84 protein-coding genes and 1 pseudogene are annotated in these 84696 nt (G+C 70.0%); 37 read left to right on the top strand and 48 right to left on the bottom strand.

Going from position 1 to position 84696, the window contains the following annotated elements; translation table 11 throughout:
* Positions 1–138: 138 nt before the first annotated feature.
* Positions 139–816, bottom strand: coding sequence for a hemerythrin domain-containing protein (locus NMK44_RS30870; protein WP_254749340.1), 678 nt, complete (start codon positions 814–816; stop codon positions 139–141).
* Between the two features lie 90 nt (positions 817–906).
* Between NMK44_RS30870 and NMK44_RS30865 the strand changes: the two genes are divergently transcribed.
* The 3 genes from NMK44_RS30865 to NMK44_RS30855 all read left to right on the top strand — a co-directional run bounded on the left by NMK44_RS30865 (position 907) and on the right by NMK44_RS30855 (position 3584).
* Positions 907–1353 carry a MarR family winged helix-turn-helix transcriptional regulator gene (locus NMK44_RS30865; protein ID WP_254749338.1) on the top strand — a complete coding sequence of 149 codons (447 nt, stop codon included), beginning with the start codon at positions 907–909 and terminating at the stop codon, positions 1351–1353.
* Between the two features lie 100 nt (positions 1354–1453).
* Entirely contained in the window at positions 1454–2887 is a 1434-nt protein-coding gene (locus NMK44_RS30860) for a WGR domain-containing protein (protein WP_254749336.1), read from the top strand.
* Positions 2888–3167: 280 nt separating this feature from the next.
* Positions 3168–3584, top strand: coding sequence for a hypothetical protein (locus tag NMK44_RS30855; RefSeq protein ID WP_254749334.1), 417 nt, complete (start codon positions 3168–3170; stop codon positions 3582–3584).
* 90 nt (positions 3585–3674) lie between these two features.
* Here NMK44_RS30855 and NMK44_RS30850 read toward each other — a convergent pair whose 3' ends face one another.
* Both NMK44_RS30850 and NMK44_RS30845 read right to left on the bottom strand, forming a co-directional pair.
* Positions 3675–4328, bottom strand: coding sequence for a 4a-hydroxytetrahydrobiopterin dehydratase (locus NMK44_RS30850; RefSeq protein WP_254749332.1), 654 nt, complete (start codon positions 4326–4328; stop codon positions 3675–3677).
* Entirely contained in the window at positions 4316–4699 is a 384-nt protein-coding gene (locus NMK44_RS30845; RefSeq protein WP_254749330.1) for a DUF6191 domain-containing protein, read from the bottom strand. The genes NMK44_RS30850 and NMK44_RS30845 overlap by 13 nt, the downstream gene beginning before the upstream one ends.
* Before the next feature lie 213 nt (positions 4700–4912).
* Here NMK44_RS30845 and NMK44_RS42780 point away from each other — a divergent pair, with 213 nt between their 5' ends.
* Positions 4913–5191, top strand: a complete 279-nt coding sequence (locus NMK44_RS42780) for a DUF6191 domain-containing protein (RefSeq protein WP_374215366.1) — start codon at positions 4913–4915, stop codon at positions 5189–5191.
* 70 nt (positions 5192–5261) lie between these two features.
* A complete protein-coding gene (locus tag NMK44_RS30840) occupies positions 5262–5846 on the top strand; it encodes a TetR/AcrR family transcriptional regulator (RefSeq protein ID WP_254749328.1) in 585 nt (194 codons plus the stop codon).
* 44 nt (positions 5847–5890) lie between these two features.
* Here NMK44_RS30840 and NMK44_RS30835 read toward each other — a convergent pair whose 3' ends face one another.
* Positions 5891–6367, bottom strand: coding sequence for a tautomerase family protein (locus NMK44_RS30835; RefSeq protein ID WP_254749326.1), 477 nt, complete (start codon positions 6365–6367; stop codon positions 5891–5893).
* A gap of 330 nt (positions 6368–6697) precedes the next feature.
* Complete coding sequence (locus NMK44_RS42775; RefSeq protein WP_374215365.1) at positions 6698–7513, bottom strand: eCIS core domain-containing protein; 816 nt, start codon at positions 7511–7513, stop codon at positions 6698–6700.
* 645 nt (positions 7514–8158) lie between these two features.
* Here NMK44_RS42775 and NMK44_RS30825 point away from each other — a divergent pair.
* A complete protein-coding gene (locus NMK44_RS30825; protein WP_254749324.1) occupies positions 8159–8323 on the top strand; it encodes a hypothetical protein in 165 nt (54 codons plus the stop codon).
* A 56-nt stretch (positions 8324–8379) separates the two neighbouring features.
* Here NMK44_RS30825 and NMK44_RS30820 read toward each other — a convergent pair whose 3' ends face one another.
* Positions 8380–9123, bottom strand: a complete 744-nt coding sequence (locus NMK44_RS30820; RefSeq protein ID WP_254749322.1) for an NIPSNAP family protein — start codon at positions 9121–9123, stop codon at positions 8380–8382.
* A 129-nt stretch (positions 9124–9252) separates the two neighbouring features.
* Between NMK44_RS30820 and NMK44_RS30815 the strand changes: the two genes are divergently transcribed.
* From NMK44_RS30815 to NMK44_RS42485, 3 genes are all read left to right on the top strand, one after another.
* Positions 9253–10233: a helix-turn-helix transcriptional regulator gene (locus NMK44_RS30815; protein ID WP_254749320.1), complete on the top strand. Its 981-nt coding sequence runs from the start codon at positions 9253–9255 to the stop codon at positions 10231–10233.
* Between the two features lie 309 nt (positions 10234–10542).
* Positions 10543–12294 carry a GH92 family glycosyl hydrolase gene (locus NMK44_RS30810; RefSeq protein WP_308358627.1) on the top strand — a complete coding sequence of 584 codons (1752 nt, stop codon included), beginning with the start codon at positions 10543–10545 and terminating at the stop codon, positions 12292–12294.
* Positions 12261–12953, top strand: coding sequence for a glycoside hydrolase domain-containing protein (locus NMK44_RS42485; protein ID WP_308358629.1), 693 nt, complete (start codon positions 12261–12263; stop codon positions 12951–12953). Before NMK44_RS30810 ends, NMK44_RS42485 begins: the two co-directional genes overlap by 34 nt.
* Positions 12954–13063: 110 nt before the next feature.
* On the opposite strand, the gene NMK44_RS30805 is transcribed toward NMK44_RS42485, so the two are convergent.
* Entirely contained in the window at positions 13064–13609 is a 546-nt protein-coding gene (locus tag NMK44_RS30805; RefSeq protein WP_254749318.1) for an HD domain-containing protein, read from the bottom strand.
* A 105-nt stretch (positions 13610–13714) separates the two neighbouring features.
* Here NMK44_RS30805 and NMK44_RS30800 point away from each other — a divergent pair, with 105 nt between their 5' ends.
* The 4 genes from NMK44_RS30800 to NMK44_RS30780 all read left to right on the top strand — a co-directional run bounded on the left by NMK44_RS30800 (position 13715) and on the right by NMK44_RS30780 (position 18611).
* Positions 13715–14149, top strand: coding sequence for a VOC family protein (locus NMK44_RS30800; protein ID WP_254749316.1), 435 nt, complete (start codon positions 13715–13717; stop codon positions 14147–14149).
* Positions 14150–14403: 254 nt separating this feature from the next.
* The gene (locus tag NMK44_RS30795; protein ID WP_254749314.1) at positions 14404–14577 is read left to right on the top strand and encodes a hypothetical protein; all 174 of its coding nucleotides are present in this window, start codon (positions 14404–14406) and stop codon (positions 14575–14577) included.
* Positions 14574–17699 carry a helix-turn-helix transcriptional regulator gene (locus NMK44_RS42195; protein ID WP_308358626.1) on the top strand — a complete coding sequence of 1042 codons (3126 nt, stop codon included), beginning with the start codon at positions 14574–14576 and terminating at the stop codon, positions 17697–17699. Before NMK44_RS30795 ends, NMK44_RS42195 begins: the two co-directional genes overlap by 4 nt.
* A 117-nt stretch (positions 17700–17816) precedes the next feature.
* Positions 17817–18611, top strand: coding sequence for an aminotransferase class IV family protein (locus NMK44_RS30780; protein ID WP_254749312.1), 795 nt, complete (start codon positions 17817–17819; stop codon positions 18609–18611).
* 251 nt (positions 18612–18862) lie between these two features.
* On the opposite strand, the gene NMK44_RS30775 is transcribed toward NMK44_RS30780, so the two are convergent.
* Positions 18863–19228 (bottom strand): STAS domain-containing protein, encoded by a 366-nt coding sequence (locus tag NMK44_RS30775; protein ID WP_254749310.1) that lies wholly within the window; start codon positions 19226–19228, stop codon positions 18863–18865.
* A 168-nt stretch (positions 19229–19396) separates the two neighbouring features.
* Between NMK44_RS30775 and NMK44_RS30770 the strand changes: the two genes are divergently transcribed.
* Complete coding sequence (locus NMK44_RS30770) at positions 19397–19873, top strand: ATP-binding protein (RefSeq protein WP_254749308.1); 477 nt, start codon at positions 19397–19399, stop codon at positions 19871–19873.
* Positions 19874–20015: 142 nt separating this feature from the next.
* Here the strand turns inward: NMK44_RS30770 and NMK44_RS30765 are convergent, their stop codons facing one another.
* Positions 20016–20966 (bottom strand): quinone oxidoreductase family protein, encoded by a 951-nt coding sequence (locus NMK44_RS30765; RefSeq protein WP_254749306.1) that lies wholly within the window; start codon positions 20964–20966, stop codon positions 20016–20018.
* Positions 20967–21038: 72 nt separating this feature from the next.
* Here NMK44_RS30765 and NMK44_RS30760 point away from each other — a divergent pair, with 72 nt between their 5' ends.
* Together NMK44_RS30760 and NMK44_RS30755 are read left to right on the top strand one after the other, a co-directional pair.
* On the top strand, positions 21039–21530 hold the full coding sequence (locus tag NMK44_RS30760; RefSeq protein WP_254749304.1) for a MarR family winged helix-turn-helix transcriptional regulator: 492 nt from the start codon (positions 21039–21041) through the stop codon (positions 21528–21530).
* 44 nt (positions 21531–21574) lie between these two features.
* On the top strand, positions 21575–22018 hold the full coding sequence (locus tag NMK44_RS30755; RefSeq protein ID WP_254749302.1) for a DUF6210 family protein: 444 nt from the start codon (positions 21575–21577) through the stop codon (positions 22016–22018).
* 34 nt (positions 22019–22052) lie between these two features.
* Here the strand turns inward: NMK44_RS30755 and NMK44_RS30750 are convergent, their stop codons facing one another.
* The 3 genes from NMK44_RS30750 to NMK44_RS30740 all read right to left on the bottom strand — a co-directional run bounded on the left by NMK44_RS30750 (position 22053) and on the right by NMK44_RS30740 (position 24379).
* Entirely contained in the window at positions 22053–22793 is a 741-nt protein-coding gene (locus tag NMK44_RS30750) for an SOS response-associated peptidase (protein ID WP_254749345.1), read from the bottom strand.
* A 216-nt stretch (positions 22794–23009) separates the two neighbouring features.
* The gene (locus NMK44_RS30745) at positions 23010–23309 is read right to left on the bottom strand and encodes a hypothetical protein (RefSeq protein WP_254749300.1); all 300 of its coding nucleotides are present in this window, start codon (positions 23307–23309) and stop codon (positions 23010–23012) included.
* A 239-nt stretch (positions 23310–23548) separates the two neighbouring features.
* A complete protein-coding gene (locus NMK44_RS30740) occupies positions 23549–24379 on the bottom strand; it encodes a helix-turn-helix domain-containing protein (RefSeq protein WP_254749299.1) in 831 nt (276 codons plus the stop codon).
* A 252-nt stretch (positions 24380–24631) separates the two neighbouring features.
* On the opposite strand from NMK44_RS30740, the gene NMK44_RS30735 reads away from it, so the two are divergent.
* The 3 genes from NMK44_RS30735 (at position 24632) to NMK44_RS30725 (ending at position 27379) form a co-directional block, all read left to right on the top strand.
* A complete protein-coding gene (locus NMK44_RS30735) occupies positions 24632–25825 on the top strand; it encodes an MFS transporter (protein ID WP_254749298.1) in 1194 nt (397 codons plus the stop codon).
* 178 nt (positions 25826–26003) lie between these two features.
* Positions 26004–26654 (top strand): CatB-related O-acetyltransferase, encoded by a 651-nt coding sequence (locus NMK44_RS30730; protein ID WP_254749297.1) that lies wholly within the window; start codon positions 26004–26006, stop codon positions 26652–26654.
* Between the two features lie 173 nt (positions 26655–26827).
* Positions 26828–27379 (top strand): YciI family protein, encoded by a 552-nt coding sequence (locus NMK44_RS30725; RefSeq protein WP_254749296.1) that lies wholly within the window; start codon positions 26828–26830, stop codon positions 27377–27379.
* 363 nt (positions 27380–27742) lie between these two features.
* Here the strand turns inward: NMK44_RS30725 and NMK44_RS30720 are convergent, their stop codons facing one another.
* Both NMK44_RS30720 and NMK44_RS30715 read right to left on the bottom strand, forming a co-directional pair.
* Positions 27743–29044 carry an MFS transporter gene (locus NMK44_RS30720; protein WP_254749295.1) on the bottom strand — a complete coding sequence of 434 codons (1302 nt, stop codon included), beginning with the start codon at positions 29042–29044 and terminating at the stop codon, positions 27743–27745.
* The gene (locus NMK44_RS30715; protein WP_254749294.1) at positions 29041–29463 is read right to left on the bottom strand and encodes a MarR family winged helix-turn-helix transcriptional regulator; all 423 of its coding nucleotides are present in this window, start codon (positions 29461–29463) and stop codon (positions 29041–29043) included. Before NMK44_RS30715 ends, NMK44_RS30720 begins: the two co-directional genes overlap by 4 nt.
* Before the next feature lie 154 nt (positions 29464–29617).
* Here NMK44_RS30715 and NMK44_RS30710 point away from each other — a divergent pair, with 154 nt between their 5' ends.
* Positions 29618–30076: a GNAT family N-acetyltransferase gene (locus NMK44_RS30710; RefSeq protein WP_254749293.1), complete on the top strand. Its 459-nt coding sequence runs from the start codon at positions 29618–29620 to the stop codon at positions 30074–30076.
* Positions 30077–30109: 33 nt separating this feature from the next.
* On the opposite strand, the gene NMK44_RS30705 is transcribed toward NMK44_RS30710, so the two are convergent.
* From NMK44_RS30705 to NMK44_RS30690, 4 genes are all read right to left on the bottom strand, one after another.
* Complete coding sequence (locus NMK44_RS30705; RefSeq protein ID WP_254749292.1) at positions 30110–30766, bottom strand: class I SAM-dependent methyltransferase; 657 nt, start codon at positions 30764–30766, stop codon at positions 30110–30112.
* Between the two features lie 151 nt (positions 30767–30917).
* The gene (locus NMK44_RS30700) at positions 30918–31280 is read right to left on the bottom strand and encodes a hypothetical protein (RefSeq protein ID WP_254749291.1); all 363 of its coding nucleotides are present in this window, start codon (positions 31278–31280) and stop codon (positions 30918–30920) included.
* A 378-nt stretch (positions 31281–31658) separates the two neighbouring features.
* Positions 31659–32021: a cupin domain-containing protein gene (locus tag NMK44_RS30695; protein WP_254749290.1), complete on the bottom strand. Its 363-nt coding sequence runs from the start codon at positions 32019–32021 to the stop codon at positions 31659–31661.
* A 286-nt stretch (positions 32022–32307) separates the two neighbouring features.
* Positions 32308–33282, bottom strand: coding sequence for an AraC family transcriptional regulator (locus NMK44_RS30690; RefSeq protein WP_254749289.1), 975 nt, complete (start codon positions 33280–33282; stop codon positions 32308–32310).
* Between the two features lie 115 nt (positions 33283–33397).
* Between NMK44_RS30690 and NMK44_RS30685 the strand changes: the two genes are divergently transcribed.
* On the top strand, positions 33398–34228 hold the full coding sequence (locus NMK44_RS30685; RefSeq protein WP_254749288.1) for an NAD(P)H-binding protein: 831 nt from the start codon (positions 33398–33400) through the stop codon (positions 34226–34228).
* Positions 34229–34360: 132 nt separating this feature from the next.
* Here NMK44_RS30685 and NMK44_RS30680 read toward each other — a convergent pair whose 3' ends face one another.
* The gene (locus NMK44_RS30680) at positions 34361–36505 is read right to left on the bottom strand and encodes an amino acid adenylation domain-containing protein (RefSeq protein WP_254749287.1); all 2145 of its coding nucleotides are present in this window, start codon (positions 36503–36505) and stop codon (positions 34361–34363) included.
* Positions 36506–36757: 252 nt separating this feature from the next.
* On the opposite strand from NMK44_RS30680, the gene NMK44_RS30675 reads away from it, so the two are divergent.
* A complete protein-coding gene (locus NMK44_RS30675; RefSeq protein ID WP_254749286.1) occupies positions 36758–37174 on the top strand; it encodes a hypothetical protein in 417 nt (138 codons plus the stop codon).
* Between the two features lie 29 nt (positions 37175–37203).
* Here the strand turns inward: NMK44_RS30675 and NMK44_RS30670 are convergent, their stop codons facing one another.
* The 6 genes from NMK44_RS30670 to NMK44_RS30645 all read right to left on the bottom strand — a co-directional run bounded on the left by NMK44_RS30670 (position 37204) and on the right by NMK44_RS30645 (position 45316).
* Positions 37204–38691, bottom strand: a complete 1488-nt coding sequence (locus tag NMK44_RS30670) for an APC family permease (protein WP_254749285.1) — start codon at positions 38689–38691, stop codon at positions 37204–37206.
* A 17-nt stretch (positions 38692–38708) separates the two neighbouring features.
* Entirely contained in the window at positions 38709–39278 is a 570-nt protein-coding gene (locus NMK44_RS30665; RefSeq protein ID WP_254749284.1) for a carbonic anhydrase, read from the bottom strand.
* 516 nt (positions 39279–39794) lie between these two features.
* Entirely contained in the window at positions 39795–41156 is a 1362-nt protein-coding gene (locus NMK44_RS30660) for a carotenoid oxygenase family protein (protein ID WP_254749283.1), read from the bottom strand.
* 36 nt (positions 41157–41192) lie between these two features.
* Entirely contained in the window at positions 41193–41633 is a 441-nt protein-coding gene (locus NMK44_RS30655; protein ID WP_254749282.1) for an SRPBCC family protein, read from the bottom strand.
* Between the two features lie 70 nt (positions 41634–41703).
* Positions 41704–43197: an MFS transporter gene (locus NMK44_RS30650; protein WP_254749281.1), complete on the bottom strand. Its 1494-nt coding sequence runs from the start codon at positions 43195–43197 to the stop codon at positions 41704–41706.
* Positions 43198–43321: 124 nt separating this feature from the next.
* A complete protein-coding gene (locus tag NMK44_RS30645) occupies positions 43322–45316 on the bottom strand; it encodes an AAA family ATPase (protein WP_254749280.1) in 1995 nt (664 codons plus the stop codon).
* A 400-nt stretch (positions 45317–45716) separates the two neighbouring features.
* Between NMK44_RS30645 and NMK44_RS30640 the strand changes: the two genes are divergently transcribed.
* Positions 45717–46154 carry an ATP-binding protein gene (locus NMK44_RS30640; protein ID WP_254749279.1) on the top strand — a complete coding sequence of 146 codons (438 nt, stop codon included), beginning with the start codon at positions 45717–45719 and terminating at the stop codon, positions 46152–46154.
* Positions 46155–46293: 139 nt separating this feature from the next.
* Positions 46294–47433 carry a serine hydrolase domain-containing protein gene (locus NMK44_RS30635; RefSeq protein ID WP_254749278.1) on the top strand — a complete coding sequence of 380 codons (1140 nt, stop codon included), beginning with the start codon at positions 46294–46296 and terminating at the stop codon, positions 47431–47433.
* A gap of 60 nt (positions 47434–47493) precedes the next feature.
* Here NMK44_RS30635 and NMK44_RS30630 read toward each other — a convergent pair whose 3' ends face one another.
* Entirely contained in the window at positions 47494–48579 is a 1086-nt protein-coding gene (locus NMK44_RS30630; protein WP_254749277.1) for a DUF5937 family protein, read from the bottom strand.
* 99 nt (positions 48580–48678) lie between these two features.
* Here NMK44_RS30630 and NMK44_RS30625 point away from each other — a divergent pair, with 99 nt between their 5' ends.
* Both NMK44_RS30625 and NMK44_RS30620 read left to right on the top strand, forming a co-directional pair.
* Positions 48679–49974 carry an MFS transporter gene (locus tag NMK44_RS30625; RefSeq protein WP_254749276.1) on the top strand — a complete coding sequence of 432 codons (1296 nt, stop codon included), beginning with the start codon at positions 48679–48681 and terminating at the stop codon, positions 49972–49974.
* Between the two features lie 42 nt (positions 49975–50016).
* Positions 50017–50538: a hypothetical protein gene (locus NMK44_RS30620; RefSeq protein ID WP_254749343.1), complete on the top strand. Its 522-nt coding sequence runs from the start codon at positions 50017–50019 to the stop codon at positions 50536–50538.
* 15 nt (positions 50539–50553) lie between these two features.
* On the opposite strand, the gene NMK44_RS30615 is transcribed toward NMK44_RS30620, so the two are convergent.
* The 5 genes and pseudogenes from NMK44_RS30615 to NMK44_RS30595 all read right to left on the bottom strand — a co-directional run bounded on the left by NMK44_RS30615 (position 50554) and on the right by NMK44_RS30595 (position 54933).
* Positions 50554–51138, bottom strand: a complete 585-nt coding sequence (locus tag NMK44_RS30615; RefSeq protein WP_254749275.1) for a GNAT family N-acetyltransferase — start codon at positions 51136–51138, stop codon at positions 50554–50556.
* Between the two features lie 97 nt (positions 51139–51235).
* Positions 51236–51909: pseudogene (locus NMK44_RS30610) on the bottom strand (response regulator).
* Between the two features lie 7 nt (positions 51910–51916).
* Positions 51917–53068 (bottom strand): sensor histidine kinase, encoded by a 1152-nt coding sequence (locus NMK44_RS30605; RefSeq protein ID WP_254749274.1) that lies wholly within the window; start codon positions 53066–53068, stop codon positions 51917–51919.
* Between the two features lie 353 nt (positions 53069–53421).
* Positions 53422–53769 carry an alpha-amylase inhibitor gene (locus NMK44_RS30600; RefSeq protein WP_254749272.1) on the bottom strand — a complete coding sequence of 116 codons (348 nt, stop codon included), beginning with the start codon at positions 53767–53769 and terminating at the stop codon, positions 53422–53424.
* A gap of 258 nt (positions 53770–54027) precedes the next feature.
* Positions 54028–54933: an NAD(P)-dependent oxidoreductase gene (locus NMK44_RS30595; protein WP_254749270.1), complete on the bottom strand. Its 906-nt coding sequence runs from the start codon at positions 54931–54933 to the stop codon at positions 54028–54030.
* A 99-nt stretch (positions 54934–55032) separates the two neighbouring features.
* Between NMK44_RS30595 and NMK44_RS30590 the strand changes: the two genes are divergently transcribed.
* Positions 55033–55626, top strand: a complete 594-nt coding sequence (locus NMK44_RS30590) for a TetR/AcrR family transcriptional regulator (protein ID WP_308358625.1) — start codon at positions 55033–55035, stop codon at positions 55624–55626.
* Between the two features lie 24 nt (positions 55627–55650).
* Here NMK44_RS30590 and NMK44_RS30585 read toward each other — a convergent pair whose 3' ends face one another.
* A complete protein-coding gene (locus tag NMK44_RS30585; RefSeq protein ID WP_254749268.1) occupies positions 55651–56604 on the bottom strand; it encodes an AraC-like ligand-binding domain-containing protein in 954 nt (317 codons plus the stop codon).
* Positions 56605–56969: 365 nt separating this feature from the next.
* Entirely contained in the window at positions 56970–57620 is a 651-nt protein-coding gene (locus NMK44_RS30580; protein ID WP_254749266.1) for a hypothetical protein, read from the bottom strand.
* Between the two features lie 269 nt (positions 57621–57889).
* Here NMK44_RS30580 and NMK44_RS30575 point away from each other — a divergent pair, with 269 nt between their 5' ends.
* Together NMK44_RS30575 and NMK44_RS30570 are read left to right on the top strand one after the other, a co-directional pair.
* Complete coding sequence (locus NMK44_RS30575) at positions 57890–59266, top strand: hypothetical protein (RefSeq protein ID WP_254749264.1); 1377 nt, start codon at positions 57890–57892, stop codon at positions 59264–59266.
* Positions 59267–59426: 160 nt separating this feature from the next.
* Positions 59427–59897, top strand: coding sequence for a hypothetical protein (locus tag NMK44_RS30570; RefSeq protein WP_254749262.1), 471 nt, complete (start codon positions 59427–59429; stop codon positions 59895–59897).
* A 10-nt stretch (positions 59898–59907) separates the two neighbouring features.
* On the opposite strand, the gene NMK44_RS30565 is transcribed toward NMK44_RS30570, so the two are convergent.
* Positions 59908–60147: a hypothetical protein gene (locus NMK44_RS30565; protein WP_254749260.1), complete on the bottom strand. Its 240-nt coding sequence runs from the start codon at positions 60145–60147 to the stop codon at positions 59908–59910.
* Positions 60148–60227: 80 nt separating this feature from the next.
* Here NMK44_RS30565 and NMK44_RS30560 point away from each other — a divergent pair, with 80 nt between their 5' ends.
* Entirely contained in the window at positions 60228–60728 is a 501-nt protein-coding gene (locus tag NMK44_RS30560; RefSeq protein WP_254749258.1) for a hypothetical protein, read from the top strand.
* Here the strand turns inward: NMK44_RS30560 and NMK44_RS30555 are convergent.
* Complete coding sequence (locus NMK44_RS30555; RefSeq protein ID WP_254749256.1) at positions 60725–61555, bottom strand: methyltransferase domain-containing protein; 831 nt, start codon at positions 61553–61555, stop codon at positions 60725–60727. The two genes, NMK44_RS30560 and NMK44_RS30555, sit on opposite strands and share 4 nt — an antisense overlap.
* 232 nt (positions 61556–61787) lie before the next feature.
* Here NMK44_RS30555 and NMK44_RS30550 point away from each other — a divergent pair, with 232 nt between their 5' ends.
* From NMK44_RS30550 to NMK44_RS30540, 3 genes are all read left to right on the top strand, one after another.
* On the top strand, positions 61788–63395 hold the full coding sequence (locus tag NMK44_RS30550; RefSeq protein WP_254749254.1) for an ABC-F family ATP-binding cassette domain-containing protein: 1608 nt from the start codon (positions 61788–61790) through the stop codon (positions 63393–63395).
* A gap of 81 nt (positions 63396–63476) precedes the next feature.
* Positions 63477–64019, top strand: a complete 543-nt coding sequence (locus tag NMK44_RS30545) for a MarR family winged helix-turn-helix transcriptional regulator (RefSeq protein ID WP_254749252.1) — start codon at positions 63477–63479, stop codon at positions 64017–64019.
* Positions 64016–64816, top strand: coding sequence for a nucleotidyltransferase domain-containing protein (locus NMK44_RS30540; RefSeq protein WP_254749250.1), 801 nt, complete (start codon positions 64016–64018; stop codon positions 64814–64816). Before NMK44_RS30545 ends, NMK44_RS30540 begins: the two co-directional genes overlap by 4 nt.
* Positions 64817–64832: 16 nt before the next feature.
* On the opposite strand, the gene NMK44_RS30535 is transcribed toward NMK44_RS30540, so the two are convergent.
* The gene (locus tag NMK44_RS30535; protein ID WP_254749248.1) at positions 64833–66086 is read right to left on the bottom strand and encodes a helix-turn-helix domain-containing protein; all 1254 of its coding nucleotides are present in this window, start codon (positions 66084–66086) and stop codon (positions 64833–64835) included.
* Between the two features lie 183 nt (positions 66087–66269).
* Here NMK44_RS30535 and NMK44_RS30530 point away from each other — a divergent pair, with 183 nt between their 5' ends.
* The gene (locus NMK44_RS30530) at positions 66270–67811 is read left to right on the top strand and encodes a hypothetical protein (protein WP_254749246.1); all 1542 of its coding nucleotides are present in this window, start codon (positions 66270–66272) and stop codon (positions 67809–67811) included.
* Between the two features lie 99 nt (positions 67812–67910).
* Here the strand turns inward: NMK44_RS30530 and NMK44_RS30525 are convergent, their stop codons facing one another.
* The 11 genes from NMK44_RS30525 to NMK44_RS30475 all read right to left on the bottom strand — a co-directional run bounded on the left by NMK44_RS30525 (position 67911) and on the right by NMK44_RS30475 (position 80185).
* Positions 67911–69635, bottom strand: coding sequence for an acyl-CoA dehydrogenase family protein (locus NMK44_RS30525; protein ID WP_254749244.1), 1725 nt, complete (start codon positions 69633–69635; stop codon positions 67911–67913).
* Positions 69636–69729: 94 nt separating this feature from the next.
* Positions 69730–70287: a PadR family transcriptional regulator gene (locus NMK44_RS30520; RefSeq protein ID WP_254749242.1), complete on the bottom strand. Its 558-nt coding sequence runs from the start codon at positions 70285–70287 to the stop codon at positions 69730–69732.
* A gap of 185 nt (positions 70288–70472) precedes the next feature.
* Positions 70473–71432: an FkbM family methyltransferase gene (locus NMK44_RS30515; protein WP_254749240.1), complete on the bottom strand. Its 960-nt coding sequence runs from the start codon at positions 71430–71432 to the stop codon at positions 70473–70475.
* Positions 71433–71603: 171 nt separating this feature from the next.
* Entirely contained in the window at positions 71604–72602 is a 999-nt protein-coding gene (gene gap, locus NMK44_RS30510) for a type I glyceraldehyde-3-phosphate dehydrogenase (RefSeq protein WP_254749238.1), read from the bottom strand.
* A 106-nt stretch (positions 72603–72708) separates the two neighbouring features.
* Positions 72709–73665 carry a GlxA family transcriptional regulator gene (locus NMK44_RS30505; protein WP_254749236.1) on the bottom strand — a complete coding sequence of 319 codons (957 nt, stop codon included), beginning with the start codon at positions 73663–73665 and terminating at the stop codon, positions 72709–72711.
* Between the two features lie 138 nt (positions 73666–73803).
* Positions 73804–75117 (bottom strand): haloacid dehalogenase-like hydrolase, encoded by a 1314-nt coding sequence (locus tag NMK44_RS30500; protein WP_254749234.1) that lies wholly within the window; start codon positions 75115–75117, stop codon positions 73804–73806.
* 180 nt (positions 75118–75297) lie between these two features.
* The gene (locus NMK44_RS30495) at positions 75298–75834 is read right to left on the bottom strand and encodes a P-loop NTPase family protein (RefSeq protein WP_254749232.1); all 537 of its coding nucleotides are present in this window, start codon (positions 75832–75834) and stop codon (positions 75298–75300) included.
* An 83-nt stretch (positions 75835–75917) separates the two neighbouring features.
* Positions 75918–77510 (bottom strand): FAD-dependent oxidoreductase, encoded by a 1593-nt coding sequence (locus tag NMK44_RS30490; protein ID WP_302888823.1) that lies wholly within the window; start codon positions 77508–77510, stop codon positions 75918–75920.
* Positions 77507–78217, bottom strand: a complete 711-nt coding sequence (locus tag NMK44_RS30485; RefSeq protein ID WP_254749230.1) for a DUF5987 family protein — start codon at positions 78215–78217, stop codon at positions 77507–77509. The genes NMK44_RS30490 and NMK44_RS30485 overlap by 4 nt, the downstream gene beginning before the upstream one ends.
* Positions 78214–78831 carry a hypothetical protein gene (locus tag NMK44_RS30480; protein WP_254749228.1) on the bottom strand — a complete coding sequence of 206 codons (618 nt, stop codon included), beginning with the start codon at positions 78829–78831 and terminating at the stop codon, positions 78214–78216. Before NMK44_RS30480 ends, NMK44_RS30485 begins: the two co-directional genes overlap by 4 nt.
* Positions 78832–79129: 298 nt before the next feature.
* Entirely contained in the window at positions 79130–80185 is a 1056-nt protein-coding gene (locus tag NMK44_RS30475; protein ID WP_254749226.1) for a zinc-binding dehydrogenase, read from the bottom strand.
* Between the two features lie 665 nt (positions 80186–80850).
* Here NMK44_RS30475 and NMK44_RS30470 point away from each other — a divergent pair.
* On the top strand, positions 80851–81747 hold the full coding sequence (locus NMK44_RS30470; RefSeq protein ID WP_254749224.1) for an IPT/TIG domain-containing protein: 897 nt from the start codon (positions 80851–80853) through the stop codon (positions 81745–81747).
* A 172-nt stretch (positions 81748–81919) separates the two neighbouring features.
* On the opposite strand, the gene NMK44_RS30465 is transcribed toward NMK44_RS30470, so the two are convergent.
* The gene (locus NMK44_RS30465) at positions 81920–82579 is read right to left on the bottom strand and encodes a YceI family protein (RefSeq protein ID WP_254749222.1); all 660 of its coding nucleotides are present in this window, start codon (positions 82577–82579) and stop codon (positions 81920–81922) included.
* Positions 82580–83090: 511 nt separating this feature from the next.
* Between NMK44_RS30465 and NMK44_RS30460 the strand changes: the two genes are divergently transcribed.
* Entirely contained in the window at positions 83091–83609 is a 519-nt protein-coding gene (locus NMK44_RS30460; protein ID WP_308358623.1) for an anthrone oxygenase family protein, read from the top strand.
* A gap of 103 nt (positions 83610–83712) precedes the next feature.
* Positions 83713–84600 carry a DUF2268 domain-containing putative Zn-dependent protease gene (locus NMK44_RS30455; protein ID WP_254749208.1) on the top strand — a complete coding sequence of 296 codons (888 nt, stop codon included), beginning with the start codon at positions 83713–83715 and terminating at the stop codon, positions 84598–84600.
* The last annotated feature ends 96 nt before the right edge of the window (positions 84601–84696 follow it).

The raw sequence follows: 84696 nt of genomic DNA, 5'->3' as shown, positions 1-84696 counted from the left end.
TCGATCACCTGCCGGTGATCACGCCATCGCCCGCCCCGCTTCGGCGTCCGATCCGGCAACAACGGCTCAATCCGTGCCCATTGCACGTCAGTCAACGACACACCCGGTCCAACGACCCGATGATCCGGAAGAAACGGCCTAGAGCGCCCAGGCCTCGGGGAGAGCGAGGTCCTCATGGAGCCGGCCGAGCTGTTCAGAGCTGAGAGTGGTGGTGACCGCGACGAATGTACTGCCCGGCTCTCCGTCCGCGGTCTCGATGACATCGCGCACGATCGTCGCGCGCGTCGCGGGTGTCACGGCGGGCAGCATCCTGTGGAGGTCGGTGAGTGCTTCTTCCGGCGAACGCGAGGCCCGGAAGGCGGCATACACGGTCCCCAGCTCCTCATCGCTCGCGGACTCCCACAACGCCGGCATCGCGACCGTCTCCTCCACGTGCAGATGCGCGAGGTACGCACTGATCACTTCGTTCAGGGCGAGGTACAGCGCGTGCTGGGCCTCGGCGAGGGCCGCGCCAGGATGCGTGGGCAGTGCGCGCGCCCGCTCGTCCAGCGCGACGAAGACCGCGTCGAGGCGCACATGCTCCGCCTCCAGCGCGTCGGCCGCCTCGGGCGCACGCTCACGCAGGAGCGCATGGATGAAGGTGTCCTCGTGGTCAGCGTGTTCGCGCAGTTCCTGCGTCAAGGCCAGGCAGCGCTCCGCGTGGTCGGCAGCGGCATCACCACGGGAGATGTCCGCGGCGCCGAGCTCGATGGCGAGGGTGAACAGACGCGCCCGCTGCCCCATGTGAACGTGACGGTAAAGGTCGATCTTGGACATACCTGCTCCTCAAGGAGTCGCATGAATGGATTGATAGACAACATGTTGCTAGACTGACAATCTATTGTCAAATGAGAGAAGGTGGCGGACATGACCGATGAGACAGCCCTGCTGATTGCCGACGTCTTCGAGGCAGCCGGATCCCTGCGCCGCCTGGGCGATCACACCGCGAGGGCGGAAGGGCTCACACAGACCCGCTGGCAGCTGTTGAGCACCGTGTCCAGGGACCCCCTCACCGCGTCCCAGGCCGCGCGCAGACTCGGTACGAGCCGTCAGAGCGTCCAGCGAGTCGCCAACGATCTCGTGGCATTCCGACTCGCCGCCTACGAGCCGAACCCGGATCACCGTGGGTCACCCCTGCTGGCTCCGACGTCCCGGGGACAGGAGGCACTCGGCCGTGTCACCGACCGGGCCGCGCGGGTGCACCGCACCCTCTTCTCCGCCATCCCCGACGGGGACATCCGCGCCACCCGGGTGTGTCTGCGGCAGTTGCTGTCCGCCCTCGACCACGACGAGGGGGCAGCGGGCAGCCGGTAGCGACGACAAGGCGGGGCCGGTTGTCAGTGGTCACTCCTACGGTTCGAGTCAGTGGAACCCGCGGAACACACCGCGGTCCGGCCGTTGGAGAGGGTCTGTCATGTCAAAGACGTATCTGGAGCTGTCCCAGGACGGCGGCGGAGCGCACAAGTTCTACGAGGTGACGGTCGTGGGACAGGTCGTGAGCGTGCGCTACGGACGGATCGGCTCCGACGGACAGACGCAGACGTCGACCTTCCCCACGGCCGAGAAGGCGCAAGCCGCCGCCACCAAGAAGATCGGCGAGAAGGTACGCAAGGGATACGCCCCCGCCGTACAGGGCCAGCGCGCGCCCCGCGCGGTCACCCGCCGACAGGTGACCTCCGCCCCGTCCACGGCCCGCGCGACCGCCCCGGTGCTGTGGCGGTTCCGCACCGGTTCAGCGGCCTTCGGCATCCACATCGACGACGATCGCTGCTGGGTCGGCAACCAGGCCGGCGATGTCTACACACTGGCGCACGGCGGCGAGGTCCTGGCGCGCTACCAACTCCCGGACGGGGTCAAGTGCCTGGTCGCCGACGACTTCTGGATCTACGCCGGCTGTGACGACGGCCGGGTCTACGACCTGTCGTCCAAGCTGCCCTTCGCGGCCTACGACATCGCGGCCGACGTCGACATCTTCTGGCTCGACATCCACGAGGGCGTGCTCAATGTCTCGGACTACGCCGGACGGCTCACCGTCATCGATCACGAGGACGAACACCAGTGGGCCCGGGGCGGGCGTGGTGAACACGCCTGGATGGTGCGCGCCGACGACCGCGCCGTGTACCACGGACACTCGCGCGGCGTAACAGCTCACTCCACGGACGGCACCACCGAGTTGTGGCACACGCCGACCCAGGGCGGTGTTCTGTTCGGCTGGCAGGAGGACGACGCCGTCTACGCCGGAACCTCCCACCAGGTCGTCCACCGGATCTCCAAGCAAACTGGTGCCACGGAGGCCACGTACCGCTGCGACAGCTCCGTCTACTCCTGCGCCACCTCCCCCGGCGGCCGGTACGTGTTCGCCGGTGACTCGGCTTCCTCCGTGTACTGCTTCGACCGTGACGGCACCCGGCTGTGGAAGCTCGGCACCGGCAGCGGATCCGCGCTGTCCATGCAGTACCGCGACGAGCGGCTCTACCTGGTCACCACGGACGGCTCCCTGGTGTGCGTGGATGCGAGCGAGGCCGCGGTGACAGCAGCCCAGCAGGGCTCCGTGCCCGTCGCCCGGGACATCAAGCTCAGCGCCGCGCTGCCCACCTACGCACCGGCCACCGCGCTCGCGTCCGTGACGACCGTGACAGCGGCCCCGGCCGGAGCGGTGATCGTCGAATGCGTGCAGGAGGGCGGCCGCACCCGAGTGCACGTGGTCTCGGACGGCTATGAGCGCTCGTGGAACGTCCAGTTCCCGCGGGCGATACGCGAACCGGGCGCACGGTACGTCGTCGACTCCCTGCACGCCGCGTCCAGCGGCTTCTACCGGGTCCGCGGAGACATCCGACGGCTCCAGTAGTGCCGGGTGTGCGATGACGTCGCAGACACGTAGCGCCTCCGGGAGCCGCCCCGAGCAGTTCGGTCCGGTCCACACTTCGTGGGCCGGACACGCTGCGGGGGCGGAACCCTGATCACGCATCAGGTGCAGGGCCGACGACCTGCTGTGGGGTGGTCGACCCAGTGGACGACACCTGCTGCCGTCAGATCAACCGGGAGCTCGCTGTGCGGCAGTCCCGCCACACGCTCGCCCACGATTCGATGGCCTGTAGCCTGCTGCCAGCTGTGTGAGGGGGCTGACCATGGAGAACATCCTGTCCGTGGCCATCGGGGCTGGTTTCGGGCTCGTAGGGGCCGTGTTCGGTTCTTGGTTCACCGCACGCCGACAGGACCGTATGTGGCTGCGCGAACAGAAGCTGAAAGCCGGGGTCGGATTCAACACCGCCGTGTCCCAGCTTATCGACTACCTTCGGGAAACACGGCTGAGCGACGACGGCGCTGGGGCCAACGAGTTGGCGGACCGCATGCAGGAAGCCCGGTCAGCCCTCTACCTCCTGTGCGCCGACGACACCGTCGATCTCGCCGATGCTCTCGCACGTCGGGTGTGGCAATCCCGGCCCAGCGAGGGCCGGGAGGATCGCAGGGCCGAGTACAAGGAGACGTTGGATCTCCTTCGCCGTTTCACCCATCAGCTCCGAGCAGAGATCGCCAGGACGTAGTCCCGGTTGGTTCATCAGGATCGTGACCTTCCGTGTTGCGGCACGGGTCTTGTCTGCCGTGAGGCCGCCCTTCCCTGGCGTCGGCTGACCTCAGTCGCGATCCTGCCAGGTGCACAAGCAGACCCGGTTGCCTTCGGGGTCGGCGAGCACCCAGTAGCTCGGCGCCCCCGCATCGCTGACCAGGACACCGCCGGCGGCGAGTGCGTCGTCGATGCGGGACTGGACCTGCGCGGGATCCACCCACACGTCCGGGTGCCAGCGCTGACGGGGTTCCTCACTTCCGGATGCCTGGAACCAGACGTTCGGCAGAGCGTCGGACGGGTCGCGAAGGTCGTCCCCGGAGTCGGGCACGGACTGATGCTCCATCGCCAGCACCGCGGCCCAGAACGGAAGGACCGACGTGGCGGTCGGGGTGTCGAGAGCCAGCTCAAGCCGGGAGAGGTTCGCGGACTCCAGCTCCACGCCTGCGTCGGCTGCGATGGCGGAGATGATACGGGCCAGCCGGATGTCGCGGTCGGTGACTCCGTACTCGCCGTGGCTTGTCAGCCGTGCGTTGACATGGGTGGCGCGCAAGTCGAGTTCGGGGTGGTGGTTCATCTCCTCCGCCACTGTGCCGATGGCATTGACCACCGAGAGCCCAGTTGCGAAGTCCCTGGTGTGGATGCGGGTCTGCAGCCCACCGAGCAGGTAGGCCCACCCGTCCAATCCGGCGTCTGCGATCTGCTGTCCGGTCAGCTTGGCCATGGGGCCATGTTCGCAGCTCGTTGTTCCACCTGTCCGTCGATCGTGATCTCGCCGATGGGTACGGGCGCAGGGCCTCCCGGTTCCTGTGGCAACACGATGAACGCGGTGCCCTTGCCCAGGTCGATGCTGGAGCGGGGCGGCGCACCATCACTCGCGTCATCCCGCAGCAGCAGCTCCACCCGCCGCTGCTCGAGCTCCGCTGTCTTGTTTCCGTTCACGACCGCGGTGAATTCATCGAAGGCAATGCTCGACAACGACCGCCCCGTGCGCTTGCGCAGCCACGGCATGAAGCCCAGCCCCGTGAACCATCGCCACACGCTCTCCACGAGGGCGAACAAGACGATGAGACACACGAACGCCGGGAACGACATGGCCCATACCGCCACAGCGGGCCCCCATCACCCTCAACACCGTTGACGGTCGGGAAACGACGGAGGGGTCGGCGTCGTTCCCATCGGGCCACTCCCGCACCCGCCCGGGAAAAGCTCCTCTACGATTCCCACGAGGGAGCAACGAACAAGCAGCGGACAGGACTTAGGGGGCGAGCAGCCTCCCGGAAGAACCGCATTCGGAGGCTGAACCAGGTGCTATTGACGGTCGTGGGCGTGATCGCCGTCCTTTGGGTGTTGCTCTTCGCCTGGGTGTGCCGGCGCCGGCGCAAGTTCGGAGGGGGCGGCGCTACGTCTGGTGCATGGGACGAGCTCTTCCAACCCTCACGACAGCACGTCCAGGAGGAAAAGGAACGCCGGCTGGCCCTCCGTGACGGTACGGAGTCCGGTGCACCGCCGCGCAGCTCCGTGGACTTGCAATCCGGCACAGCGGTCATTCGCCCGGAGCCGGGCCACCGGCCCGGACACCGCTGACCAACGGCCGCCATCAACCCTGGCAGGTTAGGCTATGACAAGCGTTATAGCCAGAAGAGGGTGGAGACCGGTGGCCAAGACCAGCACGCCGTCCCGCGAGCGGATCGTGACCGGCGCCGCGGACATGATCAGCCGGCGTGGCCTGAGCGCCACGAGCATCCGGGAGATGGCCAAGCACGCCAAGGCGCCGCTCGGCTCCACCTATCACTACTTTCCCGAGGGAAAGCAGCAGTTGGCCACGGAAGCCGTCCGCCACACGGGCGACCAGGTGGCCCGCAGCCTGCGCCAGGAGCTGAAAGCCGGCCCGGCCGCCGGCCTGAACGCCTTCCTCGCCCTGTGGAGGAAGGTCGTCGCCGACACCGACTTCCATGCCGGCTGCCCCGTCCTGGCGGTCGCCATCGAGGAACCCCCGGCCGACGAAGTCCCACCCGCCCTGGAGGCCGCGGCGGAGGTCTTCGAGCAGTGGGAGGGCCTGCTCGCGGACTCACTGCGGGAACACGGCGCTGACGCCGAGCAGGCCGCGCAGATTGCCACACTGATCGTCGCCGCGGTCGAGGGCACCGTGGCCATGTGCCGCGCCAAGCGGAGCACTGAGCCCCTTGACCGCACCGCGGCCCAACTCCAGGCCCTCATCGCCGATGCGCTCGGGGGCTGAGCCGGGCTCCGGCCCGGCCGCCCGTCCGGTCGCCGCCGGGGCCGCTACGCGTCGATGACGGCGCGGATGGCCTCGGCCTTCTCCTCGGTGAACACGCCGCTGTCGAGGAGGGAAAGAACCGACAGCACGCCGCCGCTGGAGCCCCAACTCCCCTCGTCGATCACACGGAAATTCACCCACCAGGCCGGTGACGGCTCCGCCAGGCCGCAAGCGTCGGCCATCGCGGCCAGGACGCGTTCGATGACCTGAGCACGGACCGCCTGGTGCCAGTCTCCGTCCATGACCGCCACATCGATCACCATGACGTCGAGGCCCTGCTCCGCATCCGCCAGGAGCCGACCACCGATGGCCATCATGTCCGGCTCTCGCTCGACGAAGTGCACCTGGAATCCGACCCGGGCGGCCGGGGCGAACTGCCCGACCTCCGGCACGAGCACGGCGTCGGTCAGCGTCTCGGCCAGCTTGCGGCGCTGCTCCGGGCCAAGGCGGCCTTTCAGGGTGTTCACGCTGATGATGGTCACGGCTGCCTCCTATGACGACTGTTATAGGAGGCAGGCTACATCAGCTCTATAACGACTGTCATAGGACGGAGTGGCGGGCAGCCCGCGCCCGAGCCGCCAAGCTCACGCAATGTGGGACCGATCGCAACCGATGCCGTCCGGCGCCACGTTGCCGGGACAAGCTGGGCAAGGCCAAACCGGTGACCCCGGTGGACATCCGGGCCAGCGCCGAACTGCCGCGGCACCCGGCGACGAAGGAGGTGACGACGGCGGATGGTGAGCAGCACCGCAAGAAGCTCACCCTCAGCGACAAACCGGGCTCGCAGACGATCCCCACCGGGATCAGCAGGGTCACCACGGTCCGTCTGGGTACTGCGCCAGGCCACCGGCCTGGGCCCAGGCCGTCATCTCGCCCTGGCGGAGGTGGAGTTCTTCCAGCGAAGCTGACCGCTGCCCCGGGTCCGCCGACACTCCCTTGGCCCGCACGACCACGGTGATGGGACCGACCTCGCCGAAGTACGCGCCCTCGCCTCCGTAAGCCGAGTGGAAGGACCGCTCCATGTCGGTCACGGTGTAAAGGGCGGCGTTGGCCGCTTCCTTGGCCGGCGGATTGCCGTTGTCGGACCAGACCTCCAGCGCGACACAGTCCTGGCCATCGCGGGCCACGACGGCAGCCGCGTGGAACTGGCTCATCTCCTTCTTGGCGTCCGGTTTGCACGCGACGATCACGAACGCCTCGCCGGGCTGGGGGTTCGCCGACTCATTGCGCTCTTCGATGAAGCCCCGCGCCTGCCGGCGGTTGGTCGCGTCCGCCTTGCCGAAGTCCTTGTCGGTCCCGGCGACCGGGCCCTGACGCTGTTGGATGACATAGGTGAGCTCATGGGCGAGGGTGTGTTTGTCGCCCCCTCCCTCACCGAGTACCACATGGTTGCCGGAGGTGTAGGCGCGCGCAGCGACCGCGGCGGCCGAAGCGCGGGCGGCGCCGCCCCTGTGCACCCGGACATCGGAGAAGTCGGCGTCGAGACGGTCCTCCATCTCCCGGCGCAGCGGTTCGGCCAGTGGGCTCCCGGTCGAGCGCAGCACTGCCTGAACCGCGGTCCGCTGCGCGGTGCCCGCGTCGTCCTGCTCGCGCATGCCGTCGGCATCGCCCCGGGCGCGTCGCAGCATCTGGACGACTCCCGCGTTCCCGACCGTGCTCTGCTGACCGAGCAGAGCGCCGGGAGCCGCGGGGCGTTCGTCCTGGCGGGTCGCACGCCGGACGGGGCCCGCAGCCGGGCGATTCCGCTTGCCGGGTTCCTCATGAGAATGCTGCGCGCCCATGCGCTGCCTCCGCTGTGTGAGGGTTCACCTCACACAGATACGGGGCGCCGAGAGACGGCAGCAACGGACGCGAGGGCAGAACCCTGTGCAACGGATACAGCGCGTATGGGCATCGGCCCAGAACCGCGACCGCCTCTTCGGCCTGCGGGCCGGTACGCGCACCTGGGCGGCGCGCGCCCACTTGTCATCGATCAGTCGAAGGCCCTCAGCACCAAGCGCCCCACGGCCCCTATCCCCCGGCCGATCCAGCCGAACAACCCCACATCCGCGGCCAGTTCACCGGCGTCGGCGACGGTGCCCGCCCGGTCAACCGCTGAGTTGCACCGGGAACAGGACCGCGGCCATCGACGCTTCTGCCCGCCGCACTTCCTACATCTTGCCATGGCGCCCAGTGTCGTCCATCCTCCTGCCGATCGGCGAATACGGCCTGCCGTTCAGCCTGGATTCGACGCGTACCTGGCGGACAGGCCGGCTGAGCGAGGTCCCCTGCGCATGGCACTGACTGCCAGGCGCAGCGGTGACGTGGTGTTGGGCACGATCGGCCTGGGCGCTGTCGCCACAGCGTTGGCACCGGCCGCGATCCCGGTCGTCTGCTGGATCTGGGGTGCCATCGCCTTCGTCGACATGGCCTGGCTGCTGACCACTCACCGTCATTGACGCGCGCCCGCCCGGGTTCCCACCTCACGAGGCTCGACCCCGGCGGCGCTGGGCAGTCAGGAGATGAGCGAGCGTCCCGTGGGCGCCAGCCGCAGTGTCCGGGGCGCCGCAGACTGTTCTCTGCTGATGCCCGGCAATACCTCGTCCCGCACGAGCGGATGAGCCTGCAGCTCGGCGAGGTGTCGGCGACGCGCACTCTCGTCGGGGTAGGAGTTGACGACCACGGCGACGTTCTCGCCGGTGCGTACCGGCAGCCTGGGGAACGTATTGTCCGCCGTCTCGGTGGTCAGGACGGCGAGCGGTGCGGGTCCTGTCGCGCCGAGCGCGGGGAGGAGACCGTCCCGGATGAGTGCGATGCCGTCGGACCGTCCGGGAGGAAAGGACCAGATGGTGGCGGACACGAGCCGGTCCGATGCCGGAGCACCGACTCGGGACCGCTCGGAGGACGGGCGGACGGCAAAACCGCTCCCGGCCGACAGGGGCCGCAGCAGCAGGACATCGTCGGAGTCGAGCATGGTGGCGTTCGCCCGGGGACCGTGTTCGGCCCAGACGGGTCCGTCGTAGAAGGCCGTCAGCGCACGCTGCCGTACCGCCATGTCCGGGAACCCGCGCAACCATACGAAGCGGTCCGGATCATCGAGGTCCCGGAACTGGCCGAGTACGGCCATCCCGGTCTCCTCCTGCGTTTCGACGAACTCCGCATCGAACAATTCGATGAGTTCGTCGCGCCGTCCATGACGCAGTGTGTATTGGCGAAGCTCGATCACGGCGGGGTGGACGGCAGGGTCGGTGGGCGACACGGTGCAACTCCTCTTCGCTGCTCTTGTCCGGGCATGGACTTCCGGCCGGTTCGGTCGGAGCCGGACGCCGATGACGCTAGGGGACCCGTGTGCCACATGCTGTCAGGGTTTCCGAGGAGAATGGCGCGCATGTCTGCCGGCCGGCTGTTGTCGCTGTTGTTGCTGCTGCAAGCTCGTGGCGGCATGCCCGCCCGAAAGATCGCTGATGAGCTGGGTGTGTCCATACGGACCGCCTATCGCGACCTTGCGCGTCTGCAGTCCGCCGGGGTCCCGGTCTACGCGGAACCGGGTCGCGGGGGCGGCTATCAACTGCTCGACGGTTATCGCACCCGCCTCACCGGGATGAGCGAGGGCGAGGCGCGAGCACTCTTCTTCGCCGGACTGCCGGGGCCCGCCGCCGACTTGGGGCTTGCCGAGGAGGTGACGGCAGCACGGCTGAAGCTGCTCGCCGCGCTGCCGACGGAGCTGCGCGAGGAAGCCGCACGGACCGCGGCGGTCTTCCATCTGGACGCCCCCGGCTGGTACCGGGAACCCGAACGGACACCACAGCTGCCCCTGCTCGTCGACGCGGTGCTCACACGGCGTGCGGTGGATGTGCGCTATCGCCGTTGGCGCGCACCGCAGGAGGTGAATCGCCGCCTCCGCCCCTACGGCCTGGTGCTCAAATCCGGTACCTGGTACCTCGTGGCCGCCGTCAGCGAGAGTCGGATCGCCACCTATCGCGTCACCCAGGTCCTCGACGCGGTGCTGAGCGACGAGCGATTCAACCGGCCACCGGAATTCGACCTGGGTGCGTACTGGACCTCCTACCTCGACGACTTCGAGGCACGCCGCTACACGGGCACGGCCACCATCCGTCTGTCGCCGCGGGGACGCCGGCGCCTGCCCGACAACGTTCCTCCGGAGGTGGTGCGGGCAGTCGACTCCACCGCGACCGCCGTCGGAGAAGACGGTTGGGTCGAGGCCGACATCCCGATCGAGAGCATCGACCACGCCTGCGGGGAGCTGTTGCGGCTCGGGGTCGACGTCGAGGTCGTCGCACCTGCCGAACTGCGCCAGGCCATGACCGCCACCGTGGGTGTGCTCGCCCGGGCCTATGGAGTCCACTGACGGTGGTGGCGCCCGGACACGGCAGGTCTCGAACCCGCCGGGCCGCGGCGGTATGAAACGTCAGGGCCCTGACGGCACGTTGGTCGCTCCGACCCCTTCACCGGGCGTTCGCAGCCACGTCATAATGGCCTCGCCATGAGATAGACAACGTTGTCAACCTCACTGAATCCCTCGTCGGGAGACTGTTCACCGCGCCTTGGCTCTTCCTCCGCACTGCGAGCCCCTCGCAGCTCAGGGCGGTCTGACACCGTCCCGGTATTCGCCCAACAGAAGGGGGCATTGTTGATGCAAGCGTCCAGAAGTCCTCCGGTGCGGCGACTGCTCACCGTCGGCGCCGCAACCGCTTCGACGGTGGTGGCCCTTCTCCCGGGAATTCCCCCGGCCGGGGCCGCACCGACCACCGCAGCCCAGGTCAACCACGGCGCGCGGTACGTGGATCCGCTGATCGGATCGAGCAAGGGCGGCAATACCTTCCCCGGCGCCAGCCTGCCGTTCGGCATGATCGCCTGGTCGCCCACCAGCACCGCGGGCGACCAGACCAACACGGCGGCCGCGGGTGGCTACTCCTACGACACCACCCGGCTGCGCGGATTCTCCCTCACCCATCTCAACGGAACGGGCTGCCACCCCGGCGCCGCCGGAGACATCCCGATCATGCCCTATGCGGGTTCGGTCGACTCCTCACCCAGCGCGGACACCAAGGACGCCAAGTACGCCGCCAACTTCTCCCATGAGGAGGAGAAGGCAGAACCCGGGCGCTATCAGGTGAAACTTGACAACGATGTCACAACAGACCTGGCCGTCAGCACGCGCGCCGGTGTCGCCGACTTCACCTTTCCCCGGGACCGGCCCGCCAACCTGTTGTTCCGCGTCTCCAACTCGCTCAACGGCAGTGAGGACGCGCATATCGAGATGGACAGCGCACATCGCAAAGTGACCGGCTGGGTGGAGACCGGAGCGTTCTGCGGGCGGCGCGCCAACGGCGGTACCAACAACCGCAAGAGCTACTACCGTCTCTACTTCTCCGCGGCCTTCGACCGGGCCTTCTCCGCCACGGGCACCTGGCACGACGACCGGCTCTCACCGGGGTCCACCCGTGCCGACGGCGGGGAAGGGTACGCCACCGGTGCGGACCGCGCGGGCCGCGGTTCCGGTGGCTACGTGTCCTTCGACACCGAGCACGACGACGACGTCCGGATGCGCGTGGGCATCTCCTATGTGTCCCTGGCCGGCGCCGAGGCGAACCTCCGCGGCGAGATACCCCGGAACGCCGACGTACCTGAGGTGGCCGCCTCCGGACAGCGCGCCTGGGACCGCGCCCTGAGCGGCGTCAAGGTCTCCGGCGGGACCGAAGACCGGCGCACGGTGTTCTACACCGCGCTGTACCACGCCTTTCAGCAGCCGAATGTGATCAGTGACCGAGACGGCAGGTACCCGGGCATGGACCGCCGGGTACACGCCCTCGCCCGCGGTCAGAAGGCGCAGTACGGCAACTTCTCCGGCTGGGACCAGTACCGTGCCCACGTTCAGCTGCTCGCACTTCTCCAGCCGCGGGTCGCGGGCGACTTCGCCCAATCGCTCTACCACTTCGCCCAGCAGAACAAGGGCGTCTGGGATCGCTGGGTGCACATCAGCGGTGCCACACACGTCATGACGGGCGATCCCTCCGCGGCGACCCTTGCCACGCTGTATGCCATGGGAGTACGCGATTTCGATGTCCGGGGTGCGTTCGACTCCCTCTACCGTCAGGCCACCGTTCCGGCCCCGGACCAGTTGTCGGACGCCGGCTGCCCCGGCCAGTGCGTGTCAGCACGCCCCAACCTGACCCAGTACACGGCCCTCGGATACGCCCCGCACGACACCTGCCACTGCTGGGGCGGCGCGGCCGAGACGCTGGAAGGCTCCGTCGCCGACGCGGCCCTCGCCCAGTGGGCCCGTATGCTCGGCCGCGACGAGCAGTACCGCGCGAACGCGGCGCCTACTGGAAGCACGTCTTCAATCCCACCGCGACACCCGACACCGGTTACATCCAGGCACGCAAGGCCGACGGCTCCTGGGTGACCCCCTTCGACCCGGCCTCCGACAGCGGATTCGCCCAGGGCAGCGCCGCCACCTATGTGTGGATGGTCCCGCAGGACGTTCAGGGACTCGCCACGGCGATGGGCGGCAGGGACAAGGCCGCCATCCGCCTCGACGGCTTCTTCCACAACCCCGACGGCTCGTGGTCCGTCCAGGGCGGTGGCCCACTGCACTACGATCCCACCAACGAGCCGGGCATCCACGCCCCCTGGCTGTACAACGCCCTGGGCAGCCCGTGGAAAACGCAACAGACGGTCCGCCAGATCGTCGACACCGTGTACACGACCGGCCCGTCCGGCCTTCCCGGCAACGACGATCTGGGCACCATGTCCGCCTGGTACGTCTTCTCCGCGCTCGGGCTCTATCCCAAAGCGCCCGGCTCCGCCGACTTCCTGCTGAGCGCCCCGGTCTTCCCCCGCTCCGTCATCGCCCCGGCCGGACACCGCGGTGAGATCGTGATCGACGCACCCGAGGCGTCCGACAGCAACCTCTACATACGTTCCGTCAAACGCGACCAGCGGACCCATCGCACCTCCTGGCTCGACGGCTCCTTCGCCCGCGACGGCGGATCGCTCAGATCCCAGCTCGGCGACCGGCCCGACACCTCCTGGGCCACGGATCCGGCACACCTGCCTCGGTGATCTGCCTCATCGCCATGTGTGCATCCCTCCGGGCGGTGTGAATCGCCCGGAGGGAGACACCGGTGAGGTGACGGATCCCCCGGTGGCACCCGTCGCCGTACGTCGGACGCTCAGCGGGCGGCCACGCGTCGCACGACGGGGCGCCAGGACTCCAGAGCCGCTACCCGCAGGCCGACCACTTTCCCCGCGTCGTCGGCACGGCGCAGAGCAATCGCGGCCGTGAAGTCGGGATCGGCCTCGAACGCCGCCGCCTCCACCGAGGTCATCGGGCCGCCCTGACAGCCGAGGCTGCGGGCGCTCTCCGGGGACAGTGCGAGATCCGGGTCGACGGTGGCGAGATAGCGCTTGGCCGGGATGTGCAGGGCGACCAGCCGGGCGACTCGGGGTCCCAGCAGACCCTCGACCGCCCTCGCGGCGTGGGTGCCGTGCCCGGCTTCGTCGCCGGGCACGAGGTAGTGGCCGACGTCATGGACGAGCCCCGCCACCTGCAGTTCCTCGTCGTCCGGATGGCGTTCGGCCAGCACGGCGGCGACCTGGAGGCCGTGGTCGAGGATGTCCACCGGGTCACCGGAGCGGTCCGGGGTGTCCCAGACGTCCGCGCAGTCGGCCAGCAGAACCATGAGCGCGTCCACGGACGGTATGGGGTCATACGTCATGGGGCCCACCCTGCCGCGCCTGGGCGTACGGCAGGTAACGGCAGGTTGTCCTCAGCCACGGCATCCACACGAGGTAGTGAGCAATCCCCCTGCTATGGTGCGCCGATGTCATCGATCAAGCAGTTCCAAGTCACCTTCGACTGCGCGGAACCTGAGCGCGTCGCTCGCTTCTGGTGCGAGGTGCTGGGGTACGTCGTACCGCCACCACCGGAGGGGTTCGCCACGTGGGACGATTTCAAGCGCTCCCAGCCCGCCGAGGAACAGGGTTCATGGTTCGTCTGCATGGACCCCACAGGTGTGGGCCCGCGCATGTTCTTCCAGCGCGTTCCCGAAGGCAAGGTCGTCAAGAATCGGGTCCATCTCGACGTGCGGGTCGGCACCGGACTCGTGGGGGAAGAGCGCCTGGCCACACTTGAGGCGGAATGCGCGCGACTGGTCGCGCTCGGCGCGGTACGTGTGCGACTGCTGCTTGCCGATGACGACAACGAATCCTGCATCGTGATGCAGGACATCGAGGGCAACGAGTTCTGTCTGGACTGAGCGTCCTCAAGAAGGCTCCGCCCGCGCAGCCCGGTGCGCCGGTCATCGTGCCGCCTCGAGTGACGACTCGACGATCTTGCGGCAGGAGCCGGCCCCCGGTCAGCGCGATACCGGCCGCCGGGAAATCTCGCTTCCCGCTAAGGCACCCGCTGCGCGGCAAGATGCGGAAGTCTCCCGATGTGGTGTCCCCACCTTAGAGACGACGTTGGAAGCACAAGCAAGAGACCAGCTTCCAGCCCGTCCGAGGAGACCCCATGCTGCACCGTGAGTTCCTGGCCGCCCATCACGCCGAGCTCCTTTCCCGCGCCGCGCAGCGCCGCCTGGCCCACGAGGCCAAGCAGGCCGCGCGGGCAGCGAAGGCCGAGCGGGCCGCGAAGGCGGCCCGTACCGACGCCGACCGCCGCAAGCAGTACCGTCGCGCCGCGTGACGGAGCAGGAGCGTCGCGTGGACGGGCACCCGGCCGCGGCGGCCCGGCCGCCCGCCGACGCCGGCGCCGACGCCGACGCCGAAACCACTGTCCCTGACCTCGTACGAGATGCGATGCTCAGCATCGTGCGCACCAGTCACATCAGTCCCGTTTTCATAGGCCGCGGCGCCGAGCTGACCGCCCTCGGCGAGGCCCTGTCCCGGGCGGACGCCGGGGAGCCCGGCGCGCTCTTCCTGGGCGGCGAGGCCGGCGTCGGCAAGACCCGGCTGATTCAGGAGTTCCTCGGCCGGGCCGCCGCGGACGGGGCCGTCGTCGCCCTCGGCGGCTGCGTCGAAACCGGCGCCGACGCCCTGCCGTACCACCCCGTCTCGGCCGCCCTGCGCTCCCTGCGCCGCAAGCTCGACGCCGAGCTCCGCGCCGCCGTGGCCGGACAGGAAGGCGAGCTCGCCCGGCTCCTGCCCGAGCTCGGCGAAATGGACCGGGACCGCCCGGAGACCGACGGCCGCGCCCGGCTCTTCGAGCTCACCGTCCGCCTCCTCGAGCGTCTCGCCACGGACCGGACCCTCGTCCTGGCCCTGGAGGACCTGCACTGGGCCGACCGCTCCACCCGCGAGCTGCTCAGCTACCTGCTGCGCGCCCTCACCGACAGCCGCCTGCTCATCGTCGCCACCTACCGCGCCGACGACCTGCACCGCCGCCACCCGCTGCGCCCCGCCCTCGCCGAGTACGAGCGGCTGCGCACCGTCACCCGTCTCGAACTGCCCCGCTTCGACCGCACCGAAGTCCGCCGCCAGCTCACCGCCATCCACGGCGAGGCCCTTCCCGAGCAGGTGCTGGACCGGGTCTTCGAACGCTCCGAGGGCAACGCCTTCTTCGTCGAGGAGCTGGCGTGCAGCATCCTCGGCGGTTCCCCGGGCGGTATCAGCGACTCCCTGCGCGACCTTCTGCTGGTCCGGGTCGAGGCGCTGCCGGACGAGGTGCAGCGCGTGGTGCGGACCGCCGCCGAGGGGGGCTCCGAGGTGGAGTTCCGGCTGCTGGCCACCGTCACGGGTCTCGCCGAGGACGAGCTGATCGAGGCCCTGCGCACCGCTGTCGGCGCAGCCGTCCTGCAGCCCTCCGACGAGGGCGAGTCCTTCCGTTTCCGGCACGCCCTGATGCGCGAGGCCGTGGTCGGCGACCTGCTGCCCGGCGAGCGCTCCCGGCTCAGCCGCCGCTACGCCAAGGCGCTGGAGGCCGACCCCACGCTCGTACGGTCCGAGGAGCGGGCCGGCCGGCTGGCCCGCTACTGGTACGACGCCCGCGACCCCGCCAGGGCGCTGCCCGCCGTGATCGCCGCGGCGGCCGCCGCCCGCGGCCGGCACGCGTTCGCCGAGCAGCACCAGCTGCTCGAGCGGGCCATGGAGTTGTGGGACGACGTCCCCGAGGAGCTGCGCCGCGAGACGATGCGGCAGGGCATCGAGAACGGGCTGGCGCCGGCCATCTACCCGGATATGCCAGGCGACTTCGTGGACCTGCTCGCCGCGATCAGCGTCGCCGCGCGCCTCGCGAGCGAGCGGGAGCGGGCGCTCGCCCTCGGCAAGCGGGCGCTGCGCGAGCTGGAGGGCGACCCCCTGAGGGCGGCCTGGTTCTGGATGGAGCGGTACCAGTTGGTGCGAGACCTGTCCCGCTCCGACGGCTGGGACGAGATCTCCCAGGCCCAGAAGCTGGTCAAGGGCCTGCCGCCGTCCGTCGTACACGCCGAGGTAATGACGTATGCGGCACATTGGTACATCGTGCACCAGCCGGCGCCGAGCGCCATCGAGACCGCGGAACAGGCGGTGGAGCTCTGCCGGATAACGGGCGCCGACATCACCGGACTCGCCGCCCAGCACACCCTGGCCTGGCTTACCATCCACTCGGGCAACGTCGAGGCCGGGCTCGAGCGGGCCCGCGACGTGTGCGCCCGGGACCTGGAGCCGGGCAACGCCAACGTCCTGCTGCGCGGCTACGGCAACCTGGCCACGGCGCTGCACGGCCTCGGACGCTACGCGGAGGCCGTCGAGACCGCCGAGGAGGGCAGTGGCCTGGCCGAGCGGTACGGGCTGCCGAACACCGCCTCGTACATCGACGGCAACCTCGCCGAATCCCTTATCCACCTCGGCCGCTGGGCCGACGCCGACGACATCGTCGAGCGGGCCCTCGGCCGCCGTGGGGTGAGCGTGCGCATGCGGGCGCTGATCGCCGAGCGGAGGGCCGAACTGGCTCTGGCCCGGGGTGCTTACGACGAAGCCCGGCGCCGGATGGAGGAGGCCGGCAACAGCACCACCGGCCCTTACCCGGAGCCACAGCACACCCTGGCCGTGGGCCGCATGGCCATCGCGCTGGCGGCCGCCGACGGCCGGATTCTCGACGTCCGCTCCTTGCTGGAGACGGCGGTCGGCGAAGTCATCCCCTTCGGCCATCACCGCTACGGCTGGCCCCTGTTGTACGAGGCCGCGGCGGCGGAGGCGCGGGCCCGTGGGCTCGCGGTGGCCGAACCGGGACGCGAGGCGGCGGTGCAGCGGATACGCGAGGCGATGAAGGGCCAGCCCGATTTCGTACCCCTGTGGGCCGCACAGGCCCTGATGATCCAGGCCGAGCTGCTCACCGCCGAGGGGCAGGACGCCACCGCCCACTGGACGGACGCCGTCGCCGCCACCGAACGGTTGGAGTCCCCCACGCTGCTGGCCACTGCCCGGTTGCGGCTCGCGGAAGCCCTGATCATCCAGGGCGGCAACGGGTCCCGCACAGCGGCCGGTGAACTGCTGCGGCAGGCCGAGGCGGTAGCGCGCGAGCTGGGCGCGGCGCCGCTCGAGACGGAGATCACCACGCTCGCCGGGCGTGCCCGGATCCCGTTGCGTCAGGCCGACGGGGAGACGGCCCCTCCCCCGGCGCCGGCAGCGGCGCTGGGGCTGACCGTCCGGGAGCGGGATGTGCTGCGGCTGGTCGCCGCCGGGCGGAGCAACCGGCAGATCGCGGAGGAGCTGTTCATCTCGCCGAAGACGGCGAGTGTGCATGTCTCCAACATCCTGGCCAAGCTGGGCGCTTCAAGCCGGGGCGAGGCCGCGGCCATCGCGCACCGGCTGGGAGGTCTCGACGAGTGACGCTTCGCTGAGGTTCGTGGCGCGCTGGGGTGCCCGGAGGCGGACGCGGGTCCGGAGGCGGACGCGGGTCCGGGCCCGTCTTCGTGGCATCGCGCCGCCGGGGCGGGCACTCCTGCGATGCTGAGCGGCATGGCGACTCTCGATGGAAAGCCCGTATCAGCGGATGACCTGCTGCCGCTTGCCCTGACCGGTCTCGGGCATTTCACGTCCATGCGCGTCGGCGCCGATGGCGCCATCCGCGGCCTGGCACTCCACCTGGAACGGCTCCGGCGGGACAGCGAGATCGTGTGGGGCACCGGCCTCGACACCGGATGCGTCCTTGCATACGTCAGGCAGAGTCTGGAAGGGCGGAGCCGCCCGTGTGTCGTGCGCGTCACCATCTTCGACCCGAAGGTCGATATGGGGCATCCGGCTGAGACCGGTGAGCCGCACATCATGGTGTCCGTCCGCGGCGCCGGCGCATTGCCTCCCGAGCCGCTGCGCACGATGAGTGTGCCGTACGAGCGGGACCTGCCCCGGGTCAAACACTGCGGGCTGTTCGGCGCCCTGCAGGCCCGGCGTACGGCACAGCTCGCCGGATTCGACGACGCGCTCTTCGTCGGCCGTGACGGGCTCATCAGCGAGGGCGGCACATGGAACGTCGGATTCGTCGATCACGACGGCACCATCGTGTGGCCGGAAGCTCCCGTGTTGCCTGGCGTCACCATGGCGCTGCTCCAGCAGCACGTCGAGCACCGCATCGCCCCTGTCAGCCTGGAGCAGGCCACGGGTATGGCGGCGGCCTTCGCGACGAACACGAGCATCGGTGTCAGGCCCCTGTCGGCGCTGGATGAGACCGGATTCGCCGTAGAGCACCGCGCCTTGAGGCGGCTGCGGGATGTCTATCTGTCGATTCCCGGCGAGGCCCTGTAGGGCTCAGCGGCGGAAGGCGGCCGGAGGTGGGTCAGCCGTCCGTGCGGAGGGGCAGGGACGATTCGTGCTGGCGGACTCGTATGGCAGCCCCGGCACCCTGACCGGTCATCGGGATCGCGATCGCGCTCGCCGGAACGGGTGGCATGAATTGTCCCGCGGTTGACACCTGTCGGACTGGCCGGACCACGGTGCTCGCGCGAAGGCGTTCAGCCAGGACGCCCCCGACTCGGTACGGGGCATGCGCGGCGCGGTCAGGCGTTCATCGCCTGTTCGATGGTGGGGTGGCAGTCGATGAGGGCATCGAGGCCGACCAGGCGCAGAATACGCAGGACGGGCTCCTGGGCGGCGGCGATGCGCAGCCAGCCCTGGCTGTCAGTCACCCGCCGGTGGGCGGTGATGAAGACGTTGATCCCGCTGGAGTCCATGAAGGACACCCCACTGAGGTCCACGACGATCCGGGGTGGCTGCGGCTGGTCTTCGGACATCAGTGCGTCACCCAGCATGTCCTTCACCTCGTGGTCGATTTCGCCCCGCACGGTCACGACACGGACCCCATCGACCACTGTGCATTCGACAACAAGCCGGTGGGGCTGGTGTTCTCCCTGGTTGTCGGTCACTGTCCCCTCGACTGCATCTAGGCTTGTCCGGTCAGAACGTGCGCGGCGATTCTGCCCTATGACCACGGCGGAATACACCCAGGCGGCTGAGTCGATCGGCATCCGGTGGGCATGCGCTGGGGCGGGTACTGGCGCGCGTGCGTGAAGGGGCAGCGAGGGCGAGACGACGTGAATTCCCATGCCGGCAGTGAGGGCCGTAGCGGGTCGGATGAGCACCTGCTGCACGTCGGCTATGCCCTGGACGGGGACGACGGCTGCATCGCCGAAGCCCGCGACCATGTCAGCGCCTTCCTCGACCGGGCCCACACCGACCGGCAGCTGCCCGTATCCGCAAGTGTGAAGGGTCTCACCCAACTGGTGGCCAGCGAGCTCGTCACCAACGCCCGCAAGTACGCCCCCGGCCCCATCCTGATGGAACTCCGCATCGACGCCCGTGGCGTGGACGTCGTGGTGTGGGACAGCGACCCCGTCGTTCCCTCCGCCCGGACCGCGGATCCCGGCAGGATCGGTCAGCACGGCTTGGAGATCGTCAAGGCGGTCACCGAGGAACTCATCATCGAACAGAGGCCGATCGGCAAACGCATCACGGCCCGCATCCCGCTGCCCACGACACCCAGCGGCCCCACCACGAACCACCACGCCTGACACAGCAGCCTGTGCGACCGCCGCGGCCGCGGGGTGGTGCGGGTCCTGCTCCGGTGTTCGCCTCGGATGACCGCTTGCCGCCACGGCGGGCTGGAGGGATTCAGCGCGGAAGGCACCTCATGGCAGTGCCTCGTATGTGTTCTCAGGCGACTCGGAGGATGCTCTTGCCATGGGTTGCGCCCGAAGCGAGGCGCTGCACGGCCGTGGCCAGGTCCTCGAGAGCGTACTCGGTGGTGACGTCCACGCGGACCTTGCCCTCGGCGACGAGGCCGAGTGCGTGGCGGGCACTGTCGGCCAGCCGCTCGGGGTGGGTCTGGCTGAGCAGGTTGCTGTTGTAGGTCAGGAGCGACTTGCCGTGCATGAGGAGGTCATTGGCGTCGGCGAGGACGGGTTCGTATGTGGCGAGGTAGCCGTATGCCACCAGTCGGCCGTGTTCGGCGAGGTGCTCGAAGCCGGCGGTGCGGGTCGGGCCTCCGACCGGGTCCAGGATGACGTCGGGCTTCTCGTCGCCGAGCTTGACCGGGAACTCCTCACGGAGCAGGAGTTGGTCGTACCCGAACTGCGCGGCGTAGTCGGCCCTGTCGGCGGTGCCGACCACGCCGACGATCCGGCCCGCTCCGGCCAGTCGGGCGAATTGGGCGGCGAGCGTGCCGACCGAGCCGGCCGCGGCGTGGATCAGCACGCTCTCCCCGGGCCGCACGTGCGCGGCGGTGTTGATCAGGTCGTAGGCGGTCGGTGCGCCCCACCCGAGACCTGCGGCTGTCCTCAGCGGCAGGTCGCCGATGCCGAACGTGAGCGTGGCGGGTGCCAGGACCACCTCGGAGTAGGCGCCTGAGGTGGTCAGCGCGGTGACGGCCTCACCGACACGGTGTGCGTCGACGCCCGGGCCGACCGCGACGATGTGCCCGGCTGCCTCGAACCCCGGGACGAAGGGACGCGGTACGGCAAAGCGCCCCTCCCTGACCATGGTGTCGCCCCACTGGATCCCGGCGTAGGCCACACGGATCGCCACCTGGCCGGGACCGGGAGTGGGCTCATCCAGTTCGGTGACCCGGTACTGGTCCTCGGTGTCGAGCACGACAGCCTTCATCATTACAGCCCCCTGCGTTGACTCAGTATCCTTACAGTCAAGAAGCGTAGATATATAAGGTTCCTGAGTCAACTCATGGACCTGCTAATGAAGTGGGAGTACACGGTGGAAGCCCCGATCGACAGCGACCTCTGCACCCGGATCAGGCGATCGGAACAGGCGCTGATGGCACACCACGAGGCCGTGCTGCGTGCCTATGGGCTGACCATGACGCAGTACACCGTGCTGTTGATCCTCTCGCGCGAGGGCGGCATGTCCGGCGCCCAACTGGCCCGCTCCTGCGGGGTGACGCAGCAGAGCATGAGCAGCGTGCTGACCAACATGGAGAACAAGGAACTCATCCGCCGCGAGACCTCCCCGGTACACGCCAAGGTGCAGATCGCCACCCTCACCGATGAGGGCCAGGCGCTACTCGACCGTGCGTACCAAGAGGTGGTCGTCCTTGAGCGCGCGCTCGGCGACGCGTTCACGCCCTCCGAGCTCGCCTCGCTCTGCGAGCTTCTGGAGCGCGCCACCACCGTCCTGATCCAGCAGACGCGCAACGCCACAGCCCCGCCCGGCACCTGAGCCGCGGCCACCTGTCCGGACTGCCGCGTGCGACCCTCCTGGCCATGGCTGATGCAGACGGCGGTAAGCGATACATCTTTCTGGACCCTGATGGCACCGGCTCGGGTCAGGGCTGGATGTTCGTCATCGTGGCGGCGCCGACCGGTGTGATCTATCAGAATCAGGCGGGAGGATTCCGTTGCGCCCAATACCAGCAGGAGGGCTATCTGGTCCCCGTATTCGGTCGCGACCTGGACGATGACCTGAAGGAGATCTTCGTTCGAGAGCTGAAGGGGCAGGGATCACGGCACATGGACTGGCCGGCGGACCTGCTTGACCGGCTGCGGATTGCGGTCGCCTTCCACATCTCGGTCTCCATGGACGGCGACGATGCGTCCCCCGCTCCGCTGGCGCTCGACGAGTCCCGCCTCTCGGAAGTCGACGAGGCATGGGTACCGGTGGTGACACCCGACGGTCCCGGGATCCTCGTCTGGGAGAACTGCGACTAGGAGACTCTCCTGGAAATCCTGGTCAGCGGATTGCTCAAGAGGTGACCTCGTCCAGGAGGTGAGGGCCGTTGTTGCCCGTGTTGTTCACCGCGGTGGAGACGGGCCGGGCGTCCAGGTGACCGTCTGCGGGCTGGATGAGCAGGCCGCGCAGCTCCTCCGCGTTGTCGCGGTGAGGGTCGAGCCAGGCGTCGTAGTGGTCGGGGGTCAGGGCGAGCGGCATGCGGGGGTGAACGCGGCCGGCCGCGTCGGTGGCCTCGGTCGTGATGATCGTGCAGGTCATCAGCCAGGCGCGCTGGTCGCCCTTCTCCACGTCCGGGTCGCGCCAGTACTCATACAGACCGGCCAGGGCCATCACCTGCCCATCAGCAGGATGGATGAAGTACGGCTGCTTGCGCGCCTTGCCGCTCGTGGCATCCTTCAGCTGCTGCCACTCATAGAAGCCATCGGCGGGGAGCAGGCAGCGGCGTCTGGCAAAGGCGCGGCGGTAGGCGGGCTTTTCGTGCACGGTTTCCACCCGTGCGTTGATCATGCGGGAGCCGATCTTCGGGTCCTTGGCCCAGGAGGGCACCAGACCCCACCGCAGCGATCGCAGTTCCCTGCGTGCCGTCTCCTGGTCGTCGCTGTCGCGCGGGGCGCGCTCGAGGACGGCGTACACATCGTCGGTGGGGGCGACGTTGTAGTTCGGCTCCAGCGTCTCCTCGGAGTGCCAGTCCTTGACGCCGAAGAGCCGGGTCAGGTCCTTCGGACCACGGGTGGACACGTAGCGGCCGCACATACCACCACTGTGCCACGCACTGCCCAGGGCAGCGGGTTCTGCCAGGGCCGGTTGCTCCATGGGCTCCACCACGGCATCCGCACGGCTGTCAGCGGGCCGCCATCCGCGCAGGTGCGGCTCGGCCGACCGCCGAAGGGGGCACCGGACGTAGATGACACCTGCAGCGGTGACGCCGACGCAGGTCGCACGGCGATCACGGCTCTCCAGCAAGCCCGCCTACGCCTGACACACCCGCCGGCGGGACGCCGACACCCCGGCGGCCTCCCGCACACCGCCAGCGAGTACCGCGCAGGTGAACGCGATCGCAAGTGCCTTCCAGCCCCAGGAGGCGAGCACGATCACCGGCAGGACGAACAACGAATGGACGGCGGAGGCGGCAAAGGCCCCCCGCGCCCAACCTTCGCCGATCGCCGACCCCCGTACGGTCGCCCAGTGGCGCCACCACAGTCCGGCAGCCACCGCCGCGATACCGGCCATCACAGCAGCGGCCAGCCGAGCCAGATCAGCATCGGTCACACCGCCAGGTTCCAGGGGGTTCGAACCGGTCGAGTCCACGCTCAGTGCGACCGCAACCCAGCCGAGGGCCGCCGCACTCAGCAGAGAAGCCAGAGCCGCTGTGCGCTGTCGGCTCCAACGCGTTCCAGAGTGTATGGAGTTCGATGTCATGACTCATCATAGCCAGTGCATCTCCGCGCGAGCGGAGTCGAGTCGTGGCGGCCGAAGCGGAAGGCGTGGCCGGGCCGGGCGCGCACCTTTCACCCCGTGCCGGACAGCCGGCACACCGCTTCCTCCGTCGCCCGGTCGTCGGGCAGATAGGCCAGGAAGTGGTGGCCCGGCTCGTCGACCGCGGCCAGCTTCACGTAGCGCAGTCGCAGCTCGCCCGCCAACGGATGCCGGAAGGAACGTACGGCGGGCTGGAACACGGTGGTCACCCGCCGCTCGTACCATCGCACCGCGTCCGGGTCCGTCAGCACCTCCTCGACCACTTCGGTATACCGCGCGTCCTGCGGGTGGCGTGCTGCCTGCGCCCGGAACTGCCCCAGCAGGGCGCAGGCTTCGCGCTCCCAGTCGGCCAGAAGCGTGCGGGCGGGCTCCCATCGGAACACCAGCCACAGCAGGTTGCGCCGCTTCGGGGGCAGCCGCGCGGGGTCGGTGAGCAGCGCGGCGTATCCGGCGTTCCACGCCAGCAGGTCCCAGTGCGGATCGAGCACGACCGCCGGATTCGGAGCCATGGACTGCACCAGCGTCAGAAGGTTGCGCGACACCCAGGTGCGCGGCTCCGCTTCCGGCTGTGTCTCCTCCACGAAGGACAACACATGCGCCGTCTCGGCCGTGTCCAGCCGCAGGGCCCGTGCCACAGCTCGTAGCACCTGCGGGGAAGTACGCACCCGGCCCTGCTCCAGCCACGCGTACCAGGTACTGCTGATCCCTGCCAGCTCGGCGACCTCGTCCCGCCGAAGCCCCGGTGTGCGCCTCCTCGGCGCCGTCGGGAGGCCGAGTTCCGATGGGCGCAACCGCTCGCGGCGCGATCGCAGGAATGTGCCGAGCTCCTGACGCGGCGTTCGGGCGGCGGACCGCTCGCTCACCACAAGCCTCCCGCGCCGGTGCTCCGGCGGCCACGGTGCGGCATCGCACAGTGCATGATGCGCCTCCCCCCTCGTGGCGGCGGTGGGACGTCCGCTCGCCAGTCCTGCCGAACCCCGGACCCCGGGTCCCGGGCCGCGGGTCGGGCCCGGTCGGCAGGCTGTCAGCGATGGTAATCGCTTGAGCCCCAACGGCGGTCCGGGCCGGTGCTGGGCTGGAGTCCTGCCGGAAGAACTGAGAGGAGCCTCCCACTCGTGACCGCCACCGACCCACTCGTGACCACACCGTCAGCCACAGCCCCCGCACCCGCCCTCCCCGCGGGCGCGCTCCGCCTGCTGTGCGCCGCCGGATTCATCAGCAACTTCGACCGCTTCTGCATCGCGCCGATGCTGACCGGCATCGGCACCGAGCTCGGCGTGCCACTGGCCACCGCGGTGTTCGCCGCCAGCGCCTACTTCCTCGCCTATGGTCTGATGCAACCGGTCTGGGGCCTGGCCAGCGACCGGTGGGGACGGGTGCGGGTGATGCGGTTCTCCCTCACCGGCGCGGCGCTCGCGGCGTTCTGCTCGGCAGTCGCTCCCAACGCCCCCGCTCTGATCGGCGCGAGAGCTCTTTCCGGAGCGTTCTTCGCCGCCTCCATCGCCGCCTCGCTCACCTACGTCGGGGACATCGTGCCGGCCGAGGTACGGCAGCGCCCCTTGAGCGAACTGATGACGGCGTTCGCACTGGGCACCGCGGTCGCCACGCTCATCGCCGGCGCGCTGGCGCACCACGTCAGCTGGCGGCTGGTCTTCGCGCTGCCCGGCTTGCTCGCCGCATACCTCGCGATGGCGCTGCGCCGCCTGCCCGAACCGCAAAGGGAGTGCACCGACGCACTGCTGGCGCCGTTCCAGGTCGTGCTGCGCTCCCGGTGGCAGTGGTTCGTGATGGCCGTCGCGATGCTGGAGGGCGCCGTCCTGCTGGGCTTCCTGACGTATCTGGCACCGGCGCTGGAAGCCAACGGCGTCCCTGCCACGCTGGCCGGCGCCGTCTCGGCTCTGTACGGGGTGGGGTCGATGGCGGCGGCCCAGATGGTCAAGCGGTTGGTCGGACGATGGACGCCGGTGACTCTCATCGTGGCCGGCGGCGCCCAGATGGCCGTGGGCTACGCGGTTGCCGGGGTCAGCCAGTCCGCCCCGGCGCTGGTCGTCACCGCACTTCTGCTGGGAGGCGGCTGGTCGTTCATGCACTCCACGGTGCAGTCCTGGGCCACCGTGCTGTCCCCGGCCGCCCGGGCCACCGGCGTCGCGCTGTTCGGTGTCGCCCTGTACGTGGGCAGCGCGGTGGCCAGCGGCCTGGCCGCTGGTGCCGCGGAGGCACACGCCTACCGACCCCTGTTCCTCTTGGCGGCTGTGCTGACGCTGCCGCTCACCGTCATCGCGGCGGCAGGACGGGCTCGATACCGCTGATCCGCAGGTCACGGGTTCCGATAACCCCTTCAGGGCCGGAGCTCCCTGAAGGGGAGGGAAACGGCCTGGACGAGACGATCAGTGTGGTCCGGGCGGGCGATAAATGAATGTCCCGCGGCGGCGCCGAGCCGAGATCATGGACGGGACACGCGCCGCTACCGATGAGGATCCCACTTCCATGCCTGTTCCCGCCGACCCGACGGCTCTCCACCCGATGCCCGAGCAGCCGCGGGTGGTGTTGCTCAAACCGCTGGTGAAGTCCCCCCTGATCGAGGTCGGGGAGTACTCCTACTACGACGACCCGGACGACCCGACCGCCTTCGAGACACGCAATGTGCTCTACCACTACGGACCCGAGAAACTGGTCATCGGCAAGTTCTGCGCCCTGGCCACCGGTGTGCGGTTCATCATGAACGGCGCCAATCACCGGATGGACGGACCCTCGACCTTCCCCTTTCCCACCATGGGCGGCTCCTGGTCCGAACACTTCGACCTGCTCACCGATCTGCCCAACCGAGGTGACACCATCGTCGGCAACGACGTCTGGTTCGGCCACGGCACGACAGTCCTGCCCGGCGTACGGATCGGACACGGCGCCATCATCGCCTCCGGCTCCGTGGTCACCGCCGACGTACCCGACTACGGCATCGTCGGCGGCAACCCGGCCCGCCTCATCCGCACCCGCTACAGCGACCAGGACATCGCCCGGCTGCTGGCGGTGGCATGGTGGGACTGGCCCGCGGAGCACATCACCGAGCATGTGCGAACCATCATGTCTGGCAGCATCGCCGACCTGGAGGCCGCCGCCCCGCCTACCCGCCAGGCGTGATGACTGACGGGAAGCCACACATCGCCCCATCGCGCGCCATCCGGGCACACCCGAACACGCTCGGGATCCGGATGGAAAGCCGTCCCGCCAGAGCAACAGACCAACACACCAACCGCCGAGCCATCGCAGTCAACCCCACTCGACACTGTTCTCGCCTTGAAGGATCATTGGGCATGGAATTCCTCTGCTACCACCGCGACCGGCCCGACTCCCTGCCGCTGCGCGACGAGCTGCTCGAAGAGCACTGGGCATACATGGACCGGTACGCGAAGGAGATGATCGCCCGAGGTCCGACCCTCACCGATGACGGCGAGACGCCCACCGGAAGCGTGCACATCGTCGACCTGCCCGATCCCGCCGCGGCCCGCGCGTTCGCATTCGACGAGCCGAACTACCAGGCCGGCGTCTACCGGGACGTGCTGCTGCGACGGTGGCGCAACACACTCGGGCGCACCATGTGGGACTTCCCCGGCGGCCGGACCGGCGGCAACCGATACCTGGTCATCGGCCTCGGCACAGGGCAGGCCGCCGACCTCGCGGTGCCGCCCGATCAGGAGGGCCTGATCGCCTACGGGCCACTGCTGTCCGACGACGGCGCCGCCTGGCTCGGCACGGCGATGTTGGTGCGGGCGTCGGACCCGGACACGGCACGCGCCATCCTGTACCCGGCCGGGTACGTCGACATCGAGGTGCACAACTGGCAGTTCGGCGGTCGCCCGTCATAGTCGAGGGCCTGCGGCTGACGTGACCGCCACTTCGTCCGCATACCGGTGGATCCGAGGGTTGGCACTGAAGGATCTTCAGTTCCGCGAACTCGCCCAGAGTTGTCGGGCTGAGCACGCGGCTGCGCAGTTCTTCGGGCACGTTCTCGTACATCACCGAGACCAGGGTGGGGTTGAGCACACCGCAGGCGAGGCCCTCGATCGTCATCATCACGGCCAGCGGGGCCACGGTGTCGGTGAAGGCGGCGACCACGAAGCGAGGCACCCCGACGATGAGGAACGCGACCATGAACACCGGCCACCGCCGGAAGCGGCTGGCCACCGTTCCATAGGCCAGTGCCCCCGTGAGCACCCCCTGCACGCGAATCAGCGAGCTTGGCCGGCGGCGGCCGCCGCGTCGGCGGCTTCGGGGGCGGTCGGCTTCGCGTCGGCAGGTGGCGTGCGGTAGGCGCGAAGGGGGGCGTTGGTCGCGGACACGACGGCGATCGCCAGGATGGCGGACAGTCCGCCGAAGACCAGGGAGAAGGGGGCGGAGGTGGCCGACGCCAACAGGCCACCGCGGAAGTTGCCGAGTTCGGGGCCTGCGACACCGATGACGTGTTCCACCGAGGAGACCCGCCCCCGGTAAGCGTCCGGGGTCTCCAACTGGACCAGGGCACTACGGGTGATGACGGACAGGGTGTCGGCAGCGCCCGCCACGGCCAGGCAGCCGAGCGCCAGCCACAACGGGCCCGCCAGGCCGAAGCAGGCCAGCGCCAGGCCCCAGACACCGGCTGCGGCCAGTTGTACGAGTCCGCCACGACGCCAGCGCGTCACCGTACCGGAGAGCAGACCGGCCGTGATCCCCCCGACCGCGACGGCCGAGAGAAAGAGGCCGAGGGTCTGCGGGTCTCCCCCGAAGCGGTTCTCGTTCACCAGCGGGAAGAGCGCGATGGGCATGGCGAGCAGCGTTGCGGACAGGTCGGTGGCCATCGAGCCCCACAGCGTCGGGCGGCGCAGGACGATCAGCCAACCGCCGCGTTCCGGCCGACGCCTGCCGCCTGCCGCGCCGGCGCCTTCGGGCCGCATGGCGGGCAGGCGGATCACGGCGAGCATCGATACCGCCATGGCCACGGCCTGGGTTGCGTATGCGGCAGGGAAGTCCCAGCGGGCAATGATCAGCCCGGCCATCGCGGGACCGGCCAGCATCGCTGCCTGGAAGGAGACGTTGGTCAGCGCAAGACCGGCCGCGACCTGGTCGCCCGGCAACAGCCGGACCGGAAAGGTGCGCCGAGCAGGCGCTCCGAGAGCGCTGCAGCTCGTACTCATGGCAACCAGGACGAGCAGCAGCAGCACGTTTCGGCTCTCCGCCAGGGCCTGGGTACACATCCCTGCGGCGGCCAGCAGTTGGCCCGCGGTGGTGGCCCGCACCACCGCACGGCGGTCGAGGGTATCGGCCAACGTGCCGCCGATCAGCCCGAACAGCACCATCGGCAGGCCGGTGGCGAGCCCGATGACACCGGTGGCCACGGGATTGCCGGTGAGGTCCCAGACCTGGGCCAGCACCGCCACGTTGGCTATCTGTCCGCCGAGTTGAGAGACCGAGGTACCGATCCACAGGTCGCGAAACGACTCGCTGCTCCGCAGGGGGCGGATATCAAGGAAGCGGACTCGAACACGCCCCCTCATCTCGGTGGCTCGACAAGGTGGTGGAGGACCCGCTGCCGCATCGGCCGGCGTTCCAGCGCCCGTCGCACCTCCTCGACAACGGTGGTCATCGGGTACGGGACCTCGCTGTCCAGCTCGGCGACCGTCTCGTGGGTAGCGCGCCACTCCGCTTCCAGGAACGGCACCAGCGATCGACCGCGCTCGGTCAGGTCGATGCGCCGGGTGCGGGCGTCAGGTCCCGGCTCGGAGGTGACCAGACCCTCCTTGCGCATGGCGGCGATGGTCTGACTGATCGCGGAGTGCGAGCGCTCCAGGGACTTCGCGAGTTCGCGAATGGTCAGTGGTCCGGTGTGGGCGAGCCGGATCAGCGGATAGGCGAAGCGAGGCCGCACCCCCTCGATGCCACGCTCGACGTAGACCTGCTCGATCTCGGCGTCCATGACTGCCAGAAGCTCGTGCAAGGAGTGCCAGGGATCGGGTAGCGCTGTGGGGTCCGAAGATGTCACAGCGCTAATATAACAGCGCTGCGACAATCAAGCCTCAGACTCACAGGCCACTGCGAACGGGCGAACATGGCACGCTAGCCTGACGATCATGGCGGACTGGGTGACTCGGCCGGCTTCGGTGGCGGACGTTGAGGCAGTGGCCGAGCTACGAGCCGTGGTGCTGCGATCGGATCTGGAGCGGCTCGGGCGCTATGAAGAGCAGCGGGTGCGGCAACGACTGCGGAACGGGTTCGCTCCGGCGCACACCTGGGTGATCGAGGTGGACGGCACGTTCGCGGGCTGCGTGTCGCTGCGCCCGGCCCAGGACGCCCATTGGCTGGAGCACTTCTACCTGGCCCCGCACCTGCAGGGAAGCGGCATCGGTACGGCCGTACTGCGTGAGCTCCTGGACCAGTGCGACCGCGACGGCACCCTGGTCCGGCTGAACGTGCTGCAGGGCAGTCCGGCCCGACGGCTGTACGAACGACACGGATTCACCCTCGAGACCGAGGATCCGGTGGACGTGTTCATGGTGCGCCAGCCGGCCTCGGCCGTGCGCACCGCATAGACGACGGGCCGCGAGACACTCGCCGCGATCGGCCTAACGGCGTTGCCATACGAGCGTGTAACGCCAGAACAACCGTCGGCGGAGCCGGGCGCCGGGCAGGATGCCACGAGCCTGGCGGGCGATGTCGGGAAAGCTCATCTCCGCCGGTCGGGTCCGGGCGGTCATCGAGAGCGGCCGGGGCGCGTGGCGGCCCTTGTTCTTGAACCAGCCCATGGCGAGGTTGAGCGGGATGGCCACGGCTCCGAGCAGATGGTCGACGGAAGTCGTCGGGCGGGCAAGGCCGACCACCACCAGTGTTCCGCCGGGTGCCAGATGGTCACGGAAGGCGGTGAGCGCGTCGGCGAAGGGCAGATGGTGGATGGTGGCGACGCAGGTGATGACGTCATAGGAGCCGTCGGGAATCCCGGTCAGCGCGTCAGCGACCGTGAAGGTGACGGGCGTTGCCGGATGGGTGAGCTCCTGGGCGTGAGCGCTGATCGCCGCATCGGAGTCGATTCCCCGTACCGTGGCGGCACGAGTGGCCAGGAGTCTGGCCAGATCACCGCTCCCGGAGCCGATGTCCAGGGCACTGTCGACGCGTCGGGGAAGTTGGCGCAGGATCCACCGGTGGTAATGGGCGTTGTGGTCCCAGGGGTGGGCGGCGTTGAACCGGTCAAGCGCCTGCAGGATGCGATCCGGAAGTCTTGTCATGGCGTCCAGTCCATCAAATCCCCGGAGGTTCCCACGCACGAGATTGGCCGGGCAGTCAGTCTGACGACGAGTGGTTGGCACAGTCGCGGCATTTGTGGCCACTGTGCCACCCACAGGGCGGAGCCGCCCCAGGTGGAAACGGCCACCTGCCTCAGGTGCAGTGTCGCAGCCTTCCCGGCCGCTCACAGTAGAAGCCCCTTGGCCCCTCCTGCTCTCCGACCCCGCCGCACAGGCATGGCGCCTCCCGTCCTTCGACCAGTCCGCTGCCGTTGAGGACGGACTTGCCGTCGAAGTGACGGCCGGTGAAGCCGAACAGGTGCGTTCCACGGCCCAGCCGCATCAGCCCGGCAACCACCTGCACCGCTGGAACCGGCAGTCCGCCGGACAGGAGCGGGACATGGAGGAAGAGGTTCTTCTTCTCCCGCGCCGCGGGGCCGGTCCACAGGGCAACCGTCACCGCTGCCTCGTCGTCCGGAGCCGGGGAACTGCCGCGCACGTAATACGGCCTGGCCACCGGTGCGGTCGTGTAGTGCCAGAGCGCAGCGGCGACGCCACACTGAGCCTGGGGCAGGCACCTTGGAGAGCAGGTCCATTGTTGATCCAGGACGGGCACTTCCACATTCTTCCATCGTGGGCATTCCTCCCGGCCGCGTAGACGTAGTGGCCGGGGCGCACGGCGGCAGCGATGGCACCGAGGCTCGACAGCCATCGCTGGTAAGTGCCGTCCGGGCCGGCGAGCGAGGCGGGGTTTCAGCAGGGGAAGGGCCTGCTCGGTGGCCATCAGACGGAATCCTCGACCGACGATCTCGTCGAGCACTCCTGTCCGCCGGCCATCGCTCCCTCGCCCTTGGACCGATGATCAGCCTCTGCCGCACCCGATACGGAACTGTCGTCAGAGGCTGATGTGGTACGCCTTCCGGAGCGTCTCGTGCACGGTCCAGGTGGTCCGGTCCCCCTCTCGCAGCACGCACGCGTCCCCCGGGCCCACGTCGAGGACGGAACCGCCCTCGATCTCGATCGTCGCCCGCCCGCTCACGACGACGAACAGCTCGTTGGCCTCGGTGTCGGTCACCACGCCCGGGGTGATCTGCCAGATGCCGCGCAGTTGCTTGCCGTCCGGGGATTCCCACAGCACCTTCCCGGTGACCACGGGGTCACCCGAGACGATCTGCTCGGGAGCGATGGGCTCCACTTCGAGCTCCACATCCGGAATGTGCACTGCGAACGACGCGACGGGGTTGTCCATGCCAGTCATAGCCGGTCAGAGTAGCTGCGCCGACTCCCCCACCGCTCGGCGGGTCCCGCGGCGCGTCGCGCTCAGTCGCCGGTGAACATGGAACGGCCGCTCTTCGTGGCCGCCGTGGGAACCTCCTCCTGCAACATGTCCCAGTGCTCGGCGATTTTGCTGTCCTCGATCCGGGCTCGTACCGGAAGTCGTCACCCAGGGCCGCGACGATACCCGCAGATGATCGCGCGTGTCGGGCATTTCGGGGTGGCGCCGAAGGCAGTTCTCGCTCCGGTACCGCTCGACAGCGCTGGTGTCACGGTTGATGAACAGGAGCCGTAGTCGGGGTGGCTCCGGCGCGGGCGAGGGCGCGATGTTCGGTGGGGCGGATACCGAGGGTGCGCTTGAAGGCCACGCTGAGGGCGTAGGCGTTGGCGTAACCGACCTGGCGGGAGATCGCGTCGGCAGTCGCGTCGGTGCCGGCCAGCAGGTCCGCGGCGCGGCAGATCCGCCACTCGGTGAGATACGCCATCGGCGGCTGCCCGAGGAGGTTGTGGAAGCGCTGCGCGAAGCGGGCACGGGACATGCCGGCCTCGGCGGCGAGCGATGCGACGGTCCACGGCCGGGCGAGGTCACCGTGGATGAGCTTCAGCGCCCGGCCCACGGCGGGGTCGCGATGCGCCCGGTACCAGGCAGGGGCGTGGGATTCGGGGCGGTCGAACCAGTCGCGGAGCGTGGACAGCAACAGCAGGTCGAGCAGCCGGTCGAGGATGACCTGCCGCCCAGGGACGTCCTTGCGCAATTCCGCTTCGATCATCGCGAGCGGGAGTGGGCGCCGCGGCGCCGCGGGCACCAGAGCGAGCCGGGGCAGGGCGGTCAGGACACGGTCACAGACCTGGCCCTGAACGGGATAGGCACTCCTGAGCAGGACCGCACCGGCCTCGGGGTCATCGAGGTCCGTGCACATGGCCAGGTCATCGGCGGTGACCGGGGTCCCGTCGGGTGCGGTGCAATGGTTGCCGGTGTGCTGGAAGACCATGGGCGCTCTGCCGGGCGTGTCCGCGACGTCGCAGGGCTGGGGCCCCACCAGAATCGCCACGTCACCCTGTCGTAGCGGCACGGCCTCCTCGCCGCCCGATGTCAGCCAGGCGTCGCCGCGGACCATCGTCAGCAGGGACAGCGGCGCCCCGTCACCGAAACGCACGGACCACGGAGGGGTCAGGGCCGACTGGTCGAAGAGCGCGCCGTGAGCGCGGATGTCCTGAAGCAGTCCGGACAACACATCATCCATGCCGTGCCAGCGTAGGAGCGTCCCGGAGGGCGATCCAGTCCGGATGAGACGGACGGACATCGAATCGATCGGATCAGCCATCGCCTGTGCCGCACCAAGGATGTGTGCTGGAGGCATGACGACAAACCTTTCCCACCTTCTCGTCCTCGGTGGTACCGGCAAGACCGGCCGCCGCGTCGCCGCCGCGCTGCGCCATCGCGGTCTGGAACCCGCCGTGGCCTCGCGGCGGGGCCCGGTCCGCTTCGACTGGGCCGACCGCGCCACCTGGCAGCCGGCGCTGACCGGCATCGACGCCGTCTACGTCGTCGACTCGCAGACCCCCGGCGCACCGGCTAAGGTCCGCGACTTCACCGCCGTCGCCGCCCGCGCCGGGGTCCGCCGACTGGTGCTGCTCTCCGCCCGGCCGTGGGGTGAGATGGGCGGTGACCACCTCGCCACCGAGGAGGCCGTGAGGGCTTCCGGTCTGCGGTGGACGATCTTGCGCCCCACCTGGTTCGCGCAGAACTTCACCGAGCTCGATTTCTTCGCCTCCCTCCTCGGCCAGCAGGGCGAGCTCCGGCTGCCCACCGGTGATGGCCGGGAGCCCTTCGTCGACCTCGACGACCTCGCCGACGTCGCGGCCGAGGCACTCACCGACGACCGGCACAGCGGGCAGACCTACGTCCTGTCGGGACCGCGTTCGCTGAGCTTCGCCGAGGCCGTCGGGGAGATCGCCCGCGCCACGGGTCGGCCCCTGCGCTTCGTCCCCGTGACCGAGGAGGCTTACCGCGCCGACCTGGTCGCCGCCGGATACGAGGACTCCGTGATCGACGAAGTGATCACCGTGCTCCGGCACATCCGCGAAGAGCGCGGAGCAACGGTCACCGATGGTGTGTACCAGGCGCTCGGCCGCTCGCCCCGCGATTTCTCCGCATACGTCACCCGCACCGACTTCGATGTCGCCTGACCGGACATGAAGTCCTCCGGCTCCCGGACCCCTGGCGTACGGCCCGTGGCGACGGGCGGTGCGTCAGCGGGTGGCGGGCACATGAGCCGTCAGCCCCTTGCGTCACCCGCACGCACTCGCCCGCGGCCCGTCTCACTCCCCACCGGCCGTGAGTACGTCCCGCACCCGAGTGACCTCCCACGGGGCGTCCTCCACGGGCCAGTTCGCGCTCAGCGCCTCGAGCAGGGCGCGATGGTCCTCGATGAACTCGTCGTACATCAGCCCCCATGCCGCCGCTGCTTGAACCTCCACCTCGGGGCAGCGCGCCGCGCGGACAAGCGCGACCACGGAGTTGGCTCCGGGAGACTCGTCCAGCAGTCCGAGAGCCCTGACGCGGTCGTCCAACGGCACGTTCGCATCGCAGGCGACATCTCCGAGTGCCTCGACGAGCCGTGGGTCCGCCTCCTCCGCGTCATGGAACACCTCTTCCACCGCATCGAAAGCCCGCTCGCGAACGTAAGCGCTCGCGGCGGTCGCCACGACCTCGGCCAGCAGGGACGGCTCTTCCGCTGCCACGAGGCGCAGCACCGACAGCGCGGTGAGATGGTTGGCCTCGGACCCGTAGTCACGGCTGAGTTCGGCCGGTGACGGAGGCTGACGCAGCACCTCCCGGACACGGTCCAGGACGAGTGTCCGCTCCGGTTCACGTGCTTCCTCACCGCCCCGCTTCACGGCGCCGTCCGGACTCCACCAGTGGTCGAGGGCGATGCCCACGGCCGCCTGATCGTCGCTCTCGAGCAGTGTGCGAAGCGCCTGGTGGTACGACTCGTCCACCGTGGGAGCCCTCAGCCGCTTGTGGGCGCGATTCAAGTCCGGGTCCGCCGGCCGATGGCCTTCCCAGTGGACGCTGTGCGGCTTGCCGAAGATCAGCTCGATGGGGTCCTGACCCCAGGGGTGCTGGGGTGGCCGGTCGCCCCAGCTCTCGGCGACCTCTTCCAAGGTGGCCCGGTGCCGGTCCAGACCTCCGGTCCTGACCAGGAAATAGGCCGCGTGGGCCTGTACCTTCGGCTCACCCTCATGGAGCGCCCGGAGAAGGATGTCGTCCGCCTCCGCGCCAAGGCTGTCGGCCAGGACACGGATCGCTGTCTCCTTCTGGAGGGAGAAGCCGACGGACGGGTCGAAGATCAGGTCGCTCAGGGCGGCGATGAGCCTCTCGTCCCGTACCTCGGCCTCGTCGAGCAGGCCGTAGGCCATCCAGACGGCGTCATGGCGCACCGCCTCCGAGTCCGTGCGCGCCAGAACGTCCACCAGGAGGTCGGCGTCGCCGGGCTCGGCGTGCCGCACCCCGATCATGTTCAGGGCACTCACCTCGGCGGGCGGCATGGGCCGACTGAGCACCTCACGCGCTCGGGCCAGTACCTCGGGCAGGTAGACCTCGATGCGTTCCTGGTCCTCCACGACATGACGCAGCCCCTCCGAGGACTCGTAGTGGTCGAGCGCGATCCCCACCGCGATGGGATTCTCACTGCGGAGCATGGTGGCGAACGCCTGCAGGCATCCCTCGTCGCTGAGCGGGAACCTCAACGCCTGGTGGGCCTCCCGGAGTTCCGGATCATCCAGCTCGGTGTCCTTCCAGTAGGTGCTGTGGAAGCCCTCGAGCGCTTCGCGGACCTGCTCGGCCCACCACCCCGCGGCCTCCGGCCAGGACCGCGCGAGACGGCTCACGCGGTCGCGGTGGACACGGAGCCGCAGGGGCGTCGCGAGACGAGCCGCCGCGCACATCTGGAGTTCCGGCTCGGGCGACTCGCTGACCCGGACGATGAGGTCCTCGATCCACCGGAAATCGACATCGTCGAGGGCGCGCAGGGCGGCCTTGCGATCCTCCACATCGAGGCCGTCGTCCAGCACCATGGCGGTGATCAGTGCGAACAGCCGCTGGTTCGGTTCCTCCCCGGCCGCGAGGGCGGTGCCGGAAGCGCGGAGCGCCATCTCCCGCACCTCGCCGTCCGGGGCGCCCGCGAGGGCGTCGGCGATCACGTCCGCGTCCGCCTGCGTGGCGAGATGCCACAGCACGGTGAGAGCGCTCGCGTGGCCGTGACCGGACGGAGGTTGCTCGAGGAGGTCTCGGGCGGCGGAGCGTATCTCGTCGGTCAGGGGCCGGTACGGGTTGTCCACTCCCCACCTGGTGTCCGCCTGTGCCTGCTGAAAGTCGTCCAGCGCTCCCCGGACGACATCGATGTCGTCGCTCTCCAGGCGGGCACCGAACTCCCTGAGCCGGGACTCCCCGTCGTCGCTCACGAGACCCCTTTCGTCGTCATTCCTTCAGGCTGTCAGAGTCCGGGCTCCGCCGAGCCGCGGATCCCCTGAGGAGCCCGCAAGCATCGTCCGGACACGCCGTAGGCGGTGGTGTGGTCGGCGCTCGCGGTGCGGTCGACTCCGCTCACATCGCCACATAGGTCAAGTCCTGCCATTCCACGAGAAAAAATGCAGTCGTGGAGCACACCGGGTATAAGGGAGAATCCCTCGGTTCACCTAAGTACCAGGAGAGTCATGCACAAGTGTCTGCCCATGCTCACGGTCTGTGTTGCGCTCGCCGCCATCGGCGCCTCGGCATGCGGATCGTCCGGGGACCGTGGATCGAGCGCCTCGGCGACACCGGCCGCCGCGGCCGAGCCCGCCTCGGCCGCCCCGTCCAGGAGCCCGTCGGCGGCCCCCTCTGAAGTGCGTGGGCTGACAGGGCTGTCGGCGAAGCTCTACCTCAGGACGATCCGGAAGCACTACCCGGATCTCGACCGCATCAGCGATGCCGTGCTGGTGGCACATGGCAACGCGTTCTGCGTCTCCTATGGGCAGGACCTCGTCGACCAGTTCAAGAAGACCAAGCGGGAACTCGAGCTCACCGGGAAGCAGACTTCGGGGATCTTCGGTGCCGCGCACGGCTCTTGCGGCAGGGACGATTTCGGGTGACCTCGGAGGACCAGGCTCGGGCGGTGCCGTCACGTTTCCCGAGGGCTTTCCGCGGTGATGCCCTCGTGCTCGGCGAGCGCGCTGCCCATCCGCCGGGTCCACGCGGGCGCCGCCAGGACAGCGACGATCGCGACCAGCACCCAGGTGCCCGAGACCACCGGAAACCACCGCGCCGCGCCCGAGGCCGGATACGGGAACACGCTGCGGTAGAGGGTGTATCCGAGGATCGCGAGTGCACCGAGCGGGAACACGATCTGCCAGGCGGCCACCGGCATCACGCGGCGGATGAACAGCAACCAGATCCCGCCGACCGTGGTCAACGCGTACGCCACCAGCAGGAGCAGGGTGCCCACTGTCCCGCTCCACAGAAAGGTGTCCATCGGCCGTGCGGAGAACACGGTGGCACAGACGACAATGATGAAGCCCATGACACCGGCGATCAGCGCGGCGGAGACGCCTGGGGTGCCGGTGGCCGAGAGGCGGCCCGGGCCGCGGTTGCCGGCCCCGTCACGAAAGAGTGTGTACGTCACCCGCGACGCGCCGACCATGGACGCCAGGCAACAGCCGAACGCACTGACCGTCGTACCAAGGGTGATGCAGTCGCCGACCCATGAGCCGACATAGGTTTCGCCGAGGTCGCCCAGCAGTGAGGAGGAGGCCGCGAAGGCCTCCAGCCCGGCCTTCCCGACCCCGAACCCCATCACCTCAACGGCCGTCACGAACGTGAAGTACAGGCCCCCGAAGACCGCGGTGGCCAGGATGGCGCGGGGAATGGCACGCCTGGGCTCGGCAGCCTCCTCCCCCAGGGTGGCCGCGGCCTCGAAGCCCGCGAAGGACAGGAAGCCGAACACCACACCGAGGAACAGCTCCGACCAGCTCGTACCCGGCTGGGGCCGGAAGACCTCAAGAGTGAAGCGCTGGCCTTCCGGCGCACTCCCTGCGATCAGTCGTACCAGCACGACGGTACTGACCACGAGGATGAGCGCTACGGTCACACCCTCGACGGTGAGGAGCACACGGGTGCCGCGCTTCGCCGGGGACACACTGAGCACCAGCGCTGCCACCAGGACGACCGCGACGAGGAGGAACGGGGACCACCAGACAGGGCGCTCCCACACACCGACGCCTTGCAGAAACGCGATCCCGAACACACCCGCTGCCGATGACGTCACCACGCCGAAGAGGATGTACGCGCCCAGCAGGCACCATCCGGCGACCAGTCCGGTCCGCGGTCCCAGAGCCGCCCCCACGAAGGCGTAGACCGATCCGGCGCTGTGGAAGTGCTGGCACAACCGCACGAACACATACGCCACGAGCAGTACCGTCACTCCCGCCAGGAGGAAGGCCAGCGGCACGGCCCGGCCGACCGAGCGCTCGGTTCCCTGCGGGTTGATGTTGGCGGCCATACTCGGTGCCATCAGCGCCATGGACAGACCGATCGCCTGCCAGGTGCTCAGGGTCCTCGGCAGTCGGGAACCCTGGGAGCCCGGGGAGCCCGGGGAAGCGTCCTCCCTCATATCTCCCTCCCGACCGTTCAGGAGGGCGCTCCGGCCAGGACTTCCACCGTGCCGGTATCGAGCGAGTAGTAGGCGCCGACCACGGCAAGGGCGCGCTTTTTCACCAGCGGGGCCAGGGCCTGATTGGAGCGCAGTTCGGCCGCGGTCAACCTGACCTGGGCGCGGGCCATGGTCTCCACCGGGTCGGCGCCGCGTTTGCGGACCGCGTACTCGTACGCCGGTTGCAGGGCTTTGACGATTGCCTGCAGGTTGCCGGGCAGCGGCTTGCCGTCGCGCAGGGAGGTGTACGCCGCCTTGATGGCGCCGCAGCGCTGGTGTCCGAGGACCACGATGAGTGGGGTGCCACTCGTCAGGGGTCCGTACTCGACCGAACCCGTGACCACCGGTCCGACGGCCTCACCGCCCGTGCGCATCACGTACAGGTCGCCGAGGCCGGTGTCGAAGAGCAGTTCTGGTGGGACTCGGGAGTCGATACACGCGAGGATCGCCCCGAAGGGCTCCTGCTTCTGGGCCACGAACTGACGCCGGGTCGGATCCCGGTCGGGGTGGTGAAGGTCTCCGCTGACCCAGCGCTCATTGCCTTTCATCAGTCTGGCGAACGCCGTGGCGGGCGTCGTCGGTCGCGCCGTCGGTGAAGCGCTGTTCCCCGAGGGGACGGGCCTCGTCGAGGAACACCCCGCAAGCGCGACCGTGCCGCCGGCCAGTCCGGCGACCAGCAGCGCTCTACGGTCCGGACGTCCAGCTCTGTCCATCGCTCGTTCCCCTCGGTGCCGCTCTCGGGCCAGCGCTTGAATCGTGACCGTCCGATTGTTCAGCGTGGGGTGGGTGAGCCGGTGGCAGGCGCATGCGAGCGCGGTCCGCATTGCTGCGGATGGCTCACAGAAACGGCTCCGCCGACGGGCCGCAGCCGCGGCCGCCGCCGAGGACTGGCGGAATGCCTAGCGACAGCGGTGAGATCATGCCGGAACAACGGCCAGGGAACACCCCAGACGAAAAGCTGGGCCTTCGCGCGTAGTCAGAGCCGGGCGGGGCGGCAGCGTTGCACCTGGGGAGGTCATCGCCGTCGCCCCACCCCACCTGAGCGCCGAAGCGGCCCGGCCGGGTCAGTCGGCGAGGTCGAGGCTGCTGTCGGGGATCCAGGAGCCGTGGAGTCCGGAGCTCACCCGCTGCGGCAGGTGGACGGTGGCGATCCGGTCGAGACCGGAGGCGTCGAGGACCAGCAGTTGCGAGGCGTCCTGCTTGATGTCGGAGATGACGGTCAGGAGGTAGCCGTCGTCTTCGTTGGTGGCTCCGGTCGCGGGCACGAACACCGCTTCGCTGGGCATACGGGCGTCGCCGACCTGGTGAATACGGCGGGCGCCGGTGGTGCGGTCGTACTTGACGACGCCGTAGCCGCCGAAGCCCTTCTCGTCGGGGAAGGAGATGGCGTACTGGTAGCGGTTCTCGGCGCCCAGATAGTCCTCGTTCAGGGTCGGGAACTCCACCGCGAGGTCGTCGGTGATCTGCTCGTCGACGGTACCGGCGGCCATGTCGACCACCCAGCGGCGGGTGTAGGAGCGTGCGACGGGCTCGGTGCCGCGCCCGGGGGCGCCGACCCACCAGTTCCAGGACAGCTGGAATCCCTCGCGGTCCACGGTGGGGCCTTCGAGGACGATACGGCCCTGGCCGTCCTCGAAGGCGTTGGCGACGTGCAGCATGTTGCCCGGCTCGATGGAGAACCAGCGGATGTGGCGGTCACCGTCCTCGCCGCGCGGCATGACACCGATGCGGGAGAGCTGCTGGTCGCTCCAGCTGTAGGGGATGCCGGACTGCTCGGCCGGGTCGAAGGTGACATTGCCCTCGACGAAGACCACGTGGTGGCGGGTCAGGGCGAAGTCGTGCTTGAGGGAAGCGGTCGCTCCCTCGACCTCGGCGCTGTGCACGATCTCGCCCTTGGCGTCGGCGACGTAGTACGTGAGGAACGGCGGGAAGGGCGAGGACCCGAAGAAGTGCAGCTCCCCGGTGGCCGGGTCTTCCTTGGGGTGCGCGGTCATCGCGCTGCGCAGCTTGCCGCGGAAGTCGTAGGCGCCGACCGTCTCCAGCTCCGGGGTGAGTTCGAAGGGGACGTTGGCCTCGCAGAGGGCGAGCAGGCGTCCGGCGTGTTCGATGACGTGGGTGCCGGCGGCGCTGGCGGTCAGATCGGGCCCGTGCTCGGTCATGTAGGGGGCGCCGTCGAGGGCGGGCGTGCGCACCCAGCGGTTGCGGTACCACTCCGCCCGGCCCTCACGCAGCCGGATCCCGTGCACCATGCCGCTGCCCTTGAACCAGTGCGTCGGGGTGACGCCGGGCTTGGGGTTGTGGCCATTGCGGATCAGCCGGCCGGACAGCTCCGGGGGAAGGGTGCCCTCCACGGTCAGCCCGGTGGCGGTGACCTCGTCGGCGACAGGGGTGAAGTGGCCGTTCAGGTACGGCTTCTCAGCGGTCATGGCGGAACCTCGTCTCGGTGGTGTGATGGGGAGTTGTCAGGCTGACTGTTCGGCACGGGCCTTGAGATGTCCCAGCCAGCTCTCCAGGGAGTCGTGGAGAGCCTTCGCCAGCTGGTCGACCGCGGCCTCGACCGGTGCGCCGCTCCAGGACTCCTCGGTGCGGACGGTGACCTGGTCGCCGTTCTGCTCGAAGGTCCACACGTGGATTCCGGCGATGCCGTCGGCGTCTCCGCCCCACACGATCCGCTCACCGGGAACCAGTTCGTACACGGTGGAGGTGATGCTGAGGCCGTGGGTCCGCCAGCTGAAGGAGGCGCCGGGGGCCAGCGGGCCATCGAGCTCGGCCTCGTCGATATCCGTGTTCCAGGTGGGCCAGGCCGCGATGTCGGTGTGCAGTTCCCACACCGTCGTGAGAGGGGCATCGATCACGGTGTCCAGGCGGACGATGACGGGGGCGGTCTCGTCGATGGTGGTCATGGCTGTGTCTCATTTCTCGATAGGTGTGAAGGTGTCGGTGGTGCGGGTCCGCTCCGCCGGTCCCACCGGTTCAGGGGATTCGGGGGGTCTGCGGTTCGGAGGTCGGGGGAGGGGCGGTGGTCTCGGTTCGCGGGCCGGTGCGGCGGGTGAGGACCAGCGCGAGGAGCGCGGTGACGGCCAGGACCGCGGCCGAGAGCGTGAAGGCGGCGCGGTAGCCGGCGGTGAGCGCCTCCAGGTGCGGCTGACGGGCCGCGGCGTCCGCGGTGACGGAGCCCGCCAGGGTCGCCAGGGCGGCGAGGCCGATGGCGCCTCCGACCTGGCGGGTGGTGTTCACCAGCCCACCGGCCAGCCCCGCGTCCTGGGGCGGGACATCGTCGACGGCGAGAGCGGTGAGCTGGACGAACGCTACGCTCAGACCGAAGCCGACCAGGACGCTGGGGCCGGGGATGTCCGCGAGGTAGCTTCCGTCGGCGCTCATCCGGGACAGCCACAGCAGGCCCGCCGCCTCGGTGAGCAGTGCGGCGGTCACCGTGACGGTGGTGCCGATGCGCCGCGAGAGACGGGGCGCCACGGCCGCGCCGAACATATTGGCCACGGCGAGCGGGAGTTGGCCCGCGCCGGTCGCCAGGGGCCCTGATCCGAGGACTTGTTGCTGGTAGAGCGGCAGGAAGAAGAACAGCGCGATCCACACCGAGCCCAGCAGTGCCATCAGCAGATTGCCCGCGGCGACCCGGCCGGTGGTGAACAGACGTGGTGGCAGCAGCGCATGGGGCCGGCGAAGCTCGATCACGGCGAAGGCCGCGAACAGTGCGACGGCGCCGACGAGAGCGCTCAGCACTCCGGTGTCCGTCCAGCCGGTGCCCCGTGCGGTGGTCAGTCCCCAGACCAGGCAGGTCAGCGCGAGGGTGACGGTGACGGTGCCCAGCAGGTCGAACCGTCCGGCCTCCCCTCTGGCTTCCCCTCCGTGCTCCCGTGGGGCGAGCGCGGCCACGGCCGCCAGGACCAACGCCGCCCCGAGCGCCACGGAGTGGAAGATCCAGGGCCAGCCCCACGCCTGGGTCAGGACGCCGCCCAGCAGGACACCGCCCGCCCCTCCCGCGCCGGAGACCGCTCCCCACACCCCCAGTGCCCTGCCCCGCCCGGATGCGGTCGGGACCAGGCCCATCGCCAGGGCCAGCGCGGCCGGGGCGATGGCCGCGGCACCGAGGCCCTGAACGGCACGCGCCGCGATCAGCAGACCCGGGGAGGCGGCCAGCCCCGCCGTCAGCGAGGACACCGAGAACAGCCCGAGGCCCCAGATCAGCACCCGGCGGCGGCCGAGGAGATCGGCCGCCCGACCGCCGGCCAGGAGCAGCGCCCCGAACGCCAGACCGTAGGCGTTGACCACCCAGGTGGTCCCGCCGTCCGACAGCCCCACCCCGGAGCGGATCTGAGGCAACGCCACATTCACGATCGACGTGGCGAGCATGACGGTGAACTGGGCCGCGGCCAGCGCCGCGAGTGCGACTCCCGGCCGGGGAGCCCGGGCTGCCGCCGGATCCGTCTGCGTGTGTGCAACGTTCATGTCGCACAGACTCATGGCGGACGCTGTCCACTTTCCAGACCGGACAGCCGCAAGGACTGTCCACTCCTGTCCGCACCTGTCCTCGCGAGTGTCCGCTCCGGCCCACGCGAGGAGGAACGCGCTCCTATCGGGGCACGCCGTGCAGTTCCCGGTGCCACAGTGCCGCGCAGAGCAGATCCAGGCCCTGGCGTACATGGCGCCGGTAGGTGCCGTACGGCAGGCCCAGGCGCCGGGCGGCGGCTTCCTGGGTGGGCGCTCCGGAGAAGTAGCCCGCCGTCAGGGCCTCGCGGGCGCGCACACCGCGCGGGTCGGCCCCGAGGTCGTCGACAGCCCGGCGCAGCAGGGCGCGCAGCTCTTCGGCGGGATCGCCCAGGTCGGCCGCGAGTCGGGCCCGCATCAGGGCACAGGCGGCGAAGGCCCCCGTGTCACGCCAGTGTGAGAGGGCTTCCCGTACGGCTTGGTCGAACACCGGGCGCGAGAAGGCCGACGGACCGGACGGGGCCGGTACTTCGGTGGCGGTGATGAGATGGCGCAGCCAGGTTTCGACGGGCACCTGGCGCCAGTCGTTGCTGAACAGCCCGTAGGTGTGCGCACCGACCCGCGGTCGCGCACCGGTGTCGTGCATGATGCCCTTGAAACGCTCGGCCCAGACCTCGGCGTCCCGGTAGACGACGAAGCCGTGCGCACGGCCCCGGGCACGGGCGGCTTCCGCCTGGGCCCGGGAGTTGCTCAGGTCGATGACCCGCGAGGGGGTCTGGTAGTGCACGGGGTAGACGGAGAATCGGGTCATGCCGATGTGTTCGCCGGGGCTCACCGGCGTGGTGGCCTCCGTGTGCGCCCAAGCGGCCGCGACGATGGGATCGGTGGCCAGATCCTCGGGGTCGGGCGGAGCGGGCAGGACGATGCGGGCCGTGAACGCCACGGGGCGGCCCGTGGCGACGCAGCGGAAGACGCTGAACCCCTTGGCCTGGCGCTGGATCCAGTAGCGCACCAGCTCCGCTGACTCGGCTCCCTCGGTCTCCTCGGCCATGCGCAGCACGACATCGATGTCATCCGGGCACAGGGGACGTTCGTGCACCTCGTTCTCGCCGGACCACACACGCAGTCGTGCCAGGCTCTCCAACTCGCGGAAGAGGTAGAAGATTTCGTCGGTGACGACCCAGACCCGCTCTTCGGGTGCTTCGCGCAACAGACGCAGATACTCCTCGGCCAGCCGCTGGCGCATCGTGGTGAAGGCGTTGGGCGCGCGCCAGCGCAGATCGGCGGCGAGGGTCTCGCGTGCGGCGTCGTGCGGATAGAGCCCGCGGGGCGTGGACTCGATGAAGGGCAGATCTCTCAGCCATGTGAACAGCGCAGGGGCGTCCTCCTCGGGCAGAACCGCGGCCAGCAGTTCCTCGGAGGTCGAATGCGCCTGTGCCACCACCTCCAGGGCGCGGCGGTGGGCCGCCGACGGCACCTCTCCGATGAGCCCCGCCAGCAGGGTCCGCAGGACATCGGCCGAGGGCGCCCATATCTCCTCGTTGCTCCAGCCCGTCGCTCCCGCGGCGGCCGCGAGGGACAGCGCCAGCGGGTTCCCCCCGGCGAAGCGGAGCACCCGCTCCCGCAGCGCGGACGGGATCCGCGCATCGGCCAGCAGGCTCCGGGCCTGCTCATCGGAGAACGGCTCCAGTTCACGGACGTGCAGGACCCCGGCCCAGGCCGGATCAGCGGTCCATTGCGGCTGCGGCGCCAGCCGGCCGGCCAGGACCACCAGGGTGTCGTCAGCGGCGCGGGGCAGGAATCGCTGCCACAGCCAGCTCTCCAGCCACTGGCAGTGTTCGAAGGAGTCCACGAACAGGACCGTGCCTGCGACATCCAGGAAGGGGCCGGCCGCACGCTCGAAATCGGCCGGGTCCCGGCTGAGGAAACGACCGTCCAATTCGAGGAGCAGCCGGCCCCCCGCGCGGGCCTCGTCCGCCAGACACCGCACCAGCGAGGACTTCCCGATTCCACCCGGACCGTAGAGGTAGAAGGCGAACGGCGCCTGCGGATCCCCGGCCAATGCCTCGCCGAAGCGTCCGAGTTCTTCCTCCCGGCCGATGAAGGCACGTTCCCGCGCTCTGCTCAGTCTCTCCGCCACGGACGCCACGTCGGTGCCCCTCCCAGATCAGGCCCGAGCGGATATGCCCGGATTCCGTTTCGAGTATCGCGGCACCGCATCACGGTGCGAGATGCGTGTGACGGCGTTCCGGATCGCCTCCGTGTCCCGGCCGACGTGCGCGGACGCCGGTTTTTTCGCCGCGCGTCGGCCTGATGTCACGCTCGGACCGCCGAAACGGTGCACCGGGGAAACTAAGGGACTCCCTACAAGCCCCCTGAGCCGTCGTCCATACCGGGTGAGTGATCCCCATCGGGGGCAGGCGGAGCTTTCACCTTCCGCGGGAAATCCGGACTGAAGTTCGTGGCCTCCGGACCCGATGGGTTTGCCGATCCGTGGGCAGACGCAACAAACACCTGCCCGACCGGCTCAAGGAGGAACCGTGACAGAGCATTCTTCGCTGCGGGCTGTGGGGTGGGCACGCTCGCTGCCGGTGAGCCGCGGGGTGAAGACCGCCAGGGACTGGACACGTAGGCACCTGGCGACGATCGGCTGGCTGGAGAGAGCACCGGATCTCGCCGACTCCATCCTGCTGACCGTGTCCGAACTCGTCACCAACGCTCACATCCATGCCCGCAGCTCCGCGCAGCTGATCCTGACCTGGGACGAGAAGTGCCTGCACGTGACCGTGCACGATGCCTCACCACAGCTGCCCGACCCGCGCCAGCCGACCGACGGGTCTCTCGGTGGCCGCGGTCTTCTGCTGATCGACGCCCTGGCCGATGACTGGCACACCTACCGCTGCCCTCGCGGAAAGGATGTCACCGCCTGCTTCCAGCCACCCGCCCCCGACCCGGCCGGTCTCCAGGGCTCGGGATGACCCAGGAAGGAACGATAGACAGGCCAGGTAAGGCAGGCCACATGGTGTGGCCCTCCCGCTCGCTCTCAGGGGTACGCCAGGGATCTCCCAGGGGCATCCCGGATGCCACGGGGCGGGGCGAACGCAACCATCGATCACCATGACATGTCTTTCCCGACGCGCCTTCACGGGCGCTTCCGCCATCGGTGCTCTCGCTCTCGCCACGGGAGGCAGCGGCGCTCCGGCCTCAGCCGCATCGGCCGTCGATCCGCGGGCCCTCCATGCCGCCATCAGCGATCTCTCCCATCCGCGGGCGACCGCCTCACAACTGCTGGTGGCATGGCCGGGAGGGCGTTGGTACGGCAGCGCGGGCGTCGCCGATGTGGTGAGCGAGCGACCGGTGCACGCCGGCGACCGCTTCAGGGCGGGCAGTGTGACCAAGGCTCTGGTGGCGACGGTCGTTCTCCAGCTCTGGGCAGAAGGCCGGTTGGATCTCGACGCCCCGGTCACTCGTTGTCTTCCCGAGCTCGCCATGCCCTCCGGATTCGACCGCATCGCGGTGTCCCATCTGCTCAACCACACCAGTGGCCTGCCCGACCACCGGAAGGTGCCGGACCTCAGCACACCGGAGGCGGTCCTGCGCCACCGCTTCGATCACTGGACACCGCAGCGCCTGGTCGACACGGTGACCCACGCACCCCTGAAGTTCGCCCCCGGCACGAAGCAGGAGTACCGGGGCATCAACTACGTGCTCCTCGCGCTGCTCGTGGAGAAGCTGACCGGGCATCGCTACGGTGATGCGATCGCCGAGCGCATCGTGCGCCCCCTGGATCTGACCGGCACCCTGATCCCGGGCGACGACTCCCGCATCCACGGGTCCCATGTCCACGGGTATCTGACCATGACCGACGGCAGCCTGCACGACATCACACGGTACGACCAGTCCTCCTCATGGGGTGAAGGTGAACTCGTCTCCACCGCCAGGGACCTCTTCCGCTTCCAGAACGCCTTGTTCAGCGGAGCACTCCTGCCGCCTCGAGCGCGGAAGAAGGTCTTCACCCTGCCCCCGCCCACGGTACGCATGCTGGACGGCAGCCCGGCCCGCTACAGCATGGGCCTGCAAGCGGCCACCGTGCGCGGCACGACCTTCTGGGGAAAGACCGGGGAGACCTACGGATACCGCACGCGCATGTTCGCCACCCGCGACCTGAGCACCCGTTTCGTACTGTCCTACACTCCAACTCCCCTGAACGCGGAGGAGGACATGGTCAACCGGGTCGTCGCCGTCCTCGCTCCCTGAAACCGGGAGCTGCGCGTCGGGACGACGGGGCCGCTCGTATGAGGGCGGGCCTGCACCGGCTCAGCGCAGCACCGCGGCCAGCAGGTCGGCGCCCAGCGCCGTCAGGTCGGGCAGATTGAGGGTGTGCCGGACGTAACGACCGTGCCGCCGGGCCGTGAGCAGACCCGCGTGGCGCAGCACCGCCAGATGACGGGAGACCTCCGGGGGCGTGAGCTCCCAGACATGGGCCAGTTCACCGGTGGTGTGCGGGCCACGGGCCAGGGTGCGCAGCAACCGCAGCCGCACCGGATGGGCGAGCGCTTCCAGCCGCAGGGTGACCGTTTCCAGCGATACCGGCTCCGCTGGACTCGACTCGGCCACCGGGTACTGCACCACCGGCTGCCACCCGGGTGTGTGGACCACCACCAGGTGCGGGTGGCCGAAGACACTGGGGATGAAGGTGACACCGGTGTCGCGGGCGGTGGTCGCCTTGTCCTGGAGCTTGTCCACGACGATGCAGTCGCCGTCCGGTGTCAGGGTGACCGCGCCGGAGGCCGACGCGAGTGCCGCCGCGATGCCCTGGCGCTCCCGCAGGTCGTTCTTCAGCCGCAGGTCGGTGGCGAGCCGCACCGCCACATCCGCCCACGCGGTGTCGAAGAAGGCCTCGGCGCACTGTTCGAGGGTGTGGCGCACTCGCGCCCGTACGGCGGCCGGGTCCGCGAGCAGCCGTTCCGCGAAGGCTTCCTGCCGAGGGCCGCGGGCCTGGGCCAGGTCCAGGGCGCGGCCGCGCGCGGCCGCGTCGGTGAGCGGCGAGCGCACGGCGAGCGGGACCCGGTGCCCGCCGCATGTGGTGACGAGGGCGGCGGTCACATAGGTGTCGTCGTCGATCCGGTCCACCTCGTCCAGTTCCTCGGCGAGGGTGGACCGGGGCCGGGCGGGGAGCAGGAAGTCGGCTTGTGAGGAACGCCAGAGGAACTCGGCCTCCCGCAAGCGCTCGGCCAGCTCCGGGCGCAGCCCGGCCCAGACCTCCCCCGCCCATCCGGCGTACTGCGGATGATGCCCGGGTTCGGCGAGCACGTGCAACATCGCGGTCAGCTCGGCCAGCGGGGAGGCGGCGAACCGCAGCCGCTCGGACGGCAGGCCACTGATGTCGATCCTCAACGTCACCCCCTCAGCATCCCCGATCCCATGGCCGCTGACCTCGTCAATTGACGGTGTCCGTCAACTGACGCGGCCATGGCCCCCGGCAGGACCCACCGTGGACCCATGGCAACCACCACCAAGATCCGGCCCGGCGCCCTCGTCCGCGCCTCCGGCGGCCCCCGCTACGCCGTCGCCCTGGCCGTGGACTCGCTCGGGACCGGACTGCTGCGGCCCTTCCTGCTGCTCTACGGGGTGACCGTGCTGAAGCTGTCCGCACCGGTCACCGGAATCGCCATGACCGGCGGCATCGTCGCGGGGCTGGTGTGCATGCCCGCGGTGGGCCGGTGGCTGGACCGGGGCGCACGCAGCACCGTCGTGGCAGCGTCCATGCTCGTGCGGATGCTGGGCGTGGGGCTGCTGCTGGCGACCCCGACCGGGCACGTCTGGCTGTTCACGGTGGCGACGCTCTTCCTCGGCATCGGCAACCAGGCCTGGCCGCCCGCCCATGCGGCTCTGGTGGCCACGGTCGCCCACGGCCGGGAGCGCGACGCCGCTCTCGCGGCCGGCCGTGCCCTGCGCAACGCCGGTCTGGGCGTGGGCGCGCTCCTCGCCACGGTCTGTCTGACGGGCGGCACCACGGCCTTGCAGGCGCTGGCAGCCGTCACCGGCGTCGCCTATCTCGCCGCGGCAGCCCTGGCGTGGTCGGTCCATCTGCACGCGCGTCCGGCCGCACTCGCGGCCGAGGACAAGGCCGAGGGACCCGCACCCCGGATGCGCGCGCTGCTGGCCGCCAACGTGGTCTACGTCTTCTGCCTCAACGTCCCCGAAATCGCCCTCCCCCTCATCCTGGTGACACAGCTGAACGCCTCCGCGGTGTGGTCGGCGGCCATCTTCGTGGCCAACACCGTGCTGGTGGTCACCCTCCAGGTTCCGGTCACCGTCCTGCTCTCCCGCTACCCCCGGCGGACCGTGCTCGCTCTCGCAGGTGTGGTCCTCACCGTGTCCTACCTCGGCTTCCTCGTGGCCACTTCGCTGGGACACGGCTGGGGCGCACCGGCCGTCGCCGCGGTGTCCGTCGTGTGCACCCTCGGCGAGATCATCTACGCAGGCAGCGCCACCGCGCTCGTCGCCGCCCTCGCCCCGCCCCACGCTCTGGGACGTACCCTCGCCCGCTTCGAACTCTCCACGGGCCTCGGCCTCGCCGTCTCCCCCGCAGCCATCACCACCCTCGCGTCCCACGGCCCGGCCGCCCTGTGGGGCAGCCTCGCGGGCGCGACGCTTCTGTCCGCCTCCGCCATCGCGGCCGAGAAGGACCGCGCGACACGACCCAACGGCCACCGCCCCACCGAGGTGCACGAGCCACTCGAGATCGCCACCACCCCCGATGGCTCCGGCGACCGCTCGGACGCCGGGTTCTGAGCGGGATGTGAGGAGATCCAGCCTGCCGCTGGATTGGCCACCATGGGCATGCGGGGGCGGAGCTATCAGTATGTCGGGCCTGCCGAGTTGAAAGGTCTTGTGCGGCCTGAAGCCATGGGCCGGCAGGTGTGCTCGGCAGCGGACCTCCGCGGCTGGGCTTCGGCCCGGACATCGGATGAGCTGGCCGAGCCGTTCACCTTCGTGGTCGATACCACCGGGGTTCTGCGACTCGCGCCGCGCCACAGCGAACATGTGGTGTGTGCGGGCGGAGAGGCGGTCCTGAGCGCCGGAGAGATGAGCTTCCGCGAGGAGTCCGGGCGGTGGGTGGTCGATGAAGTCAGCAACCAGTCGACCGGCTACTGCCCCGACATCGGCTCATGGGCGGCTGTCGGGAAGGCATTGGACCGCGCCGGCATTGCTTCCCCGAGCGGCTTCAGCCACGAGGTGATCTTCCGTGGCTGCCCCGGCTGTCAGCAGCTCAACATCGTGCGGGACGAACACTTCGTCTGCGTCTTCTGCGACACGACCCTGCCGCTGGAGTGGAACGTCGATGTGACGGCCTGAACAGCATGGTGCCCTCTACTTCAGCGAGAGCCACATATCGACGCTCTCGATGCCCCGTTCGCGAAAGACTCCGGCCGGTTTGAATCCCGCCTTTTCGTAGGCGCGGATCGCCCCGGTGTTGGAGGATTGGGTGCCGCCGAAGAGGATGACGTGCCGGCATCCGCGCTGGCGCAGGACGCCGAGCGCTCCCCTGAGCAGCTCGGTTCCGAGGCCGGTGCCCTGCAGATGATCGGCGACGACAGGGGCGATACGGCAGTCCGCGCCGTCCTCGATGGTCCACCCGAGATTCCGGTAGCGGGCCTTCTCACTCTCCGGGATCGCGAACTGGGCCAGCAGATACGCCACTACGCGATCGTCACGGGCATCCGCCAGTACGAAACGCAGGGCGGTCGGGTCGTCGAGAGCAGCACAGATCCGCTCCGCTTCGGTCCGGTCGAGCGGGTGTGGACTGTAGCGCTCCCTTGTCTCCGCCGAGAGCGCTTCGAGGAAGTCCCCGAAACTGGAGGCGTCGCCGCTCGTCAGGGCACGCAGGGTGGCGACAACACCATTGCTCCCGGTGACCGGCCTCGCGAGGAACGGGTGCGTGATGGATTCGTCCATACCGGGCAGCGTAACCAATCTGTCCAGAGACACCATCGTCGCGCAAGCACCCCTTCAGCGTGAGGGGTCAGCGGGACCTACGCATGTCCGCCCGCGTTCAGCAGGCTCCTTCGCCCGGCCGCACCAGCCCCGTCTCATAGGCAGCACCACGGCTTGTGCCCTGCTCGACAACGCGAGTTTGGTCATCGCCCGGTTCAGATGAGTCTTGACCGTCGCCTCACTGATGAAGAGCTGACCGGCGATCTCCAGATTGCTCAGACCACGGGCGGCCAGCCGCAGCACCTCCGTCTCGCGGCCGGTCAGCACGTCCAGGTCCGGTGGCGCTTCGGCGGATGACCGACCGCTGTGCTGGGCGTACGCTTCGACCAGTCGCTTGGTGACGGAGGGCGCGAAGAGCGTGTCGCCGCCTGCGACGGCCGCGACCGCAGCGAGTATCCGCTCGGGGCCGGAGTCCTTGAGCAAAAAGCCCGAAGCACCGGCCCGCAGCGCCCCGTACACGTACTCATCGAGGTCGAACGTGGTCAGGACGAGGATCCGCGGAGGGGGGTCCTCCGACTGGGCGAGGATCCTCTCGGTGGCCGTGATACCGCCCATGCCGGGCATCCGGATGTCCATCAGCACGACATCGGGGCGGGTGCGGGCCGCCAGGGCCACGGCTTCCCCGCCGTCAGCGGCCTCTCCCACGACCACCACCCCCGGGGCCGCGCGGAGCAGCCCCACCAGCCCGGCCCGGATGAGGAACTGATCGTCGACGACAAGCACCTTGGTCATACGGCGGTCATTCCGTTGTGCCGTCTCTCTTCGGCGAGGTCCGTACGGAGACCGGCAGGATGAGCCGGACGGTGAATCCCCCCTCGCTCCGTGGGCCGACGGTGACCGTGCCCCCGTACAGCTTGGCCCGCTCCCGCATGCCGATCAAGCCGTGGCCGCTGCCGGTCCGCATCTTGTCCGGATTCACGCCCTGGCCGCCGTTGGTGATGGAGACCGTCAACTGGTCTGACTCGTAGTGCAGTTGCACCTGTGTCCTCGCTCCGGGCGCATGCTTCAGTACGTTGGTCAGGGCCTCCTGGACACATCGGTACGCACACAGCTCGACCCCGGGCGGAAGGGGACGTGGCCTGCCGTGCACACGGAGGTCCACCGGCACTCCTCCCGCCCGGACACGGTCGGCCATCTCGTCCAGTCGGGAGATTCCCGGCATGGGCGCGGCGGGTCCCCCATCACCGTCGACGCGCAGCACCCGCAGGACTCTCCGCAGTTCCTCGAGGCCGTTCCTGCTGCTCTCCTCGATGGTGGCGAGTGCGTTGCGGGCGGTCGCCGGATCCGTGTCGCAGACGAAGCGGGCCAGCCCCACCTGGACGGATATCACCGACATATGGTGCGCGACCACATCATGGAGTTCCCGTGCGATCCGTCCGCGCTCATCCGCCACCTCGCGGCGCGCTCGTTCCTGCTGTTCCTCACGCAACCGGTCGGCCAGCTCCGTGGAACGACGGGCGGTGTACCCGAAGCGGACGAGGACGGCGGAGAAGCCGACGGCCTGGCCGAGGACCGACACCATGACGGCGTCTTCGCTGATGGCGCCGGCGTAGATCCAGACGGCGCTCATCAAGGCGGCACAGCCCACCGCGGTGCGTACCGACCGCGTGGCCGCGACCGTGTACACGGCCAGCATCGGGGCGAAGGAGTTGACCACGGGCCAGTATCCGGCCGTCACATACACGGCCCACATCACCAGGACCATGAGGCAGACGGCGACGGGTGCCCTGCCGCGGAGAACCACCGGAGCGTTGACCAAGGCGACCATCAGGTACCCCGTCGCATCGAGCGCGGGCCAGCCCTGGGCCGCGGACTCCTGCCCGAGCAGCACGGCGACGCCGGTCTGCGCCAACGCGATGAGCACGTCGGCGACGAGGGTGTGGATCCGCATCGCCGCAGCCTAGTCCCAGGGGATATGCACAGAGGCCAACATGGTTGTCCATCACAGGAGTTGTGGACGTGGTGAACGCCCGCCCGCGGCGGGCATGGCGGTGGTCGCAGGGATGGCCCCCGCCGTGGGCCATACGCGCTGAGCCACGGCAGACGGAAGGGCCGGCCTCGAGGAGACCGGCCCTCCGCACCCGCGCTTGCACATCCCGCCCCGCCCGGCACGGAGCCGGTGTCCCCCGAGGCTTCACACCGGCGGGCCCCGGACCGGGTGAGCCCGGCGGAACCCTCGACTCCCCCCGTGAGCGCACCGCTGCCGCGAGGAGCGCGGACGCTGAACGCGGGCTCCCCCGTCGGTCAGCAGGTCACCGTGCGGTCATAGGAGCCGAACGACCACGAGTGGTAGAGGTACCTTCCCCGCGCGACGGACGTACAGCGACTGTCATAACCGTGCTTCACGACGATCTTCAGTCGCATGGTCCCATGGCAGTTGTTGCTCGCGACGGCTTCGTGCGTCCGCCCGTTCACGGATCGATGCACACAGTCCGGCGCCGTCCCCGACGCACTGGCCTGGCCGGCGTCGGCGTTCACGCGGGTGGTGCTCGCCGACGCGGCCGAGGCCGGCCCGGCGATTCCGAACAGTGCGCCGACCCCCAGCACGGTCGCGGCGACGCCGACCTTGGTGCGCTTGCGCAAAGTGCTCATGCTCGCCCTTCTTCCGCGGTTCTCCCTGACCGACCGCGCCGCCATTCCCCCTTGGCTCGCGGAAGCGCCCGCGTCCCCCGGTGGTGCGATGACGGTGAGTGCGCCTTCCAGGAACACTCCGTGCGGTCGACAAGGAGACTATGCGGCAGCCCGAAATCACCACATCCAACGACGCATTGATCCTGGGGTAAACCTGCGTCGTATCCGTGCGTCATCTGCAACGCACGTGGCAGCGTCCCGCTCCGGGCACGGGCGGCATCACCCCACGTTCGCGTGCGGCTCCCCCGGAGTACCACCCGCCGTGAAGACTTCCCGCAGCACGGTGAAGCTGTCATCCGCGTGCCCCGCCGCCGCACCGCGCCGGAAGACGTCGAGCACCGCCTCGGGCAGAGCGACGTCCACCTCCGCGGCCCGCACCGTGTCCACCACGTGTTCCATACTGGCCACCCCCATGGCGAGCCGATCCACATCGCCCGTGTGGTCCCCGGCGGCGAGCCGTGGTGCGTAGAAGCGGAAGAAGTGCGGCAGCGAAGCCGCGACGTCCTCCGAAAACGGAAGGATCTCCTCGACGCTGATGCCGTTCGCCTCGGCCACCGCCACCGAGTGCAACCAGGCGGTCATGCTGGTCCAGAACAGATCCATCTGGATCTGGTAGTACAGGGCCGCGAGCCCGGGGTCCTCGCCCCGGTACTCCACCCTGCTGATCACCTCCAGTGTGCTCCGGTGCGCCTCGAGAAGGTCCTTGGGTCCGCTGTAGTACGCGTACCCCTCCGGCGTTCCCACGAGGGACGGCGACACCGCCACCCCGGCGGTGAGATACCCGGCCCCGTGTCCGGCCGCCCACTGCGCGGCCTCGCGTGCCCGCCGCGGTGTATCGGAACTGAGGTTGGCGACGACCTTCCCCGCCAGCGCGGCGGTCGCCGGTTCGAGAACGGCGTACATCGCGTCGTAGTCCGTCAGGCTCAGGATCACCAGTCCATTGGCGGCCAGGGCCTCTTCGACCGAGGGTGCGAGCACCGCACCTTCCGCCACGAGACCGTCCGCCCTGCGCGCGGTCCGGTTCCACACGGTCACCTCGTATCCGCGCGCAAGCAATGCCCGCACCATCGCCTGTCCCATCGGCCCCAGACCGATGACCGTCACCGACTGTCCCCCCACACCCATGAGGATCCCTCCGCATCAACTAGAACGAACGCTCTATCCAGAGCAAGAGCAACGTAGCACAGCTCTGTAATGAACGTTCTATTCGCTATGCTGATCCGCGTGAGCACGAAGACGAAGTCGGCGGCGACACCTGACACCCGCACCCGTATCGTCCGGGCGGCCTCATCGCTGATGCAGCGGCAGGGCTACGACGGCACAGGGATCAAACAGATCGCCCAGGAGGCCCAGGCCACGCTCGGCTCCGTGTACCACTTCTTCCCCGGAGGGAAACAGGAGTTGGCAGTCGCCGCGATCCACCACGGCGACCAGGAGTTCTTCGATGTGCTGCGCGCCGCTCTCGACCACGAGGACGATCCGGCCCAGGCCATCACCGCTCTGTGCCGCACCCTCGCCGACGGCCTGTGCGCCTCCGACTGGATCGACGGCTGCCCGATCACCACGACCTCACTCGGCACGGCGGGCCGTGCTCCGGACATTCAGGCGGCCGCCGCGGAGGCGTTCGCCCGCTGGCGGGGACTCGTCCACGACAAGCTCCGTGCCAGCGGTATGAGCGAACGCGACGCGCACGATCTGGCCCACACCGTGATCAGCACCATGGAAGGCGCCGAACTGGCCGCCCAGGTGTCGCGCAGCAAGGAGCCGCTGAACATCGCGGGCAAGCATCTGGCGCGGTTGATCGCCCTCCATCGATGAAGCCGCCGCGCCACGGCGCCGGGGTCAGCACCGCTGACGGAACTCGCGCGGCGAGACTCCGTATGTTCTGCGGAAGGCCCTGCTGAACTCACCACCGCAAGGGAAGCCCCAGCGCATGGCGAGGGCGTAGATGGGGGTGTCATTCTGAGCCGGGTCGGCGAGGTCACGCCGTGCGCGTTCCAGGCGCCGGCGGCGGATTCCGGCGGCGAGCGTCTCCTCCTCCTGCTCGAACAGGCGGTGCAGATAGCTCAGGGAGATGTGATGCGCCTCCGCGACAGTACGGGGCGTCAGCCCGGGGTCGGCCAGGTTCGCCTCGATGAAGGCTCGGATGCGCAGCATCAGGGTGCACTGACGGGTCTCCTGGGACAGGGACGCGTCCCGGTCGAGGACATGAGCCAACAGCGAGGACAGTAGGTCGACGATGATCGCCCCCAGCCGGGGCGCGTCGGCGGGGCCGTACGGTCCCTTGTTCATCGCCAACTGCTCCAGCAGTTGGGCCAGCAGGCTTCCGTAGCCCTCGTCCGCCGGCAGCCGCCGGGTCAGCAGCAGGTCGGCCTTTGCCTTGCGCAGGGGCACCAGCCTCTTGGGAACCTCCAGACCCACCGCGTGCAGGGCGCTGGTGACGCAGTGGAACGGCTGCGAGGTATCCACCACGTACATCTCACGAGGCCCGTGGACGGCTTCCCGGCCCGCCTGGGTGATACCGACCGACCCCGTGATCGGGAAGGTGAGGTGGTAGTACTCCGGGTCGGAGTGACGTATCAGACGGGGCGTTCTGCGCCAGCTCATCGGTTCGACGACGGTCGGCCACACGCTGACGGCCCCCAGTTCCAGCAGCTTCGTCTCCGCCTGGAACGCTGCCACGTGTTCGCTGTCCATATCCATGGGGCACAGGGTTTTCGACATCAGGTCCCGCCAGCAGTCGAATCTGTCGACCGGGTCCACGTCACCGGTCCGGAACACCGTCGCTCCCAGCATGGAGCCCCTCCTCGCCACGCCCCGTTCTGACCTTTGTCACCCAGGAGGCTGACACGGGAGTCTCCGTGGTTCACGCCGGCTCGTCCCTCAGCTCGGGGGATGACCGGAACTAACCCCACCATGGCCCATCCCCCTGGTGTGGGGCCCACCGCTGCGGTGTGCCGGGTCAGTGGTTTCCGTCCGAAGCCTGGAGGGAGTCGACCCAGCGCAGGAGGCGGGCCCCTCACGGGTCAGGCTCGCGGAACTGGAGTCCGGCCCAGTCCGGCAGCCGCCGGATCACCACACCGGCCTCGGCGTCGAGGGCACCCGCGTCAGGTGGCGAACCGGCCGCAGGGCGAGGCTTCTTCGTATGGCTGCGGAACCGGCTACGGACGCGCGGTACCGGACCCGCTCGCCCGGCGCCGCAGCAGTTCCCGGAGCTTGACCGTCACCGCGGCGACCGCGAGCAGGGCCACGATGCCGCCCAGCGCCACGTACCCGATGAAGGGGTACTCGCGTCGCAGGAAGACGGAGAGGCCGTCCGAGCGGGCGCCTCCCTTCCCGTTGAGCGTCGTCGTCACCACCACGAGGCCGAGGGCGCCCAGCAGGCCGCTCGCAGCCGCGAGCACACCGTGACCAGCCGCCCTGGCGATGTGGTGCGGCCTCCGGCTCCGCCGCCATCCCCTGACGTCCTCGGATAGAGTGCCCAGCCCCACGACGACTCCGGCCACGGCGGGGAAGAGCACGAACCCGGCCGAGGCAGCGAAGCCGTATCCGCCGCCGGGCCACCGCGGGGCGAGGTCACGCCATATGTCCTCCAACAGTTGCGAGGAAGCCAGCAGCACCGATCCGCCGATGGCCGTCAGCAAGGCCAGTACGCCCACCACCGGCCACAGGTTGCCGCGCAGTCTCCCCCGGTGCTTGGTGCCCTCGCCGCCGGGCGCCGCCCGCTTCGCGGTGAGCCGCGCGTCCTCGGCCCGCTTCGCCTCCCGTGCCCGCCGAGCGTCTCTGGCCTTTGCCCCGGACCGGCGTGCCATATGAGTCCAACCCCTCGTACCCGTAGATCGTGGTGGAGATGGTCTCACCGGGCCTCCGGGCCGGACGCGGTCAGGGCCAACGCCTGACGACGGGGGTCAAGGAGGCCGGGGCGGGTGGCGTTGACTCATCCGGTCGTTTGGTGTCAGAAGCGGTCAGATGCTTCCGCCTCCTCATCAACAGTCGCATGATGGACGCTGGAGCACGCGTCGAGGGGGACGACCGTCGCACCCCCGGATGCCGATGCGCGTGTGACGGCCGAGGGGGGACCATGGAACCGCGCGCACAACGCCCGGGCGAGAGCGCACCGCAGTACATATTGATCACGCAGTGTCTGCAGAACGACCTCTTCCTGAACCTGGACTGCCAGTTGTGTCTGCCGGAGAGCGCCGCGTCCAAGCTGCTGCTGGACAGCGAGAACGGGACCGGCTTCCGGACGGAGGGACACCGCAGGGTCCTGTCCGCCGGGCAGATCCACCACTCCCCGCTCGCCCGCTTCCTCCAGGCCACGGTCGGCTCCCGGACCCGCGGCCACGGGGACGGAGTGCTCCATCTGATCAACATCCGCGACTGGCACGTACCGGGTGAGGCGTACGATCTCGAACGCAGGCAGTACGGCGCACACTGCGAGGCGAACACCTGGGGCGCCGAGTACGTCGACGGCCTCGCGGAGTTGCTGGATCCGCCGCCTCGCGAGGACGGCTGGGGCGGCAGGCTGCGCGTCCACCACCTGACGTCCAACACGCTGTTCGACTTCCAGCACAGCTCCGGCGGACGCCCCGAGCCCCGTCAGCCGTCACGCCTGGCGACGCTGCTGGACGGCCTGCTGGCGGACGGCCGGGAGGAGACGACTCATGTCGTGGTGCTCGGTGTGCTCACCGACATCAAGATCCAATTACTGCTGACCGGTATCCGCTCGCGCTACAACGTCCGCCAGCTCGTCGTCTCCGACGCCCTCACCGCGAGCCGCACGCTGGAGCGGCACCTGTCGGCGCTGGACTTCTGCGAACGGGTGCTGCGCGCCGAGGTGATGACCGGGCTGGCGGAGCTCGCCCGTTTCCTCGGCTCCCGGCCCGATGACGACCGCCGCCTGACCAGGGGCGGGGAGGCCGAGTTCACCGGCTACGCCTCCTATATCCAGGACAAGGAGGGCATCCTCTCCTACGAGGACGCCCGGCTGCGCGACTACCGCATCCAGACCTCGGAACGGCTCCGGCGGGCGCAGCGCACGGTCCGGTTCGCCAGTACGTTCCTGCTGGGCCTGGGCGCGGCTCTGCTGCTGATCGCGCTCGCGCTGTCGGTGGTCCAGGTCGTGTGGCCGGGCCGGGTCACCTGGCAGACCCCCGCGATCATCGGAACCCTGGGAGCGGGGCAGATCGTCACCCTGTTCTTCACCCGCCCGGTCCGGTCCGTCCGGGACGCCCTGGCGGAGGAGACCATCTACCGGATGATCCTGGAGAGCCGCAGCCTCAAGGTCGCGCTCGCCCGCTTCCACGTCACGACCGCGGACGCCCTCAGGCGCCACGAGGACAGCGGCCGCCAGCTCAAGTCACTGGAACGCCAGTTGAAGGTTCTGGAACAGATCGACGCGGCCGACTTCGAACGGCTGAAGGGGCTGGGGGTGGCGCCCCGCGCCGGGCGAGGGTAGCGGCGGCGCCCAGCGCAAGCGTCTCTTCATCGCGGCGCGGACAACCGAAGCAACCCGGTCGCTCGACTCCCGCAGCTGAGTAGTGCCTACTCCGGCCGGCCCGTGAGGGCGTTCCTACACTCGCGCTGCGTCGGACATCGATGAGTGGAATGGAACGCGAATGGCTCAGCACAGACTCCGGACGTGGACGGCTGCTGCCCTGGCGGCGCTCGTGGCGTTGACGGTCGCCCTCGCCCTCGGGGTAACGGGGCTTACGCCCTTCGGATCGTCCGCCGAGGATGAGGTCCCCACAGCCGACATGCCGCGTATCGACCATCATGACGAGGCGCTGGAGCAGGCCCGTGAGTTCCGTGTCCGTCTGGCCACCAAGGGGACGCCCGAGCAGAGGAAGCTCGCCCGACATGTCACCGCCGTTGTCGGGATCATCTTCAGTAAGGACGGGGACGTCCATATCGCTACGGATCTCACCGACAGCCCCCAGCCGGGCAACGCCATGGACGGGAGCGTGGACGAGTCACCGGCGAGCGCTCTGGCGTGGGCGTACGCGGACTGGAAGGAGTCGAGGTCGGACGCGACCGTCAATGTCTACAACGCCGTGGGCCGGCGTCTGGCGTCCGGCGTGGACCTGTGACGAAGACGGCTCAGCGGGGGTCGTCCGAGGGGCGGATCAGGGCCCGTGCCAGGTGATTGCGGCTCTTCGCGTCGTCGGCCGCGTACTGGCGTATCAATCCGCAGTCGGCACAGGCGAGTGTGGTGAGATCGATGCGCTTGCGCCCGTAGGTGTCCCAGAGCATGACCCAGATCGCTCCCCCCTGGTTCCGGTGGAGGTCGATGGGGAAGACCTCGGTCGATCCGCAGTCCGGGCACTGCCTCTGCTTCATGCGTGCGTTCATCTCCTCACTCTGTCAGCAAGATCCGGCGTACGGGGAACCGGTACGCCCGGTCCATCGTCGTTCGGATCATGATCTCCGATGCGGAACAGCTGATCGAGGACTGGGACTCGATACGGGAGGGGTACTTCCCGGGGGAGCCCGACGAGACCTTGTCGCGGTGTGTGGAACGGCTCGGCCGGGCGCGGGCCGCGGTGCCCCGGGATCCGGATGTGACGGCGTTCTTCACGCTGGGCCTGGTCCTGATGTCCGGCCATGCGACATGGGCGGCGGATTCCGCGGTGGCGGACCGGACCGTGGACGCGCTGCTGGCCGTCGCCTCGGACCCGGCCGCGGCGGACCTCGGCTGCGGTCATGGGAGTCATCCCTGTGACGACGGCGACCTGGATATGCGGTTGGAGCTCTTCCCCGTGCTGCTGTCGCTGCTCGGCCGGGGCGCGGAGTACACATGGGACGACCTCGACGAGCAGGGTGAGGACCCCGATCCGGAGTCCCGGTGGCGTTGCCCGCGCACCGTGGCGGGGTTCGCCCGGTCGGCCGCCGAGGCGATCCGTGGCACAACCGGCCCCTAGCGCTCAGAGGGCCGTCGGCCGGGGCCGTCTTCGAGGGGCCGGCGGCCCCAGGCCGAGATCATCGGTGCGGTGGCGAGGTCCAGCCGCCCTGTCGCGATATGGGCGAGGTGTCGCTCGATCTCCTCGTCCGTGGCGAGACCCGCGGCGATGAGCTTGTCCCGTACCTGGTGGACGGTGGCCGCCTCCAGGACGTCCAAGTGGGGCGAGGCGACCGGGAAGTAGGCGTCGGCCTCGACCTCCACGAGGCCGGTCTCGCGCAGCAGGCGCGGCAGTTTCCGTCCGTACGCGAGGTCGGCGCCCCGTCCCTCGAGCAACTGGCGGACTCCGCGGCGCAGCCGGTTGGCCAACTCCTGCTCCGGGCCGTACTCGTCGGGGCAGATATGTGGCTGGAGAGCGGGGTCGGCGTCCTCGATCAGCAGCCAGCCACCGGGACGCAGCGCCCGGGCCATGGAGCGCAGCGCGGCGTCGCGGTCCGTGACGTGGACCAGGACGAGGCGGGCGTGGATCAGGTCGAAGGGGCCGGGCGGGGGCGGGTCGAGGGCGACATCGTGGCGGAGCACCTCGACTCCTTCGGCGGTGGCCCCTCGGATCCAGGACACATCGATGTCAGTGGCGAGCACCCGCCCGCCGGGTCCGACGCGTCCGGCGAGCCAGCCGGGGACCGTGGGGCCGCCGGCCCCGACCTCCCAGCACTGCCAGCCCTCGTCGACACCGACCGTCTCGAAGTGCCGGAACGTCGAGGGGTCGAAGAGGGCCGACAGCGCCTCGAAGCGGGTGCCCGCCTCGACCTGGCGGTTGTCCAGCAGATATCCCGTGTCCTCGGCCATGATCCGATCATGTCACGGCCGGACGGTGTGCCGGGGGCGGTGCGGTCATACCTCCACACGCACGCCGCGAACCGGCCCCGGGGGGCTTGTGCGCAGGCCCCCGGCAGAAATCGGATGCGGTCGCCGCGGGCGGCCCGTTACGGTGACCCCATGTCGACGCCCCGAATTTCCTAGCCGAGGACCCGCTTCCACGCCAGAAGTGTGTCCTTTCGCTGTTTCGGAGCGTTCTTCCATGATTGCCGTTCGTGATGTCGAGCTGCGCGCGGGCGCCCGCCTGCTGCTGTCCGGCCTCTCCTTCACCGTCTCGCCCGGCGACCGCATCGGTCTGGTCGGCCGCAATGGTGCGGGCAAGACCACCTTGCTGACCGCCCTCGCGGGACAGGCCCGCCCCGCTGGCGGGGCGATCACGCACACCGGCCCGGTCGGGCTTCTCGCCCAGGACTCCCGGGCCGCCGACCCGACGGTCACCGTCACCGACCGGATCCTGTCCACCCGGGGTCTGGACCGGGCACTGCGTCGGCTGCGCGCGGCGGAGGCCGCGATGGCCGGGGCCGAGGATCCCGCCGCGCTGGAGCGGGCGATGAACGACTACGCACGGGCCGAGGCCGCGTTCGAGGCCGGTGGCGGATATGCGGCGGAGGCCGGGGCCGCCCGGGTCGCGGCCGGTCTCGGGCTGCCCGACCGGGTCATGGGCGAGCCGGTGGGCACACTGTCCGGCGGCCAGCGGCGCCGGGTGGAGCTGGCGCGGATCCTGCTCTCCGGCCAGGACGGCGGCACCCTGCTCCTGGACGAGCCGACCAACCACCTCGACGCCGACTCCGTCGGCTGGCTGCGGGCCTTCCTCCTGAACCACCGGGGCGGTCTCGTGGTGATCAGCCATGACACCTCGCTGCTCGCCGATGTCGTCAACCGGGTGTTCCACCTGGACGCCACGCGGGCGGCGATCGATATCCACAACACGGGCTGGAGCGCCTATCTCACCCAGCGGGAGGCGGACGAACGGCGGCGTGCCCGGGAACGGGCCGGAGCCGAGCGCAAGGCCGCCGCCCTGCACGCGCAGGCGGACAAGATGAAGGCCCGCTCGGCGACCGCGGTCATGGCCCGGAGCATGACGCGGCGCGCCGATCGCATGCTGGCCGATCTGGAACCGGCACACAGGACGGAGCGGGTCGCCAGGATCCGGCTGCCCGAACCGCGGCCGTGCGGACGGATCCCGCTGGGCGCGGCCGGTGTGACCAAATCCTATGGCGGGCACCAGGTCCTGTCCGGGGTCGATCTGGCCGTGGACCGGGGCAGCCGGCTGGTCGTCCTCGGGCTCAACGGGGCGGGCAAGACCACACTGCTGCGCCTCCTGGCGGGCGAGCAGCGGCCGGACGCGGGACATGTGGTGCACGGGCACGGGCTGCGGCTGGGCTATTTCGCGCAGGAACACGACACCCTGCGCCCGGACCGATCCGTCCTGCGCAACCTGGCCGATGCCGCCCCGCACCTCACCGAGGGCGAAGTGCGGCAGGTGCTGGGCGCGTTCCTGTTCTCCGGGGACGATGCCGACACGCCCGCGGGGGTGCTTTCCGGCGGGGAGAAGGCACGGCTGGCGCTGGCCTCTCTGGTGCACTCCGGGGCCAACGTCCTGCTGCTGGACGAGCCGACCAACAACCTCGATCCCGCTTCCCGGGCCGAGGTCCTGACCGCGGTCGGCTCCTACCCGGGCGCCATCGTGATGGTCACTCACGACGAGGGTGCCATCGACGCGCTGCGGCCCGATCGCGTCCTGCTCCTGCCGGACGCGGACGAGGACCTGTGGAGCGAGGACTACCGCGACCTCGTCACCCTCGCCTGACCGATGCGCCACGCGATCGACGCGGCCACGGGCGGCTCACGGGTACAGTTTCGGCTGTCCAGACAGGAGAGTGGGGAAGAGATGGCCCAGTCCACACCTGACGCCGGGCAGGGTTCCGGGGTGACGGAACGGGAAGCGACCGTGCCGGTTCCCGGCGCGGCCGGCGGCGGACCGATCAGCCACGCGATCTTCCGGCTGGCCCGGCTGCACCGCATGTTCGCGGGACAACTGCTGCGCCGCATCGGTCTCCATCCGGGCCAGGAGCTGGTCATGATGCACCTCTGGGAACTGGGCCCCCAGCGTCAGATCGACCTGGTGCGCCTGATGGACTCCGACGCCGCCACCATGACCCGCACCGTCCGCCGCCTGGAACAGGCCGGTTTCGTGCGCCGCCGGCCCTCCCCCACCGACAAGCGCGCCTCGCTCATCGAGCCCACGACAGCCAGCCACGCGCTGCGCCAGGAGGTGGAGCGGGTCTGGAGCCAACTCGAGGAGATCTCGGCCGCCGGTCTCTCGGACGGCGAACGCGCGGACGCCCTCGCCACCCTGGAACGTCTGGAGCAGAACCTCGTACGGGCCGCCACCCGGGCCGCCGAGCCGGACACGGAGCGGCCGGGCGGATGACCCCGGCATCCGGACCGCCGCGGTCCCTCCCCACCGAACTCCACTCCTACCTTCAGGAGCTCCTCCGGCGCACACGCGCGGTGTGCGGGGACCACCTGGCCGGTGTCCTCGCGGTCGGGTCCCTGGCGCTCGGGGACTACCGGCACGGACGCAGTGACATCGATCTGACGGTCGTGGTGGAGCCGTCCCTGCCCGGCTCGGCCCCGCACGACCTGGCCGACACCCTCGCCCACCCCGCGCTGCCCTGTCCCGCGGCCGGACTGGAACTGGTCGTCTACGGAGCGGACTTCGCCCGTCGGCCCTCCGGGGAGGCGGGATATCTGCTCGATCTGAACACCGGCCCGTCGCTGCCGGACCGGGCCGACACCGACCCGGCGCGGTCCCTCGCCTTCTGGTACGTCATCGACCGGTCCATCGCCCACCACACCGGGCTCCCCCTCCTCGGCGGCCCCGCACGGGACCTGGTCGCCACACCGGATCGCCGGGACGTGCTCGCCGCCGTCCGCGCGTCGGTCGTCGAGCACAGTGGCGGCGAGGGACACCTCGCGGACAACCGGGTGCTCAACGGCTGCCGGGCCGTGGTGTTCTGCCGCACCGGCCGCTGGGTGGCCAAGCGCACCGCGGCGCGGGAGATCGCCGCGGCCGAGGAGCGGTTCCGGCCACTGGTCGACGCCGCGGTGCACAGCTTCGAACGCCCCCGCGCCTTCGCGGTCGCCCTCCCGGACGCCGATGTCCGGGCCTTTCTGGGCTGGGTCCGGGAACGCGTCGAAGAGGCGGCGCGGGCGGCCGGGGCCTGACCGCCGCGCCGGGGGATCAGTCCGCCGGGCCGTGGATGCGGCGGTGGGCCAGCGCCCACCACACCTCGGCCAGGTCGGCCGGATCGCGCAGATGGGTTCCGGTGAGCTCCTCGAACCGCCGGAGCCGGTTGCGCAGGGTGTTGGGGTGGACGTAGAGGCTGCGGGCGGCGGCCTCCAGGCGCATGCCCTGACGGAGGTAAGCGGCCGCCGCCTCCTCCAACTGGGCGCCGTCCTCGCCGCGTTCGGCCAGTGGTTCCAGCCGGAGTCCCACCAGCTGGGCGCCGATCGCGGGCATCGCCACGACCGTGGCCCGCAGGCCCAGTTCCTCGCGGGTGAAGGTCCCCACGAAGCCGGAGTCGACCGCGGCGCGCAGCGCCTGGGTGGCACGGGTGAACTCGGTGGCGAGGGCGGTACGGGCGGCCGGGGCGCCCACGCCCACCACCAGGCCCCGGCACAGTCCGTCGGGGCGCGCGGTCAGCAGCCCGGCGGCGTCCCCGTCGACGGTCGTCACCAGGGGGCCGCCGACTGCGTCACGCGCGAGCCAGGGACCCAGCAGTTCGACCGCGCGGGCCAGGACCTCGTGCTCGGAGGCGGCCGCGGGGGCGGGGCGCCCGGAGCCGGAGACGGGCAGGCGTGCGCGGAACGGCAGGCGCAGTGCGCTCCGGTCACAGGTCGTCCCGTCGGTGCCCTGGCCGTCCACGGCGTCCGGGTCATCCGGATCGTCCCAGCGCGCCTCGCCCAGGAGCAGGGCCCGGACCAGGGCGGAGTTCCGCCGGTCGGTGGTGATGTCCCGCCGGGCCGCGGTGTGGCAGCTGCGGACGATGCGCAGTGTGGTGGCGCTGGCCCAGGCCCGCAATGTCTCCGCGATCGGCAGCAGTTCCTCGGCGGTGGCGTGCCGGGCCGCCATCTCCTCCCCGAAACACCGCCAGACGACGTCCGATCCGATGCGGTACGCCGAGAGCACGTCCTCCACCGGAAGCACCCGGGCCAGGGCGGCGACCTCGTCCAGGTATCCGGCGGGGAGGTCGTGGGACCGGCCGCCGTCGCGCACCCCGCCCCGCGGTGACCGCTGCTCCTCGTCGGCCCAGCGCTGCACCACCGCCAGGCCGTTGCGGATCGCCATGGTCACCCGCGGCCGGATGCCCTCCGGCGGAAGCGCGGCATAGGAGGGGAGTTGGCCGCGGAGGGCGGCGATGACCTCGTCGGTGAGCGCGCCGATCCGGGCGTGCAGCGCGGCGACGGCCTCCGGCACCGTTGTGGAACCCTCCACCCGTCCCCTCCCGAGTCGGTGTCTTTCTCCATGGCAGAAGTGATCATTCGCCGCCATGCTACGAGGAAGCCGCCCGAACCCCTACAGATGTTCGATCTTGGATAACTTCCGGGTTGTCAGGATCCGCCGGGGGTGTGGTCCGCGGCCCTGCCGTCCCCTCATCGGTCATCCCCAAGGACTCCCATGGCTGTTTCCTGGCGCCGCATCGCGGTGCCCGCCGCCGCTCTCGGCGTGCTGGTCCCCGCCGCCCTCGGCGGTTACTCGCTCCTCTCGGACTCCCCGGACTCCGGCCCCGGCGCGTCCGGGACACGAGCCACCGGCTCCCCCGGCCCGGACACCGTGTCCGGTGCCGATGACGCGGCCGCCGCATCGGAGGGCGGTGCCGTGGTCGCCAAGCCCTCGGGGACGCCCACCGGTCCGAACCGGTCGGTCGCCGTGAAGCTGTCGTCGTACGACGCCGCCGGGAAGCGGGCGGTGCTCAAGGCATCCGGTGGCAAGTCCGTACGCTCGGGCGACGTCATCGCCGCGGCGCCGAGCCGGAAGGCCCCGGCGGGCGCGCTGTTCAAGGTGCGCACCGTCACCGGCTCGCAGGACGGCGAGGTGCGGGTCACCACCGCGCCCGCCACCCTCTCGGAGCTGCTCGGCGATCAGAAGGTGAACCGCCGCACGGCGTTGCGCGGCGATGAGCTCAGCGTCAAACCGCTCTCCTCCGGTGTCACCGTGCGCAAGCCGTCCGAGGGCGGCGGCCCCGGCGCGGAGGACGGTGGCGGTGCCACGGCGCCGTCGCAGGGGACGAGCCCGACGCCGTCCGCCGGTGCGAGCGAGGTCCCGGCCGGTGATGCCTCACCGACCCCGGCCCCGTCGGCCTCCGACAGCGGCGCACACACCCAGCTCGGTTCCCGCGCGGCCCGCACCGCCCCGCACGGACCCCTTCCGTCCGCCGCGGCGAAGGGGCTGGGCGCCCTGCGCCTGGGCGTCAACGTGCCCCTGCCCAAGGGGGTGCAGGCAACCGACAGGTCGCCCGCCCGGCTGGCCGGGGACATCACCTTCCGGCCCGAGCTGATCTTCCAGTACGACCGGCGCGGCGGGCTCAGTCTGCTGCCGCAGCGGGCGGCCGTCGGCCTCGGCGGCTCCTACAGCTACGGCTGGCAGGTGCACGGAAAGGTACGGGGCACCGCGGACACCGGCAAGGCCTCGGTGCCGCTGGCGGCGGTGACCGGCCGTCATGTCTTCTGGGTGGGCCCGATTCCGGTCGTGGTGAGCACCGAGGTGACGTTCAACTACCGCTTCACCGCCGGCGGCCGCATCGTGCTCGACGCCGACCAGCGCACCACCGGCTCGTTCGCCGTGGGCGCCCGGTACGACCGGGAGAACGGCTGGCGCGCGCTGCGCGAGGCGGATCAGCGGACCAAGGGCGGTACTCCCCGGGTCCAGGGCGCGGCCACCGCGACGGCCCGTGTCGGCGCACACGCCGAGGTGTTCCTGTACGACACCGCCGGTGTGGGCGGGGACCTGTCGGTGTATCTCACCGGACGCGCCGCGGCGGGCACCGGTGGCGGCGCTCCGGCGTGGGCGCTGAGCGCGGGCTACGACCTGAAGACCGAGCTGATGCTCCAGTTGAAGATCTTCGGGATACGGATCGCCGATCTGCGGACCACACCGTTCGCCCTCCACGGTGAACGGAAGCTGTTCGGGCGCGGGAAGCTGCCCGCGGGCCGGGTCTGATCCCCGGATCCCGCGCCCCGTCCGGCCGAAGGCCGCCCGCACCGGTACTACCGGTGCGGGCGGCCTTGGCCGTTCGTCAGGGAAGCCGTATGGCCCCGGTCAGGGAGCCATCTCGTAGGTCCCGGACAACGCCTCGACCCGCTCCCAGACGCGGGCCGAGCGGGCCTCGTCCACCACCGGGCGCCGGACCGCGCCCAGGGCCCAGTTCTGCTGCTCCGCCGTGGCGGAGTCCTTGCCGTGCAGTTCCACGGCGTAGGCGGAGAAGTCGCGCACGAAGACCGCGAACAGCTCGTCGAGCACGTTCTCCTCGACGCCGGTCAGCCGCCCCTGCTCCAGGATCAGCTGGCCGTACACCACCAGCGCGAAGAGCTGGCCGACGGCGAGGAGGAAGTCCAGGTCCTTGCTCTGGTCCTCGCCGGGCGCGGCGGTGGTGACGAACTCGCACAGGGCGTCGGCCTGCTCGCGGAAACGGGCGACGTTGGGGATGTGGGCGTACGCGTCGTAGGGGGCACGCCAGTCGTGGAAGCGGATGGCGCCCAGGCCGCGGGCCGGTCCCTGGCGGAAGAGGAACGCGTCGTCGGCCGCGTCCAGGCGGGTCGGCACGGGCTCGTACTCGGCCGGGGCCAGCAGGTGGTTGCCCATGAACTTCAGGATCAGGGCGAGGTTGACATGGACGGTGCCCTCCAGCTTGGGCAGCCCGCGGATCTCGGTGGCGGCCTGGGAGAAGTAGGTGTCCTTCTCGAAGCCCTTCGCGGCGATGACGTCCCACATCAGGTCGATGACCTTCTCGCCCTCGGTGGTCACCTTCATCTTCGTCATGGGGTTGAAGAGAAGGTAGCGGCGGTCGTCGGGGCCCGCGGTGCGGAAGTAGTCGACGGCGCGGTCGCTGAACAGCTTCATCCCGACCAGCCGGACGTAGGCGTCGGCCAGCTCCCGGCGTACGTGCGGGAAGGCGGTGACGGGGCGGCCGTAGAGGATGCGGTTCTGGGCGTGGGTGACGGCCTCGTACATCGCGTGCTCGCAGATGCCGACCGAGGCGGTGCAGAGGTTGAACTTGCCGACGTTGACGGTGTTGAGCGCGGCGTCGAAGGCGGCACGGCCGGTGTGCAGTACGTCATCGGCGCCGACCGGGTAGTTCTCCAGCCGGAACTCGCTGACGTACTTGGAGGAGTCGACCACGTTCTTCACCAGGTGGTACGCCGGGTGGCGGCTGTCGGCGGCGAAGAAGACATAGCCGTCGGGGCCCTCGACGTCGGTGCGCCGGCCGAAGACGGAGACGAGTCCGGCGGCGTTGCCGTTGCCGATGTAGTACTTGGAGCCGCTGGCCAGGAAACCGCCCTCGCCGTCCGGCTCCAGCAGCATGTCGGTGGAGTAGATGTCGGCGCCGTGGGCCTTCTCGGACAGGCCGAAGGCGAACACCTCGCCCTGGGCGAGGAGTTCGGCGGCCCGGGCGCGGGCGGTGGCGTTGTCGCTCTGCCAGACGGGGCCGAGTCCGAGGATGGTGACCTGCCAGGCGTACCAGTAGTCCAGCCCGTAGAAGCCGAAGATCTCGTTGAGGGCGGCTATCCGGGCGGTGTCCCAGCGCTTGTCCCCCTCCTCGGGGGTGGCGGCCGAGGCCGGGGTGAGGAAGGTGGCGAAGAGTCCTTCCTTGGCGGAGAACGCCAGGAAGTCCGCCAGCCAGGCGCGGGTGCGGTAGTCCTCGATCAGCTGGGGCTTGCCGCGGTCCTCGAACCAGTCGACGGTGGCGCGCAGCAGTCGGCGCGTCTCGGGGTCGAAGTGCGCCGGGTCGTAGGTGCGCGGGTTGAACAGCAGTGCGTCGGCCACGGAGGGTCGCCTTTCCTGCTCGCAGTGGTGGGGTGGGTGGTGGAGGTACGGGGGCGCGCCGGGGTGCGGTGTGAGCCGCTCGTGGCGCCGGGGTTCAGCTCTCGGGTCGGAGCCGGTGGAGCGTGTCCAGGACGTCGTCCAGCCAGGCGAGCGTCATCCGCTCGTAGGCGATGCCGCCGCGCAGCACGACGTGCTGGAGCGACTCCCCGTCGCTGAGCTCGACGGGGGCCTCGGGGCCGGTGAAGTCCCGTTCCTCACCGGCCAGATAGCGGTCGAGCCGGTCGCGGTGCGCCCGGCGGTGCCGCTCGACCTCGCTGATCAGCGCCGCGGGATCGTCGAAGGCCGCGCCGCGGATCTTCACGGCGAGGTCATGCCGCACGCTCTCGGGTTCGACCGGTTCGTGCAGCCACTCGGACAGGGCGGCACGGCCGGGCCCGGCGACGGAGTACTCCTTCTTGTCCGGCCGGGCCTGCTGCTGCACCTCGCGGGCCTCGATCCAGCCGTCGCTCTCCATGCGCTTGAGCACGCGGTAGATCTGCTGGTGGCTGGCGGTCCAGAAGTAGCCGATGGACCGCTCGAACCGCCGGGCCAGCTCATAGCCGGATCCGGCCTTCTCGAGCAGGGAAACGAGGATCGCGTGTTCGAGCGCCATGGCCATGATCCTGCTATGCAACTCGATGCATAGCAAGGACGCCCTCCGGAGTGAGGCATGGTTCACCCTCGCCGGGCGGCCGCGGGAACGCAGAGGGCCCCGGACCGTCCGCCGGTCCGGGGCCCTGTCAGCCGTCGTCCTCAGGATGCGGGGAGGCGCCGCCGCCCCAGGCCGTGTCTTGTGGATCAGCTCGGGGCGGCGGCCGCGCGCATCATCACGCAGTCGAACTCCACCACCCGGCCCGTCGTCGCCTCCCGGGTCACCGGATACATACCGGTGATCTCGAAACCGCTCTCCTCGTACACGGCGATCGCCTCGGCCATCCGGGGGCTCCCCTCGTACAGCGGCAGCGCCGCCACCTCGGACTGCATCCCCACGAACTCACCCGCCCGGTCCCCGGCGCCCGCGAACACCTCCAGGTCGTACCCCTGGGTGTCCATCTTCAGATAGGGCCGGGGCTCGGCCAGACCGGCCAGCGCCTTGTCCATCACACCGTCCAGCCTGCGGAGCTCGATCTCCTCGGTGCGGGTCCTGGCGAACCGGCGGTAGCGGCCCTTGCCGTACTCGCTGGGCGGGAGCAGCGAGTTCATGGTGTTCCAGTCCACGTGGATGGAGTGCGTGGCGTCCTCGCGCCCGAGGCCGAACGGGTACACCCACCATTCGGGATCGGGATCCGCGGCCTGCCGCAGTTTGGCGAACGCGTCCTCGGTGGGCTCGAAGGAAACGATTCTGCCCGTATAGCCGAGCCCGCGCAGCCGCTTCGCGTACTGACCGGCGTTGGCCCCGACGTCGAAGACGCAGTTCACCCCGTAGTGCTCCAGCAGCCCGGCCACGTGGTGGGCGCACAGGAAGGTGGCCGCCGCCAGCTGGAGCGAGCGTTCGTCGGACGTGCCGCTCCCGTCGAGGAGGAGCTGGGCCCCGGTGTTGCCGAGCGGGACGGACTTCCAGGTGGCGGCCGGATCGCCACGGCCGCGGGCGACCACCCACACACCCTGGCGCATCCGCGCCGCGGTGTACGGGCCCTCGCCGCGGATCACCAGATCGGCCTCCCGGCCCACGCGGACACGGGTGCGTTCACCCCGCCGGGACAGCACCGCCGTACCGGCGCCGAGATCGAGCACCTGTACCCCGAACCGGGGAAGCATACGGAGCAGGCTTCTGTAAAGGGTCCTCATTGAGACAGCCTCGCAGGCATCAGCCATCCCGGACCCCCTCTTGCGCCAATCAGCGCACAAGCGCCACGGGCGCCCCCACCGTGACCACCCCGGCGGTGCCGTATCGGGGTGGCGGCCCGATGGGGGCGCCCGTGGCGCGGGTCAGCGCGCGGCGAGGAGCTCGAGCGAGTCGATCACCCGGTTCGAGAAGCCCCACTCGTTGTCGTACCAGGCGACCACCTTGACGTGACGGCCTTCGACACGGGTCAGCTCGGAGTCGAAGATCGACGACGCCGGGTTGCCGGTGATGTCGGACGACACGAGCGGGTCGTCGGAGTACTCCAGGACGCCCTTCAGCGCCCCGTCCGCAGCGGACCGGTACGCCGCCAGCACGTCCTCGCGGGTGACGTCACGCGCGACGGTCGTGTTGAGCTCGACGATCGAGCCCACCGGAACCGGTACGCGGATCGAGTCGCCGGACAGCTTGCCGTCGAGGTTCGGCAGCACCAGACCGATCGCCTTGGCGGCGCCCGTCGTGGTCGGCACGATGTTGACGCCGGCGGCGCGGGCGCGGCGGGCGTCGCGGTGCGGACCGTCCTGGAGGTTCTGCTCCTGGGTGTAGGCGTGCACCGTGGTCATGAAGCCGTGCTCGATGCCCGCGAGTTCATCGAGCACCGCGGCCAGCGGCGCGAGCGCGTTGGTCGTGCACGAGGCGTTCGAGACGATCGTGTGCACGTCCGGGTCGTACGCGTCGGTGTTGACGCCGAAGGCGAGCGTGACATCGGCACCGTCCGACGGCGCACCGACGAGGACCCGCTTCGCGCCCGCGTCGAGGTGCGCGCGGGCGGCCTTGGCCGAGGTGAAGCGGCCGGTGGCCTCCAGCACGATCTCCACCCCGAGGTCGGCCCAGGGCAGCCGCTCCGGTTCGCGCTCGGCCAGCACCTTGATGCGACGGCCGTCGACGACGAGGGTGTCCCCGTCGACCGTCACCGGGCGGCCGAGACGGCCCGCCGTCGTGTCGAAGGCGAGCAGCCGTGCGAGGGTCGCGGGCTCCGAGAGGTCGTTGATGGCGACGATCTCGAGGTCACTGTCGCGCTCGAGCAGTGCGCGCAGCACATTGCGTCCGATGCGGCCGAACCCGTTGATGGCGATGCGAGTCATGAATGGTGTCCCTTCCGTTCGCCACCAGCGTCGCGCGCGGATGCCCGTCCGTGACCGCGGCGAGAGCGCCACGGTTCGAAAGGATCGCGCCAGCTCGCGCCAACGGCTACTCGCCCTGGGTGAAGGTGCGCCGGTACTCGGTCGGGGTGGTGCCGAGGATGTGCTGGAAGTGCAGCCGCAGATTCGCCCCGGTGCCCAGGCCGACATCGGTGGCGATCTGCTCCACGCTCCGCTCGGACCGCTCCAGCAGCTCACGGGCCACGTCGATACGGGCGCGCATCACCCACTGCATGGGGGTGTAGCCGGTGTCGTCGACGAAGCGCCGCGACAGGGTGCGCGGCGACACCGCCGCATGCCGCGCGAGCGCCTTGAGGGTGAGGGGTTCGCCGAGGCGCTGCAGCGCCCACTCCCGGGTGGCGGCGAAACGCTCACCGAGCGCCTCGGGCACGCTGCGCGGTACGTACTGCGCCTGACCGCCGCTGCGGTAGGGGGCCGCGACCAGGCGGCGGGCGGCATGGTTGGAGGCGGCCACCCCGAGGTCGGCACGGAGGATGTGCAGACACAGATCGATACCGGAGGCGGCGCCCGCGGAGGTGAGCACACTGCCCTCGTCGACGAACAGGACGTTCTCGTCGACATCGATGAGCGGGTGTTTCACCGCGAGGGCCCGCGCGTAGTGCCAGTGGGTCGTGGCGCGCTTGCCGTCGAGCAGACCGGTGGCGGCGAGCGCGAAGGCGCCCGTGGAGATGGCGGCGAGCCGCGCGCCCCGCCGGTGGGCCGCGATCAGCCCGGCCACGACGGCCCCCGGCGGATCCTCGCGGTCCGGGTGCCGGTAGCCGGGGACGAAGACGATGTCGGCCCACTCGAGCGCGTCGAGACCGTGGGCCACGTGGTACGAGAGGCCGTCGCCACCGGTGACGAGACCGGGCGACGCACCGCATACCCGCACTTCGTAGGGCATGCTCGCGCGGGTCGTGAACACCTGGGCGGGAATGCCGACGTCGAGTGGCTTCGCGCCTTCGAGCACGAGGACGGCGACACGGTGGAGTCGGGAGGATGGCACGGGGACCAGGGTACGAGGGCGGCGGGTCCGGTCGGTCCGAACGGCGCGGGGTGTGGGGCGGGCCCGGTGACAGGACCCGCCCCTCCAACGCCCGTTTCACCCCGCCCGGCCGTGGGCGGCCGGGCCCGGTGAGGTCCGTCAGGAGGTGTGCGGATACACCCGGTCCTCCTGGTCCGGGACGACGGATCCGTCGGGGCGCCGCAGCGGGGCCTCGACACCATCGGTGTTCATATGTCCCTTGGTGGCGCAGGGGTAGGGCGTCTTCTGGCGCGGATTCGGCTCGATGAACATCGGGTTGATGACCCACCGCCGGTCGGCGTTGTCATACGCCCGGCACATCAGCTCGGTCTTGTTGCGGTTGATGGCCAGGTGCCCGGCAGTGGCGTCATTGACGAAGGTGACGTCGGTCTCGGCGTCGCCCGCGCCGAACGCGATGCGGTGTGCGGGGTCCTGCTGACGCCATGCCTCGGCGCCCTTGATGCCGTAGATGCTCTTGTTGATCCAGCAGCGCTTGCCGTCCATGTAGGTCAGGACGTCACCGCCGGTGTTGTCCCCGACGTCACCGCATCCCTGGACACCCGTGGTGAGCCGGCCGTTCTTGACGAGGTTGCGGATGCCGACGACACGGTCGTCCGGGAATCCCGCGCCCGGGGCCCATGCCCGGACGATCGGCTCGGCGGAGGCGGACACCACCCAGACATCGAATCCGGCCTTGCGGAGGGTGCGGATGAGGTCGAGTTGCTGCTCGTAGTAGCGCACATAACCGGCCCAGCTGTGGGTGCCGACCGTCTGCTGTGTGCCGATCGGCGCGGCGAGGTTCTCGGCACGCGCCTTGCGGGCGAAGGAGGTGAGCTGGGCCGGGGTGTGCCCGGCGAAGAGCTGGGTGATCCAGACGTAGGAGGGCACGGTCCTGCGGTGGTTCCACACCCCGCTGAAGGCGGTCTTCCCGGTCGATGTCTCCTCGTCCGCGTAGATGTCGAGGATCTCGTCGGTGCAGTCGGTGTCCGTCGAGGTCGGCAGGGGCCGTCCCACGGGAACGGAGGTACCGCAGGCGCGGGTGAGCGCGCGATGGGCCGCCTCGGTCATCCACTTGTTGGTGGCGCGCCAGCTGGTGGGCTGGAGGATCTTGTCGTGCTTGAGCATCCACGCGAGCGTGGCGTCGGAGATGTCGTTCTTGACGATGGTGTTGTCCCAGTCGAACGCCGCCACGGGCTTCGGCGATCCGGGACGGGAGCCCTGACCGCAGGTTCCGCGTTCGTCGATCATGCGCTGGAGTCTGGCCCGGTTGTCGCCGTACCAGTGCAGGTCCTTGTTCAGCTGCGGACACTCGGCGCGCGGCGTGCGGTGTGCGGTGGTCTCCCGGGCGGTGGCGGTCACCGGAGCGCTGACGGTGGCGGCGAGCGCGAGCGCCAGACACGTCATCGCGGGCCTGAGAGCCTGCTGACGAAGCATGGGGTCTCCTGGGCGTTGGGGCACGTGTGTCACCGGACCGTTGTATGGGGAAAACGTTCCGGTGTGGATCACGGACTGTACCGAGTCGGGGAAGCGCGCAGAAGTAGCCCCCGGTGGAGAAGTTCCGCGTGGCGGCGTCCTGCTGCGGTGCGGCGTGGCGCGCGTGCGTGTTTCCTCGGGTCAGTGCTCCAGCGCCGGGAGATGGGCCAGCCCGGTGTCGCGCATGATGCGGTCGACGGTGCCGGACAGGGTGCTGTCGGCGCCGATGACCGTTTCGGCGCCGCCGGGCAGCAGATCGAGGTCGCGATACCACTCGCGCATCTCCGCCTCGCCGTACTCGTCCGCCTGGGGTTTGGTGGCGTGCCGGACCAGCGTTTCGGCGAACGGCACATGAAGGTAGTAGCCGTGGGTCGGGCCCCGGTGGTCGGCACGCAGCCGGGCGAGCATCTCGCCGTAGTGCTCGGCGTACAGGATGCCCTCGACGACGACGTGGTACCCGGCGTCCAGGGCGTGACGGGCGACGACATCGATCAGGCCGATGTTCACGGCGCCCGGGCGGTCGCGTTCGCGCAGCACGACGCGGCGGATGGTGTCCTGTCCGACCAGGGCGAGGCCGCGGCCGAAGGTGTCGCGGAGCCCGGCCGCGACGGACGACTTGCCGGAAGCGCTGTTGCCGCGCAGCACGACCAGCCTGGTTTCCTCGGTGCCCACCCTCATGGTCGGCACGCTACCGGCGGCGGTGTACCCCGGTGCGGGTCCGCACCGGGGTACATGGCCGGTTGGGTGAGGTGGACATCATCTCATGGGGAGGGCACGGGCGCTCCGTAGCGGACCTCGGCACCCGTCTGGGTGGCGCGCCGGGTGATGGCGGGGGCGGCGCGTTCGGCGAGGGCGGCGATGGTGAGGGAGGGGTTGACGGTCAGGGAGGTGGGGACGGCGGAGCCGTCGGTGATGAACAGGCCCTGGTGGCCGCGGAGTTCTCCGGTGTCGGTGAGGGCGCTGGTGGCGGCGGTGTCGCCCATGCGGGCGGAGCCGAGCGGATGGGCGGTCACGGCTCCGGCCACGTCTTCGCTCCAGGGCCGCACCTGGGCCAGTCCGTCCCTTTCGAGGATGCCGCGCAGGGCCTGGTCCGCCGTGCGCCAGCCGTCGCGGGTCCGGGTGGTGGGACGGTAGGTCATGGTGCCGAGGCCGAGACCGGGAGCGAGGCGGGTGAAACTGCCGGTCAGCGGCGGGACGGCGGAGAAGGTGCCTTCGTTGTCGTCCTCGGTCATCGCCAGCAGGGTGAGCCAGGACTTCCACCGGGAGCGCAGCGCGCGTGCCGGTATGCCGAACCAGTGGGGCGGATCGGCGGCCTGGGCGAGCACATTGGTCAGCGACGGGAAGTAGATCTGCTGGAGGCTGAAGCGGCTGTACTCGGGTGCCTCGGCGTCCAGATAGTCGTAGGTGGCCGCTGTGATGGGGCGGCCGATCGGCAGCCCCTGGTAGGGGACGCCGTCCGGGCGGGACAGGCCGAGCAGTGTGCGTACCTTGTCCTCGTTCACGTCGGCCACGCTGACGCGGTCGCCGTTGCCGGAGAAGTACCGTCCCACAGCGGCCGGGATACCGCCGAGGAGCAGTGCGGAGCGCTGGAGGATGACGGGGGTGCCGACGGCTCCCGCCGCGAGGACGACGACCTTGGCGTGGATGGTGCCCGTGGTGGCGGTGCAGGTGTAGTCATCGGGGTCGAGGACGGTGTAGCTGACGGCGTAGCGGTGGCCGGACACGGGTGAGGGGCTGATGCTCTGGACTTCGTGCAGGGGGTGGATGGTGGCGCCGTGGGCCTCGGCCGCGGGCAGGTAGTTGAGGAGCATGGACCGTTTGGCGTCGAACCGGCAGCCGGACAGCATCCAGTTGCAGTTGGTGCAGCGGTCGGTGTCGACGGCGACGGGCACGGGATTGCAGGTGTGCCCGGTGCGCCGGCACGCGGCGGCCAGGATCCCGCCCGCGTAGGAGACGTCGGACCAGTCGGTGCGGGTGACGGGCAGGGCTTCTTCGACGCGGTCGTACCAGGGGTCGAGTGCGGCGCGGGTGAGTGCGGCGGGCCAGATGCGGCGGCCGGTGCCGCCGCGGCGTTCGAAGACGAACGCGGGAGCGCGCAGGGAGGCCGCGAAGTACACGACGCTGCCGCCGCCGACGCAGTTGCCCGTGACCACGGCGATGCCCTCACCGCGTACGACGTCGACGATGCGGTTGTAGGTGCCCAGTTGCAGGGAGTGGGCGAAGTCGTCCGCGGCCAGCCGCGGTCCGCGTTCCAGGATGGTGACGCGGGCGCCTCCGGCGGCCAGGTAGTACGCGGGGATGGCGCCGCCGAAGCCGCTGCCGATGACGAGTACGTCGGTGGTCTGCGCGCTCATGCGGGGCTCCCCGACGGGGTGGTGGCGGGGTGCGGGGTGGCCAGGGCCTTGCCGTAGGAATAGTGGGGGAAGCGCCACAGCCCGTCCGCTCCGGGCGGTGGGAAGTCCAGCCAGTCCAGTCCGGGGTGGTGGGCGTCCAGGGCCTGGCGGGTGTCCAGATGGGCTGCGCTGTCGAAGGCGAGACCGGTCAGCAGGCTCAGCACCTGCCAGATGGCGCGGTCGGGCTCCCCGGGGTCGAAGAGGGTGCCGAGGAGCGTGGTGCGGTGGCGGAACGGCAGGCCGACGAAGGACGGGAGGGTGGGTGGCAGCAGGATCAGGTGGAGCGTGGCATAGGCGAGTGCCCGGGCGTTGAGCAGGGCCGCGATCTCCGGCAGAAGCGGAGCCAGGGGCAGTTCGGGCGAGGTGAGTGTCTGGATCACCCCGGCCTGTACGGCGCCGGGGCCGGTGACGGCCCCGGCGATGGCGCGGTCACCGCTGGAGCGGCGTTCACCGGGGATCAGGGTGTCCGCGAACGCCTCCATCGTCTGGACGGTCCATCCCGTGGCCCCGGTCTCGGCGGCGACCGCCCCGGAGACGGCAGGAGGGAGTTGACCGGCGGCCAGGAGTGCGACGGTGGCGGTGAGGGCGCTGAGGATCGTCCGGCGAGCGGGTGGCGCTGAGGTGCCGGGGTGCTCCGGGTGCTCTGGGTGCGGGGGCATGGTGGTCATCCGGCCAGATCGCAGCGCAGGTCGTACGGGAGGGTCGTGGTCAGGCCGGTCTCTCCGGCTTCACTGCCGTACTCGTCAAGGACATCGGCCAGTTCGGGATGGGTGGGGCGCAGCGCGGCCACGGCGTCGCCGATCCCGACGCTGGTGCCGTGGATCTTGAAGTGGGTGAGCCGGGCTCCGGCCCGCTGCCTGGTCTTGTCCCACCAGTACTGGCCGTCCCAGGTCACCCAGGGCGTTGAGCCGGTGGTGGTCTGCACGCTCCAGTGGTCCTGCTGGTAGTAGTGGCAGGTGACCATCGCGAGGGCGAAGCGGGAGGGTTCGGCGACCAGGAAGCGCAGGGCACCGCCGTTGTCGAAGGTGATGTCGCGCTTGCTGTACTCGACGCACAGCGGATCGCGGAACATCAGCTGCCACGGCGGGACCTCGCCCTCACCGAAGCGGTGCCACTCGCAGGTGGCGGCGAAGCCGGGCTCGGTGAACGGGCCCGGCGTCCGGGTGGCGGTGGCGGACTGGGATCCGGCGGTGGTGCGGGTGGCTCCCGGGCCAGGGGTGGCGGAGGCGGCCACGGGGGTGAGGGTGGCGGTGCACACTCCGGCCACAATCGCCAGGGACATGACAGATCTACGGGTCGAACGGGACACGATGGTTCCTGCCTTCCTCGAAGAGCGGTGCGGGCCCGGATGGGGTCCGCTTCGCACTCGGGGGTGGTGGGTGGTGGCTCCGCGGCGCGGCACGGACTCGCGTCGGGGCGGGGCGCGGACGGACAGCGAAGCGGGGTGCGGACGGGACGAGGGCAGCAACGACCGCAGGCACGCGGGCAACGCGGGCACACGGAGGGTGTCCGGGCCGGCCCTTCGGACGGCCCGCACCCCCACAGAGTGGAGCATGACTACCAGCCAGTAAAGAGGTGGGTCAGTGGCTCTTCCACTGACCCACCTCTACGGCATGGTCCGCGTCGAAGTGAATCAGCGGCTTGATGATCCCGTCGTCCTTCGACGCCATCATCCGGAAGGCCCGACCGATCTCGTCGAAGCCGAACTCGTGCGTGGTCATCGGCGTGGGGTCGACCTTTCCGGACTCCAGCAGCCGGAAGATCCGCCGGAGCCATCCGCGCCCGCCGCGGTTGAAAGCCGCGTAGACCTGCTTGTCGGACATCCCGTAGCCGAACGGTTCCAGCGGGATCCGCAGTGGTTCGGCCACCTCGCCGTGATACCCGACATTGGAGATCCGTCCTCCGGGTTTGGTGGCCCGGAACGTCGCCTCCCATGTCTGGGGCGTGCCGAGGGCCTCGATGGCGGCGTCCACCCCCTGGCCGTCGGTCAGCTCCAGGATCCGCCGGACCGGGTCGCAGCGGGTGTGGTCGACGATCACATCGGCGCCGAACCGGCGGGCCAGCTCCTGGCGAGCGGGAACCGACTCGACGGCGATGATGAGGCCCGCGCCGAGCAGTCGGCAGCCGATCGTGGCGGACAGACCCACCGCCCCCTGGGCGAAGACCGCGACGGTCTCCCCCAGTGCGAGCTCGGCATGTTCGGCGGCGACGAACCCCGTGGACAGCATGTCGGTGGCATAGAGGGCCCGGTGGTCACAGAGCCCGTCGGGGATCGGCGCCAGATTGGCCTGGGCGTTGTTCACCAGGAAGTACTCGGCCAGATTCCCGTCCCGCTGCTGGGTGAACCTGGCACCGCCGAGCATCCGTCCCCCGCACTGCGAGGAGAAACCGCGCTGGCAGGAATCACACTGGAAGCACGGCGTGATCCCGGCGGCCGCGACCCGCCGGCCCACTTCCAGGCCCTCGACGGCGGAGCCGAGCGCGTGGACGACACCGACCGCCTCATGCCCCAACGTCACATCCGGGGCGACCGGCATCGCACCCCGCATGGTGTGCACATCGGTGGTGCACACCATGGCCGCGGTGGTGCGCACCACCGCGTCACAGGGGCCGGGCTCGGGGACCGGCTTCTCCATGATCCCGACCTCGCCGACCCTCCGGAGGACGAAGGCCCTCACCCGGAATCACCCCACCCTCGGCGCGGGTGACGAGGGGAGAGCAACAGGCACACCGGATGGTCCGGCACATGGGGTGTGGCACATGCATCGCCTCTTCCCCCGCGGCCGTCCCCGTGACGACCGCCGTGCCACCTTCCGCCCGATCAGCCCACATCATGCGTTCCGGCAGGCCAGCAAAGGCGCAAACACACCGGGCGGCCCACGAACCGCACTACGCCGACCGGGTGACTGTGCGTCAACACCATTGCTGTCTTGTCGCCCCTATGGGTTACTGAACGCATCCAACCGGTGGGTCGCCCATCCCTTCCCGGGAGCTCGGCAGTCGACCCACCCGTTGCACTTCGCGCGTCTCCGTGCGGCGGCGACGGTCCCTGCCCCGCGGCGAGTTCCCCCGGAAGGGGCCGGGCCCCACATCACGCCCGACTCCGGTGTCGGCGAGGCGCAGACGCCTCATCTTCCGGGGTGGCACGGAGAGTCCGTCCCGCCCCTTCCGACAGCGACCCCAGGGCCCCATCACTCCTGTCCCAGGCGGCGGCACGCACCGGCGGCCGACACGCCTTCGTACCGGCCGTGCGACCATCCGCAGCCGTCGTCGCCCGGGACAGTCCGACAGGAGGACGTCCATGTCCCAGCAGATGCTCGCGAACGACGGCGGTCGCCCCAACCAGACCGGCCCCGGTGGGGGCTGGCCCGGACCGGGGGACCCGGGCCCGGGATGGCCGGGCCCCGGCGGGGGCACACCGCCGTCGACGCCGCTGCTGCTCTCCGTCACACCCACCTCCGGTCCGACGACCGGAGGCAACGTCGTCCTGGTGGTCGGCCTCGGCCTGAGCAACGCCACCGGTGTCTCCTTCGGGGGCACCCCGGCGACCATCCTGGCGCGGGATCCCTTCGGTATGGCGATCGCCGTCACCGCGCCGCCCCACGCCGCGGGCACCGTGTCCGTGACGGTGACCACGCTCAGCGGCGCCAGCAACGGCGTGAACTACACGTACGGCGCGCTCGCCCTCCCGCCGACCGCCGCCACGATCGTCCCGGCCACCGGCCCGGTCGCCGGCGGCACCCCCTTCACGCTCACCGGGACCAACCTGGCCAACGCGGTGGTCCTGTTCAACGGCGTGCCCGCCGTCGGCGTGACCGTCAACCCGGCCGGTACCTCGCTGACCGGCACCACCCCGCCGGGGCTCGCACCCGGAAACGTCACGGTCCAGGTGGTGACACCGGCGGGTACCGTCACGGTTCCGGGCGGCTTCACCTACACCGGACCGCCCCCGACCGCGGCCGGCATCACGCCGGTCTCCGGCCCGGTGGCGGGCGGCACCCCGTTCGTCATCACCGGCACCAACCTGACCGGTGGCACCGTGACCTTCGGCGGTGTCCCGGCCACCGGGATCACCGTCGACCCCACCGGGACCCTGCTGGTCGGCACCACTCCGGCCAACACCGTGGGCAACAAGACCGTTCAGGTCACCACCGCGAACGGCACGGCGACCGTCCCGGGCGGCTTCACCTACGTGTGATCCGCTGACGCCGTTGCCCCGTACGGGCCAGCGGTGGGTGCCGGTCCCCGGGAGGTGTTCCCGGGGACCGGCACTGTCGCGTGGTATCAGGTCCGGATGCCGGCGCGGTGCGTATGTGCCTGCTCTCCGCCACCTGATGTGCCATCACCGGCTGAGCGGCGGACAGCAGGGCTCAGTCCAGAGGAGGTGTGCGGATGGCGGCGATGTCGAACTGCAGGCGCACCTTCTCACTCACCATCGCACCGCCCTCGGCCAGTCGGGCGCTGTAGGTCAGCCCCCACTCGGACCGGTTGATGGTGGTGGTGCCGTCGAAGCCGACCCGCTGGTAGCCGAACGGATCCGTGACGTGTCCGATGTAGGTGAGCTCCAGGACGACGGGGCGGGTGGTGTCCCTGATGGTGAGGTCGCCGTTCATGCGGTAGACGTCCTTCCCCACGAGCTGCGCCGCGGTGCTGCGGAAGCTCATACGCGGGTAGGTGTCCGCGTCCAGGAAGTCACGGCTCATCAAGTGGGCGTCCCGCTGCTCCACACCGGTCTGGACACTTGCGGTGGACATCACGACCTCTGCCCGGGAGCGGGCCGGATCGCTGCCGTCGAAGTAGAGGCGGCTTTCGAACTCCGTGAAGGAGCCTCGCACCGTGGTCACCATGGCGTGCCGGACGGAGAACCCGATCCTGCTGTGCGCCGGATCGATTATCCACTCCCCGGTCAGACCCGCGAGGGCGGGATCCGGCGCGACGACGGGATCGTAGGCCGGCGGACCGCCGTGCGCCGCGGGAGCGGCATGGGCCAGCGTGCGGCGATGCGACGAGATGCGGTTGAACAACTTCATGAATCAAATAATTGGCAGAAGGCATCTATTGCCGCAAGTCTTTGCCGATATCCAATGTCCTCCGAGAACTCTGCCCGGGATGTCCACCCACCCCGCCGCCGCAGGGCTACCACCGGGCAAAATACGCCTCCACCAGTCAGAAGTGGTGATCCAATTCGCTCTGATCGAAAAACCGCCTGAAGCGGCGAGGCACACAGGACCTGGGTTAATCACTAGTCAGCGGGAATCAATGGTCGAAACACCGCGCGACTTCACACGTTCCCGCCGACACCGTGTCGTGGCACTGTATGGAGCATGATGTCGGATATTCACCGACCTGATGGACGCCGTCATCACCAGGAAATCTCGGCATGGGCCGTTGCAATTTCCATATGCAAGCGACGGGATATTCAGTGAAGGTGACCGCAGTACGTGTGGGCACGCCGTCGTCCGCGCCTGGACGCTCGCGTATGAGGCTGAGCCTTTCGGCCATGGCCCGCCCCACCGTTGCCGGTGTTGGTTGGAGGACATGATGAACCACCACACCCTGCAGACCCCCGTCCTGATCGCCGCGACCGTCGCCACCGGCCTGAGCGCGGGCCTGTTCTACGGATACGCCTGCTCCGTGATGCCCGGCCTGGCCCGGGCCGAGGACCGCACCTTCATCGACGCGATGCAGCGCATCAACGTGGCCATCCTCAACGGCTGGTTCGCCCTGGTCTTCGCGGGAGCCCTGCTGCTGGCCGTCCTGGCCGGGGCACTGCATCTGCGGGGCGCGGGGCGTCCGGCACTGCCGTGGATCGTGGCCGCGGTCGTGCTCTACCTGGTGATGCTGGTCATCACGATCCGGGTCAACGTACCCCTCAACAACGTCCTGGCCGACGCCGGACATCCCGACCGGATCACCGATCTGTCCGCGGTCCGCGAGCAGTTCGAGGCGCGGTGGGTGCGCTGGAACATCGTCCGCGCGGTCACCTCCACCGCCGCCTTCGGTCTGCTGGTCTGTGCCCTGGCCACGACCGGCCGCGGACTGCCCCGCGGCGGCGCCTGATGGGACGGCCGTCCCCGTGCGCTCAGGAACGTGGCGCAGGGCGCTCGGGGACGTGGCGGAGCGCTTGCACCTCACGTGACGTGAGGACCTACCGTCACCGGGCATGAAGATCATTGTTCATGACACGGCGTCCGCCATGCTCGAGCTCCTCGGGCGGCCGCTGGCAGAGCGGGCCGACGCGCTGCGCGAGATGCTCGAGCCGCTGCGGAGCGCGATGTCCGTGATGGGGGACATGGATCTGGTCCAACTGCACCGGATGGGCAGCGGCTTCCGGCTCGACCGTGAGGACCCGCGGTATCTGCCCGCCCTGCGGCAGATGGTGGAGGCGGGGGTGTGGCGGCGGATCGAGGAGTTCCTCACCGCCGCGTGGGAACGGATCAGCGGTGCGGTGCCGGAGATCGGGCACGCAGAGACCGTACATGTCGTCCTGGTGCTCGGGGACCCGGACGATGACCACCTGACGGTGCGCAGCGCCGGATACTTCGGATCGGGCGGCATCCCCGGTGCGATCCATCTGCTGATGTGGCCCACCGAGACCAGCCTCGCGAAGATCGGCCACGCCGCCGCACACGAACTGCACCACAACGTGCGCTACGCGAACGTGGTCTGGAACCCGGCGACCGTCACCGTCGGCGAACACGTCGTGGCGGAGGGGCTCGCGGAGGCGTTCGTACGGGAGCTGGCCGGTGAGGGGGCTCTGGGGCCGTGGTCCAGGGCCCTGACCGGCGCCGGACTGGACAGCGCTTATGACCGGATCACCAACGATATCGATGTGGCCGGGATGCAGAACCTCACCGCCTACGTCCTCGGCGACGCCACGGCGCGGCGGATGGGGCAGCCCACGGTGGGGCTGCCGGACTTCGCCGGGTACGCGGTCGGGCTGCGGATCGTGGACGCGCACCTGGCCGCTTCCGGTCTGACCGCTGCCGAGAGCACCGCCCTGCCCGCGCGCGAGATCCTCGTCAACGCGGGAGTGCGGACGAGCGCCTGACCGCCGTGGCCGGGTGTGCCGTCGCCACCACCGGCGACGGCACACCCGGCTTCCCCCGGGAGCGGGGGGTGGATTCCCGCGGGCGCTTGTACCTGA

It is taken from the genome of Streptomyces cucumeris, from assembly GCF_024295805.1.
Lineage (GTDB): Bacteria > Actinomycetota > Actinomycetes > Streptomycetales > Streptomycetaceae > Streptomyces > Streptomyces cucumeris.
Note: the sequence above shows the minus strand (reverse complement) of the source record. Positions and strands in the feature narration are given on the sequence as shown.

Excerpts from the sequence above, each read along its gene's own strand:
- NMK44_RS30710 (WP_254749293.1), top strand. The coding sequence starts at position 29,618 with ATGGCGGACTGGGTGACTCGGCCGGCTTCGGTGGCGGACGTTGAGGCA.
- NMK44_RS30585 (WP_254749268.1), bottom strand. The coding sequence starts at position 56,604 with ATGCTGGGAGCGACGGTGTTCCGGACCGGTGACGTGGACCCGGTCGAC.
- NMK44_RS30530 (WP_254749246.1), top strand. The coding sequence starts at position 66,270 with ATGGCTGTTTCCTGGCGCCGCATCGCGGTGCCCGCCGCCGCTCTCGGC.
- NMK44_RS30490 (WP_302888823.1), bottom strand. The coding sequence starts at position 77,510 with ATGAGCGCGCAGACCACCGACGTACTCGTCATCGGCAGCGGCTTCGGC.
- NMK44_RS30750 (WP_254749345.1), bottom strand. The coding sequence starts at position 22,793 with ATGTGCGGCCGCTACGTGTCCACCCGTGGTCCGAAGGACCTGACCCGG.
- NMK44_RS30760 (WP_254749304.1), top strand. The coding sequence starts at position 21,039 with ATGGACCTGCTAATGAAGTGGGAGTACACGGTGGAAGCCCCGATCGAC.
- NMK44_RS30595 (WP_254749270.1), bottom strand. The coding sequence starts at position 54,933 with ATGGGTGTGGGGGGACAGTCGGTGACGGTCATCGGTCTGGGGCCGATG.
- NMK44_RS30515 (WP_254749240.1), bottom strand. The coding sequence starts at position 71,432 with ATGCTTCCCCGGTTCGGGGTACAGGTGCTCGATCTCGGCGCCGGTACG.
- NMK44_RS30620 (WP_254749343.1), top strand. The coding sequence starts at position 50,017 with ATGGGCATGCGGGGGCGGAGCTATCAGTATGTCGGGCCTGCCGAGTTG.
- NMK44_RS30825 (WP_254749324.1), top strand. The coding sequence starts at position 8,159 with ATGGCACTGACTGCCAGGCGCAGCGGTGACGTGGTGTTGGGCACGATC.
- NMK44_RS30795 (WP_254749314.1), top strand. The coding sequence starts at position 14,404 with ATGCTGCACCGTGAGTTCCTGGCCGCCCATCACGCCGAGCTCCTTTCC.
- NMK44_RS30850 (WP_254749332.1), bottom strand. The coding sequence starts at position 4,328 with ATGGCCAAGCTGACCGGACAGCAGATCGCAGACGCCGGATTGGACGGG.
- NMK44_RS30545 (WP_254749252.1), top strand. The coding sequence starts at position 63,477 with ATGGCCCAGTCCACACCTGACGCCGGGCAGGGTTCCGGGGTGACGGAA.
- NMK44_RS30730 (WP_254749297.1), top strand. The coding sequence starts at position 26,004 with ATGCCTGTTCCCGCCGACCCGACGGCTCTCCACCCGATGCCCGAGCAG.
- gap (WP_254749238.1), bottom strand. The coding sequence starts at position 72,602 with ATGACTCGCATCGCCATCAACGGGTTCGGCCGCATCGGACGCAATGTG.
- NMK44_RS30660 (WP_254749283.1), bottom strand. The coding sequence starts at position 41,156 with ATGACCGCTGAGAAGCCGTACCTGAACGGCCACTTCACCCCTGTCGCC.
- NMK44_RS30695 (WP_254749290.1), bottom strand. The coding sequence starts at position 32,021 with ATGACTGGCATGGACAACCCCGTCGCGTCGTTCGCAGTGCACATTCCG.
- NMK44_RS30720 (WP_254749295.1), bottom strand. The coding sequence starts at position 29,044 with ATGAGGGGGCGTGTTCGAGTCCGCTTCCTTGATATCCGCCCCCTGCGG.
- NMK44_RS30765 (WP_254749306.1), bottom strand. The coding sequence starts at position 20,966 with ATGATGAAGGCTGTCGTGCTCGACACCGAGGACCAGTACCGGGTCACC.
- NMK44_RS30575 (WP_254749264.1), top strand. The coding sequence starts at position 57,890 with ATGGAACCGCGCGCACAACGCCCGGGCGAGAGCGCACCGCAGTACATA.
- NMK44_RS30605 (WP_254749274.1), bottom strand. The coding sequence starts at position 53,068 with ATGCGGATCCACACCCTCGTCGCCGACGTGCTCATCGCGTTGGCGCAG.
- NMK44_RS30555 (WP_254749256.1), bottom strand. The coding sequence starts at position 61,555 with ATGGCCGAGGACACGGGATATCTGCTGGACAACCGCCAGGTCGAGGCG.
- NMK44_RS30865 (WP_254749338.1), top strand. The coding sequence starts at position 907 with ATGACCGATGAGACAGCCCTGCTGATTGCCGACGTCTTCGAGGCAGCC.
- NMK44_RS30755 (WP_254749302.1), top strand. The coding sequence starts at position 21,575 with ATGGCTGATGCAGACGGCGGTAAGCGATACATCTTTCTGGACCCTGAT.
- NMK44_RS42775 (WP_374215365.1), bottom strand. The coding sequence starts at position 7,513 with ATGCTGCGACGCGCCCGGGGCGATGCCGACGGCATGCGCGAGCAGGAC.
- NMK44_RS30600 (WP_254749272.1), bottom strand. The coding sequence starts at position 53,769 with ATGAGCACTTTGCGCAAGCGCACCAAGGTCGGCGTCGCCGCGACCGTG.
- NMK44_RS30855 (WP_254749334.1), top strand. The coding sequence starts at position 3,168 with ATGGAGAACATCCTGTCCGTGGCCATCGGGGCTGGTTTCGGGCTCGTA.
- NMK44_RS30465 (WP_254749222.1), bottom strand. The coding sequence starts at position 82,579 with ATGAAGTTGTTCAACCGCATCTCGTCGCATCGCCGCACGCTGGCCCAT.
- NMK44_RS30455 (WP_254749208.1), top strand. The coding sequence starts at position 83,713 with ATGAAGATCATTGTTCATGACACGGCGTCCGCCATGCTCGAGCTCCTC.
- NMK44_RS30480 (WP_254749228.1), bottom strand. The coding sequence starts at position 78,831 with ATGTCCCTGGCGATTGTGGCCGGAGTGTGCACCGCCACCCTCACCCCC.
- NMK44_RS30615 (WP_254749275.1), bottom strand. The coding sequence starts at position 51,138 with ATGGACGAATCCATCACGCACCCGTTCCTCGCGAGGCCGGTCACCGGG.
- NMK44_RS30690 (WP_254749289.1), bottom strand. The coding sequence starts at position 33,282 with ATGGATGATGTGTTGTCCGGACTGCTTCAGGACATCCGCGCTCACGGC.
- NMK44_RS30715 (WP_254749294.1), bottom strand. The coding sequence starts at position 29,463 with ATGGACGCCGAGATCGAGCAGGTCTACGTCGAGCGTGGCATCGAGGGG.
- NMK44_RS30655 (WP_254749282.1), bottom strand. The coding sequence starts at position 41,633 with ATGACCACCATCGACGAGACCGCCCCCGTCATCGTCCGCCTGGACACC.
- NMK44_RS30665 (WP_254749284.1), bottom strand. The coding sequence starts at position 39,278 with ATGAAAGGCAATGAGCGCTGGGTCAGCGGAGACCTTCACCACCCCGAC.
- NMK44_RS30860 (WP_254749336.1), top strand. The coding sequence starts at position 1,454 with ATGTCAAAGACGTATCTGGAGCTGTCCCAGGACGGCGGCGGAGCGCAC.
- NMK44_RS30815 (WP_254749320.1), top strand. The coding sequence starts at position 9,253 with ATGTCTGCCGGCCGGCTGTTGTCGCTGTTGTTGCTGCTGCAAGCTCGT.
- NMK44_RS30780 (WP_254749312.1), top strand. The coding sequence starts at position 17,817 with ATGCTGAGCGGCATGGCGACTCTCGATGGAAAGCCCGTATCAGCGGAT.
- NMK44_RS30460 (WP_308358623.1), top strand. The coding sequence starts at position 83,091 with ATGAACCACCACACCCTGCAGACCCCCGTCCTGATCGCCGCGACCGTC.
- NMK44_RS30485 (WP_254749230.1), bottom strand. The coding sequence starts at position 78,217 with ATGACCACCATGCCCCCGCACCCAGAGCACCCGGAGCACCCCGGCACC.
- NMK44_RS30560 (WP_254749258.1), top strand. The coding sequence starts at position 60,228 with ATGATCTCCGATGCGGAACAGCTGATCGAGGACTGGGACTCGATACGG.
- NMK44_RS30540 (WP_254749250.1), top strand. The coding sequence starts at position 64,016 with ATGACCCCGGCATCCGGACCGCCGCGGTCCCTCCCCACCGAACTCCAC.
- NMK44_RS30675 (WP_254749286.1), top strand. The coding sequence starts at position 36,758 with ATGCACAAGTGTCTGCCCATGCTCACGGTCTGTGTTGCGCTCGCCGCC.
- NMK44_RS30495 (WP_254749232.1), bottom strand. The coding sequence starts at position 75,834 with ATGAGGGTGGGCACCGAGGAAACCAGGCTGGTCGTGCTGCGCGGCAAC.
- NMK44_RS30470 (WP_254749224.1), top strand. The coding sequence starts at position 80,851 with ATGTCCCAGCAGATGCTCGCGAACGACGGCGGTCGCCCCAACCAGACC.
- NMK44_RS30805 (WP_254749318.1), bottom strand. The coding sequence starts at position 13,609 with ATGACGTATGACCCCATACCGTCCGTGGACGCGCTCATGGTTCTGCTG.
- NMK44_RS30685 (WP_254749288.1), top strand. The coding sequence starts at position 33,398 with ATGACGACAAACCTTTCCCACCTTCTCGTCCTCGGTGGTACCGGCAAG.
- NMK44_RS30670 (WP_254749285.1), bottom strand. The coding sequence starts at position 38,691 with ATGAGGGAGGACGCTTCCCCGGGCTCCCCGGGCTCCCAGGGTTCCCGA.
- NMK44_RS30705 (WP_254749292.1), bottom strand. The coding sequence starts at position 30,766 with ATGACAAGACTTCCGGATCGCATCCTGCAGGCGCTTGACCGGTTCAAC.
- NMK44_RS30475 (WP_254749226.1), bottom strand. The coding sequence starts at position 80,185 with ATGGAGAAGCCGGTCCCCGAGCCCGGCCCCTGTGACGCGGTGGTGCGC.
- NMK44_RS30635 (WP_254749278.1), top strand. The coding sequence starts at position 46,294 with ATGACATGTCTTTCCCGACGCGCCTTCACGGGCGCTTCCGCCATCGGT.
- NMK44_RS30845 (WP_254749330.1), bottom strand. The coding sequence starts at position 4,699 with ATGTCGTTCCCGGCGTTCGTGTGTCTCATCGTCTTGTTCGCCCTCGTG.
- NMK44_RS30500 (WP_254749234.1), bottom strand. The coding sequence starts at position 75,117 with ATGCTTCGTCAGCAGGCTCTCAGGCCCGCGATGACGTGTCTGGCGCTC.
- NMK44_RS30570 (WP_254749262.1), top strand. The coding sequence starts at position 59,427 with ATGGCTCAGCACAGACTCCGGACGTGGACGGCTGCTGCCCTGGCGGCG.
- NMK44_RS30625 (WP_254749276.1), top strand. The coding sequence starts at position 48,679 with ATGGCAACCACCACCAAGATCCGGCCCGGCGCCCTCGTCCGCGCCTCC.
- NMK44_RS30565 (WP_254749260.1), bottom strand. The coding sequence starts at position 60,147 with ATGAAGCAGAGGCAGTGCCCGGACTGCGGATCGACCGAGGTCTTCCCC.
- NMK44_RS30520 (WP_254749242.1), bottom strand. The coding sequence starts at position 70,287 with ATGGCGCTCGAACACGCGATCCTCGTTTCCCTGCTCGAGAAGGCCGGA.
- NMK44_RS30725 (WP_254749296.1), top strand. The coding sequence starts at position 26,828 with ATGGAATTCCTCTGCTACCACCGCGACCGGCCCGACTCCCTGCCGCTG.
- NMK44_RS30580 (WP_254749266.1), bottom strand. The coding sequence starts at position 57,620 with ATGGCACGCCGGTCCGGGGCAAAGGCCAGAGACGCTCGGCGGGCACGG.
- NMK44_RS30870 (WP_254749340.1), bottom strand. The coding sequence starts at position 816 with ATGTCCAAGATCGACCTTTACCGTCACGTTCACATGGGGCAGCGGGCG.
- NMK44_RS30650 (WP_254749281.1), bottom strand. The coding sequence starts at position 43,197 with ATGAACGTTGCACACACGCAGACGGATCCGGCGGCAGCCCGGGCTCCC.
- NMK44_RS30550 (WP_254749254.1), top strand. The coding sequence starts at position 61,788 with ATGATTGCCGTTCGTGATGTCGAGCTGCGCGCGGGCGCCCGCCTGCTG.
- NMK44_RS30800 (WP_254749316.1), top strand. The coding sequence starts at position 13,715 with ATGTCATCGATCAAGCAGTTCCAAGTCACCTTCGACTGCGCGGAACCT.